General features: G+C 70.9%; 99 protein-coding genes, 3 pseudogenes and 1 riboswitch (1 of these 103 only partly in view). Of the genes and pseudogenes, 48 read left to right on the top strand and 54 right to left on the bottom strand.

Going from position 1 to position 114,366, the window contains the following annotated elements; translation table 11 throughout:
* From H295_RS0121395 to H295_RS0121365, 7 genes are all read right to left on the bottom strand, one after another.
* Positions 1–1,767 carry the 5' portion of a protein kinase domain-containing protein gene (locus tag H295_RS0121395; protein ID WP_028809597.1) on the bottom strand. The gene continues 378 nt to the left of window position 1, outside the view, so the window shows 1,767 of its 2,145 coding nt (coding positions 1–1,767); its start codon is at positions 1,765–1,767; the stop codon falls past the left edge of the window.
* Between the two features lie 67 nt (positions 1,768–1,834).
* On the bottom strand, positions 1,835–3,196 hold the full coding sequence (locus tag H295_RS0121390) for an aminotransferase class V-fold PLP-dependent enzyme (RefSeq protein ID WP_020137394.1): 1,362 nt from the start codon (positions 3,194–3,196) through the stop codon (positions 1,835–1,837).
* Between the two features lie 122 nt (positions 3,197–3,318).
* A riboswitch (SAM riboswitch) is annotated at positions 3,319–3,435 on the bottom strand.
* A 76-nt stretch (positions 3,436–3,511) separates the two neighbouring features.
* On the bottom strand, positions 3,512–4,576 hold the full coding sequence (gene trpD / locus H295_RS0121385) for an anthranilate phosphoribosyltransferase (protein WP_020137393.1): 1,065 nt from the start codon (positions 4,574–4,576) through the stop codon (positions 3,512–3,514).
* A gap of 148 nt (positions 4,577–4,724) precedes the next feature.
* Complete coding sequence (locus tag H295_RS0121380; RefSeq protein ID WP_020137392.1) at positions 4,725–6,362, bottom strand: cytochrome b; 1,638 nt, start codon at positions 6,360–6,362, stop codon at positions 4,725–4,727.
* Complete coding sequence (locus H295_RS0121375) at positions 6,359–7,414, bottom strand: ubiquinol-cytochrome c reductase iron-sulfur subunit (protein ID WP_028809596.1); 1,056 nt, start codon at positions 7,412–7,414, stop codon at positions 6,359–6,361. The genes H295_RS0121380 and H295_RS0121375 overlap by 4 nt, the downstream gene beginning before the upstream one ends.
* Complete coding sequence (locus H295_RS0121370) at positions 7,411–8,220, bottom strand: c-type cytochrome (protein WP_028809595.1); 810 nt, start codon at positions 8,218–8,220, stop codon at positions 7,411–7,413. Before H295_RS0121370 ends, H295_RS0121375 begins: the two co-directional genes overlap by 4 nt.
* Positions 8,221–8,280: 60 nt before the next feature.
* Entirely contained in the window at positions 8,281–8,901 is a 621-nt protein-coding gene (locus H295_RS0121365; RefSeq protein ID WP_020137389.1) for a cytochrome c oxidase subunit 3, read from the bottom strand.
* A 145-nt stretch (positions 8,902–9,046) separates the two neighbouring features.
* On the opposite strand from H295_RS0121365, the gene H295_RS0121360 reads away from it, so the two are divergent.
* Complete coding sequence (locus tag H295_RS0121360; protein WP_020137388.1) at positions 9,047–9,448, top strand: response regulator transcription factor; 402 nt, start codon at positions 9,047–9,049, stop codon at positions 9,446–9,448.
* A 68-nt stretch (positions 9,449–9,516) separates the two neighbouring features.
* On the opposite strand, the gene H295_RS0121355 is transcribed toward H295_RS0121360, so the two are convergent.
* The 4 genes from H295_RS0121355 to coxB form a co-directional block, all read right to left on the bottom strand.
* On the bottom strand, positions 9,517–10,776 hold the full coding sequence (locus H295_RS0121355; protein ID WP_020137387.1) for a L,D-transpeptidase: 1,260 nt from the start codon (positions 10,774–10,776) through the stop codon (positions 9,517–9,519).
* A 130-nt stretch (positions 10,777–10,906) separates the two neighbouring features.
* Entirely contained in the window at positions 10,907–11,305 is a 399-nt protein-coding gene (locus H295_RS0121350; protein WP_020137386.1) for a cytochrome c oxidase subunit 4, read from the bottom strand.
* Entirely contained in the window at positions 11,302–13,038 is a 1,737-nt protein-coding gene (ctaD, locus tag H295_RS0121345) for a cytochrome c oxidase subunit I (protein WP_020137385.1), read from the bottom strand. Before ctaD ends, H295_RS0121350 begins: the two co-directional genes overlap by 4 nt.
* Positions 13,035–13,994, bottom strand: coding sequence for a cytochrome c oxidase subunit II (gene coxB / locus H295_RS0121340; protein ID WP_028809594.1), 960 nt, complete (start codon positions 13,992–13,994; stop codon positions 13,035–13,037). The genes ctaD and coxB overlap by 4 nt, the downstream gene beginning before the upstream one ends.
* 246 nt (positions 13,995–14,240) lie before the next feature.
* On the opposite strand from coxB, the gene H295_RS0121335 reads away from it, so the two are divergent.
* Complete coding sequence (locus tag H295_RS0121335; protein ID WP_028809593.1) at positions 14,241–15,602, top strand: cysteine desulfurase/sulfurtransferase TusA family protein; 1,362 nt, start codon at positions 14,241–14,243, stop codon at positions 15,600–15,602.
* A 4-nt stretch (positions 15,603–15,606) separates the two neighbouring features.
* Here the strand turns inward: H295_RS0121335 and H295_RS0121330 are convergent, their stop codons facing one another.
* Positions 15,607–16,581 (bottom strand): carbohydrate kinase family protein, encoded by a 975-nt coding sequence (locus tag H295_RS0121330; RefSeq protein ID WP_020137382.1) that lies wholly within the window; start codon positions 16,579–16,581, stop codon positions 15,607–15,609.
* A 151-nt stretch (positions 16,582–16,732) separates the two neighbouring features.
* On the opposite strand from H295_RS0121330, the gene H295_RS0121325 reads away from it, so the two are divergent.
* Positions 16,733–16,942, top strand: a complete 210-nt coding sequence (locus H295_RS0121325; RefSeq protein WP_020137381.1) for a hypothetical protein — start codon at positions 16,733–16,735, stop codon at positions 16,940–16,942.
* Positions 16,943–17,106: 164 nt separating this feature from the next.
* Entirely contained in the window at positions 17,107–18,957 is a 1,851-nt protein-coding gene (locus H295_RS0121320) for a hypothetical protein (RefSeq protein WP_020137380.1), read from the top strand.
* 104 nt (positions 18,958–19,061) lie between these two features.
* Here H295_RS0121320 and H295_RS0121315 read toward each other — a convergent pair whose 3' ends face one another.
* On the bottom strand, positions 19,062–19,418 hold the full coding sequence (locus H295_RS0121315; RefSeq protein ID WP_020137379.1) for an iron-sulfur cluster assembly accessory protein: 357 nt from the start codon (positions 19,416–19,418) through the stop codon (positions 19,062–19,064).
* A 265-nt stretch (positions 19,419–19,683) separates the two neighbouring features.
* On the opposite strand from H295_RS0121315, the gene nadA reads away from it, so the two are divergent.
* Positions 19,684–20,868, top strand: a complete 1,185-nt coding sequence (nadA, locus tag H295_RS0121310) for a quinolinate synthase NadA (RefSeq protein WP_028809592.1) — start codon at positions 19,684–19,686, stop codon at positions 20,866–20,868.
* Between the two features lie 21 nt (positions 20,869–20,889).
* On the opposite strand, the gene H295_RS0121305 is transcribed toward nadA, so the two are convergent.
* The 7 genes from H295_RS0121305 to H295_RS0121275 form a co-directional block, all read right to left on the bottom strand.
* Entirely contained in the window at positions 20,890–23,124 is a 2,235-nt protein-coding gene (locus H295_RS0121305; protein ID WP_020137377.1) for a protein kinase domain-containing protein, read from the bottom strand.
* Between the two features lie 72 nt (positions 23,125–23,196).
* On the bottom strand, positions 23,197–24,342 hold the full coding sequence (locus H295_RS0121300) for an RNA polymerase sigma factor (RefSeq protein ID WP_028809591.1): 1,146 nt from the start codon (positions 24,340–24,342) through the stop codon (positions 23,197–23,199).
* Positions 24,343–24,358: 16 nt separating this feature from the next.
* Positions 24,359–24,784 (bottom strand): YciI family protein, encoded by a 426-nt coding sequence (locus H295_RS0121295; RefSeq protein WP_020137375.1) that lies wholly within the window; start codon positions 24,782–24,784, stop codon positions 24,359–24,361.
* A 106-nt stretch (positions 24,785–24,890) separates the two neighbouring features.
* Positions 24,891–25,568: a response regulator gene (locus tag H295_RS0121290; protein ID WP_020137374.1), complete on the bottom strand. Its 678-nt coding sequence runs from the start codon at positions 25,566–25,568 to the stop codon at positions 24,891–24,893.
* Positions 25,565–26,794 (bottom strand): sensor histidine kinase, encoded by a 1,230-nt coding sequence (locus H295_RS0121285; protein WP_020137373.1) that lies wholly within the window; start codon positions 26,792–26,794, stop codon positions 25,565–25,567. Before H295_RS0121285 ends, H295_RS0121290 begins: the two co-directional genes overlap by 4 nt.
* A gap of 140 nt (positions 26,795–26,934) precedes the next feature.
* On the bottom strand, positions 26,935–27,213 hold the full coding sequence (gene pspAA / locus H295_RS0121280; RefSeq protein ID WP_020137372.1) for a PspA-associated protein PspAA: 279 nt from the start codon (positions 27,211–27,213) through the stop codon (positions 26,935–26,937).
* Between the two features lie 22 nt (positions 27,214–27,235).
* Positions 27,236–28,000 (bottom strand): PspA/IM30 family protein, encoded by a 765-nt coding sequence (locus tag H295_RS0121275; protein WP_028809590.1) that lies wholly within the window; start codon positions 27,998–28,000, stop codon positions 27,236–27,238.
* Between the two features lie 317 nt (positions 28,001–28,317).
* Here H295_RS0121275 and H295_RS0121270 point away from each other — a divergent pair, with 317 nt between their 5' ends.
* Both H295_RS0121270 and H295_RS0121265 read left to right on the top strand, forming a co-directional pair.
* Positions 28,318–28,920, top strand: coding sequence for a DUF3043 domain-containing protein (locus H295_RS0121270; RefSeq protein WP_020137370.1), 603 nt, complete (start codon positions 28,318–28,320; stop codon positions 28,918–28,920).
* An 83-nt stretch (positions 28,921–29,003) separates the two neighbouring features.
* Positions 29,004–29,705, top strand: a complete 702-nt coding sequence (locus H295_RS0121265; protein WP_020137369.1) for a class I SAM-dependent methyltransferase — start codon at positions 29,004–29,006, stop codon at positions 29,703–29,705.
* A gap of 82 nt (positions 29,706–29,787) precedes the next feature.
* Here the strand turns inward: H295_RS0121265 and H295_RS0121260 are convergent, their stop codons facing one another.
* Positions 29,788–30,003, bottom strand: a complete 216-nt coding sequence (locus H295_RS0121260; protein ID WP_020137368.1) for a hypothetical protein — start codon at positions 30,001–30,003, stop codon at positions 29,788–29,790.
* Positions 30,004–30,143: 140 nt separating this feature from the next.
* On the opposite strand from H295_RS0121260, the gene H295_RS0121255 reads away from it, so the two are divergent.
* A complete protein-coding gene (locus H295_RS0121255; RefSeq protein ID WP_028809589.1) occupies positions 30,144–31,346 on the top strand; it encodes a bifunctional adenosylcobinamide kinase/adenosylcobinamide-phosphate guanylyltransferase in 1,203 nt (400 codons plus the stop codon).
* Here H295_RS0121255 and H295_RS48740 read toward each other — a convergent pair.
* Entirely contained in the window at positions 31,335–32,324 is a 990-nt protein-coding gene (locus H295_RS48740) for a methyltransferase domain-containing protein (protein WP_020137366.1), read from the bottom strand. The two genes, H295_RS0121255 and H295_RS48740, sit on opposite strands and share 12 nt — an antisense overlap.
* A 151-nt stretch (positions 32,325–32,475) precedes the next feature.
* Here H295_RS48740 and cobT point away from each other — a divergent pair, with 151 nt between their 5' ends.
* From cobT to H295_RS47555, 3 genes and pseudogenes are all read left to right on the top strand, one after another.
* Complete coding sequence (cobT, locus tag H295_RS0121245; protein ID WP_020137365.1) at positions 32,476–33,570, top strand: nicotinate-nucleotide--dimethylbenzimidazole phosphoribosyltransferase; 1,095 nt, start codon at positions 32,476–32,478, stop codon at positions 33,568–33,570.
* A gap of 84 nt (positions 33,571–33,654) precedes the next feature.
* Positions 33,655–35,421, top strand: a complete 1,767-nt coding sequence (locus H295_RS0121240) for a phosphatidylglycerol lysyltransferase domain-containing protein (protein ID WP_020137364.1) — start codon at positions 33,655–33,657, stop codon at positions 35,419–35,421.
* A 10-nt stretch (positions 35,422–35,431) separates the two neighbouring features.
* A pseudogene (locus tag H295_RS47555) lies at positions 35,432–36,091 on the top strand (hypothetical protein); the annotation flags it as partial.
* A 543-nt stretch (positions 36,092–36,634) separates the two neighbouring features.
* Here H295_RS47555 and H295_RS0121230 read toward each other — a convergent pair.
* Entirely contained in the window at positions 36,635–37,390 is a 756-nt protein-coding gene (locus tag H295_RS0121230) for a hypothetical protein (protein WP_020137362.1), read from the bottom strand.
* A gap of 73 nt (positions 37,391–37,463) precedes the next feature.
* Between H295_RS0121230 and H295_RS0121225 the strand changes: the two genes are divergently transcribed.
* Positions 37,464–38,246 (top strand): adenosylcobinamide-GDP ribazoletransferase, encoded by a 783-nt coding sequence (locus H295_RS0121225; RefSeq protein WP_020137361.1) that lies wholly within the window; start codon positions 37,464–37,466, stop codon positions 38,244–38,246.
* Positions 38,247–38,263: 17 nt separating this feature from the next.
* Here H295_RS0121225 and H295_RS0121220 read toward each other — a convergent pair whose 3' ends face one another.
* Complete coding sequence (locus tag H295_RS0121220) at positions 38,264–39,073, bottom strand: endo alpha-1,4 polygalactosaminidase (protein ID WP_106960913.1); 810 nt, start codon at positions 39,071–39,073, stop codon at positions 38,264–38,266.
* A 174-nt stretch (positions 39,074–39,247) separates the two neighbouring features.
* On the opposite strand from H295_RS0121220, the gene H295_RS0121215 reads away from it, so the two are divergent.
* From H295_RS0121215 to sucB, 3 genes are all read left to right on the top strand, one after another.
* Positions 39,248–40,774, top strand: coding sequence for a leucyl aminopeptidase (locus tag H295_RS0121215; protein ID WP_020137359.1), 1,527 nt, complete (start codon positions 39,248–39,250; stop codon positions 40,772–40,774).
* A gap of 284 nt (positions 40,775–41,058) precedes the next feature.
* A complete protein-coding gene (gene lpdA, locus H295_RS0121210; protein WP_020137358.1) occupies positions 41,059–42,447 on the top strand; it encodes a dihydrolipoyl dehydrogenase in 1,389 nt (462 codons plus the stop codon).
* Between the two features lie 74 nt (positions 42,448–42,521).
* Positions 42,522–44,312, top strand: a complete 1,791-nt coding sequence (sucB, locus tag H295_RS0121205) for a 2-oxoglutarate dehydrogenase, E2 component, dihydrolipoamide succinyltransferase (protein WP_020137357.1) — start codon at positions 42,522–42,524, stop codon at positions 44,310–44,312.
* 52 nt (positions 44,313–44,364) lie between these two features.
* Here sucB and H295_RS0121200 read toward each other — a convergent pair whose 3' ends face one another.
* Complete coding sequence (locus tag H295_RS0121200) at positions 44,365–45,033, bottom strand: hypothetical protein (RefSeq protein WP_020137356.1); 669 nt, start codon at positions 45,031–45,033, stop codon at positions 44,365–44,367.
* 214 nt (positions 45,034–45,247) lie between these two features.
* On the opposite strand from H295_RS0121200, the gene H295_RS0121195 reads away from it, so the two are divergent.
* The 4 genes from H295_RS0121195 to H295_RS0121180 all read left to right on the top strand — a co-directional run bounded on the left by H295_RS0121195 (position 45,248) and on the right by H295_RS0121180 (position 50,475).
* Positions 45,248–45,871 carry a GntR family transcriptional regulator gene (locus H295_RS0121195; RefSeq protein WP_020115869.1) on the top strand — a complete coding sequence of 208 codons (624 nt, stop codon included), beginning with the start codon at positions 45,248–45,250 and terminating at the stop codon, positions 45,869–45,871.
* A 261-nt stretch (positions 45,872–46,132) separates the two neighbouring features.
* Positions 46,133–48,838 (top strand): pyruvate dehydrogenase (acetyl-transferring), homodimeric type, encoded by a 2,706-nt coding sequence (aceE, locus tag H295_RS0121190; RefSeq protein WP_020137355.1) that lies wholly within the window; start codon positions 46,133–46,135, stop codon positions 48,836–48,838.
* Positions 48,839–48,922: 84 nt separating this feature from the next.
* Positions 48,923–49,900 carry a helix-turn-helix transcriptional regulator gene (locus H295_RS0121185; protein ID WP_020137354.1) on the top strand — a complete coding sequence of 326 codons (978 nt, stop codon included), beginning with the start codon at positions 48,923–48,925 and terminating at the stop codon, positions 49,898–49,900.
* A 56-nt stretch (positions 49,901–49,956) separates the two neighbouring features.
* Positions 49,957–50,475 carry a DUF4240 domain-containing protein gene (locus H295_RS0121180; RefSeq protein WP_020137353.1) on the top strand — a complete coding sequence of 173 codons (519 nt, stop codon included), beginning with the start codon at positions 49,957–49,959 and terminating at the stop codon, positions 50,473–50,475.
* 23 nt (positions 50,476–50,498) lie between these two features.
* On the opposite strand, the gene H295_RS0121175 is transcribed toward H295_RS0121180, so the two are convergent.
* Positions 50,499–50,708, bottom strand: a complete 210-nt coding sequence (locus H295_RS0121175) for a hypothetical protein (RefSeq protein WP_020137352.1) — start codon at positions 50,706–50,708, stop codon at positions 50,499–50,501.
* A gap of 106 nt (positions 50,709–50,814) precedes the next feature.
* Complete coding sequence (locus H295_RS46785; protein ID WP_420706236.1) at positions 50,815–51,561, bottom strand: peptidoglycan recognition protein; 747 nt, start codon at positions 51,559–51,561, stop codon at positions 50,815–50,817.
* Positions 51,562–52,322: 761 nt separating this feature from the next.
* On the opposite strand from H295_RS46785, the gene H295_RS0121165 reads away from it, so the two are divergent.
* Positions 52,323–53,507 (top strand): MarP family serine protease, encoded by a 1,185-nt coding sequence (locus H295_RS0121165; protein WP_020137350.1) that lies wholly within the window; start codon positions 52,323–52,325, stop codon positions 53,505–53,507.
* A 154-nt stretch (positions 53,508–53,661) separates the two neighbouring features.
* On the opposite strand, the gene H295_RS0121155 is transcribed toward H295_RS0121165, so the two are convergent.
* Entirely contained in the window at positions 53,662–54,150 is a 489-nt protein-coding gene (locus H295_RS0121155) for a GNAT family N-acetyltransferase (protein ID WP_020137348.1), read from the bottom strand.
* A gap of 74 nt (positions 54,151–54,224) precedes the next feature.
* Between H295_RS0121155 and H295_RS0121150 the strand changes: the two genes are divergently transcribed.
* A complete protein-coding gene (locus tag H295_RS0121150; protein ID WP_028809587.1) occupies positions 54,225–55,118 on the top strand; it encodes a TIGR01777 family oxidoreductase in 894 nt (297 codons plus the stop codon).
* A 215-nt stretch (positions 55,119–55,333) separates the two neighbouring features.
* Entirely contained in the window at positions 55,334–56,767 is a 1,434-nt protein-coding gene (locus tag H295_RS0121145; protein ID WP_020137346.1) for an NAD(P)/FAD-dependent oxidoreductase, read from the top strand.
* Between the two features lie 99 nt (positions 56,768–56,866).
* Here H295_RS0121145 and H295_RS0121140 read toward each other — a convergent pair whose 3' ends face one another.
* A complete protein-coding gene (locus H295_RS0121140; RefSeq protein WP_020137345.1) occupies positions 56,867–58,303 on the bottom strand; it encodes a hypothetical protein in 1,437 nt (478 codons plus the stop codon).
* Positions 58,304–58,547: 244 nt separating this feature from the next.
* Here H295_RS0121140 and lipB point away from each other — a divergent pair, with 244 nt between their 5' ends.
* From lipB to H295_RS0121120, 4 genes are all read left to right on the top strand, one after another.
* Positions 58,548–59,348: a lipoyl(octanoyl) transferase LipB gene (gene lipB, locus H295_RS0121135; RefSeq protein WP_028809586.1), complete on the top strand. Its 801-nt coding sequence runs from the start codon at positions 58,548–58,550 to the stop codon at positions 59,346–59,348.
* A 74-nt stretch (positions 59,349–59,422) separates the two neighbouring features.
* Positions 59,423–60,388, top strand: a complete 966-nt coding sequence (lipA, locus tag H295_RS0121130; protein ID WP_020137343.1) for a lipoyl synthase — start codon at positions 59,423–59,425, stop codon at positions 60,386–60,388.
* A 263-nt stretch (positions 60,389–60,651) separates the two neighbouring features.
* Positions 60,652–60,852 carry a hypothetical protein gene (locus H295_RS0121125; protein ID WP_020137342.1) on the top strand — a complete coding sequence of 67 codons (201 nt, stop codon included), beginning with the start codon at positions 60,652–60,654 and terminating at the stop codon, positions 60,850–60,852.
* 65 nt (positions 60,853–60,917) lie between these two features.
* The gene (locus H295_RS0121120; RefSeq protein WP_020137341.1) at positions 60,918–61,619 is read left to right on the top strand and encodes a DUF4191 domain-containing protein; all 702 of its coding nucleotides are present in this window, start codon (positions 60,918–60,920) and stop codon (positions 61,617–61,619) included.
* Positions 61,620–61,690: 71 nt separating this feature from the next.
* On the opposite strand, the gene H295_RS0121115 is transcribed toward H295_RS0121120, so the two are convergent.
* Both H295_RS0121115 and H295_RS0121110 read right to left on the bottom strand, forming a co-directional pair.
* Entirely contained in the window at positions 61,691–62,947 is a 1,257-nt protein-coding gene (locus H295_RS0121115; RefSeq protein WP_020137340.1) for a lipase family protein, read from the bottom strand.
* Between the two features lie 148 nt (positions 62,948–63,095).
* A complete protein-coding gene (locus H295_RS0121110) occupies positions 63,096–63,566 on the bottom strand; it encodes an RDD family protein (RefSeq protein ID WP_020137339.1) in 471 nt (156 codons plus the stop codon).
* A gap of 200 nt (positions 63,567–63,766) precedes the next feature.
* Here H295_RS0121110 and glnA point away from each other — a divergent pair, with 200 nt between their 5' ends.
* From glnA to pspAB, 5 genes are all read left to right on the top strand, one after another.
* Positions 63,767–65,176 (top strand): type I glutamate--ammonia ligase, encoded by a 1,410-nt coding sequence (gene glnA, locus H295_RS0121105; protein ID WP_020137338.1) that lies wholly within the window; start codon positions 63,767–63,769, stop codon positions 65,174–65,176.
* A 137-nt stretch (positions 65,177–65,313) separates the two neighbouring features.
* A complete protein-coding gene (locus tag H295_RS0121100; RefSeq protein WP_020137337.1) occupies positions 65,314–65,595 on the top strand; it encodes a hypothetical protein in 282 nt (93 codons plus the stop codon).
* 91 nt (positions 65,596–65,686) lie between these two features.
* Complete coding sequence (locus H295_RS0121095; RefSeq protein WP_020137336.1) at positions 65,687–67,006, top strand: hypothetical protein; 1,320 nt, start codon at positions 65,687–65,689, stop codon at positions 67,004–67,006.
* 174 nt (positions 67,007–67,180) lie between these two features.
* On the top strand, positions 67,181–68,098 hold the full coding sequence (gene htpX / locus H295_RS0121090) for a zinc metalloprotease HtpX (RefSeq protein WP_028809585.1): 918 nt from the start codon (positions 67,181–67,183) through the stop codon (positions 68,096–68,098).
* A 2-nt stretch (positions 68,099–68,100) separates the two neighbouring features.
* Positions 68,101–68,685 (top strand): PspA-associated protein PspAB, encoded by a 585-nt coding sequence (pspAB, locus tag H295_RS0121085; protein WP_020137334.1) that lies wholly within the window; start codon positions 68,101–68,103, stop codon positions 68,683–68,685.
* A 16-nt stretch (positions 68,686–68,701) separates the two neighbouring features.
* Here pspAB and H295_RS0121080 read toward each other — a convergent pair whose 3' ends face one another.
* Positions 68,702–68,986, bottom strand: coding sequence for a hypothetical protein (locus H295_RS0121080; protein ID WP_020137333.1), 285 nt, complete (start codon positions 68,984–68,986; stop codon positions 68,702–68,704).
* Positions 68,987–69,092: 106 nt separating this feature from the next.
* On the opposite strand from H295_RS0121080, the gene H295_RS0121075 reads away from it, so the two are divergent.
* Together H295_RS0121075 and H295_RS0121070 are read left to right on the top strand one after the other, a co-directional pair.
* Positions 69,093–70,718 (top strand): alpha/beta fold hydrolase, encoded by a 1,626-nt coding sequence (locus H295_RS0121075; protein ID WP_020137332.1) that lies wholly within the window; start codon positions 69,093–69,095, stop codon positions 70,716–70,718.
* Positions 70,719–70,913: 195 nt separating this feature from the next.
* Positions 70,914–72,368: an FAD-dependent monooxygenase gene (locus tag H295_RS0121070; protein WP_020137331.1), complete on the top strand. Its 1,455-nt coding sequence runs from the start codon at positions 70,914–70,916 to the stop codon at positions 72,366–72,368.
* Positions 72,369–72,593: 225 nt separating this feature from the next.
* On the opposite strand, the gene H295_RS0121065 is transcribed toward H295_RS0121070, so the two are convergent.
* Positions 72,594–73,937, bottom strand: a complete 1,344-nt coding sequence (locus H295_RS0121065; protein WP_020137330.1) for a DUF2252 domain-containing protein — start codon at positions 73,935–73,937, stop codon at positions 72,594–72,596.
* A 163-nt stretch (positions 73,938–74,100) separates the two neighbouring features.
* Between H295_RS0121065 and H295_RS0121060 the strand changes: the two genes are divergently transcribed.
* Positions 74,101–75,324, top strand: coding sequence for a winged helix DNA-binding domain-containing protein (locus H295_RS0121060; RefSeq protein WP_020137329.1), 1,224 nt, complete (start codon positions 74,101–74,103; stop codon positions 75,322–75,324).
* Positions 75,325–75,559: 235 nt separating this feature from the next.
* On the opposite strand, the gene H295_RS0121055 is transcribed toward H295_RS0121060, so the two are convergent.
* A complete protein-coding gene (locus tag H295_RS0121055) occupies positions 75,560–75,874 on the bottom strand; it encodes a hypothetical protein (protein ID WP_020137328.1) in 315 nt (104 codons plus the stop codon).
* Positions 75,875–76,038: 164 nt separating this feature from the next.
* On the opposite strand from H295_RS0121055, the gene H295_RS0121050 reads away from it, so the two are divergent.
* Both H295_RS0121050 and H295_RS0121045 read left to right on the top strand, forming a co-directional pair.
* The gene (locus H295_RS0121050) at positions 76,039–76,401 is read left to right on the top strand and encodes an arsenate reductase family protein (RefSeq protein WP_020137327.1); all 363 of its coding nucleotides are present in this window, start codon (positions 76,039–76,041) and stop codon (positions 76,399–76,401) included.
* A 107-nt stretch (positions 76,402–76,508) separates the two neighbouring features.
* Positions 76,509–77,174, top strand: a complete 666-nt coding sequence (locus tag H295_RS0121045; protein WP_020137326.1) for a hypothetical protein — start codon at positions 76,509–76,511, stop codon at positions 77,172–77,174.
* Between the two features lie 309 nt (positions 77,175–77,483).
* On the opposite strand, the gene H295_RS0121040 is transcribed toward H295_RS0121045, so the two are convergent.
* The 4 genes from H295_RS0121040 to glnII all read right to left on the bottom strand — a co-directional run bounded on the left by H295_RS0121040 (position 77,484) and on the right by glnII (position 80,390).
* Positions 77,484–78,059: a winged helix-turn-helix domain-containing protein gene (locus H295_RS0121040; RefSeq protein ID WP_020137325.1), complete on the bottom strand. Its 576-nt coding sequence runs from the start codon at positions 78,057–78,059 to the stop codon at positions 77,484–77,486.
* An 82-nt stretch (positions 78,060–78,141) separates the two neighbouring features.
* Positions 78,142–78,264 carry a hypothetical protein gene (locus H295_RS48400; RefSeq protein ID WP_020137324.1) on the bottom strand — a complete coding sequence of 41 codons (123 nt, stop codon included), beginning with the start codon at positions 78,262–78,264 and terminating at the stop codon, positions 78,142–78,144.
* 88 nt (positions 78,265–78,352) lie between these two features.
* Positions 78,353–79,276, bottom strand: a complete 924-nt coding sequence (locus H295_RS0121030) for a DUF6891 domain-containing protein (protein WP_020137323.1) — start codon at positions 79,274–79,276, stop codon at positions 78,353–78,355.
* Positions 79,277–79,361: 85 nt separating this feature from the next.
* Positions 79,362–80,390 (bottom strand): glutamine synthetase, encoded by a 1,029-nt coding sequence (gene glnII / locus H295_RS0121025; RefSeq protein WP_020137322.1) that lies wholly within the window; start codon positions 80,388–80,390, stop codon positions 79,362–79,364.
* A gap of 269 nt (positions 80,391–80,659) precedes the next feature.
* Here glnII and H295_RS0121020 point away from each other — a divergent pair, with 269 nt between their 5' ends.
* The 3 genes from H295_RS0121020 to H295_RS0121010 all read left to right on the top strand — a co-directional run bounded on the left by H295_RS0121020 (position 80,660) and on the right by H295_RS0121010 (position 84,357).
* Positions 80,660–81,940 carry a sensor histidine kinase gene (locus H295_RS0121020; RefSeq protein ID WP_020137321.1) on the top strand — a complete coding sequence of 427 codons (1,281 nt, stop codon included), beginning with the start codon at positions 80,660–80,662 and terminating at the stop codon, positions 81,938–81,940.
* Entirely contained in the window at positions 81,925–82,578 is a 654-nt protein-coding gene (locus tag H295_RS0121015; RefSeq protein ID WP_020137320.1) for a LuxR C-terminal-related transcriptional regulator, read from the top strand. Before H295_RS0121020 ends, H295_RS0121015 begins: the two co-directional genes overlap by 16 nt.
* Before the next feature lie 183 nt (positions 82,579–82,761).
* Positions 82,762–84,357 carry a DUF1996 domain-containing protein gene (locus H295_RS0121010; RefSeq protein WP_028809584.1) on the top strand — a complete coding sequence of 532 codons (1,596 nt, stop codon included), beginning with the start codon at positions 82,762–82,764 and terminating at the stop codon, positions 84,355–84,357.
* A 67-nt stretch (positions 84,358–84,424) separates the two neighbouring features.
* Here the strand turns inward: H295_RS0121010 and H295_RS0121005 are convergent, their stop codons facing one another.
* A complete protein-coding gene (locus tag H295_RS0121005) occupies positions 84,425–84,868 on the bottom strand; it encodes a hypothetical protein (RefSeq protein WP_028809583.1) in 444 nt (147 codons plus the stop codon).
* A gap of 110 nt (positions 84,869–84,978) precedes the next feature.
* Between H295_RS0121005 and H295_RS0121000 the strand changes: the two genes are divergently transcribed.
* The 3 genes from H295_RS0121000 to H295_RS0120990 all read left to right on the top strand — a co-directional run bounded on the left by H295_RS0121000 (position 84,979) and on the right by H295_RS0120990 (position 88,324).
* Positions 84,979–85,497, top strand: coding sequence for a tetratricopeptide repeat protein (locus tag H295_RS0121000; protein WP_028809582.1), 519 nt, complete (start codon positions 84,979–84,981; stop codon positions 85,495–85,497).
* Positions 85,498–85,546: 49 nt separating this feature from the next.
* Entirely contained in the window at positions 85,547–87,472 is a 1,926-nt protein-coding gene (locus H295_RS0120995; protein WP_020137316.1) for a hypothetical protein, read from the top strand.
* Positions 87,473–87,634: 162 nt separating this feature from the next.
* Entirely contained in the window at positions 87,635–88,324 is a 690-nt protein-coding gene (locus H295_RS0120990; RefSeq protein WP_106960910.1) for a TetR/AcrR family transcriptional regulator, read from the top strand.
* On the opposite strand, the gene H295_RS0120985 is transcribed toward H295_RS0120990, so the two are convergent.
* The 3 genes from H295_RS0120985 to pulA all read right to left on the bottom strand — a co-directional run bounded on the left by H295_RS0120985 (position 88,321) and on the right by pulA (position 95,810).
* Positions 88,321–88,674 carry a 5-carboxymethyl-2-hydroxymuconate Delta-isomerase gene (locus tag H295_RS0120985; protein WP_020137314.1) on the bottom strand — a complete coding sequence of 118 codons (354 nt, stop codon included), beginning with the start codon at positions 88,672–88,674 and terminating at the stop codon, positions 88,321–88,323. The two genes, H295_RS0120990 and H295_RS0120985, sit on opposite strands and share 4 nt — an antisense overlap.
* A gap of 30 nt (positions 88,675–88,704) precedes the next feature.
* The gene (locus tag H295_RS0120980) at positions 88,705–90,324 is read right to left on the bottom strand and encodes a SpoIIE family protein phosphatase (RefSeq protein WP_020137313.1); all 1,620 of its coding nucleotides are present in this window, start codon (positions 90,322–90,324) and stop codon (positions 88,705–88,707) included.
* Between the two features lie 74 nt (positions 90,325–90,398).
* On the bottom strand, positions 90,399–95,810 hold the full coding sequence (gene pulA / locus H295_RS0120975) for a pullulanase-type alpha-1,6-glucosidase (protein ID WP_028809581.1): 5,412 nt from the start codon (positions 95,808–95,810) through the stop codon (positions 90,399–90,401).
* A 171-nt stretch (positions 95,811–95,981) separates the two neighbouring features.
* Between pulA and H295_RS0120970 the strand changes: the two genes are divergently transcribed.
* Entirely contained in the window at positions 95,982–96,350 is a 369-nt protein-coding gene (locus H295_RS0120970) for a hypothetical protein (protein WP_234021661.1), read from the top strand.
* On the opposite strand, the gene H295_RS0120965 is transcribed toward H295_RS0120970, so the two are convergent.
* The 6 genes from H295_RS0120965 to H295_RS0120940 form a co-directional block, all read right to left on the bottom strand.
* Entirely contained in the window at positions 96,326–97,717 is a 1,392-nt protein-coding gene (locus H295_RS0120965) for an alpha-amylase (protein ID WP_020137310.1), read from the bottom strand. The genes H295_RS0120970 and H295_RS0120965 overlap by 25 nt on opposite strands.
* Positions 97,718–97,826: 109 nt before the next feature.
* Positions 97,827–98,393, bottom strand: a complete 567-nt coding sequence (locus tag H295_RS0120960; protein WP_020137309.1) for a dihydrofolate reductase family protein — start codon at positions 98,391–98,393, stop codon at positions 97,827–97,829.
* A 133-nt stretch (positions 98,394–98,526) separates the two neighbouring features.
* Positions 98,527–100,188, bottom strand: a complete 1,662-nt coding sequence (locus H295_RS0120955; protein WP_020137308.1) for a glycoside hydrolase family 13 protein — start codon at positions 100,186–100,188, stop codon at positions 98,527–98,529.
* 117 nt (positions 100,189–100,305) lie between these two features.
* Complete coding sequence (locus H295_RS0120950) at positions 100,306–101,211, bottom strand: sugar ABC transporter permease (protein WP_020137307.1); 906 nt, start codon at positions 101,209–101,211, stop codon at positions 100,306–100,308.
* Positions 101,212–101,224: 13 nt separating this feature from the next.
* Positions 101,225–102,229 (bottom strand): carbohydrate ABC transporter permease, encoded by a 1,005-nt coding sequence (locus tag H295_RS0120945; protein ID WP_020137306.1) that lies wholly within the window; start codon positions 102,227–102,229, stop codon positions 101,225–101,227.
* Between the two features lie 132 nt (positions 102,230–102,361).
* Positions 102,362–103,630, bottom strand: a complete 1,269-nt coding sequence (locus tag H295_RS0120940; protein ID WP_020137305.1) for an extracellular solute-binding protein — start codon at positions 103,628–103,630, stop codon at positions 102,362–102,364.
* 350 nt (positions 103,631–103,980) lie between these two features.
* On the opposite strand from H295_RS0120940, the gene H295_RS0120935 reads away from it, so the two are divergent.
* Both H295_RS0120935 and H295_RS0120930 read left to right on the top strand, forming a co-directional pair.
* A complete protein-coding gene (locus tag H295_RS0120935; protein WP_028809580.1) occupies positions 103,981–105,015 on the top strand; it encodes a LacI family DNA-binding transcriptional regulator in 1,035 nt (344 codons plus the stop codon).
* Positions 105,016–105,146: 131 nt separating this feature from the next.
* Entirely contained in the window at positions 105,147–106,025 is an 879-nt protein-coding gene (locus tag H295_RS0120930; protein ID WP_020137303.1) for a phosphatase PAP2 family protein, read from the top strand.
* Here H295_RS0120930 and H295_RS0120925 read toward each other — a convergent pair.
* Positions 106,022–106,903, bottom strand: coding sequence for a LysR family transcriptional regulator (locus tag H295_RS0120925; protein ID WP_028809579.1), 882 nt, complete (start codon positions 106,901–106,903; stop codon positions 106,022–106,024). The two genes, H295_RS0120930 and H295_RS0120925, sit on opposite strands and share 4 nt — an antisense overlap.
* Positions 106,904–106,974: 71 nt before the next feature.
* Between H295_RS0120925 and H295_RS0120920 the strand changes: the two genes are divergently transcribed.
* Entirely contained in the window at positions 106,975–107,898 is a 924-nt protein-coding gene (locus H295_RS0120920) for a DMT family transporter (protein WP_028809578.1), read from the top strand.
* Here H295_RS0120920 and H295_RS0120915 read toward each other — a convergent pair.
* A complete protein-coding gene (locus H295_RS0120915) occupies positions 107,886–110,873 on the bottom strand; it encodes a bifunctional [glutamine synthetase] adenylyltransferase/[glutamine synthetase]-adenylyl-L-tyrosine phosphorylase (RefSeq protein ID WP_020137300.1) in 2,988 nt (995 codons plus the stop codon). The genes H295_RS0120920 and H295_RS0120915 overlap by 13 nt on opposite strands.
* 167 nt (positions 110,874–111,040) lie before the next feature.
* Between H295_RS0120915 and H295_RS0120910 the strand changes: the two genes are divergently transcribed.
* On the top strand, positions 111,041–111,550 hold the full coding sequence (locus tag H295_RS0120910) for a pyridoxamine 5'-phosphate oxidase family protein (protein ID WP_020137299.1): 510 nt from the start codon (positions 111,041–111,043) through the stop codon (positions 111,548–111,550).
* Positions 111,551–111,599: 49 nt separating this feature from the next.
* Positions 111,600–112,037, top strand: a complete 438-nt coding sequence (locus tag H295_RS0120905) for a VOC family protein (protein ID WP_020137298.1) — start codon at positions 111,600–111,602, stop codon at positions 112,035–112,037.
* Positions 112,038–112,090: 53 nt separating this feature from the next.
* Here H295_RS0120905 and H295_RS46780 read toward each other — a convergent pair.
* From H295_RS46780 to H295_RS47215, 4 genes and pseudogenes are all read right to left on the bottom strand, one after another.
* Positions 112,091–112,176 (bottom strand): annotated as a pseudogene (locus H295_RS46780) (glutamine synthetase); the annotation flags it as partial.
* Between the two features lie 305 nt (positions 112,177–112,481).
* Positions 112,482–112,589, bottom strand: a pseudogene (locus H295_RS47990) (IS5/IS1182 family transposase); the annotation flags it as partial.
* A 100-nt stretch (positions 112,590–112,689) separates the two neighbouring features.
* Complete coding sequence (locus tag H295_RS45560; protein ID WP_234021660.1) at positions 112,690–112,965, bottom strand: CU044_2847 family protein; 276 nt, start codon at positions 112,963–112,965, stop codon at positions 112,690–112,692.
* Between the two features lie 50 nt (positions 112,966–113,015).
* Positions 113,016–113,999 (bottom strand): hypothetical protein, encoded by a 984-nt coding sequence (locus H295_RS47215; protein ID WP_158691059.1) that lies wholly within the window; start codon positions 113,997–113,999, stop codon positions 113,016–113,018.
* Between the last annotated feature and the right edge of the window lie 367 nt (positions 114,000–114,366).

Here is a 114,366-nt window from a genome sequence, read left to right as displayed (position 1 = left end):
GCGGCTGAGGCCGTGCAGCATCTGCTCGCCGCCGGAGCCGACCACCAGGGTGCCGCCGACCAGCGCGGGCCGCCCGGTGTCGGCGCCGGCCTTGGTGGCCCAGAGCCGTCTGCCGGTCTGCGCGTCCAGGGCCTGCACCTCGTCCCCGAAGGTGCCGACGTACACCACCCCGTCCGCCACCAGGGGCTCGCTGGTGGGCGCCGCACCCGTGGGCGTGGACCAGCGCACACTGCCGTCGGGGGCGTAGGCGCGCACCCCGCCCGCGTCCGAGCCGTCGCCGTAGGAGACCAGGACCAGGCGTCCGGAGGCCACCGGGAACTGGCTGTTCGCGGCGAATGCCTTCTTCCAGCGGACCTTGCCGTGCGGGCCGAGCGCGCACAGCTCGGACGCCCCTTCCTGGTCGTTCTCCAGCAGGCAGTACACGCCGTCCGCGGTGGCGAGCGGGGACATGGCCTCGCCGCCCAGCGGGGTCCGCCACACCGGCCGGCCGCCCAGGTCCAGCGCGTGCATCGCGCCGTCCGCACCGCCGACGTACACCCGGGCGCCGTCGGACGAGACGGCGGCACAGGGGCCGCGCCGCCCGCCGAGCCCCTGCACGGCGTACGTCCATCCCACCTCGGCCGCGACCGGGCCGCCCTGCACGGAGCGGCCCGCGCCCGCGCCCGCGGAGGAGGCGGAGCCCGAGGGGCTCCGCAGCAGCCACCAGCCCAGGCCCCCGGCGCCGACCGCCCCCGCGCCACCGGCCCAGGCCGCCAGGATCCGGCGCCGCGAGGGCCTCGCCGAGGCGGGGCCGGTGGTCTCGGGCACGTCGGTGACCGTCATGGGCGCCATGTACTCCACCCCGCTGAGCCGCTCCCGCGACCCGTCCTCCGGCACCCAGCGCTCGTCGCCGTCGAGGGCCACGGTCGGCGGCCCTCCGGAGAACCATCCCTCGCGCAGGCCCTCCCGCAACGAACCGGCGGTGTGTCCCACGGCCGCGACCAGCTCGGCGGGCGTCGGCCGCGCCGCGGGATCGTCCCGCAGACAGGCCTCCACCAGCGGCAGCTGTTCCTCCGGTACGGCGGACAGGTCGACGTCCCCGGTCAGGATCCGCAGCAGGACGACCGAGTCCTGCCCCTCACCGAACGGTTCCTTCCCGCCGGACGCGTACGCGAGGACCGCGCCGAGGGAGAAGACGTCGCTGGCCGGGACCACCTGGGCGCCGTTGCGGATCTGCTCGGGCGAGAGATAGCCGACCGAGCCGACGACCACCCCGGTCCGGGTCAGCGCGGTCCCTTCCAGCGCCCGGACGATCCCGAAGTCGATGACCCGGGGCCCGTCCGGCGCGAGCAGGATGTTGGAGGGCTTGAGGTCCCGGTGCACCAGACCCTTGGCGTGGATCGCGGCGAGCGCCTCGGCGAGCGCCCCCGCCAGCAGCCGTACCGCGTCCGCGCCCAGCGGCCCCCGGTCGAGCACCGCGTCCCGCAGGTTGGGGCCGGCCACGAACTCGCTGGCCATCCACGGCCGCGCGGCCTCGGTGTCGGCGTCGACGACCCGCGCGGTGTACGTGCCGGCGCCGCCGACGGTCTGCGCGGCCCGCACCTCGTGCCGGAACCGGGCGCGGAAGGTGCGGTCCTCGGCGTGCTCCGCCCGCACCACCTTCACCGCGAGCCGCAGCCCGCCCCGGGCCTCGGCGAGATACACCTCGCCCATCCCGCCGGACCCGAGTCTTCCGAGGACCCCGTACGGTCCGATGGTCCGCGGATCGGTCTCCCGCAGCTCCTGCACCCCGTGCTCCCCCTGCCTCCGTACGGCTGCCGGAAGCGAGCGTATACGCGGGGTGGACGCCGGTACGTCAGACGGCCGGGACGCAGCGGCCGTCCTCGGTGCGGTACTGCCACTTCGCACCGTCCGCGACCAGTTCCTTCACGGCCCGCACAAAACGCTCCACGTGCTCGTCCGGGGTGCCCGCGCCGAAGCTCACGCGGATCGCGTTCAGGGACTTCTCGCCGGGCGCCGCCTCGGGGGCCCCGCACTCGCCCTGGGTCTGCGGGTCGCTGCCGAGGAGGGTGCGGACGAGGGGGTGGGCGCAGAAGAGGCCGTCGCGGACGCCGATGCCGTACTCGGCGGAGAGCGCCGCGGCGAAGTGGGAGCTGTTCCAGCCCTCGACGACGAAGGAGATCACGCCGACGCGGGGGGCGTCGTCGCCGAAGAGGGAGAGGATCCGCACCTCCGGGACCTCGGCGAGACCCGCCTTCACCTTCTCGATCAGGTGCTGCTCGCGGGCGACCAGGGTGTCGAAGCCGGCCTCGGTGAGGGCCTTGCAGGCCGAGGCGATGGAGTAGGCGCCGATGACGTTCGGGGAGCCGGCCTCGTGGCGGGCGGCGGTGTCGTGCCACTCCACGTCCACTCCCCCGTCCTCGCGCCGGGTGACCTTGCGGCTGGCGCCACCGCCGGCGAGGTAGGGGTCGGCCGCCTTGAGCCAGTCGGCACGGCCGGCCAGGACGCCGGAGCCGAACGGGGCGTACAGCTTGTGGCCGGAGAAGGCGACCCAGTCGACGTCCAGGTCACGGACGCTCACCGGGTGGTGCGGGGCCAGCTGGGCGGCGTCCAGGACGATCCGGGCGCCGTGGGCGTGAGCGGCGGCGGCCAGCTCGCGGACCGGCCACAGTTCGCCGGTGACGTTGGAGGCGCCGGTGACGCAGACCAGGGCCGGGCCCCGCGGGTCACGGGCGGCGAGTGCCTTCTCCAGGGTCTCGACGGCCTGCCGCGGGGTGCGGGGGGCGTCGAGGTAGCTGACCCGGGCGTCCTGCCAGGGCAGCAGGCTCGCGTGGTGCTCGGTCTCGAAGACGAAGACCTGGCAGTCGGCCGGGAGCGCGGCGGCGAGCAGGTTGAGCGAGTCGGTGGTGGACCGGGTGAAGACCAGCTGGTCGTCCTCGCGGCAGTCGAGGAACTCCGTGACCGTCTTGCGGGCGTTCTCGAACAGGTCGGTCGACAGCTGGGACAGGTAACCGGCCCCGCGGTGCACGCTGCCGTAGTAGGGCGCGTAGGCCGCCACGTCGTCCCAGACGCGCTGGAGGGCGGGGGCGCTGGCCGCGTAGTCGAGCGCCGCGTAGGTGACTTCGCCGCCGGTCACGAGCGGGACGGTGACATCTCGGCCCAGAACGGGCAGCTGGGCACAAATGGTCTGGGCGGGGGCAGCGGTGAAGACAGACATGGGGAACTCCCGGGCAAAAGAGAAAGGTGAGAGGGGGTTGCGGAGATGGGGGCTCGGCGCCCTATCGCATTCGCTTGCTCACGGAAGACTCCTCGAACGACCAGGATCCCTGGTTCGTGAGGGATCCGCGCTTGCCACAGACCTCGCTGCCTGCGGCCTGGTCTTCACCCGGGGCACCCCGCCACGGACGGAGGGTTGCCGGACAGTCGGCCGGGGCCTCATGACTGTCACTCATGACCTGGTCGAAAAACTTACGCGAGGTGATCGTCGTCCCGCAACCCGTGTCCGGATCGCGGGACGACACCCCGCCGGCTGCTATGCGTTGCTCGCGGCCACCCAGCGCTCCAGGGTCCGCTTGGCCGCCCCGGAGTCGATCGACTCCGCGGCCTTGTCCATCCCGGCCCGCAGCTGCTCGGCCAGCGTCCCGGTGCCCGGGTCCAGGGCGACCAGCGCGGCCGCCGAGTTCAGGAGTACGGCGTCCCGGACGGGGCCGGTCTCGCCGTCCAGGAGCTTCCTGGCGACCTCCGCGTTGTACGCCGGGTCACCGCCGCGCAGGGCCTCCACCGGGACCAGGTCGATGCCGACGTCCCGGGGGTCGAAGCTCTCCTCGGTGACCTTGCCGTCCCGGACGACCCAGACGTGGGAGGTCGAGGTGGTCGTCAGCTCGTCGAGCCCGTCGTCACCGCGGAAGACCAGGGAGGAGTTGCCGCGTTCGGCGAAGACGCCCGCGACGACGGGTGCCATGCGCGGATCGGCGACCCCGACGGCCTGGGACCGCACCCGGGCGGGGTTGGTGAGGGGGCCGAGGATGTTGAACACCGTGCGGATGCCCAACTGACCGCGGGCGGCGCCCGCGTGACGCAGCGCCGGATGGAACTTGATCGCGAAGCAGAAGGTGATCCCGGCCTCGCCGGCCACCTCGGCCACCCGCTGCGGGGTCAGCTCCAGGTTGACGCCGAGCTTCTCCAGGACGTCCGAGGCGCCGGACGCGGAGGAGGCGGCCCGGTTGCCGTGCTTGACGACCGTGGCACCGGTGCCGGCCACGACGATCGCCGACATCGTGGAGATGTTGACGGTCTTGGCACCGTCGCCACCCGTGCCGACGATGTCCACGGTCCGCCCGGGGACCTCGATCACATTGGCGTGCGCGTACATCGTCCGCACCAGCCCGTTGATCTCCTCGACCGTCTCGCCCTTGGCCCGGAGGGCGACCACGAAACCGGCGATCTGCGCGTCGGTCGCCTCGCCCTGCATGATCCGGTCCATCGCCCACGCCGTCGCGTCGGCGCTCTGGTCACGGCCGTACAGCAGGGCGTTCAGCACCTCGGGCCAGGAACGGCCCGCCGCGGTGTCGCCTCCAGCGGGGGTCACAGCGCTCATGGGGCCGCTCCTGGTCGTCGTAGAAGAAGTAGAAGAACACGAGTGTTGCGCCCACCCTATCCAGCCCGGGGCACGGCAAAGGGCCCCGTCCGGTGTTCGGACGGGGCCCTTTCAACCGCGCCGTGGCGAGCGCAGCGACAAGCAGTGATCAGTGGTGGCCGTGGCCGCTCGTGATCTCCTTGTACTCCTCGACGGTCGGCTTGGCGATCTGGGCTTCCTCGCCGTAGTACGCCTCGCTGAGCTTGGCACGCAGCTTCTCGGAGCGGCCGACCTTGCGCTCGACGCCGTTCTCGTCGACCGTGGGGCCGATCTCGGCCGGCTTGTACTGCTCGTGCGCCGTGAGCGTGTGCAGCTGCTCCTGGCTGAGCGGCTCGTGCACCTCGATGAACTCACCGTGCGGCAGGCGCTTGATGATGCCGGACTCGCGGCCGTGCAGCACCTTGTCCTTGTCCCGGCGCTGGAGGCCGAGGCAGATCCGCTTGGTGGCGACGAACGCCAGGACCGGGGCGACGAAGAACGCGACCCGCACGAACCATGTGATGGCGTTGATCGACAGGTGGAAGTGGGTGGCCCAGAGGTCGTTTCCACCACCGATCAGCAGGACGAAGTACCAGGTGATCCACGCGACACCGAAGGCCGTACGCGTCGGGGCGTTGCGCGGGCGGTCCAGGATGTGGTGCTCGCGCTTGTCGCCGGTGACCCAGGACTCGATGAACGGGTAGACCGCGATCGCGACCAGGACCAGCGGGAAGATGACCAGCGGGATGAACACGCCCAGGACGAGCGTGTGACCCCAGAAGTTGATCTCCCAGCCCGGCATGACACGGATCAGGCCCTCGGAGAAGCCCATGTACCAGTCCGGCTGGGCGCCCGTGGACACCTGGTCGGGACGGTAGGGACCCATCGACCAGATCGGGTTGATCGAGGCGATCGCCGCGATGGCCGCGATGACACCGAAGACCAGGAAGAAGAAGCCTCCGGCCTTGGCCATGTAGACCGGCAGCAGCGGCATGCCGACGACGTTGTTGTTCGTCTTGCCGGGGCCCGCGAACTGCGTGTGCTTGTGGTAGAAGACCAGGATCAGGTGGCCGACGACCAGGCCGAGCATGATGCCCGGCAGCAGCAGGACGTGGATCGAGTAGAAGCGGGCCACGAAGTCGCCGCCCGGGAACTCTCCGCCGAACAGGAAGAACGACAGGTACGTGCCGACGATCGGCACGGACAGGACCGCGCCCTCCATGAAGCGGACACCGGTGCCGGAGAGCAGGTCGTCCGGGAGCGAGTAACCGGTGAAGCCGGTGAACATGCCGAGGACGAACAGCAGGAAGCCGAACAGCCAGTTGACCTCACGCGGCTTGCGGAACGCGCCCGTGAAGAACACGCGCATCATGTGCACGAACATGCCGGCGAGGAAGATCAGCGCCGCCCAGTGGTGGATCTGCCGGATCAGCAGACCACCGCGCACATCGAAGGAGATGTGCATGGTCGAGTTGAACGCCTCGGACATCATCTGTCCCTGAAGCGGGACGTAGCTGCCGTGGTACTCCACCTCGTTCATCGACGGGTGGAAGAACAGCGTCAGATACACACCCGTGAGGATGATGATGATGAAGCTGTAGAGGCAGACCTCACCCAGCATGAACGACCAGTGGTCGGGGAAGATCTTGCGCATGTTGGACTTGGCCAGGGAGTAGATCCCGAGCCGTCCGTCGGCCCAGTCGGCGACGCGCTCGCCGGCCGGTGCCTTGTCGCGCGAGCGCGACCCGGTGGTCTCTGTAGTGCTCATCCGCGCTCCCAGAATGCAGGACCGACGGGCTCCTCGAAGTCGCCGAGCGCTTCAAGGTAGCCCTCGTCGTTCACGCCGATGCGCAGCTGCGGCAGGGCGTGACCGGCGGGGCCGAAGATCACCCGGGCACCGTCGGAGAGGTCGAAGGTGGACTGGTGGCAGGGGCAGAGCACGTGGTGCGTCTGCTGCTCGTACAGGGAGATCGGGCAACCGACGTGGGTGCAGATCTTCGAGTACGCGACGATTCCCTCGTGCGACCACTCGAGCTCGCGCTTGTCCTTGATGTTGTCGGGCTGGAGCCGGACGATCATCAGGGCGGCCTTGGCGATCTCGGTCTGGAACTCCTCGGAGTGCTCCTCCAGGCCCTCGGGCTTGGCGAAGGTGAGGGAGCCCACGGCGACGTCCGAGGGACGCAGCGGCTGGTCGGTGTTCATGTTGACCAGCAGCTTGCCCTTGGACCACATGGTGTGGCGGAGCTTGGTGCCGGGCAGCGGACCGAGGTCGCGCAGCAGCATGACACCGGAGAGCGGGAACAGGGCCAGCGCGCCGAACATCGTGTTGCGGATCAGCTTGCGGCGGCCGAGCGCCGACTCCTTGGCGCCCTGCTTGAAGTCGGCCATGACCTTGGCCTTGACCTCGGGGGGCGCCTCGATCGGGTGACGCTCGTCGGCGATCTCCTCGTCGGACATCAGGGTGCGGGCCCAGTGGACCGCGCCCGCGCCGATCGCGAAGAGGGCGAGACCGAGGGTCAGGCCCAGCGCGAAGTTCAGCGCGTTGATGTGGCCGATCGGGAAGACGAAGATCGACTTGTCGTGAGGGATGCTCACGTACGAGGCGATGAACCCGATCGTCGACAGCATCGAGACCGTGAACAGCATGGCCACCGTGCGCTCGGACCGGCTGGCGGCCCGCTCGTCGATGTCCTGCACCCGGTGCTCGTGCGGCGGGAGACCGGGGTCGGCGAACGGGTTCTGCTCGTCCGCGACGCCTACCGCGCCGTGCGCGCCCTGCTCTGCGGGCAGGTTCTCTTCTGGAATGTCTTGGCTACTCATGACTTCTTGGCCTTTGCGGTCCGAGCGGCGACCCAGACGGCGACCGCGATCAGCGCGCCGAGGCCGAAGATCCAGGCGAACAGGCCTTCGGAGACCGGGCCGAGACCGCCCAGCTCAAGGCCGCCGGGGCTCACGGTGTCGTCGCCGTTGACCGCGTTCAGGTACGCGATGATGTCCTTCTTGTTCTGCTCCGACAGGGTGGTGTCGGGGAACGACGGCATGTTCTGCGGGCCGGTCTGCATGGCCTCGTAGATGTGCTTCGGGTCGACGCCCTCGAGGCTCGGCGCGAACTTGCCGTGCGTCAGCGCGCCACCCTTGCCGGTGAAGTTGTGGCACTGCGTGCAGTTGTCGCGGAACAGCTCGCCGCCCTTGGCGATGTCGGCACCGTCGGGGCCGTACTGCGCCTCGGTCGGGATGCTCGGACCCGCGCCCAGCGAGGAGATGTACGCGGCCAGCTGGTCGATCTCGGCCTGGGTGTAGATGACCTTCTTGCGCGGAACCTGCGCGCCCGGCTGCTGGGCCGGCATGCGGCCGGTTCCGACCTGGAAGTCTACGGCCGCTGCGCCCACGCCCACCAGGCTCGGGCCGTCGGAGGATCCCTGACCGCCGGTGCCGTGGCAGCTGGCGCAGCCTACGGCGAAGAGCTTCTTGCCCTCGTCGATGGCCAGGGACTGGGCGGTTTCATCTGCCTGCGCCTTGCTCGCGGGTGCGAACACGGCGTACAGCCCCCCGGTGCATGCCAGCGCGAGGAGTAGGACGACGAGCGCCGCCAGCGGGTGGCGTCGTCGTGCGGAGAGCTTTTTCACGGATTACCCCGGTGTCAGGATCTTCTGCGTCGATGCTTGCGATGTCGGGAGCGGGCCCGGCTACTTGATCATGTAGATCGTGGCGAAGAGGCCGATCCAGACGACGTCGACGAAGTGCCAGTAGTAGGACACGACGATCGCCGCGGTCGCCTGCTCGTGGGTGAACCTCTTGGCCGCGTAGGTACGCCCGAGAACGAACAGGAACGCGATCAGGCCGCCCGTCACGTGCATGCCGTGGAAGCCGGTGGTCAGGTAGAACACCGAGCCGTACGGGTCGGAGGACAGGGAGAGCCCGTCCTTCTTCACCAGCTCCGTGTACTCGTAGATCTGACCGCCGATGAAGATCGCGCCCATGATGAACGTGACGATGAACCAGCCCCGGAGCTTCTTCACGTCACCGCGCTCGGCGGCGAAGACGCCGAGCTGGCAGGTGAGCGAGGAGAGCACCAGGATCGTGGTGTTCGTCGCCGAGAACGGGAAGTTCAGGCTGGACGCCATTTCCTTCCAGTGATCGGGTCCCGTCACCGATCGCAGGGTGAAGTACATCGCGAAGAGGGCCGCGAAGAACATCAGCTCGGAACTCAGCCAGATGATGGTTCCGACGCTGGTGAGGTTCGGCCGGTTGACCGACGGGTGCGCGTGCCCGGTTTCTACTGTCGTTGCTGTCGCCACGACCGACATTATGTCGGTCGCTTATCCCGCCCTCACTCCGGGGGGTGCCGTTCGGAGTGTCTTGCTGCTCCGTACCGGTGTTGACGTGGTGTTCAAGGGAGTAGCATCCCGCCCTACGGGCCTGTCCTTACGACGCTGACGTCACGGAGGAACAATGCAGCCGACCGCCACGGTGCTGGTCTACAGCGACGATTCCAACACCCGCGAGCAAGTTCGGCTGGCGACGGGGCGCCGTCCCGCTCCCGATGTCCCGGTGGTGGAGTTCGTGGAGTGCGCCACGCCTGCGGCGGTGCTGAAGGAGCTGGACAAGGGCGGGATCGACGTCTGTGTCCTCGACGGCGAGGCCGTGCCCATGGGCGGCATGGGGCTGTGCCGGCAGATCAAGGACGAGGTGTTCCACTGCCCGCCGGTGCTGTTGCTGATCGGGCGGCCGCAGGACGCGTGGCTGGCCACGTGGAGCCGGGCGGAGGGTGCGGTGACGCATCCGGTGGATCCGGTGGAGTTCGCGTCGGCGCTGGCTTCTCTGCTGCGGTCTCGGAAGGCGTTGACCGCCTAGGAACTCGGTCGGTCCTGTGGTCGGGCGGCTGCAGTCCCGCGCCCCTGAGGAGTCCGGCGAGCCCCTGTCTAGACGCTCTGCGGCCTCAGCCTGGCCTGCTGCGCCGGAGTGGGGCCGTCCGAGGTGCCTGAGGCCAGCGCGCTGCCCTCGCGCCACTTCTTCCAGTCCAGGTTCCAGTCGCCGAAGCCGTTGCCGAAGGCCTCCATGGTGTGGCCGTCGGAGTTGACGACCTTGACCACGTCGCCCTCGTGGACCGTCTCGAAGAACCACTCGGCGTTGTCGGTGCTCATGCCGGTGCAGCCGTGGCTGACGTTGGCGTAGCCCTGTGAGCCCACCGACCAGGGGGCGGCGTGCACGTACTCGCCGCTCCAGGTGAGGCGGGTGGCGTAGTAGACCGGAAGGTCGTACGACTCCGAGGAACCCTCGGCGATGCCGATGCTGGTGCCGCGCATACGTACGAAGTACTCCTTGGCGAGTACGACCTTGACGCCGTTGCGGGTGTCGAAGCCGGGCTTGCCGGTGGTGACCGGGAGCTCCTTGATGACCTGGTCGTTCTTGTAGACGGTCATCGAGTGCGTCGAGGCGTCCGTCACGGCGATGAGGCGGTCGCCGGTGGTCAGCTTGACGGGCTTGGCCTTGCCGCCCCAGAGCCGGTCGCCGATCTTGACGCCCTCCAGCTCGCTGCGGACCTGGACGGTGGCGTGGGAGGGCCAGTACTCCTTGGGCCGGTAGTGGAGCTCCTTGTCGTTCACCCAGTGCCAGGCGCCCTGTACGGCGGGGGTGGCGTCGACCCTGAGGGCCCGTTCGACGACGGCCCGCTGGGCCTTGTCCTTGACGGGCTTGTCCAGCTTGGCGGTGATGGGCTGGCCGACGCCGTAGGTGCCCGACTTGGGGCCGAAGGTGACGTTGAGGCGCTTCTTGCCGAGCGGCTTGCTGGTGTCGAAGGCGAGGACCTTGCGGCCGGGTGCCCCGTCGTCGTCCTCGGTGCTCACCCGGACCGTGTAGTGGGCGTTGGCGGCCAGCGCGGAGGTGCTGTGCCAGCGGGAGCCGTCGGCGGAGAGTTCGCCCGCCACGAAGCGGCCTGTGGCGTCCGTGGCGGTGACGTCGGTGATACGGCCGTCGTCGTCCGCGGTGACCTCCAGGGGCTTGTCCGGGTCGGCCTTCTTGCCCTCGCCGGTGGGCGCGTTGAAGGCGATCTGGTCCGCCGCGTCGTAGGGCGTGGCAGCCAGCGGGTTCCCGTCGGACCCGCAGGCTGAGGTGCTTATGCCGAAGGTGACCACCAACATCGTGCAGCTGACGACGGTGCGGGTTCGCGGTGTGTGGTTCATGGCTTCACGCTAGGAAGCGAAGTCAACTGCGGCACGCCGGGTGACTCGTACGAGTGATCAGTCTTGTGGCAAACGAAGGAGCCCGGACGCTCCTGACGGAGTGTCCGGGCTCCTTCGAGCTCCGCTCGTGCTACTGGGTGCGGTTCTCACCGCGGTAGTACTCGAAGACCCAGCCGTACAGGCCGACCAGGATCACCGGCACCGAGAAGTACAGCAGCCACCAGCCGATCGCGACCGACAGGAAGGCGAGGGCGCCGCCGAAGCCGAGGGCGAGCGGCTGCCAGCTGTGCGGGCTGAAGAACCCGACCTCGCCGGCGTCGTCCGCGACGTCGGCCTCCTTGTTGTCCTGCGCACCGGCGTCCACCCGCCTGGCCGTGAAGCCGAGGTAGAAGCCGATCATGACGGACAGGCCGAACGCCAGGAAGAGCGCGGTGGTGCCGGCCGGCTCCTTCGACCACACGCCATAGACGATCGCCATGACGAGGATGAAGACGCTCAGCCAGATGAACATCCGTCCCTGGATCTTCACTTGCCGGCCTCCTTGCCGCCCGAGAGAGCCTTCTCACCGTGGCCGGCGTTCTCGAGCTGGTCGAGAGCGGCGATCTCCGGGTGGTGCAGGTCGAACGCCGGGGATTCGCTGCGGATCCGCGGCAGGGTGAGGAAGTTGTGCCGCGGCGGCGGGCAGGAGGTCGCCCACTCCAGGGAGCGGCCGTAGCCCCACGGGTCGTCGACGCCGACCGGCTTGCCGTACTTGGCCGTCTTCCACACGTTGTAGAGGAACGGCAGGATCGACAGGCCGAGCACGAACGAGCTGATCGTCGAGATCGTGTTCAGGGCGGTGAAGCCGTCGGCCGCCAGGTAGTCGGCGTAGCGACGCGGCATGCCCTCGGCGCCCAGCCAGTGCTGGACCAGGAAGGTGCCGTGGAAGCCGACGAACAGCGTCCAGAACGTGATCTTGCCGAGGCGCTCGTCGAGCATCTTGCCGGTGAACTTCGGCCACCAGAAGTGGAAGCCGGAGAACATCGCGAAGACGACGGTGCCGAAGACGACGTAGTGGAAGTGCGCCACCACGAAGTACGAGTCCGAGACGTGGAAGTCCAGCGGCGGCGAGGCCAGGATGACACCGGTCAGACCACCGAAGGTGAAGGTGATCAGGAAGCCGGTGGCCCAGAGCATCGGGGTCTCGAAGCTCAGGGACCCCTTCCACATCGTTCCGATCCAGTTGAAGAACTTCACGCCGGTCGGTACGGCGATGAGGAACGTCATGAAGGAGAAGAACGGCAGCAGCACACCGCCGGTGACGTACATGTGGTGGGCCCACACCGTCACGGACAGACCCGCGATCGCGATGGTCGCGCCGATCAGGCCCATGTAGCCGAACATCGGCTTGCGGGAGAAGACCGGGATGACCTCGGAGATGATGCCGAAGAACGGCAGCGCGATGATGTACACCTCTGGGTGGCCGAAGAACCAGAAGAGGTGTTGCCACAGCAACGCTCCGCCGTTGGCCGCGTCGAAGACATGTGCCCCGAACTTCCGATCCGCCTCCAGCGCGAACAGCGCGGCGGCGAGGACCGGGAAGGCCAGCAGGACGAGGACCGCGGTCAGCAGCACGTTCCACACGAAGATCGGCATGCGGAACATGGTCATGCCGGGCGCGCGCATGCAGATGATCGTGGTGATGAAGTTGACCGCACCGAGGATCGTGCCGAAGCCGGAGAAGGCCAGACCCATGATCCACAGGTCGGCGCCGACGCCCGGGCTGCGGACCGCGTCCGACAGCGGGGAGTAGGCGAACCAGCCGAAGTCGGCCGCACCCTGCGGGGTGAGGAAGCCTCCCACGGCGATCGTCGAGCCGAACAGGTAGAGCCAGTAGGCGAACATGTTCAGCCGCGGGAACGCCACGTCGGGCGCGCCGATCTGGAGCGGCATGATCCAGTTGGTGAAGCCGGCGAACAGCGGCGTCGCGAACATCAGCAGCATGATCGTGCCGTGCATCGTGAACGCCTGGTTGAACTGCTCGTTCGACATGATCTGCAGGCCCGGACGGGCCAGCTCGGCGCGCATGAAGAGCGCCATCACGCCACCGATGAGGAAGAACGCGAACGACGTGGCGAGGTACATCGTGCCGATCGTCTTGTGGTCAGTGGTGGTGAGCCACTTGATGACCACGCTCCCGCGGTTCTGGCGCCGGACCGGCAGTTCGTCCGCGTAGTGGGACCCTGCTTCGGCGGCACCCTGGGGTTCGTTGAGGATGCTCACAGGTTCGTCGTCTCCCGGTCCTTCTCGTGGGCGGTCTGCTCGATGCCCGCGGGAACGTAACCGGTCTGCCCCTTCTTCGCGAGGTCCTTGAGGTGCTGCTCGTAGCGCTCCGGGGAGACGACCTTCACGTTGAACAGCATCCGGGAGTGGTCCACGCCGCAGAGCTCGGCGCACTTGCCCAGGAAGGTGCCCTCCTTGTTGGGGGTCACCTCGAAGGAGTTGGTGTGGCCCGGGATGACGTCCATCTTCATCAGGAACGGCACCACCCAGAAGGAGTGGATGACGTCACGCGAGGTGAGGACGAAGCGGACCGTCTTGCCCTTGGGGAGCCAGAGGGTCGGGCCGGGGTTGCCGGTCTGCGGGTTCTTCGTGGCGGGCGTGCCGAAGTCGTAGACACCGCCGGCGTTCGCCGGGAAGTCGTTCTTGAACCGGGACGGAATCGCGTCCAGGTTCTTGTCGGTCTTCGCGTCGCCCGTCGAGCCGGCCACAGGCTCGATGTAGTTGAACGCCCAGCTCCACTGGTACCCGACGACGTTGACGGTGACGTCGGGCTGCTTCTTGAGGCTGAGGAGCTTCGACTCGTCACGGGCCGTGAAGTAGAACAGGACCGAGACGATGACGAGCGGAACCACCGTGTACAGCGCCTCGATGGGCATGTTGTACCGGGTCTGCGGAGGAACCTCGACCTTGGTCCGGCTGCGCCGGTGGAAGATCGAACTCCACAGAATCAAGGCCCACACCAGCACGCCGGTGGCCAGCGCGGCCGCCCAGGAACCCTGCCAGAGGGAGAGGATCCGCGGAGCCTCTTCCGTGGTCGGGGTGGGCATGCCAAGGCGGGGGAAGTCCTTGTATGTGCAACCGGTGGCGGTCGCCAGGACCAGGCCCGCGGTCATTGCCTGCAGCAGCTTCCGCCGCATCGGGCGCCGCGGCGAGCGGTCGGAGCCGTTGGGACTCACGTAGCGCCTTCCCGAGAGTCTCGCCCGCGCGTGTTGGCTGCGGCCTGCCTTCTTCGGTGGTCGGTCGCCGCCCTGCGTCGGGCAGGGGTTTGGATGTTTATGCGGACCAAACCCTAGCCGACGCCCTCCGGGGGTTCAGCGGGAGGGGTGCCTAGTCACTCGGTGGGTTCGCTGGATTGGCGGCTGCGGGTGGTTTGTGGCTGATCGCGCAGTTCCCCGCGCCCCTGGGGAGGTTAGCGTTGCCGTGTGTCCTATTTCGACGCCGCTTCCAGTGCGCCCCTTCACCCTGTTGCCCGTCAGGCGCTGTTGGCCTCTCTGGATGAAGGGTGGGCCGATCCGTCCCGGTTGTATCGCGAAGGGCGGCGGGCTCGGATGTTGTTGGATGCCGCTCGGGAGGCCGCTGCCGAGGGTGTGGGGTGTCGGGCGGATGAGCTGACCTTCACCTCGTCCGGCACACGGGCAGTGCACGAGGGGATCGCGGGCGCATTGGCCGGGCGTCGGCGCGTCGGACGCCACCTGATCGTGTCTGCTGTCGAACACTCCTCCGTCCTCCATTCGGCTGAGCTGTTCGACGTGACCGAGGTTCCGGTGGGGCGGACGGGGGCCGTCAGTGCGCGGGCGTACGTCGATGCCCTGCGGCCCGACACCGCCCTGGCGTGTCTTCAGTCGGCCAACCACGAAGTGGGGACCGTGCAGCCGGTGGGCGAGGTGGCCGAGGTGTGCCGGGAGGCGGGTGTGCCGTTGCTGGTGGACGCGGCGCAGTCGCTGGGGTGGGGGCCGGTCGAGGGGCCCTGGTCCCTGCTGACGGGCAGCGCGCACAAGTGGGGCGGCCCTTCCGGGGTCGGGCTGCTCGCTGTCCGGAAAGGTGTCCGGTTCTCGCCGCAAGGGCCCGCCGACGAGCGGGAGTCCGGGCGGGCGCCCGGGTTCGAGAACCTGCCGGCGATCGTCGCGGCGGCGGCCTCGCTGCGGGCGGTGCGGGCCGAGGCGGCACAAGAGGCGGTACGGCTGCGGGAGCTGACGGAGCGGATCCGGGCGCGGGTGCCTCAGCTGGTCGCCGACGTGGAGGTGGTCGGGGATCCGGAGCGGCGGCTGCCGGGAATCGTCACGTTCTCCTGTCTCTATGTCGATGGGGAGACCTTGCTGCACGAGCTGGACCGGGAGGGTTTCTCCGTCTCGTCCGGATCGTCCTGCACCAGCAGCACGCTGACGCCCAGCCATGTGCTGAAGGCGATGGGGGTGCTGAGTGAGGGGAATGTGCGGGTGTCGTTGCCGTTCGGGGCGGTCTCCGAGGAGGTGGACCGGTTCCTGGAGGTGCTGCCGGATGCGGTGGCACGGGTCCGGGAGAAGCTCGGCGCACCCGCACCCGCGGTGGCCGTGCGTGAGGACGTGCTGGTCGTGGACGCCCTCGGGAAGCGGTGCCCGATCCCGGTCATCGAGCTGGCGAAGGTGATCGGGGACGTGCCGGTGGGCGGGACCGTCCGGGTCCTGTCGGACGACGAGGCGGCCCGCCTGGACATCCCGGCGTGGTGCGAGATGCGGGAGCAGGAGTACGTGGGCGAGGAGCCGGCGGACCAGGGTTCCGCGTACGTGGTCCGCCGGATCTCCTAGCCGGTCACTTGAGGTGCGTGCGGACCTCTTCGGCCGCCTCGTCGCCGTACGCCTTGGTGAACCGCTCCAGGAAGGCGCCGCGCCGCAGCCGGTACTCCTGGGTCCCGACCGTCTCGATGACGAGGGTCGCCAGCATGCAGCCGACCTGGGCCGCGCGCTCCAGCGAGACACCCCAGGACAGGCCCGACAGGAAGCCCGCGCGGAAGGCGTCGCCGACGCCCGTGGGGTCCGCCTTGCGCTCCTCCTCCGCGCAGCCGACGACGATGGGCTCCTCGCCGGCCTTCTCGACCTTCACGCCCTGGGCGCCGAGCGTCGTGACCCGGTGGCCCACCTTGGCCAGGATCTCCGCGTCGGACCAGCCCGTCTTGGACTCGATGAGCCCCTTCTCGTACTCGTTGGAGAAGAGGTAGGTGGCCCCGTCGAGCAGGATGCGGATCTCGTCGCCGTTCATCCGGGCGATCTGCTGGGAGAAGTCCGCGGCGAACGGGATCCCACGCGACCTGCACTCCTCGGTGTGGCGGAGCATCGCCTCGGGGTCGTCGGCGCCGATGAGGACCAGGTCGAGGCCGTCCACGCGGTCGGCGACCGTCTTGAGCTCGATCTGGCGGGCCTCGCTCATCGCGCCCGTGTAGAAGGAGCCGATCTGGTTGTGGTCGGCGTCGGTGGTGCACACGAAGCGGGCCGTGTGCAGGGTCTCGGAGATCCGGACGGACGCGGTGTCGACGCCGTGCCGGTCGAGCCAGGCCCGGTACTCGTCGAAGTCGAAGCCCGCGGCGCCGACGAGGATCGGCGCGGTGCCGAGCTGACCCATGCCGAAGGCGATGTTCGCGCCGACGCCGCCCCTGCGGACGTCGAGGTTGTCGACCAGGAAGGAGAGCGAGACCGTGTGCAGCTGGTCCGCGACGAACTGGTCGGCGAAGCGGCCGGGGAAGGTCATGAGGTGGTCGGTGGCGATGGAGCCGGTGACTGCGATACGCACGGCGAGGCTCTCCAGAGGAAGGGTGTGTTGACGGTTAACGCTATCCGGTCCGTATGGAGTACTGCGAGGCGAACGGCGGCACGGTGAAGCAGGTAAAACTACCCGATAGTAGATCTTTCTTCGCAGGCTCCGGGGTGCTTACGGTTCGGTCATGACCAACGTTGAGCTGTACGCCCCCGCCCCGGCCGACCTGGAAGCCGGTCTCGCCTCGCTGCTGGGCGACTGCGCCCGGATGGCTCCGCACTGGGCAGCCCCGGACCGGATCGTCTCCCTCCCGGTCTCCCCCTCCCTGATCCACGGCGTGACGGTCCCCGAGGGCTCGGCCCGGCTGCTGGAGGCGATGTCGGAGTACGGCGACTGAGCCACGGGGCGCGAGTCGGCGCGTTCGAGGGAACCGCGCGCTCCCCCGCTGCGTCCCATCGCCGTCCCCCGGAAAGGGGATGCGGCATACGACCCGTTCATCGACCTTTTTGACAGGGTCTGGTCAGGGTCGAGGGACAGTTGCGCGGCAGAAGGAGCGATGCGGTGAACACCGAGCGACCCGACAACGGCGAGGCCTTGGGCGGCGGGGACGGGAAGGCTGTGGAAGCCCAGGGCGCCGAGGAGGCGAGGAACGCCGAGGAGGAGCGGGGTTCCGCGGGTCCGGTCGACGGGGAGATCACCGACGTGCAGGGCTCGGCGGAGTCGTCCGAGGACGTCACCGACGACGACACGAGCGAGGCCTCGGACGGCGAGGCATCCGGTAAGGCATCCGCTGAGGACGACGAGCCCCCGGCGTCCGACGAGCTCACGGCCTCCGCGGCCGCATCCGCTGACGAGCCCGAGCCCGAGCACTCCACGCCCGCTCCCGAGGCCGACGCCGACGCCGCTCCGGAGGAGCCCGCTCTCCTCCCCGACTCCGAGGTCCCCCGTGACGAGGAGACCGGCGCCCCGCGCCCGGGTCGGTTCCGCTCCCCCGTCGCCATCGCCGCCGTCGCCGCCGCCGTACTGCTGGTGGGCGGGGGCGGGGCGTATCTCGCCGCCAGTACCTCCGGCGGGTCCAGTGAGGGAGCCACCTCCGGTGCGGCCGGGGACGACACCCCGCCGCCTCTCGCGCTCGACGGTTACGGCGGGGGCGGCGGAACGGGGAACGGGATCGCTCCGGGCGAGCCGAATCCGTACGGCGCGACCTATCGGGTGGCCGGGAGCCTTCCCGAGGGGCCCGCGTCCGCGCCGGTGTACCGGCTCCAGGGGCAGGTCACCGAGGACGACGTGACGCGGCTCGCCGGGGCGCTCGGGGTGAGCGGGAAGCCGGTGGCGCAGGGGCAGGTCTGGCGGATCGGGGCCGCGGACGGCTCGGGGCCGAGTCTCCAGGTGAACCGGCAGGCGCCGGGCGCGTGGAACTTCCAGCGCTACTCCCCCGTCATCGACTACTGCGACAGCGCCACCGTGTGCGGGGCGAAGCCCGGCGCCGACGCCGACGACGATCCGGTGAGCGCGGCCGCCGCCGTGAAGGCCGCCGCGCCGGTGCTGAAGGCGGTCGGTCAGGGCGGCGCGAAGCTCGACACGAGCCAGGTCATCGGCGCCCAGCGGGTGGTGAACGCCGATCCGGTGGTGGGCGGGCTGCCCACGTACGGCTGGGCCACCGGCGTCACCGTGAACGCGCAGGGTGAGGTGGTCAGCGGCGCCGGGCAGCTGAAGGCGCCGGTGAAGAGCGACACGTACCCGGTGCTGAGCGCCGAGAAGACGCTCGGCCTGCTGAACAAGGTGCCGGCGACCGGCCCCCGCATGGGCATCGGCGGCTGCGCCAGCCCCGTACCGCTGAAGGACCGTTTCGAAGCGCCGTGCGGGCAGTCGACGGCGAGCCCGGCGGGCGACACGCTCACCGTGGACAAGGCGGTGTTCGGGCTGGCCTCGCACTTCGTGGGGGGTCGGCAGGCGCTGGTGCCGTCCTGGCTGTTCGAGGTGCGGCCGGCAGGGGCCGAGAAGGCCTTCACGGTGACGTATCCGGCGGTCGACCCGAAGTACATCGCCGCCCCCGCGACCGCGACGCCCACCCCCACGGCTCCCTCGGACGAGCCCACCTCCGCGCCGAAGACGCGGGACGTCAAGATCGACGGTTACACGGCCGAGGGCGACGAGCTGACCGTGAGCTTCACGGGCGGGGTCTGCGCGGACTACTCGGCGTCGGCGAGCGAGAGTTCGGGCGAGGTGAAGGTCAAGGTGACGGCCAGGCCCTGGCGGGACAAGGTCTGCATCATGATCGCCAAGGAGATCCAGAAGACGGTGACCCTGGACGAACCGCTCGGCGACCGTGAGGTCGTGGGCACGGACGGCAAGCAGATCCCGCTGACGAAGGCCGGGGCGCGGCTGTCGGGGGCCTCCGGGGCCAGGTGACGCCGAACACGTGAAAGGCGGCGGCCCCTTGTGGGGGGCCGCCGCCTTTCGTACGACGTGTGTCGACGCGTGTCGACGTGTGTCTCAGCCGAAGCCCGTGCGGCCTAGCTGAAGGAGTCGCCGCAGGCGCAGGAGCCGGTGGCGTTCGGGTTGTCGATCGTGAAGCCCTGCTTCTCGATGGTGTCCACGAAGTCGATGGACGCGCCGCCCAGGTACGGGGCGCTCATACGGTCGGTGACGACCTTGACGCCGCCGAAGTCCTTGACCACGTCGCCGTCGAGCGAGCGCTCGTCGAAGAAGAGCTGGTAACGCAGGCCGGAGCAGCCGCCGGGCTGGACGGCGACGCGCAGGGCCAGGTCGTCACGGCCTTCCTGGTCGAGCAGGGCCTTGACCTTCGCCGCGGCGGCGTCGGACAGAATGATGCCGTCGGTGACGGTGCCGGTCTCGTCCGATACGGACATCTACATCTCTCCCGGGTTGTACGGAGACTGCTTGCCGACTGGTGCAACCGGCAAGGCCGCGGATTCATTCCGGGCCGGACGCCGGATTTTCGGCGCCTTCTTCATGCTCGCACATGCCGCGGTGAGCAGAAAATGCCGCGTCCGGGCCCCACGAGCCCCGTTTCGGGATTCACGTCACATCGACGCAATGACCATCGTCAAAGTGACGTGAACCGGGTTATGATAGATAACGTCAGTTCGACGAAAAGTAGAAAGGGTGCGTGTCGTGACCACCGCCCAGACCACGGAGCTCGACGTACAGCCGACTCCGCTCGCCCTGTTGCTGCTCGGCCGCGAGGCCGACCCGAAGAGCGAGCGGGGCGTCGAGTGCCCCGGCGACCTGCCGTCTCCGTCCGACCCCGACCTGGTCGAGCGCGCCCGCGCGGCCAAGGAGAAGCTCGGCGAGAAGGTGTTCGTCCTCGGCCACCACTACCAGCGTGACGAGGTCATCCAGTTCGCCGACGTCACGGGCGACTCCTTCAAGCTGGCCCGGGACGCGGCCGCCCGCCCGGAGGCCGAGTACATCGTCTTCTGCGGTGTGCACTTCATGGCCGAGTCGGCGGACATCCTCACCTCCGACGACCAGAAGGTCGTCCTGCCCGACCTCGCGGCCGGCTGTTCGATGGCCGACATGGCGACGGCCGAGCAGGTCGCCGAGTGCTGGGACGTGCTGACCGACGCGGGCATCGCCGAGCAGGTCGTGCCGGTGTCGTACATGAACTCCTCGGCGGACATCAAGGCGTTCACGGGCAAGCACGGCGGCCTGATCTGCACCTCGTCGAACGCCGAGCGGGCCCTGAACTGGGCCTTCGAGCACGGCGAGAAGGTCCTGTTCCTCCCCGACCAGCACCTCGGCCGCAACACCGCGGTCCGCGACCTGGGCATGTCCCTGGAGGACTGCGTCGTCTACAACCCCCACAAGCCGAACGGCGGTCTGACCGTCGAGCAGCTGCGGGACGCGAAGATGATCCTGTGGCGCGGGCACTGCTCGGTCCACGGCCGCTTCTCGCTGGAGTCGGTCGAGGACGTCCGCGCCCGCATCCCCGGGGTGAACGTCCTGGTGCACCCCGAGTGCAAGCACGAGGTCGTCGCCGCGGCGGACTACGTCGGCTCGACCGAGTACATCATCAAGGCGCTGGAGGCGGCCCCGGCCGGCTCGAAGTGGGCCATCGGCACCGAGCTCAATCTCGTACGCCGGCTCGCGAACCGTTTCGCCCCCGAGGGCAAGGAGATCGTCTTCCTGGACAAGACGGTCTGCTTCTGCTCGACCATGAACCGCATCGACCTGCCCCACCTGGTCTGGACCCTGGAGTCGCTGGCCGAGGGCAAGCTGGTCAACCGGATCGAGGTCGACCGCGAGACGGAGAGGTTCGCGAAGCTGGCACTGGAGCGGATGCTGGCGCTGCCGTAGCGGTGCCCGCCCGCCACGGGCTCACCCCGGGTTCCGCCCGGGGTGGGCCGGGTCGAGGCTGAAGACGGTGCCGTCGGGGGTGTTCGCGATCAGCGCGCCGCCGTACGGCTGCACCCCGGACTTGGTCACCTCTCCGCTCGCGAGCTGCTCGGCGTACGCACCGGTCTCCCACAGGAGCATGCCCTTGCGGGCGTCGAGGGCCGCGACCCGGCCGCTGATGCTGACGATGTACACGGTGCGGGTCCGGGCGTCGTACGTCGGCCGGCCCGAGCCCTCGGCGCCGGTCCGGGTCTGCCACAGATCCGTGCCGGTCAGCGGGGACACGGCGGACACCTGGCCGCTCGGCCCGGCGATCCACAGGGTGTCGGCGGCCAGGGCCACCGAGCCCTCGTACGTCTTCGCCAGCTTCGTGAGGGAAGCGGCGCCGGTGGCCGGGTCGACCAGCAGGATCGTGTCGAACGTCAGGTTCTGGAGCATCGTCGTGGTGCCGGTGCCCCCGACGACGAAGGCCAGTCGGCCGTCCACGACGCCAAGCAGACCGCTCTGAGCGGGAACCTTCAGGCGCCGGGCGACCGAGCCGTCGTTCCGGTTCAGCACCAGGACCTGGGACTCCTTGCTCCCGTCGGTCGGCACGCAGTGCGCGTACAGGCCCGAGCCGGCCGTCGGGAACATGCAGTAGCGGTGGGCGGGCATCTGCACGGTCCACCGGTCGGCGCCGCTGCGCGGGTCGCGGGCCGTCACCAGCCGCCCGCTCCTGTCGGTGGTCAGGACGAGGCCGCCGGACATGGCCGTGTCGACGCTCGTGTCGTTGACCGGGCGGACCCACCGCTGATCGCCGCTGTCCACGTCGATGGCGACGACGGTGATGGTGCTGTCCGTGGCGTCGTCAGGACGGGCGAGATGACGGACGATCACCGCACCGTCCTGCACTCCGAGGAGCGTGAATTCGTTCTTCATGGTCTTGCCGGCGTCGGCGGACGCGAGGGAGGAGCGCCAGACCGTTTTCCCCGTACGGCCGTCCAGGCGCACCGGCAGAACCTCGGTCCCCGCGCAGTAGACCGCGTCCTCGTACCTCTGGCAGATCACCTCGCCCGGGGTTCTGCCGATGCCTCCCAATGGCTTGGTCTCGCCCCGCGGTGCCGTCTTGCCCACGGTCGTCTGCCAGGGCTGCCAGCCGGCGGGTACAGCCGCCCATCTGGATGCCCCGGCCGAGGAACTCCCGGACGCGGAACCGTCGGGGAAGCCCGGCCCGATGGTGATGTACCAGAGCAGACCGAGGGCCACCGCGCCCGCCGTGCCGGCCGTCACCAGCAGCGGGCGGACCCGTCGGCCGCGGCGGGTCCGTGCCGGCGACTCCCGCACGTCTGCCGGGCCGAGCCCGCCGGACGTCTCCTCCACGATCCGCGGCGCCTCTCTGCGAAGCGTCATGGTGTCCGAGGCGTCGGCCTCGGGCAGGGTGTCGGCGAACTCCTTGGCCAGCTCGTCGAGTTCGGGGCGGTGCGCGGCCTCCTTGGTCAGACAGCGCTCCAGGATCGCGCGCAGCGGCGGTGCCACGCCGTCGAGGACGGGTGCGTCATGGACGACCCGGAAGGCGGTCAGATAGGGGCTGTCGGCGTCGAAGGGCCCTCGCCCGGTGGCCGAGAACACCAGCAGCGCGCCAAGTGCGAAGACGTCCGAGGCCGGGCCGACCGTGCGGGCGTCGGTGAGCTGTTCCGGGGACATGAAGGGCGGGGTGCCGATCATCTGGCCGGTCTCGGTGAGGGTGTTGTGGTTCTCGGCGGCGCGGGAGATGCCGAAGTCGATGACGCGGGGGCCGTCCTCGGCCAGCAGGACGTTGGCCGGCTTGAGGTCGCGGTGCACGACCCCGGCCCGGTGGATGTCCCGCAGCGCCTCCACCAACCCGAGGGCCAGCTGCCGCAGTTCGGTGTCCCTGAGGGCGCCCCGCTCGCGGATCCGGTCGGCGAGGGAGAGGCCGGGCACGTACTGGGTGGCCATCCAGGGCCGTACCGCCTCGGGATCGGCGTCCACCACCGGGGCGGTGAACGCGCCGCTCACCTTGCGGACGGCCTCGATCTCCTGGCGGAAGCGGGTGCGGAACACGGGGTCCTCGGCGTACTGGGCGTGCACGACCTTCACCGCGACCTCGCGCCCGGAGCGGGATCTGCCCCGGTAGACGACGCCCATTCCCCCGGACCCGAGCCGGTCGACCAGCTTGTACCCGCCGACCGATTTCACGTCGTCCTTGTGCAGCGGCACGCCGAACCCCTTCCCCCGTGCACAGCAGTTCGCGAGCCCAGCATAGGTAACGGGCCCCGACGCAGGCGGGGGTCACCCGCTCCCGCGGGAGTTGAGCCGGGCCGCCTGGCGGGTCAGGTGGTCGCGTTCGGGGAGGTTGGGGGCCTTGCGGGCGGCCTCGGCGTACAGCAGGGCCGCGGTCGCGAGGTCGCCGTCGCGTTCGTGGAGGTAGGCGGCGACCGCGGCGTACCGGGGCAGGGAGTCGTCCAGCGCGGCGAGGGCGGCCAGGCCCGCCCGGGGGCCGTCCGCCTCGCCCACGGCGACCGCGCGGTTGAGGCGGACGACGGGGCTGTCGGTCAGGCGGGCGAGTTCGTCGTACCACTCCACGATCTGCACCCAGTCGGTCTCCCCGGCGGTGGGCGCGTCGGCGTGCAGGGCGGCGATGGCGGCCTGGGCCTGGAACTCGCCCAGCCGGTCGCGGGACAGGGCGCCCTGGAGGATCCGTACGCCCTCGGCGATCGCCGTGGTGTCCCAGCGGGTGCGGTCCTGCTCGGCGAGGGGTACCAGGCCCCCGTCGGGGGCGGTGCGGGAGGCGCGACGGGCGTGGTGGAGCAGCATCAGCGCGAGCAGGCCCGCGACCTCCGGGTGGTCGAAGGCCGCGAAGAGCTGCCGCGTGAGGCGGATGGCCTCGGCGGCCAGGTCGAGGTCGCCGGAGTAGCCCTCGTTGAAGACCAGGTAGAGCACGCGCAGCACGGTGGCCACGTCGCCGGGCTGGTCGAAGCGCACACCGGACACGGTCCGCTTGGCCCGGCTGATGCGCTGGGCCATGGTCGCCTCGGGGACCAGACAGGCCTGGGCGATCTGGCGGGTGGTGAGTCCGCCGACGGCCCGCAGGGTGAGCGCGACGGCGGAGGACGGGGTCAGCGAGGGATGGGCGCACAGGAAGTACAGCTGGAGCGTGTCGTCCACGGCGGACGCCGGGCCGGGCGCCGGTTCCTCCTCGACCCGGTCCTCCCGCCGGCGGCGTGCGGTGTCCGCGCGGGTGGCGTCGAGGAACTTGCGCCAGGCGACCGTGACCAGCCAGCCCTTGGGGTCCCGCGGCGGGTCGGCCGGCCAGACCCGCACGGCCTCGACGAGCGCGTCCTGGACGGCGTCCTCGGCCGCCGCGAAGTCGGCTCCGCGGCGGACGAGGATCGTCAGGACGCCCGGCGTGAGGCTTCTGAGCAGAACCTCGTCCACGGGCACGGCAGTCGTCTCAGCCGCCGGCGTGGCAGTCGTCGGTGGCGGTGGGCGAGGTCGCGTAGAAGGGGCGCAGCTCCAGCCACTCGTGGATCGGCTTGCCGCCGGCGCCGGGGGCGGCCGACAGCTCGCCGGCGAGTTCGAGGGCCCGCTCGTAGGTGTCGACGTCGATCACCATCCACCCGGCGATGAGGTCCTTGGTCTCGGCGAACGGTCCGTCGGTGACGGGCGGGCGCCCCTCGCCGTCGTAGCGCACCCACGTCCCCTCGGGGGCGAGCGCCTGGCCGTCGACGAACTCCCCGCTCTTCTCCAGCCGCTCCGCGAAGTCCCGCATGTACTGCACGTGCGCGGAGATCTCCTCGGGCGTCCACTTCTCCATGGGGACGTCGTTGGCCGGAGCCGGGGCGCCGCGGTAGTGCTTGAGCAGCAGGTACTTGGCCATGATGTCTCTCCTCGGTCCCGATGCGGCCCATTCTGGCCGCTCTCACCACGGGGACGGAGCGGGACGCGGGTTCTCGACATCGCCGGGGGATTTTCTTTTCCCGGGATCACTCCGCCCTCGGCCGTACCAGCCCCGACTCGTACGCGATCACCACGAGCTGGGCCCGGTCCCGGGCGCCCAGCTTGGCCATGGCCCGGTTGACGTGGGTCTTGACGGTGAGGGGGCTGACCTCGAGGCGCTCGGCGATCTCGTCGTTGGAGTGACCGCCGGCGACCTGGACGAGGACCTCGCGCTCGCGGACGGTCAGGGCGGCGAGGCGTTCGGTGCGGAGCGGGTCCTGCTCCTCGTCGTCGCCCTGGGCGAGGAAGCGGGCGATCAGGCCTTTGGTGGCGGCCGGGGACAGCAGGGCCTCGCCGCCGGCGGCGACCCGGATGGCCGCGAGGAGTTCCTCGGGCTCGCTGCCCTTGCCGAGGAAGCCGGAGGCGCCGGCCCGCAGCGACCGCACCACGTAGTCGTCGACCTCGAAGGTGGTCAGGATGACCACCCGGACGTGGGCGAGGGAGGGGTCCTCGCTGATCAGGCGGGTGGCGGCGAGACCGTCCGTGCCGGGCATCCGGATGTCCATGAGGACGACGTCGGCGCGCTCCTCCCTGGTCAGCCGCACGGCCTCGGCGCCGTCCGACGCCTCGCCGACGACCTCCATGTCCGGCTCCGAGTCGACGAGCACACGGAAGGCACTGCGCAGCAGCGCCTGGTCGTCGGCGAGCAGGACACGGATCGTCATACGGTCTCCCCCAGCTGGTCCTTGGCGGCGGATCGGGTCTTGACCGGCAGGATCGCATGGACGCGGAAACCGCCTCCGTAGCGGGGACCGGTGGTCAGGGTGCCGCGCAGGGCGGTGACCCGCTCGCGCATGCCGAGCAGGCCGTGGCCACCGCCTCCGTCCGGGTCGTGGTCCTCGCCGTTGCCGTTGTCGAGGACGGTGATCTCCACGTTCGGGCCGACGCGTACGACGCTGACCTCGGCCTTCGCCTCCGTGCCCGCGTGCTTCTGGACGTTGGTGAGGGCTTCCTGGATGACCCGGTAGGCGGCCAGGTCGACGGCGGCCGGGAGGGTGGTGCCGTGGTCGGCGCGGGCCACCTCGACATGGAGGCCCGCACTGCGGAAGGTGCCCACGAGTTCGTCGAGGCGGGCGAGGCCCGGGGCGGGTTCGGTGGGCGCCTCGGGGTCGCCGGACTGCCGGAGCAAACCCACCGTGGCGCGGAGTTCGTTGAGCGCGGAGCGGCTGGCCTCGCGGACGTGGGCGAGGGCCTCCTTGGCCTGGTCGGGCCGCTTGTCCATGACGTGGGCGGCGACTCCGGCCTGGACGTTGACCAGGGCGATGTGGTGGGCGACCACGTCGTGCAGGTCTCGGGCGATGCGCAGGCGTTCCTCGGCGACCCTGCGCCGGGCCTCCTCCTCACGGGTGCGTTCGGCCTTCTCGGCGCGCTCCCTGATGGCCTGGACGACGGCGCGGCGGCTGCGGACGGCGTCGCCGGCGGTGGCGCCGATGCCGGTCCAGGCGAAGATGCCGAGGTTCTCCTGGGCGTACCAGGGCAGGGGACCCGCGAGCATGGCGGCACCGGTGAGGACGGTCATGGTGAGCAGCCCGACGCGCCAGGTGGTGGTGCGGTCGGTCGTGGAGGCGACCGTGTAGAGGGCGATGACGGCGGCCATGGCGACGGGGGCGCGGGGGTCGCCGGTGACGCATTCGGCGACGGAGGCGGCACCGGTGACGGCGAGGACCGCGAGGGGGGCGCGACGGCGCAGGACCAGGGCCGCGGCAGCCACCGCGATCAGGACGAGGCTGAGGGGGGCCGGGGTGCGCAGGCTCCAGCTGACGTCGTGCTCGCTGTGCGGGTCCACGAAGGAGCCGGCCACCATGCAGAGAAGGACACCCGTGGCGAGGACGGCGTCCGCGGCGACGGGGTGTGCTTTGAGATGACGGCGGACTCGGTCTCGGGGGGTCACGTCTGATTCCGGCCTCGGGTGTGTGGGGGTGCGCGTTCCGGGGGCTGTGCCCCCAGGCCCCCCTGTCGGCCCTTGCGGGCCTCGTCCTCAAACGCCGGACGGGCTGAGTTCACCTGAACCGGAATCGCCCGGTACAGCCGTCAACCCGGGATCAGACCGTCGTCGCTGAGGAGTTCCCGGACCTCCTCCAAGGTGGCGTCCGGGGAGGGGAGGATCAGTTCCGAGGGTTCCAGGGAGTCGTCCGGGAGGGGGTCGCCGAGGTCCCGGACGCGGGTGAGGAGGGCTTGGAGGGTGCGGCGGAAGCCCGGGCCGTCGCCCTTCTCCATCTCGGCCAACAGCTCGTCGTCCAGTGTGTTCAGGTCGGCGAGGTGGCTGTCGGCCAGCCTCACCTGACCCTCCCCCATGATCCGTACGATCATGTCGCCCTCCTCGGCGTGGGCCCTACTGCTTGTCGAAGCGCGGGGTGTCCTGCGGCTGCTGCTGGGACTGCGACTGGCCGGTGCCGCCCTCGATCGCCTGCTGCGAGGACCCTCCCGCCAGCTCCGCCTTCATGCGCTGCAGTTCCAGCTCTACATCCGTACCACCGGAGAGCCGGTCCAGCTCGGCCTGGATGTCGTCCTTGTGCATGCCGGACTGGTCGTCGAGGGCACCGGAGGCGAGCAGCTCGTCGATCGCGCCGGCCCGCGCCTGGAGCTGGGCCGTCTTGTCCTCGGCGCGCTGAATCGCCAGGCCCACGTCGCCCATCTCCTCGGAGATGCCGGAGAAGGCCTCGCCGATCCGGGTCTGCGCCTGGGCCGCGGTGTAGGTCGCCTTGATGGTCTCCTTCTTGGTACGGAAGGCGTCCACCTTGGCCTGGAGCCGCTGGGCCGCGAGAGTGAGTTTCTCCTCCTCGCCCTGGAGCGTGGAGTGCTGGGTCTCCAGGTCGGTCACCTGCTGCTGGAGCGCGGCACGGCGGGACAGGGCCTCACGGGCCAGGTCCTCCCGGCCGAGCGCGAGCGCCTTGCGGCCCTGGTCCTCCAGCTTCGAGGACTGCGACTGGAGCTGATTGAGCTGGAGCTCCAGGCGCTTGCGCGAGGTGGCGACATCGGCCACGCCCCGGCGCACCTTCTGGAGCAGCTCCAGCTGCTTCTGGTAGGAGTAATCGAGGGTCTCGCGAGGGTCCTCGGCCCGGTCAAGGGCCTTGTTCGCCTTCGCGCGGAAGATCATCCCCATACGCTTCATGACACCGCTCATGGGCTTCGCGCGCCCCCTTCTGACGGACTTCCAGCTCCAGCTCTGCGACAGAACCCACAGTACGGGCCCTGCTTCCATTGACGCACTGTTCGGGGACCGATGCGCTCATCCCCAAGGACGACTGACCAATCCCTTGCTCCGGCGTAAGGAGTAGGTGACCTTCAGGGTCACCAGGGTGAGTGACCCGTCACCGGACGTCCCCTCTGTCCCCCTACATGACGACTGGTGTTGCCGGATCGTTCCCCACGGGGCTGGGGTCCAACCCCGGACACCCCTTACCCTTGGGTTTTGTGTTCCGTAGCCGTGCCACCAAGGAAGAGAAGGCCGCCGTCGCCGACAAGGCGCAGCTGACCGACTCCAAGCAGATCCGCGACCCGCAGGCCCCCAAGGGCAGGCCCACGCCCAAGCGCAGTGAGGCCCAGTCCCAGCGCCGCAGCGTCGCCAACACGCCGACCTCGCGCAAGGAGGCCTCCAAGAGGCAGCGCGACGAGCGCCGTGCGGCCCTGGACCGGCAGCGCCAGGCGCTGGCCGGCGGCGACGAGCGGTACCTGCCCGCGCGCGACAAGGGCCCGGTGCGCAAGTTCGCCCGCGACTTCATCGACTCGCGGTTCAACGTGGCGGAGTTCTTCCTCCCGATGGCCGTGGTCATCCTCGTGCTGAGCATGGTGCGGGTGGGCGCGCTCCAGAGCATCGCGCTGCTGCTGTGGCTGGTCGTGATCGTGCTCATCGTGCTGGACGCGATCTTCAACGGCTACCGGCTGCGCAAGCAGCTCATCGAGCGCTTCCCCGACCACAACCGCAGGGGCGCGGTCGGCTACGCCCTCATGCGCTCCCTCCAGATGCGTCGCCTCCGGCTCCCGAAGCCCCAGGTCAAGCGCGGAGAGCGGCCCTGAGTACGACGGCTTTCTCCGGGGGTGCGGCCGATGCCTGGCTGGGCAAGCTGGGCGGGCTGCGGAACGTCGTACGACAGGAGCTGGTGGCCCGGCAGCTCGACGAGCAGATAGTCGGGCGGTACCCGGTCGGACAGCGCCTCAGGGTGCTCGACGTGGGGATGGGACAGGGCACCCAGGCGCTGCGGCTGGCCCGTGCCGGACACCAGGTCACCGGGCTCGAACGGGACTCCACGATGGTGGCGGCGGCCCGGGAGTCGCTGTCCGCCGAGCCCGAGGGCATCCGGGACCGGATGCGGATCATCGAGGGCGACGGCCGGGACACCGGGGTGCACTTCCTGCCGGGCAGCTTCGACGTCGTGCTCTGCCACGGCGTGCTCATGTACGTCGAGGAGCCCGATCCGCTGCTGGCCGGGCTGGCGCGGATGCTGGCGCCGGGCGGGCTGCTGTCGCTGCTGGTGCGCAACGGCGACGCGCTGGCGATGCGGCCGGGGCTGGCGGCGGACTGGGCCGACGCGCTCGGCGCCTTCGACACCACCGCGTACCGCAACCGGCTGGGGCTCGATGTGCGGGCCGACCGGCTGGGCGCCCTGACCGCGACGCTCGCGGGCATCGGGGCTCCGCTCCAGGCCTGGTACGGCGTGCGGGTGTTCACGGACACGGCCACGGACGACGTCGAGGTGCCCGACGACATCGAGACGCTGCTGGCCTGCGAGGAGCGGGCCGGGCGGACGGATCCGTACCGGGGGGTGGCGGCGCTGCTGCACCTGTGCGGGGTGCGTGGCTGAGCCGTTCCGGCGAGCAGCTGAGGTGGTGGGCGGGGGCTCTTCCGGGCCCCCGCCCGGCCTGTTTTCTACGCCTTCTCGGCTGCTACGCCTCCTCGGCCGCCTTCAGGCTCATCGGGCCGTAGATCTCGGTGGCGTCCTCGAACAGACGGACCTGTTCGGCGCCGCCGGCGAGGAGGGGCTTCCAGTACTCACCGAGCCAGGACTCGGCGTCTCCCTGGGTCGTGAACTCCTCGGGCTCGACCGCGGGCTCGGTCTCCGCACCGTCGGACTTCTCGAACCGCCAGGTCCATGTGGCCATGTGAGCCTCCCGTGTTTGAGCCGTTACGAAGAGCACCCTAAGCGGTTGGTCGCCGGACGCGGGGCGGTGGGGGGATTGCCGCGGGGCGGTGGAGGGTTGTCGGCGCGCTTGATCAACAGGGACCGGCGAGAATCGGTGGCGTGGAACTCACTTTGCTCGGAACAGGTGCTCCCGCAGGCCTCCCCCGACCGTCCTGCCCCTGCGCCGCCTGCGCAACCGCGGTCGCCACGGACGCCCGGGCCGCCACCTCCGTACTCGTCGACGAGACGCTGCTGCTCGATCTCACGCCCGGTGCGGCGTTCGCCGCGGCGAGGGCGGGGCATTCACTCGCGGGTGTGCGGCAGGTCCTGCTGTCGCACCCCCACGACGGACCCCCCGTCGAGGTGCCCGCCGGGGTCCCGCAGCCGGGGCGGGTGCCGGACGGGCGGGAGTTGGCGCTGTTGACGGGGCACCGGGTGCGGGCCGTGGCGATGGACGCGCCGGGCACCGGGTACGCCGTGACCGGGCCGGACGGGCAGCGGGTGCTGTACCTGCCGCCGGGGGGTGCGCCCGCGGGGCTCGAGGAGGGGGCCGTCGAGGCGTACGACGTGGTGCTCGCCGATGTCGTACGGCGGCCGGACGCGCTGGCGCGGCTGCGGGCCGTGGGGGCGGTGGGGCCGACGACCGACGTGGTCGCTGTGCATGTCGACCACGACGTGCCGCCGGGCGCGGAGTTGCGGCGGAGGCTGGCCGCGGCCGGTGCGCGGGCCGTGCCCGACGGGACGACCCTCGCCGTCGGCGTCTACGAGGACGTGCCGGACGTACCGCGGCGGACGCTGGTGCTGGGCGGGGCGCGGTCCGGGAAGTCGGTGGAGGCCGAGCGGCGGCTGGAGGCGTTTCCCGAGGTGCTGTACGTCGCCACCGGGGGGTCGCGGAACGGGGACACCGAGTGGGCCTCACGGGTCGCCACCCACCGGGAGCGGCGGCCGGGGTCGTGGCGGACGACCGAGACATGCGATCTGGTGCCGCTGCTGAAGGACGACGGGGCGCCGCTGCTGATCGACTGCCTGTCGCTGTGGCTGACGGACGCGATGGATGCCGTGGGGGCCTGGGACGACGCCGAGTGGGCCGGCGGCGGGGAGCGGGAACTGCGGTCGCGGGTGCGGGAGTTGACGGAAGCGGTGCGCGGGACGCGGCGAACCGTGGTCGCCGTCTCCAACGAGGTGGGGTCGGGCATCGTCCCGGCGACCGCCTCCGGCCGCCGCTACCGGGACGAACTCGGACGCCTCAACACGGCATTCGCGAACGAGTGCGAGCAGGTGGTGCTGGTGGTGGCGGGCCAGGCGCTGGTCCTACGGGACTGAGGGGGCGGGGGCGGACGGGTCGATGACGCCGGTGGCCTGGGACTCGGGGGTGCCGGCGTCCTGGACGTCGGAGACGCAGGCGTCCTGGACCTCGGAGGTGCCGGTGTCCTGGGTGCCCGTGCCCGCGGTGTCCACCGCGTCCCGGACAGCCGTGTCCGGGACGCTTTCCTTTCCGTCCGCCACCTCCCGAGCGCGGGTCTCCCGAGCGCGGGTCTCCCGGGCGCGGGTCTCCCGGGCGCGGGTCTCCCGGGCGTGGGCGTCACGGGGGCTCCCGCTCCCGGGCCCGGTGTCGTAGGTGCCCTCGGCCCGCGCGTCGGCGTCCCGGGCGGCCCCGGTCACCGCACCCGCGTCGCGGTCGCTCTCCCTCCCGGCGACCACGCCCCCCGCGCCTCCCCGCCCGGGGTTCAGCGGCTTGCGGGCGATCACCCTGTAGGTCCTCGCGAAGCGGGTGCCGGACAGGAGGAGGGACGCGGTGTGGTCCAGGGCTCGGGCGACGGGGAGGAGGTCGGGCGGGACATGGGGGGCCAGGCGGGGTGGGATGTGGGCGGATCTGCGGGACGTGGCGACGATCGCGCAGCCCTGGGACTCCAGTGCGGGCCGGGGGTCGTCCGGTGACTCCACGAGCAGGTGGCCGCCGGGGCGCAGGACGGCGAGGGCGGCCCGGAGTTCACCGGGATCGGCCGACCGGTTCAGGAGGCTGACCACGTCGTAGCGGGCGCGGAGGTGGCCGGCGAGGTGCGGGTCCGTCAGAGCGCCCCGGTAGCCCTCCTCCAGGCGCTCGACGGCCTGGGCGTGCAGCACGCGGGGCGTGGGGTCGATGCCGTCGAAGGCGGTGTAGGGGAAGAACGTGCGCGCCGCCTCCGGGAAGTCCGCGTCCCCCGTCCCCACGTCCAGCCAGCTCTCCGGCTCCGGCAGCCACCGCAGCGCCCGTGCGGTGGAGCGAAGTCGCCGTACGGAGGGGGCGGTCGGTGCGGGCATGGGGCCTCCCGGGGACGCACGGAGTTCAGTACGGCATTCCAGCACGGCAATTCGCTACAAAATGGAACGTATGGGATCCCGATCCGGGGTGCAATGACGTCCTGGCCCCGTGGCGCCGCCGTGTTCGATCAGGGCCGGTACTGTTCGGCGAATGAGCTCGCTTAATCTCGACGACTTCACCGATCTGATCGAGCGCCCCGACGGCGGGGTGCGTCGCGACGCCGAGGCGCGCCGGGAGCGGCAGATCGTGCCGCCCGGGTCGCTGGGCCGCCTCGACGAACTGGGTGAGTGGCTGGCCGCGGCGCAGTCGGCCGTTCCGGTACGGCCGGTCGAACGGCCGCGGGTGGTGCTGTTCGCCGGCGACCACGGGATCGCCGCGCAGGGTGTCTCCGGACGCCCCGCGGGCAGCGCCTCGGAGCTGGTGCGGGAGGTCCTGGAGGGCGGCCGTCCGGTGTCGGTCCTCGCGCGGCGGCTGGGCGTGCCGGTGCGGGTCGTCGACATGGCGCTGGACTGCGATCCGCAGGAGCTGCCGGAGGACGTCGTACGGCATCGGGTGCGGCGCGGGAGCGGTCGTATCGATGTCGAGGACGCGTTGACGCTCGAGGAGGCGGAGGCCGCGCTCCGGGCCGGGATGGCGGTCGCCGACGAGGAGGCCGACTCCGGTACCGATCTCGTGGTGCTCGGCGATGTGAGCGTGGGCGGGACCACGGCGGCGGGCGTGCTGGTCGCCGCGCTGTGCGGGACCGACGCGTCCGTGGTGACCGGGCGCGGCGGGACCGGGATCGACGACCTGGCGTGGATGCGCAAGTGCGCGGCGATCCGGGATGCGCTCAGGCGGGCGCGGCCGGTGCTCGGGGACCAGTTGCAGCTGCTGGCGACGGTCGGCGGCGCCGATCTCGCGGCGATCACGGGCTTCCTGCTCCAGAGCGCGGTGCGCAAGCTGCCGGTCGTGCTGGACGGTGTGGTGGTGTCGGCCTGCGCGCTGGTGGGCCAGCGGATCGCGTTCCGGGCCCCGGACTGGTGGCTGGCCGGGCAGAACAGCGGGGAGCCGGGGCAGACGAAGGCCCTGGACCGGATGGCCCTGGAGCCGCTCCTCGACCACGGGGTGACCGTCGGCGAGGGCGCGGGCGGGCTGCTGGCCCTGCCGCTGGTGCAGGCCGCGGCGGCGCTGGCCGCCGAGCTGCCGGAGAAGCCGGACGTCGTGTCGGAGGAGCCCGGGTCCGCGGAGCCCGAGAAGGAGGAGTAGGGGTTCGGCCGGTCGGGCACCGCAGGGCCGCTCCGCCGTGGCTGAGCGGCGTCGCGGCGGTGAAGCGGGGCAGGATCACCCTTTATGGGAGATGTCCTGGATTCCGGTGCCCGTGCCCGTCGACCGTCCACCGCCGCCTCACGGCGCGCCGCCGGGTTCGCCGTCTGGTACCTGCGGGTCGTCGCGTTCGTCAACTTCCTCAGCGCGGTGTGGGTGACGCTGGGGCAGGACGTACGGCGGCACAACCAGGAGGACTACTTCACGCCGTATCTGCTGACGGCGGGATTCGCCTCCGGGGTGTTCACGGCGTTCCTCGCCATCACCATGCGGCGGCGCAAGCGGGCCGCGTGGATCCTGAACCTGGTGCTCTCCGGGGCGTTCCTCGCGCTGTTCGTCTTCGCGATGGCGTTCCCCGAGATCCGCCGGTACGCGCTGAACTGGATCTCACTGGTCCTCACCGCCGCGTTCGTCGTCGCGCTGCTGGTGGGGCGACGGGAGTTCTACGCCAAGGGCGACCGCTCGAACCCGCGGCTCGCGGCGGCCGTCGCGGTCGGCGGACTGCTCGTGTCCTCGCTGCTCGCCGCGCTGCTGGTGACCGTCACCAACGAGGCGTCGACGTCGTCGAACTTCGCGCAGCGGTGGTGGTACGGCACCCTGCGGCTCGTCTCCGTGGCCGCCGACGACTCCCGCTTCGACGGCATCGCGACGCCGAACTGGGTCGACGTCGTCATCAACGTGCTCAGCACGATCCTCGTCCTGGCCGTCTTCTACGCCGCCTTCCGCTCCCGGCGTGCCGTCGACGCGCTCACCGAGGACGACGAGCGGCGGCTGCGGGAACTCCTCGACAAGCACGGGGAGCGGGACTCCCTCGGGTACTTCGCGCTGCGCAGGGAGAAGAGCGTGGTGTGGTCGCCGACCGGCAAGGCGGCCGTGACCTACCGGGTCGTCGGCGGGGTCTCGCTGGCCTCCGGCGATCCGATCGGGGACCCGGAGGCCTGGCCGGGGGCGATCGAGCCGTGGCTCGCCGAGGCGCGGGAGCACGGGTGGCTGCCGGCGGTGATGGGCGCGGGCGAGGACGCGGGGACGGTGTACGCGCGGCACGGCATGGACGCGCTGGAACTGGGGGACGAGGCGATCGTGGAGATCGCCGACTTCACCCTGGAGGGCCGTGCCATGCGGACCGTCCGGCAGGCCTACAACCGGGTCAAGCGGGCCGGGTACACGGTCCGGATCCGGCGCCACGAGGACATCCCCGCCGAGGAGATGGAGGCGCTCGTACGGCGGGCCGACGACTGGCGGGACGGGGCCACCGAACGCGGCTTCAGCATGGCGCTGGGGCGGCTCGGGGACCCCGAGGACGGCCGGTGCGTGGCGCTGGAGTGCCATGACGGCGAGGGTGAGCTGAAGGCGGTGCTCTCCTTCGTGCCGTGGGGGCCGCACGGGCTGTCGCTCGACCTCATGCGCCGGGACCGCGACGCGGACAACGGCCTCATGGAGTTCATGGTCATCGAGCTCCTCAACCGGGCCCAGGAGATCCAGATCACCCAGGTCTCACTCAACTTCGCGATGTTCCGTTCGGTCTTCGAACGTGGGGCACGGCTCGGCGCCGGGCCGGTACTGCGGTTGTGGCGGTCGCTGCTCAGCTTCTTCTCCCGCTGGTGGCAGATCGAGTCGCTGTACCGGGCCAACGCCAAGTACCGGCCCATCTGGGAACCGCGGTTCCTGCTCTTCGAGAAGAGCGCGGACCTCCCCCGAATCGGCATCGCCTCGGCCCGCGCGGAGGGCTTCCTGGAGGTGCCGGGTCTGCCGGGGTGGCTGCGGCGCCGGGAGCACCTGAGTACGCACAGATGAGGACGATGGGATGAAGAGGGTCGCCCGCTGGGCCCGAGCGGAGTGGGGGCCGCTGTACGTCACCGTGCGCGCGCACCTGCTCCGGCGGAGGTGGCGGGCGGTCCCCCTGGCCGTGACGGCCGTGTGCCTGACCCTGGCCCTGCATCTCGTGCACAGCCAGTCGTGGGGTTACGACGTCGTCCAGGACGTGGGCGCCGTACGCGCGGCGGACCCCCTGTGGCTGGCTCTCCTCCGCACCCCCCTCTCCCTGTTCGTGCCCGCGCTCGACCTGCCGGTGTGGGGTGCGCTGCTCCAGATCCTGCTGGTGTTCGGGATCGCCGAGATCTGTCTGGGCCGCCGGCGGACACTGGCGCTGGCCTACGCGGCCACGCTCGCCGGCACGCTGTACGCGCGGGTCGGCATCTCGCTGGGCCCCGGCAACCCCTTCGGCCTCCGCGCCTCCGACGCCCACGTCGTCGACACCGGCCCGTCGGCGGCCGTGGTCGGCCTCGCCGTCTTCCTGGGCCTGCGCTACGGCGCCCGGGTCACCACGGCCGCGGTGATCGCGGCGATGGTGATCGAGGTACTGGTGAAGGAGAACCTCGCCGGCAGGGAACACCTGGCAGCGATCGCGGCGATGCTGCTGCTGTGCGCGCTTTCGGCGGTACGGCGGCGGAGGGCTGGAGAACGGGGCGGGCCGGTCGGCGGGGCCGGGGTGCGGGGCGGGCCAGTCGGCGGGGACGGAGCCGGGGTGCGGGGGGACGGCGCGGGCGACGAAACCGGGACACAGCCCAGGACCGACGCTCAGGCCGGGGCGGGGTCTTCGGCCGGGACCGGAGTCGGAGTCGAGTCACGGGCCGGGGCGGGTGCTGGAGCCAAGGCTGGAGCCGGGACCGGTGATGGAGCCGGGACCGGTAGTGGGACGAGGGCCGGTGCCGGTGCCGGGACCGGAAGTGGGACCGTAACCGGTGCTGAGGCCGGAGATGGAGCCGGGACCGGTGCTGGGACCGGTCCCGGTGATGACGGGCGGGGGGCTCGGCTCGATCGCCGCGCTCATCGACGCGGAGTGTCCGGACACGCTGCCGATGCCGGGGCCGGGGCCGACGTCGACGCCGGAACGCGGTTCCGGGCCGCGACTGGGACGAGGCCCAGGAAGAAACCCGATGCCGGATCGGGGTCCGGGCTGCCGCCGTGCGGTCGCTGAGGCCGATGGGGAGACCGGGCAGCGCGGGTCTCACGGCTCCAGTGGTCGCACCGGGTCCGGTTTGCCGCCGATGAGGTCCTGGAGTTTGCGGCGGGGGCCCGCCCAGCGCTTGTCGTGGCGGTAGGCGCGGAGCATCGCGCGGGCCCGCGCACGCGGACGGCGGCCGTAGAAGCGGCGGGCCCAGAAGGAGCCGGGGCGGGCCAGCCGGATCAGTCCGACGAGCCCCACGACCGGGACGATCACGCTGAAGATCGCCATCCGCGCCTTGCCCTTGAGCAGCACGCCCATCGCGAACAGGAAGTTGACCACCACGCTGGAGATGACGCCCCCGCGGTCCTGCGCCTCGCCCTGCGTCACGTCGTCGACGCCGAACGGCGAGAACCCGGCGAGCACCAGTCCGACGAGCGCCGCCGTGAGGACGACGACCTCGACGCTCTTGCGGCCCTCCTCGCTCCAGTACACGTCGTCGAGGTGCAGGATCAGCGCGAACTCGTCCAGCACCAGGCCCGCGCCGATCCCGAACACGACCGCGAACAGCGCCGCACCGAAGCCGTGCCGTCCGCTGGCGACCGCGCCGAAGCCGCCCACGATCGACAGCACGACCCCGGGGACCACGTGGTGGATGTGCACCCCGCCGGTGCTGATGTTGCCGAAGGGCCCCTTGCCGGCCCGGATGAGCCGGGTCACGCACCGGGTGATCAGGAAGGTCAGCACGAACGCGGTGAGTGCCAGCAGCAGCGGCAGCTTGCCGGGTTCGACGATGTTGCGGTGCAGCCAGTGGCCCATGCCCCCAGTCTCACGGGACCGGGGGCGGCCCGCCGTGCCATTGCGGCGTCCGGGCTACCCTGCGGACGTGTCCATGACCTCCCCGCCCGCCGACGGCCTCCGCTTCGCCTTCGGCACGCTCAGCGTGCTGCCGGTCAAGGTGACCCGCTGGGACCGTGAGGCGGCGCGCGGCGGCATGCTGTGCGCCCCACTCGTCGGCCTGGTGCTGGGCGGCCTCTCGGCCGCCGTGGGTCTCCTGCTGCTCCTCCTGGGCGCCTCCGCGCTCCTCGCCGCGATCGCCACGGTGGCCGTCCCAGCGGTCCTCACCCGCGGCCTGCACCTCGACGGCCTCGCCGACACGGCCGACGGCCTGGGCAGCGGCAAGCCCGCCGAGGACGCCCTGCGCATCATGAAGCAGTCCGACATCGGCCCGTTCGGCGTGATCACCCTCGTCCTGGTGCTGTTCGCCCAGGTCGCGGCGCTGTGCCAGGTGTACGGCGACTCATGGGCCCGGGGCGCGGTCGCCGCGGTGGTCTCCGCGACGGCCGCCCGTCTGGCGCTGACCCTGGCCGCCCGCACCGGCGTCCCGGCGGCCCGTCCGGAGGGCCTGGGTGCGGCCGTGGCCGGAGTGGTCCCGCTCCGCGGCGCCGCACTGGTCGCCCTCGCCGTGACGCTGGGGGCGGCGGCCGTGAGCGCGCTCTTCGGGCCGTACGACGTGGTCCGCACGGTCCTCGCGGTCGCCGCCTCCGTGGCCGCGGCCGAACTCCTGCTGCGGCACTGCACGCGCCGCTTCGGCGGGGTGACCGGCGATGTGTTCGGAGGGCTCGCGGAGACGGCGGCGACGGCGGCCCTGGTGATCCTCTCGCTGACCTTCTAGCAGGCCTCGCGGGCCTGCTAGCAGGCCTCGCGCCACACCCCCAGCTCGTACTTCTTCAGCATCGAACTCAGCTTCAGGCGGCGGGACTCGGCGCAGAAGCGGCTGGTGGGCAGTTCGTACTCGACGTGGAAGACGGCCTTGCCGGCCTTGATGAACGGTGTCATGTCCGCGCACTCGTCGTACTGCGCGCACTGCTCGTTGACCGCGAAGTCGAAGTCGCCCACCAGTGCCGGTATCTGGTCGAGGTCGTTCTTCAGGCCGACCGCCATGCCCCGGTCGTGGGCCAGCCGGGCGATCAGCCGGTTGTAGCGGAGCTGGTCGGCCGCCGTGAGGGGGAAGCCGGTGCGGTTCCTGTAGCCGTCCATGTTGTCGGGCTCCACCGCGTCGAAGCCCTTCTCACGGCACATGTCGAGGCGGTGGGCCATCAGCGGTTCGAGGACGTCCGTGGCGCGTATGTCGAGCCAGCGTTCCCCCTCCCAGCCGTTGCCGCGCCCGATCACCGACCTGGGGAACTTCCCGGCGTCGGGCCGCCAGTCCTCGAAAGCGCCGGTGGACAGGTAGCAGATGACCTTGCGGCCCTTGTCGTGCAGGGCGGACACCAGCGTCCTGGACTGGTCGAAGCCGTCGACGTCGTAGACCGGCACGTCGACGGAGGTGTCGATCCGGCCGGTCAGCTGCCACTGCCAGGCGGTGCCGGGGCGGGGCCGCCACCGCGCGTCCCCGGCCTCGGAGCCGGACGTGCTCCCGGTGGTGGTCGAGCACCCCGCGGTCAGCAGGAGCAGGGCGACGAGGTGGAGAGGGCGCTTCAAGGGTGGGCTCCAGGGCATGCGGGACGATCGGCGGCCGACCCGAGCGTAGGCTCTTCACGGGTGGTCGCCGACAGGGGTGAAGGCCCCGATCGGGATCCGTTTTCGGACACGAAATAGGGTCGGCCGTCGGGCCCGGTCGACCCACCCGCTCGACTCATGCGAACTTCACATCGGAAGCGAGAATTCACCACCGTGACTGCTCTGACTCTCAGCACCTCCGCGGCGCCCGGCCTGCGGGCCGACGCGATCGTGATCGGCGTCGCCAAGGGCGCTAAGGGCCCCGTCGTGGCGCCGGGCGCCGAATCCGTGGACAAGGCCTACGACGGCAAGCTCGCCGGGGTATTGGAGACCCTCGGTGCCTCCGGCGCCGAGGGCGAGCTGACGAAGCTGCCCTCGCCCGCCGGCCTCAAGGCCCCGCTCGTGGTGGCGGTCGGCCTGGGCGCCGAGCCCGAGAAGGACTCCAGCTTCGCCGCGGAGGCGCTGCGCAAGGCCGCCGGTGTCGCCGCCCGCGCGCTGACCGGGGCCAAGAAGGCCGCGTTCGTGCTGCCGCTGGGCGATGCCGCCGACGTCGGTGCGGTCGCCGAGGGCGTGCTGCTCGGGGCGTACTCCTTCACCGCCTACAAGGAGAACGGCAAGGACCCCAAGGCCGGCAACGGCAAGGCGCCGCTGGCCGAGGCCGCGCTGCTCGGCGGCAAGCCGCGGGACGCCGCGCACAAGGCCGCCCTGGCCCGGGCCGTCGCGGTCTCGGAGGAGCTCAACCGCGCCCGCGACCTGATCAACATGCCGCCGAACGACCTGAACCCGGAGGCCTTCGCCGCGATCGTGCAGACCGCGGCCAAGGAGCACGGGCTCAAGGTGCAGGTGCTCGACGTGAAGGCCCTGGAGAAGGGCGGCTACGGCGGCATCCTCGGCGTCGGCGCGGGGTCGGCGTCGGGGCCGCGGCTGGTGAAGCTGTCGTACACCTCGTCCAAGGCGAAGAAGCACCTCGCGCTGGTCGGCAAGGGCATCACCTACGACTCGGGCGGCATCTCGCTGAAGCCGGCCGGTCACAACGAGACCATGAAGTGCGACATGAGCGGGGCGGCGGCGGTGTTCGCGGCCGTGGTCTCGGCCGCGCGGCTGGGTCTCGAGGTCAACGTGACCGGGTGGCTGGCGCTGGCCGAGAACATGCCGTCGGGGTCCGCGACGCGGCCCGGCGACGTGCTGCGGATGTACAGCGGCAAGACGGTGGAGGTGCTCAACACCGACGCCGAGGGCCGGCTGGTGCTGGCGGACGCGCTGTGGGCGGCGTCGGCGGAGAAGCCGGACGCGATCGTGGACGTGGCGACGCTGACCGGGGCGATGATGCTGGCGCTGGGCAGCCGCACCTTCGGGATCATGGCGAACGACGACGCGTTCCGTACGGCGGTGCACGAGGCCGCGGAGGAGGTCGGCGAGCCGGCCTGGCCGATGCCGCTGCCGGAGCACCTGCGCAAGGGCATGGACTCCCCGACCGCCGACATCGCGAACATGGGTGAGCGGATGGGCGGCGGGCTGGTCGCGGGGCTGTTCCTGCGGGAGTTCGTGGGCGAGGGGATCGCCTGGGCGCACCTGGACATCGCGGGTCCGGCGTTCAACGACGGCGGGCCGTTCGGGTACACGCCGAAGGGTGGCACGGGGTCCGCGGTGCGGACGCTGGTGCGGCTCGCCGAGTTGACTGCGTCAGGTGACCTGGGCTGATGTCCGCCTAGGAGCTCGGCTCCCGAGGGGCGTGGGCGGCTGCGGGCCCGTTGTGGCTTGTCGCGCAGTTCCCCGCGCCCCTTTCACATGTGAGCGTGTGGTGTCTCACACCCCGGCCCGGCGTCTCGTTCGGTGCTGACAAGTGCGAAGATGGGGCTCGGCAGGACAGGGCCCCCACCACAGGGCCGAAGAAAGAGCGGCCGGACACCAGCCGACCGACCGGTCAACCGCCCGTAAGGGACAAAGGTGCCCGGCGTACGGCGCACATGCATGGAGGACGTGACGTGGCGAACGACGCCAGCACCGTTTTCGACCTAGTGATCCTCGGCGGTGGTAGTGGCGGTTACGCCGCGGCCCTGCGCGGGGCGCAGCTGGGGCTTGACGTCGCCCTGATCGAGAAGGACAAGGTCGGCGGTACCTGCCTGCACCGGGGATGCATCCCCACCAAGGCCCTGCTGCACGCGGGCGAGATCGCCGACCAGGCCCGCGAGAGCGAGCAGTTCGGTGTGAAGACCACCTTCGAGGGCATCGACATCGCCGGGGTGCACAAGTACAAGGACGGCGTGATCGCCGGCCTGTACAAGGGCCTCCAGGGGCTCGTCGCCTCCCGGAAGGTGACGTACATCGAGGGCGAGGGGCGCCTCTCCTCCCCGACCTCCGTCGACGTCAACGGCCAGCGCGTCCAGGGCCGCCACATCCTGCTCGCGACCGGCTCCGTGCCGAAGTCGCTGCCGGGTCTGGAGATCGACGGCAACCGGATCATCTCCTCGGACCACGCCCTCGTTCTTGACCGGGTGCCGAAGTCCGCGATCGTCCTCGGTGGCGGTGTCATCGGCGTCGAGTTCGCCTCCGCCTGGAAGTCCTTCGGGACCGACATCACCATCATCGAGGGCCTCAAGCACCTCGCCCCGCTCGAGGACGAGAACTCCTCCAAGCTTCTTGAACGCGCGTTCCGCAAGCGCGGCATCAAGTTCAACCTCGGCACCTTCTTCCAGAAGGCCGAGTACACGCAGGACGGTGTGAAGGTCACCCTCGCCGACGGCAAGGAGTTCGAGGCCGAGCTGCTGCTGGTGGCCGTCGGCCGCGGGCCCGTCTCCGCCGGTCTCGGCTACGAGGAGCAGGGCGTCGCGATGGACCGCGGTTACGTCCTGGTCGACGAGTACATGCGCACCAACGTCCCGACCATCTCCGCCGTCGGTGACCTGGTCCCGACGCTCCAGCTCGCGCACGTCGGCTTCGCCGAGGGCATCCTGGTGGCGGAGCGTCTGGCCGGTCTGAAGACCGTCCCGATCGACTACGACGGCGTCCCGCGGGTGACGTACTGCCACCCCGAGGTCGCCTCCGTGGGCATCACCGAGGCCAAGGCCAAGGAGATCTACGGCGCGGACAAGGTCGTCGCTCTGAAGTACAACCTCGCGGGCAACGGCAAGAGCAAGATCCTGAACACCGCGGGCGAGATCAAGCTCGTCCAGGTGAAGGACGGTGCCGTGGTCGGCGTCCACATGGTCGGCGACCGCATGGGCGAGCAGGTCGGCGAAGCCCAGCTGATCTACAACTGGGAGGCGCTGCCCGCCGAGGTCGCGCAGCTCATCCACGCCCACCCGACGCAGAGCGAGGCGCTCGGCGAGGCGCACCTGGCGCTGGCCGGCAAGCCGCTCCACTCGCACGACTGACCCTCGGTCGGCGAAGCGACTCCGCTCACAGCGACGACACAGACTTCCGCAATTCGTAAGGAGCAACCGAAACCATGGCGGTTTCCGTAACCCTTCCGGCGCTCGGCGAGAGCGTCACCGAGGGCACCGTCACCCGCTGGCTGAAGGCCGAGGGTGAGCGTGTAGAGGCCGACGAGCCGCTGCTCGAGGTCTCGACCGACAAGGTCGACACCGAGATCCCCTCCCCCGCCGCCGGCGTCCTGGCCTCCATCAAGGTCGCCGAGGACGAGACCGTCGAGGTCGGCGCCGAGCTGGCCGTGATCGACGACGGCACCGGCGCCCCGGCCGCCGCTCCGGCTCCGGCCGCCGAGCCGGTCGCCGAGCCCGCCCCGGAGCCGGCCGCGGCCGCTCCGTCCACCGAGCAGGCCGCCCCGGCGCCCGCTCCCACCGCTGAGGCCGCGTCCGGCGGCGGCTCCGCCGAGGGCACGGACGTCGTCCTGCCCGCGCTCGGCGAGTCCGTCACCGAGGGCACCGTCACCCGGTGGCTGAAGGAGGTCGGCGAGGAGGTCGCGGAGGACGAGCCCCTGCTCGAGGTCTCCACCGACAAGGTCGACACCGAGATCCCGTCCCCGGCCGCCGGTGTGCTGCTGGAGATCGTGGTCGGCGAGGACGAGACCGCCGAGGTCGGCGCCAAGCTCGCCGTCATCGGCGCCCCGGGTGCGGCTCCGGCCGCCGCCCAGGCTCCCGCCGCGCCCGCCCCGGCCCCGGCCGCCGAGGCCCCCGCCCCGGCTCCGGCGCCCGCCCCGGCCGCTCCGGCTCCGGCCCCGCAGGCGCCCTCGGCTCCGGCCCCGCAGCAGCAGACGGCTCCGGCTCCCGACCCGGCGCCCGCCGCTCCGGCTCCGGCGCCCGCCCCGGTCACCCCGGCCCCGGCTCCGGCCGCGACCTCCGGTGACGACAGTGCCTACGTCACCCCGCTGGTGCGCAAGCTCGCCGCCGAGAACGGCGTCGACCTGGGCACCGTCAAGGGCACCGGCGTCGGTGGCCGGATCCGCAAGCAGGACGTCGTCGCCGCCGCCGAGGCCGCGAAGGCCGCCGCAGCCGCTCCGGCTCCGGCCGCTGCCGCCGCCCCGGCCGCCAAGAAGGCGCCGTCCCTGGAGGCCTCTCCCCTCCGTGGCCAGACCGTCAAGATGCCCCGCATCCGCAAGGTCATCGGCGACAACATGGTCAAGGCGCTGCACGAGCAGGCGCAGCTGTCCTCGGTCGTCGAGGTCGACGTCACGCGTCTGATGAAGCTGCGCGCCCGGGCCAAGGACTCCTTCGCCGCCCGTGAGGGCGTCAAGCTGTCCCCGATGCCGTTCTTCGTCAAGGCCGCGGCCCAGGCGCTGAAGGCGCACGCGCCGATCAACGCCAAGATCAACGAGGGCGAAGGCACGATCACCTACTTCGACACCGAGAACATCGGTATCGCGGTGGACTCCGAGAAGGGCCTGATGACCCCGGTCATCAAGCACGCGGGCGACCTCAACATCGCCGGCATCGCGAAGGCCACGGCGGACCTCGCCGGCAAGGTCCGCGCCAACAAGATCACGCCCGACGAGCTGTCCGGCGCGACCTTCACCATCTCCAACACCGGTTCGCGCGGTGCGCTCTTCGACACGATCATCGTGCCGCCGGGCCAGGTCGCGATCCTCGGCATCGGCGCCACGGTCAAGCGCCCGGCCGTCCTGGAGACGGAGGAGGGCACGGTCATCGCCGTCCGCGACATGACCTACCTGACCCTCTCCTACGACCACCGTCTGGTGGACGGCGCCGACGCGGCCCGTTACCTGACCGCGGTCAAGGCGATCCTGGAGGCGGGCGAGTTCGAGGTCGAGCTCGGCCTGTAAGCCGGTCCGGTGCCCTCTGTCCGGAACTCTCCGGGCAGGGGGCACCGTCATGTCACCGGGGCGTCAGCGTCCGGTCCGACCAGCCCCACAGCTCCTCCACCCACACGTTGGGGACGGAGAGCCTGGGCGTCGGTGTGAGGCCCTTCGTCCGGTACGCCTTCAGGACGTCGTAGGTGGCGTCCAGGCAGTCCCGCGAGGTGAGCTCGCCGGTCCTCGGGTCGACGCCGACGAGGAAGCCGCGCTTCTCGACCGTACGGATCATCGCCCGGGCCCTGTTCACGTCGTACGTCGAGGTCTTCGTGCAGCGGTAGCGGCTGTAGGGGTGCTCGGATGTCCCGGGATAGTGGGCGTCCGTGGACATCTCGCTGAGCATGCGGTTGTACGACCCCTCCGCGTGCCAGGCCCCGATGTCGCCGCCCGGCGGGGTGTAGAGCCTCGCGCTGGGGTTCTCGACGGCGCCGTAGACCCAGCGGCCGGTGGCCGGGATCCTGAAGCCCCAGCCGACGTGCCCGAACTTCTGTGCCCCGTCCGGCTTGACGAAGACGCAGGCGGCGCCGGTTCCGGTGCCGCGGGCCTTCCCCGCCATCCCCGTGACGGCCTCCGCGCCGGCCGGTGTCGTCCCCGCCGTCGCCCGGGTGGCCGTCTCCTGGCAACCCGTCACGGCGACGATCACGCCGATCACGGCCGCGACGGCCAGTCCCCGTCGTCCCCCGATGTGCATGCCGTCCCCCTGTGGTGCGAAGGGGCGCCCCGCGCGGGAACCCCTGACCAACGCGACACACCCTGGAGGCCGTGGGGTTCCGTGACTTGACAGAAGTCGTCCGGCTGGGAGCGTGTAAGCCTCGTCTCACCTGCAGGGAAGCGCCCCCGTGCGCCCCTCCCGGACGGGCCCCCGGCCTTATTGTCTTTACGTCAAACGCCCTTAAGGAGCTCCCATGACCGCGCCCGTCGTCCACTCGCTGCGCGAACAGATCCGCGAGCACATCGTGGAGGGGATCGTCAGCGGGCGCTGGCAGCCGGGCGAGCGGATCGTGGAACGCCGTATCGCGACCGAGCTGGAGGTCAGCCAGACGCCGGTGCGGGAGGCGCTGCGCGAGCTGGAGTCGCTGCGGCTGATCGAGTCGGCGCCGAACAAGGGCGTGAGGGTGCGGAACCTGACCGCGGCCGACCTGGAGGAGAGCTACCCGGTCCGGGCCGGTCTGGAGGCGATCGCGGCGGAGCTGGCGGCGGAGCGGCTGGCGCAGGACTGCTCGGCGCTGGAACCGCATGTCGCCGCGCTGTACGAGGCGGACCGGGACTCGGACGGTACGGGCCAGGTCCGGCACACCGTGGGCTTCCACCGCGAGCTGGTGCGGGCGGCCGGCAACTCGGTGCTGCTGCACACCTGGGAGGGCCTGGGCATCGAGGTGTTCACCGCGCTGTCGATCCGCTGGCTGGGGACGGTCCAGCAGTCGTACGCGGAGGAGCACGAGGAGCTGGTGGCGGCCTTCAAGCGGCGGGACCCGCGGATCCCGGAGATCGTGAAGGCGCATGTCCTGGGATGCGCGCCGCGAGCCTGACGCAGTCGAGCGCACCGGCGCTCACCTGCGGAAACCCCTCAAAAACAGGGCACCCGGTGTCTCCGTCCGAGGCACCCCGTGCCTACTTTCTCGATATCGAGAAGTTTTGCCCGGGAACCCTTTGATCGATCATCGATCAGCGAGTTATTGTCGCCGACGGGCCCTTACCGGGGCCCTCCGCCCTGTCCTGCCAAAGACCAAGGGCACCCCCGAAACCCTGCCTGATTGAGGGAACCCCCTTCGACTGAGGAAGGCGGCGACATGACCGACCCCAACGCCATCCAGGCCAGCGAGCTCGACCAGCTCCCCGACCGGGACCCCGAGGAGACCGCCGAATGGCAGGCCTCCCTGGACGCGGTCGCCAAGGCGGCCGGCCCGCACCGTGCCGCGTACCTGATGCGCCGCACGCTGGAGAGGGCGGAGGGCAACGGCATCGCGCTGCCGAAGCTCCTCGAGACCGACTACGTCAACACCATCCCCACCGCCGCGGAGCCGGGACTGCCCGGTGACCCGGCGATGGAGGCCCGCATCACCGCGTGGAACCGCTGGAACGCGGCCGCGATGGTCACCCGCGGCTCCAAGTACGGCGTCGGCGGCCACATCGCCACCTTCGCCTCCGCGGCCTGGCTCTACGAGACCGGCTTCAACCACTTCTTCAGGGGCAAGGAGGCCGACGGGTCCGGCGACCAGCTCTACATCCAGGGCCACGCCTCCCCCGGCATCTACGCCCGCGCCTTCCTCGACGGCCGGCTGAACGAGCAGCAGCTCGACAACTTCCGCCGCGAGTCGGGTGGCAACGGCCTCCCGTCGTACCCGCACCCCCGCCGGCTGCCCTGGCTCTGGGAGTTCCCGACCGTCTCCATGGGCCTCGGCCCGCTCTCGGCGATCTACCAGGCCCGCTTCAACCGCTATCTGACGGCGCGCGGCATCAAGGACGTCTCGCAGTCCCACGTCTGGGCCTTCCTCGGCGACGGCGAGATGGACGAGCCGGAATCCACGGCCGCCCTCGCACTCGCGAGCCGCGAGGGTCTCGACAACCTGACCTTCGTCATCAACTGCAACCTCCAGCGCCTCGACGGCCCGGTCCGCGCGAACTTCAAGATCGTGCAGGAGCTGGAGGCCCAGTTCCGCGGCGCCGGCTGGAACGTCGTCAAGTCGCTGTGGGGCTCCGCCTGGGACGAGCTGTTCCAGCTGGACACCACGGGCGCCCTGGTACGACGGCTCCGCGAGGTACCGGACGCGCAGGTGCAGACGTACCAGACGCGTGACGCCGCCTACATCCGCCAGGACTTCTTCGGCAAGGACCCGGCGCTCGTCGAGATGGCGAAGCTGCTGTCCGACGACAAGATCCTCGAGTGCTTCCACCTCTCCCGCGGTGGCCACGAGGCGCGCAAGGTGTACGCCGCCTACAAGGCCGCCGTCGAGTTCAAGGGCGCGCCGACCGTGATCCTGGCCCAGACGGTCAAGGGCCACACCCTCGGCGAGGGCTTCGCGTCGAAGAACGCCAACCACCAGATGAAGAAGCTGACGGTGGACGAGTTCAAGACCATGCGCGACCTCCTCGAACTGCCCATCAAGGACAGCGACTTCGTCGACGGCGTGGTGCCCTACGGCCACCCGGGCGCCGACTCCCCCGAGGTGCGCTACCTCCAGGAGCGCCGGGCCGCTCTCGGCGGTCCCGCCCCGGCCCGCCGGGTGCACCCGGTGGCCCCGCTGCCGGCCCCGGCCGAGAAGGCGTTCGCGTCCTTCGACAAGGGCTCCGGCTCGCAGAACGTCGCCACCACCATGGCCTTCGTCCGCCTGATCAAGGACCTGGTCCGCGACAAGGAGACCGGCAAGCGCTGGGTGCCGATCGTCCCCGACGAGGCGCGCACCTTCGGCATGGAGTCGCTCTTCCCGTCGCTCGGGATCTACTCCCCCAAGGGCCAGACGTACGAGCCGGTCGACCGCGACCAGCTGATGTACTACAAGGAGGCCCAGAACGGCCAGATCCTCAACGAGGGGATCACCGAGGCCGGTTCGATGGCCGACTTCATCGCCGCTTCGACGTCGTACGCGACGCACGGCGAGGCGATGATCCCGTTCTACATCTTCTACTCGATGTTCGGCTGGCAGCGCACGGCCGACCAGATGTGGCAGCTCGGCGACCAGCTGGGCCGCGGCTTCCTCGTGGGCGCCACGGCGGGCCGTACGACGCTGACGGGCGAGGGCCTGCAGCACGCGGACGGTCACTCCCCGGTGATCGCGGCGACGAACCCGGCGGCGCTGACGTACGACCCGGCGTTCGCCTACGAGGTCGCCACGATCGTGCGCGACGGCATCCGCCGCATGTACGGCGAGGCGGCCCCGGGTGAGGACCCGAACGTCTTCTACTACCTCACCGTCTACAACGAGCCGCTCCCGCAGCCGGCGAAGCCGTCCGCCACCGGCATCGACGAGGGCATCGTCAAGGGCCTGTACCGCTTCAACACCGTCGAGTCGGCCGGGATCAGCGTGGCCGCGGCCAACGCCCCGCGCATCCAGCTCCTCGGCTCCGGCACCGCGATCCACTGGGTGCTGAAGGCGCAGCGGATGCTGGCCGAGGAGTGGGGCGTGGCCGCCGACGTGTGGTCCGCGACCTCCTTCACCGAGCTGCGCCGCGACGCGCTGGAAGCCGACGAGGCCCTGCTGCGCGGCGAGGAGCGGGTTCCCTACGTCCGCAAGGCGCTGCACGGCGCCGAGGGCCCGGTGCTCGCGGTCTCCGACTACATGCGCCAGGTCCCGGACCAGATCGCGCAGTGGGTCGAGCAGGACTGGTCCTCGCTCGGCGCGGACGGCTTCGGCCTCTCCGACACCCGCGAGGGCGCCCGCCGCCACTTCGGCGTCGACGCCGAGTCGGTCGTGGTCGCGGCCCTCGCCCAGCTGGCCCGCCGCGGCGAGGTCAAGGCGACGGCGGTGAAGGAAGCGCGGGAGAAGTACGGCCTGTAACGGCCTTCGGAGGTCGGGTCTCGGCGAAGGGGTACGGCGGTGCCGTGCCCCTTCGTTGTCAGTGGCCCCCGGCATCATGGGGGCATGCGCGCCGCCCGCCTGATCAAGATGGTGCTCCTCCTCCAGTCCCGGCCCTCCATGACCGCCGCCGAGCTCGCCGAGGAACTGGAGGTGTCCGAGCGGACCGTCACCCGGGACGCGCAGGCGCTGTCCGAGGCAGGGGTACCGGTGTACGCGGAGCGGGGGCGGGCCGGCGGGTACCGACTGATCGGCGGGTACCGGACCCGGCTCACCGGACTGCACCGCGGCGAGGCGGAGGCGCTGTTCCTGTCCGGGCTGCCGGGGGCGCTGCGCGAGATGGGCCTGGAGGACGCGGCCTCGGCGGCCCGCCTGAAGGTCTCGGCGGCACTGCTGCCGTCACTCCGCGACGCCTCACGCTCGGCCGCCCAGCGCTTCCACCTCGACGCCCCGACCTGGTGGAGCGAGCCGAAGACGCCCGACCTGTTGCCCGCCGTCGCGGACGCGGTGTGGGACGACCGGCGGGTCGTCGCGCGCTACCGCAAGGGCGAGACGGAGGTCGAGCGGGAGCTGGAGCCGTACGGGCTCGTGCTGAAGGCGGGCGTCTGGTACCTGTGCGCACGGGTGCCGGAGGCATCCGGAGCGTTCCGGGTGTACCGGATCGACCGGTTCACGGCGGTGGCGCCCAACGGCGATCGCTTCGACCGCGACGAGGACTTCGATCTACCGGGGTTCTGGGAGGAGCGGGCTGCCCAGTTCGCGCGGGCCATCCTGCGGGCGGAAGTGGTCGTACGGCTGTCCCCGGACGGTGTGCGCGTGCTGCCGCACGTCCTGGACCGGCTCTCCGTGCAGGAGGCGCTGGCGAAGGCCGCGGCGCCGAACGCGGAGGGTTGGGTGACGGTGACCGTGCCGGTGGAGTCCGAGGAGGTCGCGCACTCCCAGCTCGCGGGACTGGGGCCGGAGGTGGAGGTGCTGGCCCCGGAGAGCCTGCGGACGCGCTTCGCCGAGGACGCACGACGGCTGGGCCGCCTGTACGGGACATAACAATCCGCCGCACTCCACGTGCGCCCCGTCGCGGGAGGCCCGATGCTGGACCCGTGATGGACGAGACGGAGTTCTGGGAGCTGGTGGACGCCACCCGCGACGCCGCCGAGGGCGACCCCGAGGAGCAGGCCGACCTGCTCGTGGACCGGCTCCTCGCGCTGGACCCCGACATGGTCCTCGACTTCGCCCGTCACTTCGAGGCCCGCTTCAACCGCGCGTACACCTGGGACCTGTGGGGCGCCGCCTGGATCCTGCTGGACGGGGCGAGCGACGACGCCTTCGACTTCTTCCGGTGCTGGCTGATCGGCCAGGGGCGTGAGGTGTACGAGGGCGGGGTGCACGATCCCGACTCGCTCGCCGACCTCCTGGCCGACTTCGACGAGGAGATCGACGGCGACGGCGAGGAGCTGGGATACGCGGCCGACGAGGCCTACGAGCAGCTCACCGGCACGGTCGCTCCCGATCTGGGCATTCCGCCGGCGGCCGCCGAGCCGCTGGGAGCGCCGGTCGAGCTGGAGAACGACCGGGTGCTGGCGGAGCGGTACCCCAAGTTGTGGGAGCGGTTCAGGGGTTGAGGCGTCGCCCGGCCGCTCTCGGGTCAGGCCGTCGTCGCCGTGCGGCGTCGGGTCGGGTCCGTCGGGAGGTAGGCCTGGCTCTGGTCGGCCTTCGCCGCGTGGTGCAGGGGAGCCGCGTTGGCCTGGTCGAGTGCGGACGCGGTGACGGCGGCCGGGCCGAGGACGACGGCCGCGACCGCGCAGACGACGGTCCAGACCCGCTGGTTGCTCCTGTGGATGCTGCTGCCGTTCATGATCCCCACCTTCGGTCGGCTTGTGGTGACGACCGTAGGGCGGGGAGTTCTCAGGGGCCTGCGGGAGCGCTGTGGCCCTCCTGTGAGGCCTGTCGCCGCCGGGGTCTCAGGAACGGCCCTGGAGGCGGGCGGCGGCCTGTCTGATCCCGGGCAGCCGTGCGCTGAGGGCGGCGCCGGGGCAGGTGGTCATGTAGCCGTCCTTGTGGCCGGCCAGGGCGGGCAGGCGTGCGGTGGTGCCGGCCGGGTAGCGGCTGTGGCTGTTGCTGGAGGTCAGCCGGACGGTGGCGCGGGGGTCGATTCCGGCCAGTCCGAGCTTCCAGGCGACCAGGGCGGCGATCGCGTCGGTCATGGCGCGGGGGACGGGGACACCGGCGGTGAAGGTGCCCAGGGCGGCGATGCCTGCGGTGCGGTGGTTGAAGCCCTGGGTGTGGGCGCCGGTGACGGCACGGTCGACGCCGCCGGCGCGGCCCTCGTAGATGGTGCCGCAGCGGTCCACGAGGAAGTTGTAGCCGATGTCGTCCCAGTCGCGGTTGCCGGTCTGACCGGCGGCGAGGTAGCGGATGATGCGGGGCGCGTCGGCGCAGTCGTAGGTGTTGGGTGAGTCGGTGTGATGGATGAACACGGCGACGACCTTGTCGTCGTAGCGCGGGGCGGGTGGGGTGCGGGCGGCGGTGTTCGCCTCACCGTCCCCGCTCGCCCACACGGACCGCGGCACGATGTGCGGCCGCTCGGCGGAGTACGACACGACACTGGGCCGCACCACGGCAGGGCCGTGCACCGCCTTGCCCTCGACGGCGCTCTCGACCCCCCGGACACAGAGCACGAGCACGAGCACGACGACAAGCCCGGGCACACAGGCAAGCCCCAACCGAACGCCGCGGGCACGGAGGAGGGAGCGGGCCTTGGAGGAGGGTGCGGTGAGCCGGGGGGCGGCGGGGGTGGTGGAGGCGGGGGGCCCGGCGGGGGCCAGGGGCTCGGTGGGGCCCGCGGAGTCACCGAAGAGCTCAGGCTTCGTGGCAGGCGCGGGTTCGGTCCCAGCGGTGGGTTCTGAAGGGGTCCCAGGGCCGGAGGGAGTCGCCGGGCCAGTGGAGGAGGCGTCCTCGCAGGGAGCCGGCGGCCCGGTGGGGGGCGCTTGTCGGGCGGCCGGGGCCGTGAGGCTGATGCCAGAGGCGGGGGGCGCCGCAGGTTCAGAGGTCGCGGCGGCGTCCTTGGGCCGTTCCGGGGGCGGAGGTGTTCCCAGCCGGGTGAACCGGAGTGCGGGGCGGAAGTGTCTGGCCAGGCGCGCCCGGGCAGCATCACCCAGCCGGACCGCGTCGGTGATGCGGGCAGCGCCGCGTATGCGGACCGCATCACGTATGCGGACCGCCTCGCGTATTCGGGGCGCTCGGCGCCTTCGGAGGCCTTTCGGTCTTCGGACACGCATGACTCCCACTCTCGGCCGGATCCGTTCCGTCCGCGATGTGGGGTGTGCCACCCGGTGGAACCATCGTCCTGGTCCACGACGTTTTCCCAGGTGCACGCACGCGTGGCCGGTTTCGGGCGGCACGCGTGCGTGTAGCTGATCACTGGACGCTTCGCCTGCGTACTGAAGGTTCCAAAGAGAAGGGCGGCTCCGTGGACGTGCTCGACATCCTGCTGATGCTGGTGATCGCCGCCTACGCGGCCTCCGGCTACCGGCGCGGCCTGGTGGCCGGCTGTGTCTCGCTCGCCGGCTTCGTCGGCGGCGCGGTCGTGGGCGTGTGGGTGCTGCCGTGGATGATGGAGCTGGTCACCCCGGGCAGCACCGCGGCGACGGTGACCGCCGTGCTGACCGTGCTGGTCCCGGCCGCAGTGGGCCACGAGCTGGCGGGACGGCTGGCGCTGCGGCTCCGCAGGGAGCTGGACCAGGGCCCGCTGCGCGTCGCCGACGGCATCGGCGGGGCCGCCGCCAACTCCGTGGCCGTGCTCATCGTCGCCTGGGTCGCCGCGAGCGTCCTCGGCGCCTCCTCGTCGACCCTGGTCACCACCGCCATCCGGGACTCCGCGCTGCTCGGCGCCGTACAGGACTCCATGCCGGACACCACCCCCACATGGTTCTCCCGTGCCACCTCCGCCCTCACCGAGGCCGGCTTCCCGCAGGTCTTCAACCCGTTCGAGAACGAGTCGACCGCCGAGGTCGCCAAGCCCACCGGCGACAGCGTCACGGCCGCCGCCACCAACGCCGCCAAGCTCAGCACCGTCAAGATCGAGGGCTCCTCCGGCACCCAGGGCCGCGAGGGCAGCGGCTTCGTGTACGCGCCGGAGCACGTGATGACCAACGCCCACGTGGTGGCCGGCATCGACGACCCCAGCGTCCGGGTCGGCGGGGTCGGACAGCCGTACGAGGCCCAGGTGGTGCTGTTCGATCCGGACAAGGACGTGGCCGTGCTGTACGTCCCGGAGCTGCGCGCCCCGGTCCTGCGCTTCGACGACAGCGCGGCGCGCGGCGACTCCGCGGTGGTGGCCGGCTATCCGCAGGACGGCTCCCTGGACCTCCAGGCGGCCACCGTGGCCAACCGGGTGAAGGCGAACGGCCAGAACATCTACAGCGACGCCACCGTCACCCGCGAGATCTACTCGATCCGCTCGACCGTCCGCCCCGGCAACTCCGGCGGCCCGCTGCTGACCACCTCCGGCAAGGTCTACGGCGTGGTCTTCGCCCGCTCCACCTCCGACGACGAGACCGGGTACGTGCTGACCGCCGACGAGGTCGCCGGGGACGCCAGGAAGGCCGCGAGCGCCACGGCACCGGTGGACACGGGCGAGCTGGTCACGTCGTAACGCCGTGGGCTGCCGGATGATGGGGCCCCGGTCCCGCATGGCACCCCGGAGGCTGACGTGCCCGTGTTCTTCCTGATCTCGCTGTTCGTGGCGGGGGTCGCGCTCTGTCTGGTGGTGCGCAGGCGCCGCAGGACCGCCGCGGCCGATCAGGTGTTCAGAGACGGCGCCCCATGATCACGTCGTCGACGTACTCCCCGGCCAGCAGCCACTCCTCGGGCAGGATCCCCTCGACCGCGAAGCCCTCGGACTCGTAGAGCCTGCGCGCGGGCGTGTTGTGGCCTAGGACGCGCAGGCTGAGGCGGCGCGCGCCCCGGCGGCGGGCCTCCTCCGTGACCGCGCGGATCAGGGCCCGGCCGACCCCGCGGCCGCGGGCCTCGCCGCTGACGACGAAACCCTGGATCTGGCGCACATGGGCGTTCGCCTCGAGCCCGGTCGGGAAGGCGAGACGGATGTACCCGAGGATGCGGCGGTCGGCCTCGGCGACCAGAGTGTCGCCGGGGCGGTGGCGTTCGTCGAAGAACGGCCTGTAGGGCGGCCGCTGTTCGGGCAGGACCTCGTGCAGGGGCGACCACTCGGCGCGGTCGAGACGGGCCAGTTCCTCTTCGTCGTCAGGAAGGGCGTGGCGGATGGACAGCTGGGACATGGCCGCCACCCTACGACCCGGCGGGTACCGGAACCAGACATCGCTTTTACGCACCCACCAGGCAGGATGAAGTCATGCAACTTTCAAGAATCGCGGTGGCCGGGGCGTCCGGACTGATCGGCTCGGCCCTGGTGCGCTCGCTCACCGCGGACGGGCACGAGGTGGTGCGGCTGGTGCGCCGGGAGCCGCGGGACGAGACGGAGGTCCGCTGGGACCCCGGGGCCGGACGGGTGGACACGGCCGGGCTCGCGGGCTGTGACGCCGTGGTCAATCTCGCCGGGGCCGGGGTCGGCTCGCGGCGCTGGACGGACGCGTACAAGAAGCAGATCCGCGACAGCCGGGTGAACGGCACGACCGCCCTCGCCCGGGCCGTGGCCTCCCTGGACGAGCCGCCGAAGGTCTTCGTGAACGGCAGCGCGATGGGCTACTACGGCGAGACCGGCGACCGGGTCGTCGACGAGGACTCGCCCGCCGGACGGGGCTTCCTGCCGGAGCTGTGCGTGGAGTGGGAGGCGGCCGCCGCCCCGGCCCAGGAGGCGGGCGTGCGGACCGCGTTCACCCGCACCGGGCTCGTGGTGGGCCGCGGCGGCGGGGCCTGGGGCAAGCTGTTCCCGCTGTTCCAGGCGGGGCTCGGCGGACGGATGGGCGACGGCGGGCAGTACTGGTCGTTCATCGCGTTGCACGACGAGGTGGCCGCGATCCGGCATCTGCTGGAGACCGACGGACTCTCCGGGCCGTTCAACCTCACCGCCCCGGAACCCCTGACGAACCGTGAGATCACCGAGGCGATGGGGCGCGTGCTGCACCGGCCGACGCTCTTCTCGGTGCCCGCGCCGGTCCTGCGGTCGGTGCTCGGGGAGATGGCCGGTGACGTGCTGGGCAGCGCCCGGGTACGGCCGAAGAGGCTGCTGGAGTCGGGGTTCACCTTCGCGTTCCCGGACATCGAGGGGGCGATCCGGGCGGCCTGAGGAACGCGCCGGACCCGCGCGCTGTCGTACGACCTCCTTGGCGACCCCCTCGGCGACAACCCGTGACGACATGCGACCGGTGTGCGACCGTGCCCTGTGGATGCGCGACTGTTCCTGACCGGTTCCGGCCCTACCCTCGACCCGAACTCGGGTATCCCCGGAGCCTGTTGGGGGCATCACGCCTCCACCGGCCGCGCAACCTCGAGGAGGGGCACGTGCTTGAGCCCGCGTACCAGGCGGACGTCGTGATCGTGGGAGCCGGGGTCGCCGGGCTCTCCGCGGCGCATCGGCTGACCAGCGCAGGAGTGACCGTCACGGTGTTGGAGGCCGCCCCCTGGGCGGGCGGCCGCATGTCGACGGAGAAGGTGGACGGTTTCCGGCTCGACCGGATCGGACAGCTGCTGTCCACGGCGTATCCCGAACTACGTCTGGCGCCCGGGCTCGACGGGCTGGTGCTGCGGCCCTTCGCACCGGGCGTCCTGCTGCACGGCGACGGACGTCACCACCGGGTGGACGCTCCGGCGGGCGCGGGTAGCGCAAGGGGCGCACTGCACGCCGTGCGCGCCCTGGCGAGCGCCCCTCGTGGAGTACCGGGGACACGCGCGGCATCGGCGACCGGGGCCGCGCGCAGAAGGGGGTTCCGGGTGCTGCCCGGTGCCGGTCAGGGCGCCGGGTCGAGGGCCGCGCGGGCAGGGGGACCGATCGGCGGGGCCGTCGACCAGGCACGGCTCGGCGCCGCGCTCACCCGGCTCGCGAACGTGCCCGTCGAACGCCTCCTCGCCCGTCCCGAACTGCCCGCCGGACAAGCGCTCGCGGCGCGTGGACTGCCCGCCCGTACGATCGACGGCTTTCTGCGTCCGCTGCTCGCCGCACTGCTCTGCGACCCCGCGCTGACCACGTCCAGCCGGTGCGCCGACCTCGCGCTGCGGGCCTTCGCGGCCGGCCGCCTGTGCGTCCCCGAGGGGGGCGCCGAGATGCTCCCGGAGCTGCTCGCGCGGACGCTGCCCGAGGGGACCGTGCACACGGGGGTGCGGGTCACGTCCGTCGCCACGACCTCGGTGACGACGGCGGAGCACGGGGAGTTCCGGTGCCGTGCGGTGCTGCTGGCCACGGACGGCCGCACCGCGGCCGAGTTGCTGCCCGGCCTGCGGGTGCCGGACTTCCATCCGGTCACGGTCGTCCACCACACGACGGACGAACCGCCGCGCACGGGTTCGGCGCTGCTGCTGGACGCCGACCGGGGCGGCCCGGTGGCCCACACGGCGGTGATCAGCGAGGTCGACCCGAGCCGGGCCCCCGCGGGACGGGTCCTGGTGTCGTCGACGGTCCTCGGGACTCCTCCCCCGGACCTCGAGACCGCGGTCCGGACCCACCTCGCCCGTCTCTACGGCACATCGACGCGGGCCTGGGAGACCCTGGCGGTCCACCACACCCGCGAAGCGGTCCCCGCCATGCGCCCCCCGCACGACCTGCGCCGCCCGGTCCGCCTCCTGGCCGGCCTGTACGTCTGCGGCGACCACCGCGACACCAGCACGGTCCAGGGAGCCCTGCACTCGGCCCACAGGGCGACGACAGCCATCCTCAAGGACCTGGGAGCAGCAGGCTCGATGCACAGGGCAGACCCGACTCCGACGGCCCAGGCAGCCTGACGGCCACCCCCCGCGCCCTCAAGGGGCGCGGGGAACTGCGCGACAAGCCACGACGCACCCGCAGAGGGCATACAGCGGTACGGAGTTACGGCGAGACCCCTACTGAAGCGCAGCCACCTTGTCCCGATAACTCCGCACCGGCGCAGCGTCCTTGTACGGCTCCAACCGCCGCTCGAAGTCCCGCACATACTCGACCGCCCGCACCGACCGCATCTCGGCGGCCTGCCCAGCCGCCTCCGCGGCCAGCGAACAGGCCTGGTCCAACTCCCCCAGCCCCAGCCTCGCGGAGGCCAGCACCACCCGGCAGAACAACCGGCTCCGCGCATACGCCGGCGCCCTCAACTGAAGCGACCGCTCGGCGTGTTGCGCGGCCGCCCGGAACTGCTGGAGATCCCGGTGGCAGTGCCCGAACTCGTCCGCCAGCTGGGCCTCGTCGAAGAACCGCGCCCAGTGCGGGACCTCGTCGCCGGGCCGGGCCGCCTCCAGGGCCCGTTCCGCGCGGACCAGGGACGCCGTACAGGCCCGCACCTCCCCGAGCACCCCGTGCCCCCGCGCCTCGGCGGAGTGCAGCAGCGCCTGCACCACCGGCGGGGCGCTCGTGCCGACGCCCTGCTGGGCCACCCGCGCGAGCTGGATCGCCTCCCTGCCGTGCCCCAGGTAGACGGCCTGCCGGCTCATGGTGACCAGGACGTACGCCCCGTACGCTCGGTCCCCCGCCGCCTGTGCGAGCCGCAGCGCCTGGACGAAGTACCGCTGGGCGAGCCCGTGCGCCGCGATGTCGTAGGACGTCCAGCCCGCGAGCCGGGTGAGGTCGGCGGCCGCGGCGAAGAGCCTGCGTCCGGTGGTCTCCCCGTAGGTGCCGCGCAGCATCGGCTCGCACTCGTGTTCCAGGTAGCGGACCAGGGCCTGCCGGGCGTGCCCGCCGCCGTACTGGTCGTCCAGGGTGCGGAAGAGGCTGCCGACCGAGGCGAGCGCGGCGATGTCGCCGCCGGTGACGCGCTGCCCGGGTCCGCGTTCGGCCTGTCCGCGCTGGCGGGGCACCACCGGGCGCCCCTGGGGCGGGATGCGGACCGGCGGCTCACCGCGGGCGACCCGGTCGTCGGGGCGGCCGATCAGCCAGTCCCGGCTGGGAACGACCAGGCCGGCCGGGGTGAAGGCGATCTTGCGCAGTTCGGCGTGGCTGCCGGAGTCCTTGCGCCACAGCCCGCTGACGATGTCGACGGCCTCCTCGGGACCGGCGGCGAACTCCAGCCCGGCGTACACCGGCGCGCAGGCGTCGAGGCCGAGGTCCTGCGCGGAGAGCCGGCGGCCGAGGCGCCGGGTGAAGACCTCGGCGATGAGGGCCGGTGTGGTGCCCCGGGGCTGCTGCCCGCGCAGCCACCGGGTGACGGATGTCTTGTCGTATCTGAGATCCAGCCCGTGTTCCAGACCGAGCTGGTCCACGCGTCGGGCGAGACCCGCGTTGGAGAACCCCGCTTCTGCGATGAGCGCGGCGAGCTGTCGGTTGGGAGTGCGCTGCGCGGGTCGTTCCGTCATCTGCGGTGCGGTCTCCTGCCTTTCGGGCCGGCACGTCGTACGTGGTGCCCGGATTGCCTGTGAGCTGCCCTTATGGCCGCTGCGAACGGCGCGAATGTAGCGGAGAGTGAGCAGACGATCGCACACTTCGACGCTCGTTCATCCGATCGTGTGAGGATTGCCCCCGGGGCTGACGTCCGCGGGCCGGACGTACAGTGGCGTAGGCACCTTTCGTGCCTTACGACCTTCTAGGGAGGCGCTTGCCGTGAGTGGGTTGCGGTTCGTCCGCATGGGGTTCGGTGCGGACGCGGTCGAGTACCAGGAAGCCTGGGACGAGCAGCGGCGGGTGCACGCGGCACGCTTCGAGGACCAGGTCCCCGACACCGTCCTGCTGCTCGAACACCCCCCTGTCTACACGGCCGGCCGGCGCACCGCGGACAACGAGCGCCCCCTCGACGGCACCCCCGTCATCGACGTCGACCGCGGCGGGAAGATCACCTGGCACGGTCCGGGCCAGCTGGTGGGCTACCCGATCCAGAAGCTGCCGCGGCCGGTGGACGTGGTGGCGCACGTACGGCGCCTGGAGGAGGCCCTGATCCGCACCTGCGCGGAGTTCGGCCTGGAGACCACCCGGGTCGAGGGCCGCAGCGGCGTGTGGGTGCTCGGCGATCCGGTCGAGACGCGCCCCGCGCTCGGCGGGCTCTCCCTCGACTTCGACCCCCGGCTCACGGACGAGGAGTTCGACCCGCGGATGAACGGCCCCGAGTACGCGCCGTCCAACGCGGGCCAGCGCCGCGAGGACCGCAAGATCGCGGCCATCGGCATCCGGGTCGCCAAGGGCGTCACCATGCACGGCTTCGCGCTGAACGTGAACCCGGACAACAAGTGGTTCGACCGGATCATCCCCTGCGGCATCCGGGACGCGGGCGTCGCCTCCCTCGCGAACGAACTCGGCCGGGACGTGACCATCGCCGAGGTGCTGCCGGTCGCCGAGCGGCACCTGAGGGACGTGCTGGAGAACGCGGACCTCAAGCCGAGGGTGATCGAGAAGACACCTGCGGCCTGAGACAGGCAGTGGGCTTTCAAATCCACGGGCGTACCCTTGAGCACGCCGAAGAATCAATCGCTAGGGAGCCGGTCGTGTCCGCAGTCGCACCCGACGGACGCAAGATGCTGCGCCTGGAGGTCCGTAACGCTCAGACCCCCATCGAGCGCAAGCCCGAGTGGATCAAGACCCGGGCGAAAATGGGCCCCGAGTACACCGCCATGCAGAAACTCGTGAAGAGCGAGGGCCTGCACACGGTCTGCCAGGAAGCCGGCTGTCCCAACATCTACGAGTGCTGGGAGGACCGCGAGGCGACCTTCCTCATCGGCGGCGACCAGTGCACCCGGCGGTGCGACTTCTGCCAGATCGACACCGGCAAGCCCGAGGCGCTCGACCGCGACGAGCCGCGCCGCGTCGGCGAGTCCGTGGTCACCATGGACCTCAACTACGCCACCATCACCGGCGTCGCCCGCGACGACCTGGAGGACGGCGGTGCCTGGCTGTACGCGGAGACGGTCCGCCAGATCCACGAGCAGACCGCTTCCCGCGAGGCCGGCCGCACCAAGGTCGAGCTGCTCGCCCCCGACTTCAACGCGGTGCCGGAGCTGCTCCGGCAGGTCTTCGAGTCCCGCCCCGAGGTCTTCGCGCACAACGTCGAGACGGTCCCGCGGATCTTCAAGCGGATCCGCCCCGGCTTCCGCTACGAGCGCTCCCTGAAGGTCATCACCGACGCCCGCGACTTCGGCCTGGTGACCAAGTCCAACCTGATCCTCGGCATGGGCGAGACCCGCGAGGAGGTCAGCGAGGCGCTGCGCCAGCTGCACGAGGCGGGCTGCGAGCTGATCACCATCACGCAGTACCTGCGCCCGAGCGTCCGCCACCACCCCGTGGAGCGCTGGGTCAAGCCGCACGAGTTCGTGGAGCTGAAGGAGGAGGCCGAGCAGATCGGCTTCTCCGGCGTGATGTCCGGGCCCCTGGTCCGGTCCTCCTATCGGGCGGGCCGGCTCTACCAGATGGCCGTAGAGAAGCGTGGTTCCTACGTCGCCTCGCAGGCCGTCTGACCCCCTCCGATGGCACGGAGTGCCACGCTAAACGTGTGAATCCGAGCACAAGCAACTACCTTCAGGTAGCGGCCAATTGACGCGGTCCCGGACGTCCCCGCAGATAGGGGGGCCATCGGGACCGCGTCAGTGTTTTCGGGGCCGGCAACAGGGCTTCATGGGCGTTTGACCAGCCGGTCACGCCCTGGTAACACCAATCAGTGACGCTGGCTGTACAGCCCGTGCACCATCCACCTGAGCCGCCGCTCCCGAGGGGACCCTCCATGCAGGCCGCACCCGTTCGCGCCACCGCGATCCCGTCGTTCACCGATGCACTCCGTGCCGTCGAGTCCGTGCTCCTGAGCGGCGGCCAGCGCACCGCCCGCCGCAACGCCTGGACCTCCGTCCTGGAGGACCGCCGCCGTGCCAAGGACCGGGTCGAGGTCCAGCGCGTCCTCGACCAGACCTTCAGCGTCGGCTCCTGAACCCTCTCCCGTGACGGCGGACACTGCCGTCGAAAGCGCCTACGGGGCCACGTAGACTTCGGGGCATGGCGAGAAGTGACAGTGCGGCGGATGCCGCGAACCCCGGGCGACTGAAGCAGATCGCCCTGACGTACAAGATGACCCGCAAGGCCGACAAGAAGATCGGTCTGGTGCTCGCGGGTGTCTTCATCCTCATCCTCGGTGTCTTTCTCGCGATCGGTTTCCTGATCGGCCACCCGGTCTACCTCGGCATCCTGGGCTTCCTGCTCGCCTTCCTCGGGACGGCGGTCATCTTCGGGCGCCGCGCCGAGCGGGCCGCGTTCGGGCAGATGGAGGGACAGCCGGGAGCGGCCGCGGCCGTGCTGGACAACATCGGCCGGGGCTGGACGACCACCCCCGCGGTGGCGATGAACCGCAGCCAGGACGTGGTGCACCGGGCCGTCGGCAAGGCCGGCATCGTCCTGGTCGCCGAGGGCAACCCGAACCGCGTCAAGGGCCTGCTGGCCGCCGAGAAGAAGAAGATGAACCGCATCGTCGTGGACGTCCCGGTGCACGACATCATCGTGGGCACGGGCGAGGGTCAGGTCCCCCTGAAGAAGGTGCGGACCACCATGCTCAAGCTGCCGCGCGTGCTGACCGGCCCCCAGGTCACCGCCACCAACGACCGCCTGCGGGCGATGGGCGACCTGATGAGCAACATGCCGCTGCCGAAGGGCCCGATGCCCAAGGGCATGAAGCTGCCGAAGGGCGGCGGCAAGGCCCGCTGACCTTCCTCGTACGACGATGAGGGCGCCCGGATCTCTCCGGGCGCCCTCATCGTCGTAACGGACCTCGGGCATCAGCTGTCGTTCTGGGCCGCCCTGCCCGCGAACCGGGCGCCGAGCCAGGAGACGACGTCGCCGACGGCCTGGTTGTCGGTGAGCAGATGGTCGCCGGGGTAGATCTTCCAGCCGGTCCTCACGCCGGCCGCGCAGTAGGCGGTGCGGACGGCGTCCTCGGTGGCGGTGGGGATGACCTCGTCGAGGGCGCCCCGGTACTGGAGGACGGGGAAGCGGATCCGGTAGGTGCCGAGGTTCACGCCGAGTTTCTGGGCGTCCAGGACCTGGCCCCAGGTGCGGCCGTCGCTGCCGCGCTGCTGGTAGAGCTGGTCGAGGGTGAGGCCGGCCGTGGTGAAGTCCTTGAGGCTCCGGCCCGCGAGGGCGGTGACCGTGCCGACCAGGCAGACGGACTTGGCGGTCCGCACGGCCTCCTTGCCCCGGTCGTTGAGGAGCGAGTCGAAGGGCAGCGTGGGGTAGGCGGCCTGGATGCCGAGGGCCGCGTCGGCGAGGAAGCCGGAGAAGGCGCCGCCGTCGAGCGCTGCCGCCACCTGCTTGAGGTCGCCCGGGACACCGCCTGAGGCGTCCCCGACCACGTTCAGCTCGGGTGCGTAGCCCGCCGCCAGCTGGGCGGCCCACAGGCTGGCCGCGCCGCCCTCGGAGTAGCCCCAGAGGCCGACTCCCGCCTGCCTGGACAGCCCGCTGCCCGGCACCGCGGGCGCTGCGCGGGCGATGTCGAGCAGGGCGTGGCCGGAGTCGGTGCCGGCGACGTAGCGGTGCGTCTGCCCGTCCAGGTATCCGGGACCGTCGGTCGCGGCGACCGCGTACCCGGCCTTGAGCAGGGCTGCGATGTTGTCGCCCTCGTACTCGTCCTGGAAGGCCCCGGCGAGCTGCTTGGAGAACGCGCACTGGGGGCCGAGACCGAGGGTGCCGGGGTGGAAGGCGACGACGGGGCGGGCGCCGGTGCCGGTCCAGGGCGCCGTGGGGACGGCGAGGGTGCCGGAGACGGCGACGGGGCGGCCCTCGTTGTCGGTGGAGCTGTACAGGACCTTCCAGGCGGCCATGGGGATGCCGCCGGGCACCTGGCTCAGCGTGACGGAACGGCAGGCCAGCACGGTGCCGGGGGTGGCCGGGACGGTGGCGGGGGGCGTGTAGACGTCCGCGTCGGCGGCCGTACAGGGCGCCGCGGCGGGAGTCCTGGGTGTTGCGGATACGAGGCCGCTGCCCAGCAGAGCCGTGGCGAGGGCGGCGACGGCTGTGACGAGGGCGGATCTCTTCATCGGTCCGGAGGGTCCCTTCGCAACGGGGGAGGTTGCTCTGGGTGCCAGACGCTAGGAGCCCGGACCTACTGACCTATAGTCAGCCGCCGCGCGTGTTCCGTGCCGGAACTGTCAGGACACGACAAAGAGCGAGGTCGCCGTGTCGCCGTCAGATCCGTACTTCGACGGTCCTCGCCAGCCGGTCGTGGAGGCCCCGGCCGTCGCGGTCCCAGATCAGGGCCGGGACGGCGAGACAGAGCAGGGCCGTGCGCAGCAGGGCCCGCCAGGGACTGACCCGACCGGTGTCGACCGCGACCACCCGCAGGCCGAAGACGCGCTTGCCCGGGGTGAAGCCGATGGTGCCGACGGTCAGGGCGCTCATCAGGAAGAAGACCAGAAGGGCCCAGTTCGAGGTCGCGTGGTCGCCATAGCCCTGCGTGATGAACTGGGATGCAATCACGACGCTCATCGCCCAGTCCACGGCGAGGGCGCCGAGCCGGCGCCCGGGGCGGGCGATCGAGCCCGGTCCCTCCTCCGGAAGGCCGAGCTGCTGTCCGCGGTATCCGAAGTCGACGCCTGCGTCCTCGGCGGCCGCGCGGGGGCCGGAGAGCCATGATCCGATTGCATCCCTCTTGTCCACGGCTCCACGGTACTGCCCGCGTTTCGGGATGCGGACAGTAGGGGCGGGGCCGTCGATGTCCGGTTAACTTGTGCGAAACAAATGGGTCACGCCCGAGAAACCACCCGTCCCTAGGGTCGAGGACAACGTGTGCCACCGCACTGGCCGCACGAACGAACTACCACCCCGGTCCAGGAACGGTCGGGAGTAGGAGGAGCTGGATGTTCCAGAACGCCGACGAGGCCAAGAAGTTCATCGCGGACGAGGACGTCAAGTTCGTCGACGTCCGCTTCTGCGACCTGCCGGGCGTCATGCAGCACTTCACGCTGCCCGTCGAGGCGTTCGACCCGGACGAGGAGCTGGCGTTCGACGGTTCGTCGATCCGCGGTTTCCAGGCCATCCACGAGTCCGACATGGCGCTGCGCGCGGACCTGTCGACCGCGCGGGTCGACCCCTTCCGCCGTGACAAGACGCTGAACATCAACTTCTTCATCCACGACCCGATCACCGGCGAGCAGTACAGCCGTGACCCGCGGAACGTGGCCAAGAAGGCCGAGGCCTACCTCGCGTCGACCGGCATCGCCGACACCGCGTACTTCGGTCCCGAGGCGGAGTTCTACGTCTTCGACAGCGTCCGTTTCGCCACCTCGGCGAACGAGAGCTTCTACCACATCGACTCCGAGGCCGGCGCCTGGAACACCGGTGCGGTCGAGAACAACCGTGGTTACAAGGTCCGCTACAAGGGCGGCTACTTCCCGACCCCGCCGGTCGACCACTTCGCCGACCTGCGCGCCGAGATCTCCCTCCAGCTCGCCGCCTCCGGCCTCCAGGTCGAGCGCCAGCACCACGAGGTGGGCACCGCCGGCCAGGCCGAGATCAACTACAAGTTCAACACGCTGCTCGCCGCGGCCGACGACCTCCAGCTCTTCAAGTACATCGTGAAGAACGTGGCCTGGAAGAACGGCAAGACCGCGACCTTCATGCCGAAGCCGATCTTCGGTGACAACGGCTCGGGCATGCACGTCCACCAGTCCCTGTGGGCCGGCGGCCAGCCCCTCTTCTACGACGAGGCCGGCTACGCGGGCCTGTCGGACACCGCCCGCTACTACATCGGCGGCATCCTCAAGCACGCCCCGTCGCTGCTCGCCTTCACCAACCCGACGGTGAACTCCTACCACCGTCTGGTGCCGGGCTTCGAGGCGCCGATCAACCTGGTGTACTCGCAGCGCAACCGCTCCGCGGCCATGCGTATCCCGATCACCGGCTCCAACCCGAAGGCCAAGCGCGTCGAGTTCCGCGCGCCCGACTCCTCCGGCAACCCGTACCTGGCCTTCTCGGCGCTGCTCCTCGCGGGCCTGGACGGCATCAAGAACAAGATCGAGCCGGCCGAGCCGATCGACAAGGACCTGTACGAGCTGGCTCCCGAGGAGCACGCGAACGTCGCCCAGGTCCCGACCTCCCTCCCGGCGGTCCTCAACTCCCTCGAGGCCGACCACGAGTTCCTCCTCCAGGGCGACGTCTTCACGCCGGACCTGATCGAGACGTGGATCGACTTCAAGCGGACCAACGAGATCGCCCCGCTCCAGCTGCGTCCGCACCCGCACGAGTTCGAGCTGTACTTCGACGTGTGATCGACGCGTAGGCCGGCCCTACGGCGGTTTGGTCCTACGGAGGCTTTGCGGCGCCCCCACTCCTGTTGTTCAGGGGTGGGGGCGTCGTCGTATCGTTTTCTGTGTACGGCTGTTCGAGAGGTGACGGGGGTCAGGGGATGCCGGAACAGGACGACGAGGCGCGGGAGTTCGACCTCAAGTGGGCCGACGGGGCCGAGCTGAAGGAGCCCTCGGCGCGGGCCCGGATGCTCGCCGCCCGTTGGAAGGAGAACCCGCCGGAGCCGCAGCCGTTCCGTGCGGAGGCGGAGTTCCGGGCGCGTCGTCGGTCGTCGCTCAGGACGCCTCGCCGGTCGGCGTGGGGGTCGGCGGCGATCGTGTTCGGGTGCGTGGCGGCCGTCATCCTGCTGCTGGGCTACGCGAACCTCCGGGGGTCGTACTAGGCGCCCCTCACCCGGCTGAGCAGGTAATTCGCGAGCGCCTCGGGCTGGACCCGCCTAGGATCTGCGGACACATCGAGGGCGGGGAGCGGGCGTGGCCGGGATCGTCGAGGACATGGCGGCAGTGGCGGTGCGGCTCGCCGAGGGAGCCGGTCTGCGGGAAGCCCTGCCCGACGTGGACGACCCGGCCGTCTGGATCGCGCTCGACGTGGAGACACGGCACGGCGCCTGGTCCGCGGCCGACGACACCTGGCTGCCGGCCTGGCAGCGGACCGATCAGGGACGCACTCTGACCGACGCCCTGCGCCGTGGCGCCGAGCTCACCGACGCGCGGCTCGCGCTCGCCCTGTGCCACCGGGACGGGCGGGTCCGCAAGCGGGCGCTGGGCCGGGCCGCGGGGCGCCCGGAACTGTTGCCGCTGCTCGTGCTGCGGTGCGCCGACTGGGCCGAACCCGTGCGGGAGACGGCCCGGCGGCTGCTGGCCGAGCTGCTCGACGCCGAGGCCGCCGTACGGCTGCTGCCGCTGATCCTGCGCATCGGGCGACGGGGACGCGGCGACTTCGTCACCGATCTGGCCGCCGGGCTGCTGCGCAACGCCGACCCACGGGTCCTCACCCCGCTCTACACCGACACCCACCAGGCGGTACGCCGGTACGCCTACCGCCTCGCCGTGGAGGAAGGGCACCTCTCCCCCAGCGAGCTGGCCCGGGCCGCCGCCCGGGACACCGACCTGGTCGTCCAGAGCCTGTGTGCGGACGCCACCCTGGCCGCCGTCGCGGAGGGCGGCGCGGACGACGACGTGCTCGAGACGCTTCTCGGTGCCCGCGGAGCGCACGCCCGGGCGGCCGGGGTCACCGCGTTGCGGCGGGCCGGGCGCTCCGAGCGGGCCGTGGCGTTCCTCGGCGACCGGGCCGGGGTGGTGCGCGCCTGTGCCCGGTACGTGGTGCGGCAGGCCGGGGGTGATCCGCGCGCCTGGTACCGGGAGCGGTGCGGGGCCCCCGGGGATCTCGCGCCCGGCGTGGTGAGCGGGCTGGCGGAGTGCGGGGAGCGGGCCGACGCCGGCCTGCTGTGGGCGCTCACCTCGCATCCGGTGGCCGCGGTGCGGACCCGGGCGGTGGCCGGACTGCGGGCCCTGGACGTGACGGACGTGGAGCGGATGCGTGAGCTGCTCGACGACCCCGCCCCCGGGGTCGTACGGGAGGCGGCCCTGGCCCTGGTGCCCTCCGCCCGGGCCCTGGACGATCAGTGGCTGATGGCACGGCTCGGGCCAGAGCGGCCCCGGGCGGAACGGGTCGCCGCGTTCCGGCTGCTCCAAGCGCACGACGGGGTCGTACGGCGGCGGGCGGCCGTCGCGCTGATCGACGACCCGGACGAGCGGCTGCGGCACTGGGCCCGGCAGGCCGTGCGGCGGTAGCGGCCGACCGCCGGTGTGCCGCGCGGGTCGGCGGAGGTGGGTCGGCTGCTGGACCGGGCGGCCGCGTCACAGGGCTGAGCCTTTGCTGGTCCTAGGGCTGATCGGGACCGCTTCATGGCCGGGCCGGGTGCACACTGGAGCGTGGGACGAGTGCCTGACTGCGGGGTGATGCAGATGCGGAGCCGTTTCCGGAGCGACCGGCGCCTGACCGTGCGGATGACGGTCACGCTGTTCCTGCTCGGGCTGCTGTACGTGGCCTTCTTCGCCGCGTTGATCGTGTTGCTGAAGTCCTGGCTGATGGTCGTGGCGTTGATCGCCGTGATGTTCGTGGCGCAGTTCTGGTTCTCCGACAAGATCGCCATGTTCGCGATGCGCGGGCGGGTCGTGGGGCCGGTGGAGTATCCCGAACTGCACGCCGTGGTCGACCGGTTGTGCGCCATCGCGGACATGCCCAAGCCCGTCGTCGCGGTGTCCACGATGGACATGCCCAACGCGTTCGCCACCGGCAGGAACCCGGACAACGCCGTGGTGTGCGTGACCACCGGGCTGCTCGACCGGCTGGAGCCCGCCGAGCTGGAGGGCGTCCTGGCGCACGAGCTGTCGCACGTGGCGCACAAGGACGTCGCCGTGATCACCATCGCCTCGTTCCTGGGCGTGATCGCCGGGCTGATCGTGCGGTTCGCCTTCTACAGCCAGCTGTTCAGCGGGCGCAGGGACCAGAACACGGCCGTGCTGTTCGCCGGGGTGATGGGTGTCTCGGCGGCCGTGTACGCGCTCAGTTTCCTGCTGATCAGGGCGCTGTCCCGGTACCGCGAACTGGCGGCGGACCGGGCGGCGGCCCACCTGACCGGCCGGCCCTCGGCGCTCGCCTCCGCGCTCACCAAGGTCTCCGGGGAGCTGGCCCGGATCCCCACCAAGGACCTGCGCACGGCCCAGGCCTTCAACGCCTTCTACTTCACCCCGGCCACCGGCAAGGAGCCCGGCCTAGAGCGGTACTTCTCGACCCACCCGTCCCTGGAACAGCGCTTGGAGCAGCTGGGGCGGATCTCCGCGGAGCTGGGCGAGCCCCTGGAGCCCGGAAAGGCGGGCTGAGGATGGGGCTGCTGGACATCCTGCTCGGGCGCACCAAGCCCGTCGCGCCCGATCTCGACCAGCTGTTCGCGCTGCCGTCGGCGGCCGTGACGCTGGAGGCGGCCGCCTCCTTCACCCCGACCGGGCGCGGAGCGGTGTGCTTCGCGACGGTCGAGGGGGCCGCCTTCGAGCAGACGCACCGGGAGGTGCAGGCCCTGCTGGACGCGGACGCCGAGCGGGACGGACCGCCGGTGGAGCTGCGCCGGGACGACTTCGGTTACTCCTGGCTGGTCTCCGAACGCGTTCCGGAGCAGCTGCCGCAGCTGGTCAACGACCTGCACGCGGTGAACAGTTCGATGGAGGTCAACGGCTTCGGCCCCCAACTGCTGTGCTCACTGGCCGGGTTCCAGGACACCGGGGGCCGGTCGCTGGCGCTGGTCTACCTCTACAAGCGCGGCACCTTCTACCCCTTCGCCCCGCTGCCCGGCACGGGACAGCGCCGCGACAACGCGCTGGAGCTGCGGGTGAAGGCGACACTCTCGAACGATCTGCGCATCGAGCAGGACCTGAACCGGTGGTTCCCCCTGTGGGGCGCTCCCGGGCTCTGAGTCGCCTTCCTCTTCTCTAGCCCTTTCTCTCGCGCGCCTGGCGGCGGGACTCCAGCGGGCGTTCGCGGCGGTACCTGCGGTCCCACTTCGCCTGCTTGTCGCGGCGGTCGCGGTAGGCGCGGTAGCCGCCGGGCGAGGCGTCCGAGGCACCGCCGGCCGCGCCGCCCGACGAGGACGCCGAAGGACCGCGGCCGTACTGCATGTAGACGAAGAGCAGGGCTACGGCGACGAGCCACCAGGTGTGGTTCCCGAAGCCCAGGATCACCAGGACGACGGTCCCGGAAAGGATGATGGTGCCCATGACGGGCCTCCGTGTGCGTGGGTGTGGTGTAGAAGAGTAGCCCCGGAGGGGCGGGCTGATGCCTGCCCTGCGCGAGCTCTTTCCCCGCACTCTGGAGTTGGTGTCCATGCCCGTGCCCTTCACCCACGAGCACGACGGTGAGCGCCTGGCCGGTGTCCACGGCGGCGGTCCGGCAGCGGCGCCGACCGCCGTACTGCTGCACGGCGCCGGTAGCAGCAGCAAGAAACAACTCCTGCCGCTGCTCGACGAGTTCGCTGCTCACGGCTGCCGTGCGCTCGCCTTCGACTTCTCCGGGCACGGTGAAAGCTCGGGCGAACTGGCCGAGTCGAGTCTGCGTCGGCGCTTCGAGCAGGCGGTCTCCGTGATCGACGCGCAGGTGCCGGTGGACGCTCCGCTGGTGCTGGTCGGCTTCAGCATGAGCGGGCAGACGGTGGCCGACCTCGTCCGCCACTACGGCGGGCGGGTAGCGGCGATCGGGTTGTGCGCGCCCGCCGTGTACGCCGGTGAGGCGTGGGAGCTGCCGTTCGGGCGTGGGGACGGGGAGTTCAGCGCGGTCATCCGGCGGCCGGACAGCTGGCGGCAGGCACCGGCACTCGGGGCGCTGCGGGGGTTCGAGGGGCGGGCGGTGCTCGCGGTGCCGGGCACGGACGCGGTGATCCCGCCGGAGGTGACCGAGGCCGTGCAGGAGGCGCTGGCCTTCCGGTCCCAGTTCACGCGCCTCGAACTGCCCTACGCCGGGCACAGGTTGGGTGCCTGGCTGCACGATTACGCCGACGACCGGCGGGAGTTGGTGGCCGCGCTGCTGACCGGCCCGGGCGACGGGGGCTGGACGGCGACCCGCGGCTGGGTGGCCAAGCAGCTGCCCGAAGGCCGGTCGGTCGTCGACACCGGTTTCCTGTCCGGGGGTTGGAGCTCCCAGATGCGCCGGCTCACCCTCGACGACGGTTCCGAGCTGGTCCTCAGGTCGTTCGTGAAGCCCTTCTTCCGGCATCACGCGCCCGGTCTGCTGGGCCGGGAGGCGTCGGTCCTGGCGCTGCTCGCCGGCCAGGACGGGGTGCCGGCCCCCGACCCGGTCGCCGTGGACGCCACGGCCGAACACTGCGACCACCCCTCGCTGTTGATGTCCCGGCTGCCGGGCCGGGTACGCGTCGACGAGGAGGATCTGGAGCGGCGGCTCGACCTGCTGGCGGACCAACTCGTCCGGATCCACCGGGTCGTTCCCGACGTACGGCCGCGCGCCTACCAGGCGTGGACCTCGCCGGATCGGGTGCGGGGCGTGGGCGGGGCGCTGTGGGAGCGGGCCGTGGATGTCATCCGCCGGGACCCGCCGCCGTACGAGGGCTGCTTCCTGCACCGGGACTTCCACCCGGGGAACGTGCTCTTCACCGGCGCGGGCGAGGAGACCCGGGTGAGCGGGGTGGTCGACTGGGTGGAGACCTCGTGGGGACCCGCCGACCTCGATGTCGCGCACTGCTCGACAGCACTCGCCCTGCTGCACGGGCCGGTCCACGGGCTGGGCTTCCGGGAGCGGTACGAGGCGCGGGGCGGCCTGCGCCTGGCGGACGGGCCCGCCCACCTGTACTGGCGGCTCCTGGACGCCCTCGCCTACTGCCCCGACGCGGAGAAGCTCGCCGGACCGTGGCGCGAGCTGGGACGGACCGATCTGACGCCGGAGGTGCTGGGCGGGCGGCTGGAGGCGTATGTGCGGGGGCTGGTGGAGCGGTACGGCTGAGGCGTCGGGCGGAAATGAGTGGAGCGGGTGGGGCCGGGGCTTGTAGCGTGCGGTGGACCGTGACCCCGCCCGAGGAGGTGAGACCCGTGAACGCTGTAGCGCTATGGGTGCTCCCCCTTTCCGTCATGGCCGACGACTGACGCAGATGTCGCCGGGAGCCCCTCGACCACTGGGCACTCCCGAAAGGCAACACCCATGGACTCTTCGCAGTTCACCTCCGAGCCGTCGTTCGATGTGATCATCGCCGGGTGCGGGCCGACCGGCGCGCTGCTGGCCGCCGAACTCCGCCTGCACGCGGTGCGGGTGCTCGTCCTGGAGAAGGAGACCGAGCCGGCGCCGTACGTCCGGATCGTCGGTCTGCACACGCGCAGTCTCGAGATCATGGCGATGCGCGGGCTGCTGGACCGCCTGCTCGCGCACGGCAGGCGGAGGCCGGCCCGCGGCTTCTTCGCCGCCATCGACAAGCCGGTGCCCCCGGGCCTGGATTCCGCGCACGCCTATCTGCTGGGCATCCCGCAGCCGGTCCTCGTCCGCCTCCTCGAAGAGCACGCGGCCGGGCTGGGGGCGCAGGTACGGCACGGTTGCGCGGTGGCCGGTCTCGAACAGGACGACGACGGGGTGACCGTCGAACTGGCCGACGGCGAACGGCTGCGTGCGCGCTGTCTCGTCGGCTGTGACGGGGCGCGCAGTACGGTGCGCAAACTGCTCGGGGTCGGCTTCCCCGGCGAGCCCTCGCGGACCGACACGCTGATGGGTGAGATGGCGGTGGGGATGCCCCCGGAGGAGGTCGCCGCCCGGGTGGCCGGGGTCCGCGAGACCCTGCACCGGTTCTGGCTGCGGCCCGTCGGGACTGAGACGTACAGCGTCGTGGTCCCCGCGGCGGGGGTCGGTGATCGCGCGCAGCCGCCCACCATCGAGGAGTTCAGGCAGCGGTTGCGCGTCGTCGCCGGGACCGATTTCGGGGTGCACTCCCCGCGCTGGCTGTCCCGCTTCGGGGACGCCACCCGGCTCGCCGAGCGGTATCGGGCCGGGCGGGTGCTGCTCACCGGGGACGCGGCGCACATCCATCCCCCGACCGGCGGGCAGGGTCTGAACCTGGGCCTCCAGGACGCGTTCAACCTCGGCTGGAAGCTGGCCGCGCACCTGCGGGGCCGGGCACCCGGGACGCTGCTCGACACCTACGAGGCGGAACGCCGTCCGGTCGCCGCGGACGTGCTCGACAACACGCGCGCGCAGATGGAACTGCTCTCCCCCGAACCCGGCCCGCGGGCCGTGCGCAGGCTGCTCGCCGAGCTGATGGACTTCGACGAGGTGAACCGGCATCTCATCGAGAAGATCACCGCGACCGGCGTCCGGTACGACTTCGATGAGGGCCCCGGCCTGCTCGGCCGCCGCCTGCCCGACCTCGACGTGCAGGGGGGCCGCCTCTACGACCTGATGCGCCGGGGCCGCGGCCTCCTGCTGGACCGTACCGGGCAGCTGACCGTGGGCGACTGGTCCGACCGGGTCGACCACCTCGGGGACCCGACGGTGCCCCTGGACGCTCCGGCTGTCCTGCTCCGCCCCGACGGCCACGTGGCATGGCTCGGGGATGACCAACGGGCCCTCGACACCCGGCTTTCGCGGTGGTTCGGCCGGCCTGTGGGCTGATCGGGGCGGGGGGCCGGTAGGGCCGAGGAGGGCGTGGGAGCGGGGGCGGGGGTGGCCGGGAGCCTCACGGCCCGGGTGCGGGCGGCGGTCGTACGGCCCCGCCGTTGCCCCCGGCTGTCGCGCGACCCTGGTGCGGACGCTGGGGCGGGCGGACACGCCGGGGCGGGCGGCAGCCGTACTTCCCGCGTGGCCCCGTGGGCCGGTGGAGTCGTGTGGCTCGTGCGGTCACTCGCCGGGGGCTGCTCCGAGGACGCCCGCTGCGATGGCCGCCGTCAGGGTCGCGTGGTCCTTGGTCGTCTGGGTGGCGTAGGCGAGGGCGAAGGCGGCTACCGCCTGGTCGAAGGTGTCGGCGCCGCCCAGGTACGCGGCGATGGCGACGCGGTCGCCGGAGCGGGCGTGGGCACGGGCCAGGGTGGTGCCGCAGAGGCCTGCGTACGCCGTGAGGTCGGACGGGGACATGCCCAGGACCTCTGCCGAGCCCTTCATGTCGCGCAGTTGACGCCAGTAGAAGGCCCGGCCCTGGGGCCCGCTCATCCAGCCCAGGAAGATGTCGCTCGCGGCCTGGAGCAGACGCTGGCCCACGACCACCCGGCGCCCCGGATGGACGTACGGCCCGTGCGGCAGGTGTTCCTCCAGCACGGACGGGCGGGCCTCCTTGATCTGGAGGAACAGCGGGTCGTCACCGTCCCGGCCGGTCAGCAGGACGATGAAGCAGCGGGTGCCGACGCTGCCGACGCCGACGACCTTGCGGGCCGCGTCCACGAAGCGGTAGCGGTCCAGGAGCAGCCGGCGTTCCTCGGAGAGCGTGGAGCGGTAGTCGCTGAAGATCTTGCGCAGGCTGGCCATGTCGGGGGCACCGGCGGGTTCCAGGAGCGGCGGGTCGGTGATGATGCGGCGGCGGCCGTCGACGATCTCGGTGAGCTTCCCGAGGGCCTGGAGGCTGGTGCGGCGGCGGGCCCGGGTGAGGCTGGACTGGACGCGCCTGCGGTGGTGGGCGGAGCGGACGAGGGGCAGCAGGCTGTCGGCGTCGACGCTCTCGTACCAGACCTCCAGCTCCCCCATGCGGGCCAGGCGGCGCATGGCCGTGCGGTACGCGGTGGTCGCCGCGCGGGCCGCCCGGTGGGCCTTGTCGTCGCTGTGCCCGTTCTCGCGGGCGGCCACGGCGACGCTCGCGGCGAGCCGCTTGACGTCCCATTCGAAGGGGCCCGGGAACGTCTCGTCGAAGTCGTTGAGGTCGAAGAGGAGGGAGCGTTCCGGGGAGGCGTAGAGGCCGAAGTTGAGCAGGTGGGCGTCGCCGCAGAGCTGCACGGTGAGGCCGGTGTGCGGCTGGGAGGCCAGGTCGGCGGCCATCACGGCGGCGGAGCCCCGCAGGAAGGCGAACGGGGAGGCCGACATCCTGCCGTACCGGATCGGGAGCAGTTCCGGGAGACGGTCGCGGCCCTGCCGCTCCAGTACGGCGACGGGGTCCTGGCGGTCCAGGGACGGGAGCCAGGTGGCGTGGGCGGAACGGGGGACGCGTTTGCGGGCGGCCCGGCCGCGGGTCTGTGGAGTGGTCCCGGGGGTGTTCATCGGCCCTGCCTCTGGGTCACGCCCGCCTCCTGGTCGCCGGTGTGGCTGCCACCTCCTGATCGCAGTGAAGGACGGGGGTGGGGCGGGCGCATGTGGAGTACGGCGATCGGGTGACGTGTGCAGCGGGGGCGCGTTGTCAGTGGCGTCGGTCAGGATGGGCCGTATGGGCTTGGGTGATGCGGTGCGGTATGTCGGGGTGGGCGAGCGGCGCGCGCGGCTCGGGTTGCGGCAGCAGGTGGCCGTGGAGGCGCGGGTGGGGACGCCGGAGGAGGTGGGTGAGGCGCTGGTCGCGTTGCACGGGTCCGATCCCGCGACCGTCTATCTCGCGGTGGGGGCTCGGCTCGTGGACTCCTCGGGGACCGTCCCGGAGACCGAGCGGGCCTTGTACGAGGACCGGACGCTGGTGCGGATGCACGGGATGCGGCACACCGTGTTCGCGTTCCCGACCGACCTGACCGCCGTCGTGCACGCCTCTACGGGCCTCACGGTCGCCGCGCGTGAACGGGCCGCGCTCATCAAGGACATGGCGAAGGCGGGGGCACCGGACGCGGCCTGGCTGAAGGAGGTCGAGGAGTCGATGCTGGCCGCGCTGGCCCGGCGCGGGCAGGCGACGGCGACGGAACTCGCCCAGGACGAGCCGCGGTTGCGGGTGCAGTTCGTGTACGCGGCCGGCAAGAGCTACGAGGGCGTCCACACGGTGTCGTCGCGGCTGCTGCGGGTGCTCGGCGTGGAGGGCAAGGTGGTGCGCGGGCGGCCGCTGGGCTCCTGGATGTCCTCGCAGTTCCGCTGGGCGGTGGCGCCGCCCCACCCCGAACTCGACGTGGCCGGGGCCCAGGCCGAGTTGCTGCGGCGCTGGCTCACCGTGTGCGGTCCCGCGACCGAGGCGGACCTGAAGTGGTGGACGGGCTGGAAGGTCTCCGACGTCCGCCGTGCGCTCACGGCGATCGGCGCGGTCACGGTGACGGTGGACGAGGGGCCGGCGTATGTCGTCGAGGGCGACGACGGTCCGGTGGAGGAGCCTTCGGAGCCCTGGGCCGCGCTGCTTCCGGGGCTCGATCCGACGGCGATGGGCTGGCAGCAGCGGGACTGGTATCTGGCCCCCGCCCTGCGGCCCGCCCTGTTCGACCGGAGCGGCAACGTGGGGCCGACGGTGTGGTGGAACGGGCGGGTGGTGGGTGGTTGGGGGCAGCGCGCCGACGGGGAGATCGTCTGGCGGCTGCTGGACACGGAGGGCGTGGGCCGCGAGGCGGAGGCGGCGATCGCGCGGGAGGCCGCCCGGCTGCGCGGGTGGGTGGGGGCGACCTGGGTGAGGCCCCGCTTCCGCACCCCGCTGGAGAAGGAACTGGCCGAGGCTACGGGGAGCGGGGCGGACGGGGTGACGGGGTGACTGGCTGATCCAGTCCGGACGGGCTGATGGCTGACGGGTGGTGGGTGGCGGGCTGGTCCAGGGCGGACGAGGTGACGGGGCCGGCTGGCCGGTCCAGGACGGACGGCGTGACGGGGCCAACTGGCTGATCCAGGGCGCCGATTGTCCGGGACAACCGAGCAGACCTGGACTGCCGGCCGACCAGAACGACCGAGGCGCCGGGTGCCCCGCAGGGGACGGCACCCGGCGCCGAAGGTCACCGGGAGTAGCGCATCAGGGCCCGGACCATGTGGCACGTGGTGTCGGACGGCGGGTGGACGCCGATCGACTCCGCGGTGTCACGGATCGTCTCGTTCCGGGCCTGGTTCGGCATGTAGACGCCGGAGTCGAGCAGGGCGATCGCGAGCCGCATCGCCTTGAGGCGGCGGTTGTGGGTGACGTACCACTCGCGGGGGCGGCCCGGCGGCAACGGGCGCTTCTCCACGGGGGCGTAGGGAAGGTCGAGCAGCACGGGGTGCTTCGCGGTGGACTGGGTGGGCAACGGCTTCGGCTTCAGTGCGGCAGCGGGCACAGGCATCCTCCTGTCGCGGTAAGGGCGGGAGCCGGGGTCCCGGCGGCGCCCTCGAACACTGGTTTTATTCTACCGCCCGGCACTGACAAAAGCCCCTGGCCACAAGGGCTTTCGGGGGTGCTGTGACGCAGGTGGAGAACGGGTTTCCGGGTACCGTGAGCGGCATGGAGATCTGGATCAACCCGGCCTGTTCGAAGTGCCGCAGCGCGGTCGGCCTGCTCGACGCGGAGGGTGCCGAGTACACCGTCCGCCGCTATCTGGAGGACGTCCCGAGCGAGGACGAGATCCGCGAGGTGCTCGGCCGGCTCGGGCTCGAACCGTGGGACATCACCCGCACCCAGGAGGCCGCCGCCAAGGAGCTCGGGCTCAAGGAGTGGGTGCGGGACGACAGTTCGCGGGACCGGTGGATCGCCGCGCTCGCCGAGCACCCCAAGCTCATCCAGCGGCCCATCATCACTGCGGACGACGGCTCGGCCGTGGTCGCCCGCAGTGAGGACGCCGTACGGGACGCCCTGGCCAGGAAATAGCGGAGTGTGACGCAGGTTACGTCGGTCGAATCCCGTGACCACTGAGTAACCCCGTTCGGTATCTCGTACATAGCGGCGTACGCTCCCCCAGCTCTTAGGAGGCGCGCATGTCGCGCAGGAGAACGCTCGGCACGAAGAAGAAAGTCGCGCTGCTGGTGAGCGCGGCGGTGGCGGCGGGTGGCGGGGCCTTTGTGATGGCCTCCACCTCGAACGCCGCGAGTCCGCAGACGGCCGCGGAGTCGACCGTCTGCAAGGGCCTCGCCACCGCGCTCGGCAACAACCAGCGGTTCATCGAAGGGCAACGCGCCAACCCCGACGCCCAGTCGGCGGCCCGGATCGCCAACCGGGAAGCCGTGATCGCGCAGATCAAGGTGCAGCAGGAAGCGTCCGGCTGTGTGGCCGGGGAGTCGGCTCAGGACTCCCAGGCCGCCGCGGGACAGCCTTCCCAGGCCGCATCCGCATCGGCGCCCGCCGCGCCCCAGGCCCCGCCCGCCGCTCCGCCCGCCGGGGGGAACGCGGCCTCCGGGCAGCAGGTGTGCAAGGGCTCGACCGTCACCCTGTCCGGTGAGGGCGGCGCGCCCGCCGCGTCCAGCAACCAGTTCCCGGCCGGCACGAAGCTGAAGGTCACCAACCTGGACAACAACAAGTCCACGACGGTGCAGGTCACTTCGGTCTCCGGGAGCTGCGCCCTGCTCAACAACGCGGCCTTCGAACAGGTACGGGAGCCCGGCAAGTTCCTCATCCGCCGGGCCGTGATCGAGAAGGTGGGGTGAGGCTGTTCGCCTAGGAACTCGGTGAGGCGGCGCGCCGGTTCGGGAGGCGCGGACTGCGGCAGCGCGTGGTGGGAGACGCCGGGGACCAAGTCGGCTTCCACCCGCGGCAGCAGTCAGGCCGACCGAACTGCCACGCCATCGGCGTCATGGGTCCTGCTGCTCGCGGCCACGAGCGGCAGGACCGACGTTTTCCCGACCGCGGGGCGTGCAGGGGATACGCCGCCTTGAACCCGGTGCAGCATGGAGCCGGGTCCAGGAGGAACAGGCGGCGCATCCGGCACCGGAGGGTCAGTCGCCCTCCGGGGAGGGTCAGTCGGCGGTCGGAGGGGTGTACTTGTAGCCGACCCGCCGTACCGTCTGGATCGCTCCGCGGAACTCCGCGCCCAGCTTGCGGCGCAGTCGGGCGATGTGGACGTCGACGGTACGGCCGTCGCCGACGTGGCCGTAACCCCAGACCGTGGTGACCAGCTGGTCGCGGGTGTGCACCCGGTTCGGGTGCTGGACGAAGTGGGCGAGGAGCTCGAACTCCAGGTACGTCAGGTCGAGTTCCGCACCGTTGACCGCGGCGGTGCGCTGCACGGTGTCGATGCGCACAAGCGGTGCGGCCGTCTCGTCGGCGACGGGCTCGGGCCGGTCCGGGACCGCGACCGGCAGGAAGGGCGGCTGCTGGTCGGCCGGGACGAGCACCAGGTAGCCGATCATCGGCGGCCGGCCCGGCAGCGTGGGCAGGGTGTGCTGGGGGGCCGGCAGCCAGGTGGCGCCCGGCGGCAGGAAGTCCGCGACATCGATGACCTCGTCCCGGTCGACGGCTCGCAGCCGGTGGCGGGCGGTGCCGTTCTGGGCGGAGGTCAGGGTGGCGGTGGAGAGAGAACGAGTGGTCGCCATGAGAGGTCAGCTCTTTCGCGCGAGGAGGTCAACAGGAGACGTATGTCGACTGCGCGCTGGCCGAAGGCCGGGGTGTACGGCGTTAGAGGGCCGGCGCGTTCACCGCGCGGCAACACACCCGGTCGAAGTCATGGTGCTGACGGGAGGGCCAGAAGGGCTCGAGGTCATGGCGACCCGTCGCGGTGTACTTCTGGAAGCTGGCCATGAGCTCATTGAAGCAGACACCGGCCCGTAACAGGAGCCTCCTCTCACTGCTTGAACGCTTCCTTGGCGTGAAACTGATGTGGCTCCCCTCACCCCACCAGGCGTTTGCGCCAGTCGAGGGGGCTGATTTCGATCGCCCTGTCCGGATCGCCGTCCCAGACTGCGGACAGACCGGCCGCCTCCAGCGCCGCCACGACCTCGTGACCGACCGCCCTGGTGGTCTCGGCCGAGCCGTCGAAACCGCCGAAGAGCAGCGTCAGCCCCCGGCCCTCGGCGGCGCTCTCGGTGCACTGGGTGTGGAAGTAGACGAACCCGCGGTCACCCTCGGCGCGCTCGGCGCCGATCTCCGCGGTGCCGCAGGTGCGGCAGCAGGTGAAGTTCTCGCGAGCGGTGACACCGCGGGTGGTGAGGGCGTCGAAGGCGCGGGTGAGCCGATCGGGGTCGGTCGTGGTCGGCCAGGTCTCCATCTCGCCGAGCCGCTCCAGCCAGAGCCGGTCCACCAGCTCTCCGGCCTGTGCCCGGGACACGGGCCGCTCGTCGCCGTCGACCAGCCACTCCTCGGCGTCCTCGGTGAGCCGGGCCCGGTTGTCGTAACCGCAGCGCAGCAGCAGCCGTACGCGCTCCTCGACCTGCTCGCGGACGTCTCGCGGCAGGTGGGGGACCTCCTCGGCCGGGCCGAGATCCACCGGTTCCCAGACGAGGCCGGCGTCCCAGCCGTCCTCCTGCCGGGCCCAGGCCGTGAGCAGGGCGGCCACCCGGTCCGGGTCGGTGAGACGCGTGCCGAACAGGCCCTCCCCGCCCGCGCGGTGTTCGAGCTGGTAGTCCCCGCCCTTCTCGTGCCACACCTGCGCGAACACGTTCGGCACGTCCGGGATGCGCTGCGCGGCCAGCCAGCGGTCCCCGCTCATGCCCAGCCTGCGCACCAGCCGGCGCAGCCGCCGCTCGCCCACTCCGGTGAGCCGGTCCCCGTACTCCGTCTCGACCTTGACGGCCAAGCCCCCCTCGATCTCCATGCCCCCACCATGGCACGCCCCACTGACAACGCGCCGAGGGGCGCCCACCGGTCGGTGGACGCCCCTCGGGAAAGCGCGGTGCGGATCAGACCTGGCCGGCCTTCTCCAGCGCGGAGCAGCACGTGTCGACGAGCAGGCGGGTGACGACGTACGGGTCGACGTTGGCGTTCGGGCGGCGGTCCTCGATGTAGCCCTTGCCGTCCTTCTCGACCTGCCACGGGATACGGACCGAGGCGCCGCGGTTGGAGACGCCGTAGGAGTACTCGTTCCACGGGGCGGTCTCGTGCAGGCCGGTCAGGCGGTCGTCGATGCCGGCGCCGTAGTTCTTGACGTGGTCGAGGGGCTTGGAGCCCTCGCCCAGCGACTCGGCGGCGGTGATGATCGCGTCGTAGCCGTCGCGCATCGCCTTGGTGGAGAAGTTGGTGTGCGCGCCGGCGCCGTTCCAGTCGCCCTTGACCGGCTTCGGGTCCAGGGTCGCGGAGATGCCGAAGTCCTCGGCCGTGCGGTAGAGCAGCCAGCGGGCCACCCACAGGTGGTCGGAGACCTCCAGCGGGGAGACCGGGCCGACCTGGAACTCCCACTGGCCGGGCATGACCTCGGCGTTGATGCCGGAGATCGCGAGGCCCGCCTTGAGGCAGTTGTCGAGGTGCGCCTCGACGACGTCACGGCCGAAGATCTCGTCCGCGCCGACACCGCAGTAGTAGCCGCCCTGCGGGGCCGGGAAGCCGCCCTTGGGGAAGCCGAGGGGGTAGCCGTCCTTGAAGAACGTGTACTCCTGCTCGATGCCGAAGATCGGCTCCTGCGCGGCGAACTTCTCGGCGACCTCGACCAGCGCGGCACGGGTGTTGGACTCGTGCGGCGTCATGTCGATGTTGAGGACCTCGCACATGACGAGGATGTCGTCGCCGCCGCGGATCGGGTCGGGGCAGGAGAAGACCGGCTTGAGCACACGGTCCGAGGAGTGCCCCTCGGCCTGGTTCGTGGAGGACCCGTCGAAGCCCCAGATCGGCAGCTCGGCGCCCTTGGCGTCGTCACCGAGGATCTTCGTCTTGGAGCGGAGCTTGGCCGTCGGCTCGGTGCCGTCGATCCAGATGTACTCAGCCTTGAAGCTCACGGGCCACATCCTTCGGGGGTGTGTCTGGGCGCACTTGCGGGTGCTGCGACGCTGCGGCACTGAAACGCCGCCTCTCGATGTGCGCGAGCCTGTCAACAGGCGATTTCCCGGCCATTGCTCGAATGTGAACCCCGTGTTACCTGGTGGTGCTGTGGCGCGTCTCACGGTGTAAAGAAGTGCGACCCGTCTGCGGGGTGTACCTGGCACCACCCCCGGGCAGGGCGGCCAGACCCAGTGACCCCCGTCCCCGCCTCGACCAGACTGACGTCATGACCATGCAGACGGTGAACGGCAGCTGGGGCACGAGGGCGCGGGCCATGGGGCTCGCGGCCGTACGGGGGCTCGCGCTGACGCTGGTGACACTGCCGGGGGCGCTGCTCCTGTCCGTACTGACCCTGATCTCCATCTCGCTCGTGCCGGTCGGGATCGGGGCGTACACGACCCCCTGGGCGGTGAAGGGCGTGCGGGCCTTCGCCGACTGGCGGCGGGGGCTCGCCGCCGAGTGGGGCGGGGTGCGGATCCCGTCGGCGTACCGGCCGGTACCGGAGGGCGCCAACACCTGGGCGCGGACCTACGCCCTGCTGCGGGACCCGGCGACCTGGCGGGATCTGCGCTGGCTCCAGGTCGACATGACGGCCGGGTACGTGACGGCGCTGCTGCCCGCGGTGCTGGTCCTCTATCCGCTGGAAGGACTCGCGGTGGCGGCCGGGCTGTGGCAGCCGCTGTCGGAGGTGGACGGTTACTGGTACGGCTTCGTCCATGTCACCGACCAGGCGTCCGGGCTCGCCGCGGGCGCCCTGGCCCTCCCCCTGCTCGCCCTCGCCTACCTCTACGCCCCCCGCCTGCTCCAGGCGCACTTCACCCTCACCCGGACCTTCCTCGCCCCGAGCCGGACCGAACTGGCCGAGCGGGTGAGGGTGTTGACCGACACCCGGCGGGACGCGGTGGACACCTCGGCGGCCGAACTGCGGCGCATCGAACGGGACCTGCACGACGGGGCGCAGGCCCGGCTGGTCGCCATGGGCATGGACCTCGGCACCATCGAGGCCCTCCTCGACAAGGACCCGGCCCAGGCGAAGAAGCTGCTCGCCCAGGCCCGCCAGTCCTCGGTGGACGCGCTCGCCGAGCTGCGCGACCTGGTGCGCGGGATCCACCCGCCGGTGCTGGCCGAGCGCGGACTGGGCGACGCCGTACGGGCGTTGGCGCTGCGGCTGCCGGTGCCGACGGAGGTGGCCGTCGACCTCGGGGGCCGGGCGGACGCGCCGGTGGAGTCGGCCGCCTACTTCGCGGTCAGCGAGGTCCTCACCAACGCGGTCAAGCACGCGGGCGCCGACCGGATCTGGATCGACCTGCACCACGTGGAAGAAGGGGAGGAGATGCTGCGGATCGTCGTCACCGACAACGGCCGCGGCGGTGCGGTGATCGCGGCCGGTTCGGGACTCTCCGGGATCGAGCGGCGGCTCGGTACATTCGACGGCGTCCTGGCCGTCAGCTCGCCCGCGGGCGGTCCCACCATGGTCACCATGGAGATTCCTTGCGCGTTGTCCTAGCCGAAGACCTCTTCCTGCTGCGGGACGGGCTGGTGCGGCTCCTCGAGGCACACGACTTCGAGATCGCCGCGGCCGTCGAGTCCGGGCCCGAACTGGCCCGGGCCCTGGCCGAACTGGAGCCGGACGTCGCGGTGGTCGACGTACGTCTGCCGCCGACGCACACCGACGAGGGGCTCCAGTGCGCGCTCGACGCCCGGCGGGCCAGACCCGGGCTGCCGGTGCTGGTGCTCTCTCAGCACGTGGAGCAGTTGTACGCGCGCGAGCTGCTGGCCGACGGCAGCGGCGGGGTGGGGTATCTGCTCAAGGACCGGGTGTTCGACGCCGAGCAGTTCGTGGACGCCGTACGGCGGGTGGCGGCGGGCGGTACCGCGATGGACCCGCAGGTGATCCAGCAGCTGCTGAGCCGGCGGTCGGCGGACGACGAGCCACTGGCCCGGCTCACGCCCCGGGAGCGGGAGGTGCTGGACCTGATGGCGCAGGGGCGGACCAACGCGGCGATCGCCGGCAGGCTCGTGGTGACGGAACGGGCGATCGCCAAGCACACCGCCAACATCTTCACCAAACTGGGTCTTGAGGTGTCGGACGACGACAATCGCCGCGTTCTCGCGGTGCTCGCGTACCTCGACCGGGGCCGGTGAACAGCTCCTTATTTTCTGTAACTCCTGCTGCTCACCGGGCTGTTGATGTACCAAGACCAGGTAAACCTCTGATTTGTTTGTGAGGCGGCTGAACACCCCTGGGACGGCGTGCGTATGGGATGACGCCGCTTCACTCCTGTCGGGCGCCTCGATAGCCCCGAAAAAGGAAGTCAGAGGAGTTCCATGGGACGCAATACACGTAAACGCCGCTCGTCGATGGCCACGAAGGCCATAGCCGCGTCGGCGGCCCTAGCGCTCGGCGGGGGCGGGCTGATCTGGGCGAACTTCTACGCATCCGCGCACGAGTCGAACAACAACGGCTGGCAGCAGAACCAGACCAAGGCCGCCGCCGCGCAGGTGGCGACCATCTCGTGCCCGGACGTCGGTCAGAAGCTGACGAACGTGCCGCAGCAGGCACGCAACGGCGTCGCCGCGGAGCTGGCGAACCTCGACAAGCAGATCACCGAGGCCTACGCCAGGCTCGCTTCGTCGCGCCAGGCCCAGGCCCAGGACGCGAGCTTCGTCCAGAACGCCATCGTCGGCCCCCTGAAGGAGAAGCGGGCGGCCACGATCGACCGGATCCGCATCGACATCCAGCGGGTCGGGGGACAGTTCGACAACTCGCTCAGCCAGCTGGCGGCCTGCACCACGCAGAACGCGGCCCCGCAGACCAACGCCGGCAACGCCGGTGGCGGCCAGCAGCAGAACGGCGGTCAGCAGAACAACGGCGGCCAGCAGCAGAACGGCGGTCAGCAGCAGAACGGCGGCCAGCAGAACAACGGTGGCCAGCAGAACGGCGGTCAGCAGCAGGGCGGCCAGCAGCAGGGCAACGGCGGACAGGGCGGCAACGGCCCGGTGGCGTCGGACTTCGTGGACATCACCAAGGTCCAGGCGAACGCCCAGCTCGGTGTCGGCCAGAACGGTCTGCCGGCCAACGGCAACTCGGGCTCACGGGGCAGCTTCGTCACCAAGTGCGGCACCAACGGGAACAAGAACCACAACACGGACAACGTGATCGTGGCCCCCGGTGTCGCCAACGGCGCCCACCACCTGCACGACTACGTCGGCAACCAGTCCAACGACGCCTTCGCGAGCGACCAGGAGCTGGCGGCCGCCCAGAGCAGCTGCCAGAACCAGGGCGACAAGTCCTCGTACTTCTGGCCGGTGCTGCGTCTCCAGAACGGCACGCAGGACTTCGACCAGAACAAGGACGGCGGCGGCAAGGAAGGCAACGTCGGCAAGATCCTTCAGGCCTCCCAGGCGCAGATCAAGTTCGTCGGCAACAAGAAGGGCAACGTCGTCGCGATGCCGACCGCCCTGCGCATCATCACCGGTGACGCGAAGGCCTTCGTCAACGGCAATGCCAACGCCAACGTGAACTGGTCCTGCACCGGCTTCGAGAACAAGGTCCAGCTGCACGACAAGTACCCGATCTGCCCGCAGGGCAGCCAGGTGGTGCGCACGACCGACTTCCAGAGCTGCTGGGACGGCAAGAACATCGACAGCGCCAACCACCGCACCCACGTGGCGTTCGTCCAGGCCGACGGCTCCTGCGCCAACGGTTTCAAGGCGATCCCGCAGCTCCAGGTCCGGCTCGTCTACAACGTCCCGGCCCCGAAGCTCCAGAACGGCCAGGTGATCAACCCCTACGCGGTGGACACCTTCCCGGAGAACCTGCACAAGCCGATCACCGACCACAACGACTTCATCAACTTCTTCTCCACGAACCTGATGAACAAGATGGTCAACTGCATCAACACCGGCCGGAAGTGCCAGTGACAGCGTGACTGAATGAGAAAGCCGGCGGTGAGAATCCCTCACCGCCGGCTTTCTGCTGTGCGTGGGCTCAATGGGCCGAGTGCGAAGCCCCGCCGCCCATCTTCGAGTGGTCCACACCCTCCTCGATGTCCCCGCCGAGCGTCTTGCGCAGCACCGTCACCGTCTTGGTGGTGTCACCGACGGCGACCCACTTGCGGCCGACCAGGAAGTGACCGCCGTAGTCCTTGGCGCCGTTGATCCACTCGCGCTGGCCGCGGTCGGTGGCGAAGGTGGCGAGGATGAACTTGCCGTCGGCGTCCTTGGACTTCTTGCAGACGGCCTGGCGGAGTTCGTCGGCGTCGATCTGGATGTTGGGCGTGCACTTCACCTCGGCGGCGAGGTGCTCCAGGCTGCCGGTCGCCGCCGACGGCACCGCGGCTGCGGCCTTCGTGTCACCGCCGGATCCGCAGCCCGCCAGCGCCAGCGCCGCGGCCGCGCCGGTCAGCGCGAGCATCGGTCGGGTCAACCTCATGTGTTCCTCCGGTCACGGGTCACGTCGGACGGGCCCCGGCGGGGGTCCGTCCTCCCCCATACGGCTGCGGGGCGCGGGACGCTCAAATCACGGTGTCACGGTTGATACGGATGTGCGAAAGTGTGCCGGTGAACGAGGACTGGGAAAAGCGGGTCGACGCCGCCTGGGCGAGCTTCGACGAGTATCCGGAGGAGCGGGCGGCCGAGTTCCGGGCCGTGATCGACGCCCTCGTGGCCGAACTGCCCGACGGCAGTCCGCTCGGCGCGTTCGAGCGGGCCTGTGCGTGGGACTCGACGGGGCACTCCGACAAGGCCGCCCCGCTGTACCGGGAGGCCCTCGCGGGCGGGCTGTCCGGATACAAGGGGCGGCGCGCCAGGATCCAACTGTCGAGCTCCCTGCGGAACATCGGGCAGGCGGAGGAGGGCGTCAAGCTGCTCACCCCCGAACTGGACGGCCCGTCGGACGAGTTGGACGACGCGGTACGCGCCACGCTCGCGCTGTGCCTGTCCAGCCTCGGCCGGGACCGCGAGGGCCTGTCCCTGGTCCTGGGCGCGCTCGCCCCGCATCTGCCGCGCTACCAGCGGTCGATGGCCAACTACGCCCGCGCGCTGGTCGAACCGGAGGGCTGATTCGCCCGGGTGGCGGTGACCAACCCACGATTCGCTCGTTCTGCTGAACGTGCAGTCACAGGATGTCGCCCCGCGCCCCGCACCCGCAGCAGGCTCCGCCTCCGACCCCGTCGTCGACGTGGAACAGGCCGAGGCCGCGCTCGTCGAGCACTATCCCCGGCTGGTCCGGATCGCCTATCTGGTGCTGCCGCCCGGCCTGGGCCGCAGCAGGCGGGTCCTGACCGCGCACGCCCTGGCCCAGCGCGCCCTGCCGCGGGGCAAGGCCTCGGCCTCCGTCATCCCGGCCCAGCCGGCCGGCCGCGAGGGCGACCCGGGCTACGCCTACGTCCGTCTCCAGGTGGTACGGGCGGCACTGGAGGCGGACCGTCCGCTCAAGCGCCTGGCGTGGCCCAAGCGCGCCCAGCTTCCGCCGCTGCTCCCCCAGGTGTGGGGCCTCAAGCTCTTCCCGCGCTCCGGCGGCGCCGACGAACTCGCCCTGGACCAGCGCCTGTCGGCGCTGACCGGACCGGCGCGCGCCGCCTGTGTCCTGCGCGGCCTGGAGCAGCTCCCCGACGGCGACGTGCGCAAGGTGCTCACGGCCGCGGGCGTGGCCGACGTGGACGCGGCCCTGGAGGAGGCCGACTCCGAGCGACCGCAGTACGCCCTCCTCGACTCCCCCGAGTTCGACGCCTGTTCGCTCCAGGTCCGCCCTACCGACCTGATGCGGCGCCGGCAGCACACCAAGGCCGCGCTGGCCGCCGCCGCGGCGGTCGCCGTGTGCGGGGCGCTGCTCGGCATGCCCGGTGACGGCTGGGGCCCCGACGGCGCCGCCGCACCCGCCTACGCGCAGAACCCCGCCGCACAGGCCGCCCTGGACCCGGCCCTGCTGGTCAAGGTGCCGGCCGCCGCGTGGGAGTCCTCGGCCCGCACCGACTTCTCGGTGTGGCCCGCGCGCGGCGACCTCACCGGCGACAGCGCCCTGCTGCGCCGCGCCCTCGCCGTCTGGGCCCGCCCCGGCGAGACCGTCCAGGTCTCCGCGACCCCCGGCACCCCGTCCGGCGGCCCCTCCGGACCGCCGCAGCTCCTGTACGCCGGGACTGTGGACAACGCGCGCGTGGTCATCCTCTACGACGGTCTGCGCATCGTCCGCTACGCCGAACCGCGCGACAGCACCAAGGGTGCCGCCCTCGACTTCGCCCGGGTCGACGGCGCGGACCGGGCCCAGGCGAGCGCGGTGGTCCTGGGCCGGGCCGACGGCAACATCCGTTATCTGACGGCCCCTTGGGTGACGAACGCGGCCGAGCGGGACCTGCTCAAGCCCGGCTCCGGCGCGATGGCCCTGCCCCTCGCCGACGGCACCACCGCCCCGATGGCGGGCCCCGTCCAGAGCGGTCCCTGCACCTCCTGGAACGTGCTCCAGCTGACGGACGCCTCCGGCACCCGGCTGCTGACCGACCTCGGTGAACTGGTCCCGGCCCGCCTCACCACCGGCCGCCCGGGGTCCGTGAAGGACGCATCCGGGGCGCAGGGGCTGCGCGCGTGGGCGCCGTACGCCTGCTCGCTCGGTGCGATGCGGTCCTCCGGCGTGCGGAGCGTGAACACCTGGGCCTACGCCACGCAGCCGCTGCCCGACGCGAGCGGCAGGGCGGACTGGGTGTGCACCCGGGCGGAGACCTGGCAGGGCGGCGGGGAGCGGGTGCTGGCCCAGTTCCGCACGCCGGGCGGGACGTACGGGGCGGTGGCGGCGAAGGCCGAGAACGTCCCGGCGTGCGGGGCGAAGGATCCGCAGGTGCTGGCCGGGGTGCTGTGGAAGTCGGGCGGCGGGTCCTGGTACCTGCTGGCGGCGGGCAGCCGGGGCACGGCGTCGATCAGCGCGACGGGCGGGGTGAAGGGGTCCGCCCAGGGCAACCTGCTGGCCGTGAAGGCGGAGCAGGGCGCGCAGGCCGGGCTGAAGGGGACGCTCGTGGACGGGCGTGAGGTCAGCGGGCTCCGCTAGCGAATCGCCGATATGCGTGAACTCCGCCACGGCGAGCGGGCGTTGAGAAGTGGGGCGAAACAGCCCGCCATGGGTACGACGTGCGCGAATCGTGTCGGCCATGTGAACACCACTGGCCGGACCGGTCCGTTCCGGGCCGGATCCGATCGGTAAGGTGTTCGTATGACTACCGGGGTGCGTCGAAGAATGGGAGTCGAGGAACGGCGTGAGCAGTTGATCGGCGTCGCCCTCGAACTGTTCGCCCGTCGCTCGCCCGACGAGGTCTCGATCGACGAGATCGCGTCGGCGGCCGGCATCTCCCGGCCGCTGGTCTACCACTACTTCCCCGGCAAACTCAGCCTGTACGAAGCCGCGTTGAAGCGGGCGGCGGAGGACCTGGCGAGCCGCTTCGAGGAGCCGCACGAGGGCTCGCTGGGCGGCCGGCTGCTGCGGGTGATGCGTCGCTTCTTCGACTTCGTGGACGAACACGGGCCCGGATTCTCGGCGTTGATGCGCGGCGGTCCCGCCGTGGGCTCCTCGGCGACCAACGCGCTCATCGACTCCGTACGGCAGGTCGCCTACCAGCAGATCCTGTCCCATCTGCGGGTGACGGACCCGCCCGCCCGCCTCGAACTGCTCATCCGCTCCTGGATCTCGCTCGCCGAGTCGACGGCCCTGATCTGGCTGGACGGCCGGCGCATCCCCCGCGCCGAGCTGGAGTCGCAGCTCGTCCACGACTTCGCCGCGCTGGCCGCGGTGGGCGCGGCCTACGACGAGGAGATGACGGCGCTGCTGCGGCACATGCTCAGGGACGAGCCGCACGACGGGCCGTTCACCGACCTCGCCGCACGGCTGATCTCGCTGGCTTCCTAGAGCACGGCCTTGGTGTAGGAGGCATCCAGATCGCGCACCTCGGCGGAGAGGTGCACGGTGAGACCGTCCACGGGTCCGACGTGCTTGCGCAGCAGTTCCACGACGGCTTCGGCGAGCTTGGCCTTGGTCTCCTCGGACCGTCCGGCGAGGAGGGCCAGCGTGACGTTCACGATCGCGTGGTTGTCCTTCTCGCCGCCGACCGCCTCGTCCTCGGTGCGCAGCACCCGGGTCTTGCACGCCTCGAGCTTCGCGGCCGCCGTCTCGACGACGAGCGGATGCAGCGCCACGGCGAACTCCTCCCAGTCGACATGGTCGAGGTACGGGGAGCGTTCGACGGTGATCTGCGGCATGGGCACTCCTGTTCCAGGGCGACGGAAAAGTCACCCTAGCCGCAGCGCCAGCATCGCGATGTCGTCCTCCCGGTCGTGGCCGAAGGTGTCCAGCAGGGTGTCGCACAGGGCGTTCAGGCCGGGCAGCGCGCCGGAGGCGGCCGCGCGCAGCTGTTCCATGGAGGTCGTGAGGTCGGTGCCGCGGGTCTCGATGAGGCCGTCGGTGACCATGAGGAGCCGGTCGGAGGGTTCGAGGAAGAGTTCGGTGGCCGGCGGGTGGACCAGGCCGACGCCGAGCAGCGGGCCGGCCGCCTTGACGTAGTCGGCGGTGCCGGTGTCGCGGACGATCAGGGGCGGGATGTGCCCGGCGTTGGCGATCCGGGTGCGCCCGGTGCCCGGGTCGACGAGGGCCAGGCAGACGGTCGCCGTGGTGTCGGGGTGGTAGCGCTGGAGCGTGCGGTCCAGGCGCTCGGCGAGCACGGCCGGGTCGCTCTCGTCGACGGCGTAGGCCCGCAGCGCGTGCCGCAGCTCGACCATGACGGTCGCCGCGTCCAGGGAGTGCCCGACGACGTCGCCGACCGCGGTGAGGATGCCCTCGTCCACGCGGAGCGCCGCGTAGAAGTCGCCGCCGATCTCGGTCTGCCGGGAGGCGGGGACGTAGCGGACCACGATGTCGAGGCCCGGCAGGTCGGGCAGCCGGTGCGGCTGGGGCAGGAAGCTGTGCTGGAGGGTGAGGGCGACATGCCGCTCGACCTTGTACATGAGCAGCGGCTCGGCGGCGAGCGCGGTGGCCTGGGCGAGCTGGGCCAGCAGGGTCTCGCCCTCCAGGCCCACCCTGCGCATGCCGCGCGCGGGCGCGGCCAGGCACACCGGCGCATGGCCGTCCTGGGTGACGACGAGCGCGAGCCGGGCGTCGTGCTCGACGCCGGGCCGGAAGTACCCGGCGGGCCACAGCGGCGCGGGCACGGTGGTCAGCTGCACTCCGGCCTGGCCGCGGGTGAGCCGGCGCAGCAGCCCGGCGACGGTCCGGTCGGCGTCTTCGTCCGGCAGGGAGACGGGGATGCGGTCGCGGGACAGGCCGCGGTAGAGCTGGTCGTCCTGGTCGAGGACGAAGACGGCGGCGGGGGTGCCGGTGAGCCGCGAGACGCCCTCGGCGGCCGCGTCGGAGAGCTCCTGGAGGGTGCGGGCGGACTGGATGGTGACGATGGTCTCGGACAGCAGGGTGAGCCGCCGCACCAGCGCCTGGTCGCCGGCCCGCAGCTGCGCGTTGCGTACGGCGGCCCGGACCACGGCCTCGATCTCCAGGGGTTCGGCGGGCACCTTCAGATAGGCCTCGACGCCCGTGTCCATGCCCGCGCAGTGCACGGCGGGCGGCACGGCGGAGGCCGAGAAGTGCACGACGGGCATGCCGGCCGTGTGCGGGCGCTCCTTGAACAGCCGGCACAGGTCGAAGCCGCTCATGTCGGGCAGCCCCACGTCCACGAGGGCCACGTCCGGGAGGGTGCCCTTGCGCAGCCGGGTGTCGAGTTCGGCGAGGGCCTCCCCGCCGGAGGCGACCGGGACCACCCGGTGCCCCGCGCGGCTCAGTACGGAGCCCATGGCGTACCGGCTGGCCTCCACGTCGTCCACGACCAGCACGGTGACGCCCGTCAGCTTGCCCTTGACGTCCATCTGTCACCCCCTCGGGCAACACCGGTGGAGCGGACCGGGGTTCTGGGTCCGCTCCACCAAGGTAATGCCTTCAGCTAGGGATGACGGAGGAAAACGGCCACGGTCCGCTCCGGAACGGCGAAGGTACCGGTTTCCTTCTCGTACGAGGCCTTCTTGACGGTAGGGTCCGCCCCTGCCCGCTGCACCGGGTGCAACCCGTAGGTGCTTCCGGCGAGGGACTGGACGCGCTGCTCCTGCTCCTTCGGGGTCGCGTTGAAGACGATCACGAGGTCGCCGAGTTCCATGGTGATGACGCCGGGCGTCTCCTCCTTCCCGGAGAGCGGGAAGGACAGCTGCGACTGCACCCGGTCCGCGGTGGCGAGCGAGAACGCCTTCTCCGTCGTACGGATCCGCAGCAGGTCCCGGTAGGCGGCCGAGGCGCCCTCGATCTGCGCGCAGCCGACCTTCACCGAGCCCAACAGGGGCTTGGCGTACGGCCACTTGGACGCGTTGTCGGCCGCCATGGGCAGTCCGCGGCCGAAGCCGTTGCCGTCCTCGCAGTTCCAGTGGACGGCGTTGAACCAGTCGCCGCTGTCGTAGGAGTTGCGGTCCAGGGACTTGGAGCGCAGCAGGTCGGTGCCCGCCTGGGAGAGCGCCGGGCCCTGGGAGAGGGCGGCCGTGGCCATCGCGAGGACCTGTGCGCGGGCCCGGTCGGAGGCGCTGGTGTCCGCGGGCAGCTTGTAGGTCAGCGCGTCGAACAGCGACTCGTTGTCGTGCGCGTCGGTGTAGGCGAGGGCGTCGCCGGGCGCGTCCGCGTATCCGGCGGGCTGTCCGTTGTAGTCGACCTGGGCGCCGGTGACCTCCTTGCCGTCGGTGTCGGTGAAGCGGTACCGGGCGAGGTTGCCGGAGAGGCCGACCTTGATGAGGTCCTGGTAGTGCAGAAGGCGGGCCTTCTGCTCGTCCGGAGTGCCGTTGTTCTTCGAGGAGTTGGGGTCGGTGTAGAGCCCGGACGCGAAGCCCTGGACGCCGGGGTCCTCGTCGAAGGGGCCGCCGCCGCGCACGGCGTCACGGGCGCGGTCGGAGAAGGTCGCGATGCCGGTGCCGGCCATGTTCTTCTGGGTGGCCTGCACGAAGCGGGCGTCGTCGGCGACCTCGCCGAAGTTCCAGCCCTCGCCGTAGAGGATGATCTTCTTTCCGTCGACGCCGTCCTTCTGGAGGGTCAGGGCGTCGAGGGCCTTGCGGACGGCCAGGATGTTGGCCTTGGGATGGTGGCCCATGAGGTCGAAGCGGAAGCCGTCGACCTTGTACTCCTTGGCCCAGGTGACGACGGAGTCGACGACCAGCTTGCCCATCATCGCGTTCTCGGTGGCGGTGTTGGCACAGCAGGTGCTGTTGGCGACCGACCCGTCGGCGAGGAGCCGCTGGTAGTAGCCGGGCACGATCCGGTCGAGCACGCTCGTGGCGGCCTGGCCGCTCGCCGCGGTGTGGTTGTAGACGACGTCCATGACGACCCTGAGGCCGTCCTCGTTCAGGGACTTGACCATCCTGCGGAACTCGACCGTGCGGCCGGTGCCGTTCGGGTCGGTGGCGTAGGAGCCCTCGGGGACCGTGTAGTGGTACGGGTCGTAGCCCCAGTTGTAGGCGTCCTTCGCGGCGGACCCGGCGACGCAGGCCTGCTGCTGGTCGGAGTCGGCCGGGTAGGAGGCGAGGTCGCAGCCGGGGGTGGCCTGGTCCTGGCGGCGTTCGGGGACGGTGGCGATGTCGAAGGCGGGCAGGAGGTGGACGTAGCTCGTCCCCGACCCGGCGAGCTCCTTCAGGTGCTTGGAGCCGTCGCTGTTGCGGTCGGTGAAGGCGAGATAGGTGCCCCGGTCCTTCGCGGGCACGGTGTCGTCCGCCACCGAGAAGTCCCGGATGTGCAGCTCCTGGATCTCGGCGTCCCTGAGGGGTACGGCCTTCGGCTTGGTGTACGTCGACCAGCCGCCCGGTGCCAGGGACCTGTCGGCGAGGTCGACGACGAGGCTGCGTGCCGAGTCGGTGGTGAGGGCCACCGAGTAGGGGTCGGTGACCTTGTTGGTGACCAGCTTTCCGACGCTCGGTGCCCAGACCTTCACGACGTACCGGTAGGGCTTGCCCTTCCAGGACGCCGGGCCGGTGACGGACCAGACGCCGGTGCCGGCGTCGCGCCTCATCCTGACGGTGGACCCGGCGAGCTCCAGCGACACGTTCTGCGCGGTCGGTGCCCAGACCGCGAGGGTCGGGCGTCCCCTGCTGAACGTCGGTCCGAGTGCGGCCTTCGTCGCCGCCGGGTACAGGTCGTCGAGGACGCCCGCGATCTGGACGCCGGTCGCGCTCAGCACGGCTCCGTTCGCGGCGCGTTGGGAGGCGACGAGCTGCCCGGTGAGGGCCTGCTTCACCCGGTCGCGGTCCCGCGGGTCGACGGACCAGGCCGTGTAGTCCTTCAGGTGGGGGAACTTCGCCTTCTGGGCGTCGGTGAGCCCGGTCCTCGTCAGCCGCAGCCAGCGCTCGTCGTCACTGGTCAGCGTCCCGTTCTTGACAGCGATCGAGCCGTCGTGCGAGTACACCAACTGGGTCGAGGCGGCACTGTCGTTGCCGTTCCAGGCGACCGTGTCGCGGTCGATCCAGACCGCCTTGGAGGTGGTCAGGTCGAGCGCGGCGGCGGACCCGGCGGGCTGCGGCAGGAGGTACTCCTCCTGGCCGTTCAGCAGCCACACCTCGTGGCCGTTCACGGTGAGGTCCAGGGACTGGTCGGTGGGCAGGTCCTTCTCGTCGCCCTTGTGGATGATGTAACTCAGGCTTGTGGCACCGGCGTTGAGCGGGACCTCGTACACGGCCCCGTAGGAGTCGGTCCGCACCGGCTCCAGCGGCTTGGACCACTCGGTGGGGTTCGCGGCGCCCGTCCAGACGTGCAGGCCCCAGCCGTCGTAGTTCCCGTCGGCGCGGTGGTAGTGGACGACCGCCTTGGTGGTGTCCTGCGCCGGGTAGTCGGGCCGCTCGGTCTGTACGGCGTCCTTGCCCTGCTCGATCCACACCTCGCCGGTCCTGGTGACGTCGATCGTGCGGTCGCCGGCGACGTCCTTGTTGCCGTCCTTGTCGATGACGAGGAAGCCGACGTTGGAGGCGCCCGGCTTCAACTTGACGTAGGCGAAGGCGCCGTACGCGTCCCGGCCGGTGAAGGGGTGGCTCGCGGGCCAGGTGGTGGACTCGCCGTCGGCGAGGTCGCCCCAGGCGTACAGGCCCCAGTCGGCGTAGTCGCCGTCGGTGCGCTTGTAGTGGACGATCGCGTAGTCGCGGGAGGAGGCCGTGGGGGGCTCCACGGCGGGCGGGGTGCCGGTGACGGACTCGGCCGTGGCCGACGCGGTGCGGCCGGTCGAGTCGACGACGACCGCCTTGTAGCGCAGGGGGGTTCCGGCGGGGACCGAGGCGCCGATGGCCTGTGTGACCTTGTAGGGGGCATGGTCGGCCGACCCGAGCGTCCGCCACTTCCCCGTGCCGGTCCGGGCGGCGAAGACGACCCGGTTGAGCTGTCCGCCGTCCACGTCGGCGGTGAGCTCCACGGTGCCGGTGGCACCCGCGGGCGGGGCCTTGAGCGCGATGGCGGGCTTGGTGGCGGGCTTGGCGAGGCTGCCTGCCGCCTTGAGGACGATCGCGGAGCCCGCCGGGACGGTGACGGTGATCTTCTTGTCGGCGTCGGACGTCACTGTCGCGTCCGTGCCGTGGATTCCCCGATAGGCCATGTGTGCCGAACCGGTCGCGAAGGAGGCCGACTTGGCCTCGGTCGCGTTGTTGAAGGCGACGACGTACTCCTGGCCGGTCCTCGCGTCGGTGCGGGAGAAGGCGTAGATCCCGGACCCGTCCGCCGCGTACCGCTGCTCCTGGACGCCGTCCGTCAGTGCCGGGTTGGCCTTGCGGAGGCCCGCGAGTGCGGCGATCTGGCGGTACAGCGGGGCGTTCGTGTCGTAGGCGTCGCTCGCGTGGGTGCGGGCGGTGCCGATCTCGTCGTCGTCGAGGTAGTCGGGGACCTTCGAGGCGAACATCGTCTGGCGGGCGTCCTTGTCGCCGCCGGTGCCGGTGAAGCCCTGTTCGTCGCCGTAGTAGACGACGGGGTTGCCGCGGCTGAGGAACATCAGCTCGTTGGCGAGCCTGTCCTTGGCGAGGAGTTCGGCGTCCGTGGCCTTCGGGTTGTCCTGGTTCAGGAAGTACCCGATGCGGCCCATGTCGTGGTTGCCGAGGAAGGTGACCTGTTCGTAGGCGTTGGCCTTGTCGGTCGTGTACTTGTAGTCGTCGCCGAAGACTCCGGCGAGTTTCTGCGCGCTGCCGCCCTGGGAGGCGTACTGCCGTGCCGCCTCCTGGAAGGGGAAGTCCAGGGTGGCGTCGAGACGGCCCTGGGTGACGTACGGCGAGGTGATCGACGTGTCGGCGGAGTAGACCTCGCCGAACATGAAGAAGTTCTTCCGGCCCTGCCTGGCCGCGTAGGCGTCGAGGGCGGTGGCCCACTGGGTCCAGAACTCCATGTCGACGTGCTTCACGGTGTCGATCCGGAAGCCGTCGATGTCGAAGTCCCTGACCCAGCGCTGGTAGATCTTCTCCATCCCGGAGACGACCTCGGGGCGCTCGGTCCACAGGTCGTCGAGGCCGGAGAAGTCGCCGTAGGTGGTGGATTCGCCGGCGTAGGTGGAGTCGCCGCGGTTGTGGTACATCGTCGGGTCGTTGAGCCAGGCGGGGACCTTGGCGTCGGTGCTGGTGCCGGCGACCGTCGGGGTGCGCGGGAAGGAGTCGGCGTCCACGGCGGGGAACTTCTTGCCGGCGGTCGCGTAGTCCGCGTCGTCGAAGGGCCGCCCGTCCTTCGTCAGGTACGGGAAGGCGCCCTTGGAGAGGTAGTCGTAGGACTTCTCCTTGTAGTCGACGACGTCGGCCGTGTGGTTGGTGATGACGTCGAAGAAGACCTTCATGCCCTTGGCGTGCGCCTTGGAGACGAGCGTCTCCAGGTCCTTGTTGGTGCCGAAGTGCGGGTCGACCTGGGTGAAGTCGGTGATCCAGTAGCCGTGGTAGCCGGCGGAGGCGTTGGCGCCGGTGCCCTGGACGGGCCGGTTCTTGAAGATCGGGGCCATCCAGATGGCGGTGGTGCCGAGGCCCTTGATGTAGTCGAGGCGCTTGGTGAGGCCCTTGAGGTCGCCGCCCTGGTAGAAGCCCTTGTCGGTGGGGTCGTAGCCCGTGGAGAGACGGGAACCGGTCAGACCGCCCTTGTCGTTGGCGCTGTCACCGTTGGCGAAACGGTCCGGCAGGACGAAGTAGAACTGCTCACGGGTGTCGTCGTGCCGGGCCGGCTGGACGGCCAGCTGCGCGTCGGAGGGCGGGGGCGGCGGGGTGTCCGCCTGGGCGGACAGCGGCTGGACGAGCGCTGCGGCCAGCGCGGTCACGGTGACCGCGGCGACCCGTCCGGCATGCGCGGTGCGGCGCCTCGACGGCACCGGCCATCTCGGTATCACTGACGTGGACTCCTTGCGATGTACGGCTCTTCGGGTCCGACCCCGCGCGACCGTATCGCCGCCGCAAGGCTTACAGCAAGAGTCGTGAAACGACCGGAAAGAACTTTCACGAAGCCGCCCGCCGCTCATAACCGGTGGCCTCTCGGGCGGCGCACGGCTACCTTCCCGCGCATGGAACAGGAACCTCCCCTGGTGCGCGAGGTCCACCCGGAGCTGATCGAGGAACTGGCCGCCCTCCTGGAGGCGGAGGGCGAACGCGAGTTGGCCGTCTGTGTGCGGGACGTCCGGCTGGTCGGTGAGTGCGACTGCGGGGACGACTTCTGCCAGAGCATCCTGACGGCGGAACATCAGCGGGGACAGCCGTACGGCCCGGGACACCGCTGCGTACCGCTGCTGCCCTCGTCAGGAGACCTGATCCTCGACGTCGTGGACGGGCGGATCGTGTACATCGAGGTGCTCGGACGACCGCCCCTGCCCCGGCGGGCGCAGCCGGAGCAGGGGCCGTCGGGAAGCGGTCAGCAGCCGGACTTGCCGGCGTAGATCGCCAGCGCGGTGTTCGCACCCAGGGTGGCCGTGAACTGGCCGCCGGAGTTCACCGTCACGCTCGTGTTGTTCTGCACGTTGCAGTACGTCCCCGCGGGCAGCGAGGTCTGGTAGGTGCGGCTCAGGCTGCTCGACTCGTGGTTGATGGCGACGTAGCCCTTGGCGCCCCGCCCGAAGGCGATCGCGTCGCCGCCGTTGTCCCACCAGTTGGTGACCGGCTCGCCGCGCACGGCGTTGCGGAAGGCGACCATGCGGAGGATCTCCGGCCAGGCGTGCTGACACTTCCAGCCGTCCTGCCAACAGGCGTTCACGGAGCCGTTGTTGGGCGGCCCCGCGTCCTTGTCGGACCACTCATAGCCGGAGTTGACGTCCGGGGCGCCGTAGGGATAGGCGAGCATGAACACGTTGGCCAGCGTGTAGTTGGCCCCGTCCTTGTAGTTCAGGGTGCTGCCGTTGCGCTCGGTGTCGTGGTTGTCGACGAAGACGCCGGCCACCGAACTGTTCATGTATCCCCAGCCCTCGCCGTAGTTCTTCAGGTAGGCGAGGTTCTCGTTGTTGAAGACCCGCTTGAGGTCGTAGGCGTAACGGAACTCCTGGACGTCCCCGTTGCCCGTGTACTCGGTGGGCTGGACGGCCTCCCCGCTGCCGTAGATGACCTCCTGCTTCCAGTACACCGACGGATTGCTGAGCCGGGACTTGATGTTGGCGAGGTCGGCGGTGTCGATGTGCTTGGCCGCGTCGATGCGGAAGCCGTCGACGCCGAGGGAGAGCAGGTCGTTCATGTACCCGGCGATCGCGCCGCGGACGTACGGCTCACCCGTGTCGAGGTCGGCCAGACCCACCAGTTCGCAGTGCTGGACGTTCCAGCGGTCCTGGTAGTTGGTGACCTGGGAGGTGCAGTCGTCGAAGTCGTAGGAGGAGTACAGGCCGGGGTAGTTGTACTTCGTGTACGACGAGCCGCCGGTGCCGGTGCCGCTGCCCGCGGCCATGTGGTTGATGACGGTGTCGGCGACGACCTTCACCCCGGCCTGGTGACACGTGTTGACCATGTTCTGGAAGGCCGTCCGGTCACCCAGCCGGCCCGCGATCCGGTAGCTGACCGGCTGGTACGAGGTCCACCACTGCGAGCCCTGGATGTGCTCGGCGGGCGGGGAGACCTGGACGTAGCCGTATCCGGCGGGGCCGAGGGTGCTGGTGCACTCCTTGGCGACCGAGGCGAAGTTCCATTCGAAGAGGACTGCGGTGACGTCCTTGCCGCCCGGCGGGGAGGCCTGGGCGGCACTGGGGGCGAGGACGGCGGCCGAGGCGGCGAACACGGTGGCGGCGGCCGTGGCGGTGGCTCTTGCGGACCATCTCGATATCACGTGGGGGTTCTCCTTGCCGGACGGCCAGGCGTCTTTGCCTGGCGCCGGCGAGAACGTACCGCTGTTGAAATGTTTACAGCAAGAGTCGAGAAAGTAACAGAAAGAACTTTCACACCTGCTCGGCGGGCCTTCCGGGCAGATCGCCCCGGCGCCCGGCACAGGAGTAGACGATCTCCACCGCCCCTCCGGGCAGGGCGCGTTGGCTCAGGAAGGTCAGCCCGGTCTCGGGGCCGAGCGCCGGGGTCAGCTGGGTGCCACCGCCGAACAGCAGGGGCAGCACGACCAGTTCGAGGCGGTCCAGGGCACCGAGCGCATGGAAGGTCGCGATGGTCCGCGGACCGCCGACGAGGTGGACGTCCCCGCCCCGGTTGGCCGCACGGACCCTCTCCAGAAGCCGGGCCGGGTCGCCGTCGGTGGTGACGTGGTCGGGGGTGCCCTCCGGGCGGTGCGAGCCGAGGACGAACACGTCGAGGTCCGGCCACGGCCAGCGACTGTTGGTGAGCGCGGGCTCGAAGGTCGTCCGGCCCATGAGTGCGGCCTCGCAGTCCGCCAGGAACTCGCGGATGCCGTGGCTCTGTCCGGGGACGAACGCGGGGTCGGCGGTGAGCGCGGGCCAGCCGCTCGGGGTGGTCACATAGCCGTCGGCACTCATGCTGAGGCGGGCGCGGATCTGCATGATGTCTCCTTGAGCAGGGGGGCGCCGGTGCGCCCTCTCACCCAAGCGTCGAACGCGGCTCCCGCCGATCGACACGCCCTGGAAAAAAATCACCGGGCCCCCCTCAGGGCCCGGTGATCCCGTCCGCGGATGCTCAGGCGGTCGTCCACCACACGGTCGTGTCGGCCGCCACCTTCGCGTCCCCGTCGGCCTCGGCGACCTCACCGCTGGCGAGGAGCAGCCGGCCGTACGCCGGCGTCGTCACCGACTCGCCGCTGGTGTTCGCGACGCACACGAACGTTCCGCGCCGGAAGGCGAGGACGCCCTCGGGCGCCCGGAGCCACTCCACCGCGTCGCCGGCGCCCAGGTCGGGCCGCTCGCGCCGGACGGCGAGGGCCGAGCGGTACAGCTCCAGGGTGGAGTCCGGATCGCCGGTCTGTGCCTCCACGCTCAGCTCCGCCCACTCCGGCGGCTGGGGCAGCCAGCTGCCGCCCGCGCCGAAGCCGTACGACGATCCCTCGCGGGTCCACGGGATCGGCACCCGGCACCCGTCGCGGAAGCCGTCCTGGCCGGCGCCGCGGAAGTACGCCGGGTCCTGGCGGTCCTCGTCGGCGAGGTCGACGACGTCCGGCAGGCCGAGCTCCTCGCCCTGGTAGACGTACGCCGATCCGGGCAGCGCCAGCATGAGCAGCGTGGCGGCACGGGCCCGGCGCAGGCCCAGCTCCCGGTCGCCGGCCGTGCGGATCTGGGTGCCGAGGCCGGGCGGGTTGGCGAAGCGGGTGGCGTGCCGGGTCACGTCGTGGTTGGAGAGCACCCAGGTGGCGGGGGCGCCGACCGGGCGCATGGCCTCCAGCGTGCGGTCGATGACCCCGCGCAGCTCCTTCGCGTCCCAGGCGGTGCTCAGGTACTGGAAGTTGAAGGCCTGGTGGAGCTCGTCGGGGCGGACGTAGTTCGCGGTGCGCTCGACGGTCGGGGTCCACGCCTCGGCGACGAAGATGCGCTCGCCGGAGTACTCGTCGAGGATGAGCCGCCACTGGCGGTAGATCTCGTGGACGCCGTCCTGGTCGAAGAACGGCATGACATCGTTGCCCAGGAGCTTCACCTGGTCGTGGGATCCGAGGTCGGGAAGCCCGTCCGCCTTCACCAGGCCGTGGGCCACGTCGATGCGGAAGCCGTCCACGCCCATGTCCAGCCAGAAGCGCAGGATGGAGCGGAACTCGTCGCCGACGGCCGGGTGGTCCCAGTTGAAGTCGGGCTGCTCGGGGGCGAACAGGTGGAGGTACCACTCGCCGTCCTCGACGCGGGTCCACGCGGGGCCGCCGAAGATGGACTCCCAGTCGTTGGGCGGGAGTTCGCCGTTCTCGCCCTTGCCGGGACGGAAGTGGTAGCGGTCCCTGAGCGGCGATCCGGGCCCCTCGGCGATGGCCCGCTTGAACCACTCGTGCTGGTCGGAGGAGTGGTTGGGGACCAGGTCGACGATGGTGCGCAGGCCCAGTTCACGGGCGTCGCGGATGAGGGCGTCGGCGTCCAGGAGGTTGCCGAACATGGGGTCCACGGCACGGTAGTCGGCGACGTCGTAGCCGGCGTCGGCCTGCGGCGAGGCGTAGAACGGGCTCAGCCACACGGCGTCCACGCCGAGGTCGCGGAGGTACGGCAGCCGGGTGCGGATGCCTTCCAGATCCCCCATGCCGTCACCGTTGCTGTCGGCGAAGCTGCGCGGATAGACCTGGTAGATCACCGCGTCCCGCCACCAGTCGCTGCGCTTGGCTTCGGCAGGGTGGGGGGCCGGGGCGATGGCGGAGTGCTGCTGGCTCATGGCGTCCTTGATGGGTAACGGGTTCATCAGGTCAAAGGTAGGGGGGCGACGAGGCGGCCGCGGTGACAGCGGGGTCGGATGGACACTGCGGCCGCCTCGGGTCTTTCTCCCGGTGGGCTAGCCCTTCGTGCCACCGGCGGTGAGCCCGGTGACCAGGTTCTTCTGCACCAGGTAGAAGAACACCGACACCGGTATCGCGATCAGCACCGCCGTCGCCGCCATCAGGTTGCGCTGGGCGTCGTGCTCGCTGACGAAGCTCTGGAGCCCCACCGCGAACGTGTACTTCGTGTCGGACAGCATGAACGTCGACGCGAACGCGACCTCGCCGAAGGCGGTCAGGAAGCTGTAGAACCCGGCCACCGCGAGCCCGGGCCGCGCGAGCGGCAGGATCAGCCGCGCGAACGTGCCGAAGGGGGTCAGCCCGTCGACCCGCCCGGCCTCGTCGATCTCGAACGGGATGGTGTCGAAGTACCCCTTGAGCAGCCAGGCGCAGTACGGCACCGCCGTCGAGCAGTACACGAGGACCAGCCCGAGGTAGCTGTCGATGAGCTTGAGGTCCGAGAGCATCTGGTACATCGGGACCATGAGCACGGCCACCGGGAACATCTGCGTGACCAGGAGGACCCACATGAACTTCCGGTAGCCCGGAAAGCGCATACGGGAGACGGCGTACCCGGTGGTCGCCGCGATCAGCACCCCGATCACCGTGGTGCCAAGCGAGACGATCAGCGAGCTCTTGAGCCAGCTGAAGAACTCGGTGTGCTGGAGGACGAACGCGTAGTTGTCGAACGTCATCTTCTTCCAGATGCCGCCCGGGTGGAGGTAGTCGTCCTTGTCCGGGCCGAGGGACAGGAAGACCAGCCAGACGATCGGGAACAGCGCGACGAGGCTCGCGACGATCAGGATGCCGTGCGAGGCGAGGGAGCCGGCGAGGCTCTTGTCACCGCGGCCGCGGGTCCGTCGGGGCGCCTCGGCGGTCCGCCCGTTCACCGTGGCCGGGGTCTCGACTGTGGTCGTGCTCATGGGGACTCCGTCCTCAGATCGCGAGCTGCTGGTCATTGCGGTTCAGCCAGCGGCGGTAGAAGGAGGTGAAGACGATCAGGATGGCCAGCAGCAGGATGCCGTACGCCGCCGACTGGGCGAAGTCACGCGGCTGCTGTCCGAAGCCCAGGTAGTAGGCCCAGGTGACGAGGATCTGCGCGTCCGGCGCGGTGTTGCCGAACAGCAGGAAGATCACCGCGAACTGGTTGAACGTCCAGATGATGCCGAGCAGGACGACGGTGGAGCTGACGCTCCTGAGGCCCGGGAGGGTGACGTACCGGAAGCGCTGCCAGGAGCTCGCGCCGTCCATCTCGGCGGCCTCGTACAGCGAGGCGTCGATGGACTGGAGCCCGCCGAGCAGCGAGACCATCATGAACGGCACGCCGCACCAGGTGTTGACCATGATCGCGGCGGTCCGCTGCCAGAAGGTGTCCTCCAGCCAGGCCGGACTCGGCAGGTGGAGCGCGTCCAGGGCGAGGTTGATGACGCCGCCGTCGGCGAGCATGAACCGCCAGCCGAAGACGGTGACGAAGGTGGGCACGGCCCAGGGCAGCACCAGGATCAGCCGGTACAGGGTGCGGCCGCGCAGTTTCTGGTTGAGCAGCAGGGCGAGGCCGAGCCCGATGCAGTAGTGCAGGGCCACGCACAGGGCGGTCCAGACGATCGTCCAGATGAAGTGCGACCAGAAGCGGTCGTAGGCGGTCGGGCCCCACAGGATGTCGGCGTAGTTGTCCAGGCCGATGAACTTGTAGGTGGCGTCGATGTGGTTGACGCCGATCGTGCGGGCCGTGTTGAGGCTGTTGGCGTCGGTGAGCGTGAGGTAGACGCCGTAGACCAGGGGGTAGAGCACGAGGACGCCGAGGACGACGGCGACCGGGGCGATCATCGCGTAGGCATACCAGTGTCTCTGGTAGCCGTGCTTGAGGCGTTGGCCCAGCCCGGGCCGGGGCGCGCGGTCACCGCGGCGCTGCCCGGTGGCGCGGTCGATGGCGACTGTCATGTTCGACACCTTCTGGAAGTTCTACGGCTCTGAGAAGTGGCCGGTCCGAGCGGCCGCCCGGGGTGGCCGGGCACGGGCCGGGCGGCCGCCGGATCCCCCCGTCCTTGCGGGGGATCCGACGGCCGCGCGGGCTCACTTGCTGAAGTCCGGCACCAGCTTGGCGATCGAGACCTCGACGTTGCTCAGACCCTTGTCAAGGGACTCCTTGCCGCCGGCGATGGAGTTCAGCTCGGTGTCCAGCGGGGTCAGCAGGGAGCTGTACTCCGGCAGGGCCGGGCGCGGCTGGGCGGAGGCCAGGACCGTCTGGTAGCCGGCGATGCCCGGGTCGGCCTTGACCTCGGCGGTGTAGGCGTCGTCGCGGGTGGGCAGCGTGGAGTTCTTCAGCGCGATCTGCGTCTGCGACTTGGCGGAGGTCATGAAGCCCACGAACTTCTCGGCCGCCTTCTGGTGGGCGGAGTCCGAGCCGGCGTAGACCGAGAGGTTGTGGCCGCCGGTCGGGGCGCCCGCCTTGCCGGTGGAGCCGGCCGGGACGGTGGCGATGCCGAGGTTGCCCTTGTCCTTGAAGGCCGAGCCCTTGTAGAAGTTGGTGATCTCCCACGGGCCCTGGATGATCGCGGCGACCTTGCCGTTGACGAACGCGTCCTGGATGTGGGCGTAGGCGTCGGCGGTGGTGTCGGCCTTGTGCAGGCCCTTGCCGGAGAAGAGGCTCAGCCAGGTGCCGTAGCCCTTCTTGGCGGCGGGCGAGTTCACCGTGATCTTCTTCGCGGCGGCGTCGACGGTGTCGGTGCCCTCGCCGTAGAGGAAGGTCTGGGCGTAGTAGGCCTGGGTGGAGCCCCAGTAGCCGTCGACGCCGGTCTTGTCCTTGATGGTGGCGGCGGCCTTCTTCAGGTCGTCCCAGTTCTTGGGGGCCTCGACGCCGGCCTTCTGGAAGAGCTGCTTGTTGTAGACCAGGGCGAGGGTGTCGGTGACGAAGGGGACGCCGTAGGTCTTGCCCTCGTACTGGGCCTGCTCGATCAGGTTCGGCTTGAACTTGGCCTGGTCGGCGAGGGCCTCGGTGCCGTCGAGGGGCAGGAAGTAGCCCTTCTTGGCGAAGGCGGGGGTCCAGCCGACATCGGAACGCAGCACGTCCGGGGCGCCGCTCGCGCCGGCGGCGGTGTCGAACTTGTTCTGCGCCTGGTCGAAGGGGACGTTGACGTACTTGACCTTGATGCCCTTGTTGGCGGCCTCGAAGTCCTTGATCAGGGCCTTGTACGTCGGCGCCTCATTGGTGGCGTTGGAAGTGTCCCACCAGGTGATGGTGACCGGACCGTCGGCCTTGTCGCCGCTGTCGCTTCCGCCGCAGGCCGTCGCCGCGAGGGCGAACGACGCCACCAGCGCGGTGGCCGCTATGCCACGCCGCATGAGATCTCCTTGAGGGTGATGGCCCGTGTGCTGCTGTACTGCTGTGCTGCGAAGGGGGTCCCGTCCGCCTTCTCCGCCGGGCGTCGCCGAACGTAACAGCGATGCAAGACTTGCGAAAGACCTTGCAGCAAAAAACTGCAAGGGCCCGTTGAAGTTATCCGGGCGTGACCTCTCGGCGACCGTCGTGAGACCCTTGTTTACCGGGATGGAACAGGGTGCGACCGGCTGTGCAAGACTCTGCAAGCTCTTGCCATCCGGGTGCCGCACGGGAATCATCCCCTTGCGGGACAAGCGGCGCCGACCAGAACAGAGGGACCGCGATGACGATACGGCCGGTACAGTCCGGTGCCGTGACCACACGGCTAGCCGACATCGCTGCTCAGGCGGGGGTGAGCGAAGCGACGGTCAGCCGCGTCCTCAACGGGAAGCCCGGCGTCGCCGCGACCACCCGCCAGTCCGTGCTCGCCGCACTCGACGTCCTGGGGTACGAGCGCCCGGTCCGGCTGCGGCAGCGCAGCGAGGGTCTGGTGGGCCTGATCACCCCGGAGCTGGAGAACCCGATATTCCCCGCCCTGGCGCAGGTGATCGGACAGGCGCTGACGCGGCAGGGCTACACCCCGGTGCTCGCCACCCAGACCCCGGGCGGTTCCACGGAGGACGAGCTCACCGAGATGCTCGTCGACCGGGGCGTGGCGGGCATCATCTTCGTCTCCGGACTGCACGCGGACACCTCCGCGGACATGCAGCGCTATGAGCAGCTGCGGGCGCAGGGCGTGCCGTACGTGCTGGTGGACGGCTTCTCGCCGAAGGTGCAGGCACCCTTCATCTCCCCCGACGACCGCGCGGCGATGAACCTGGCGGTGACGCACCTGGTGTCGCTGGGACACACCCGGATCGGTCTGGCGCTCGGCCCCAAGCGGTTCGTGCCGGTGCAGCGCAAGATCGAGGGGTTCGTGCGCACCATGCAGGACCTGCTCGGTCTCCCCGCCGCGACCGTCGAGGAGAAACTGGTCCAGCACTCGCTCTACACCCTGGAGGGCGGCCAGGCGGCGGCCACGGCCCTCATCGAGCGGGACTGCACGGCCGTGGTGTGCGCGAGCGACATGATGGCGCTCGGCGCGATACGGGCGGCCCGGCAGCTGGGCCTCGACGTGCCGAAGGACGTCTCGGTCGTGGGCTTCGACGACTCCCCCCTGATCGCCTTCACCGACCCGCCGCTGACGACGATCCGCAAGCCGGTGCCGGCCATGGGGCAGGCGGCCGTCCGCACACTGCTGGAGGAGATCGGCGGAACGCCCGCGCCGCACAGCGAATTCGTGTTCATGCCGGAGCTGGTGGTACGCGGGTCGACGGCGTCGGCGCCCGGGGAACGCACTCGTCCCTAGGGCGGAGAAACCGGGTCCGAACCACTGCGGAAGCAGGAGAACGGGGCACTCTTCCCGCTGCAGGACATGCAACCCGAACCCGACCGCGGGATGATCGGGGGGACAGGGCCTTTCTGGCAGACTTTGTGTCTATGGGTGACTCGACCGTGACCAGTCTGGAAGACCGTGAGAACACGGCCGTTCCCGACTCCCTCACGGCCTCGGAACGGCCCGGTCCGCTGCGTCGGCTGCGCACTCCGCGCCGGCCGCGCCTCTGGTTCGAGATCCTGCTGATCGCGGTCAGTTACTGGACGTACTCGCTGATCCGCAACGCGGTGCCGGAGCAGAAGTCGCAGGCCCTGCGCAACGCCGACTGGATCTGGCGGATGGAGCACCATCTCGGCATCGCCGTCGAGGAGTCCGTCAACCACGCGGTGAACTCGGTGACTTGGCTCATCGTGGGGATGAACTACTACTACGCCACGCTGCACTTCATCGTGACGCTGAGCGTCCTGGTGTGGCTCTTCCGCTGCCATCCGGGCCGGTACGCGGCGGCGCGTCTGGTGCTGTTCGCGACCACGGTCGTGGCACTGGTCGGCTACTACCTGTACCCGCTGGCGCCCCCGCGGCTGATGCGCGGCGGTGACTTCGTCGACACCGTCATGGTCCACCAGACCTGGGGCTCGATGGCCTCCGGCGACCTCAAGCACATGTCCAACCAGTACGCCGCGATGCCCTCCATGCACATCGGCTGGTCCCTGTGGTGCGGGCTGACGATCTTCGCGCTGGCGTCGGTGCCGTGGGTGCGGGTGCTCGGCCTCCTCTACCCGACGGCGACCCTGCTGGTCATCGTCGCCACCGCCAACCACTTCTGGCTCGACGCGGTGGGCGGCGTCCTGTGCCTGCTGTTCGGCTTCACGGTGGCCCGGCTCTGGTACGGGACGCTGCCGTACCGGCTGCCGAAGACCGTCCCGGACAGAGACCGCAGCGGCAGCCCGCGGCCGTTGCCCTCCGGAGACCGCACCCGCTAACCCGCCGCCGCTTCCCGCAACGCCTCGACGAACACCTCCAGGGCGGGTTGCGGTGCCGCGCTCTCCCGTACGGCGGCGAGGATCGCCCGGGTCGGTTCCGGGCCCTTCAGCGGGCGTACGACGACGTTGGGGTGCCGTCCGCCCAGGCCGAGACGCGGGATCAGGGTGACCCCGAGTCCCGCCGCCACGAAGCCCTGGGCGGTGGCGTAGTCCTCGCTGTCGACGACGAAGCGGGGCTGGAACCCGGCCGCCGCGCAGGCGCCGAGCTGGGCGTCGAGACAGGGTCCGGGCCACTCGCTGCCGACCCAGGGTTCGCCGGCCAGGTCGGTCAGCCGGAGGGTGCGGCGGGCCGCGAGGGGATGGGCCTTCGGCAGCACCGCGAGGTAGGGGTCGTCCAGCAGGTGCAGCAGCCGTACGCCGTCGTGGTCGCCCGGTCCGACGACCAGGGCCAGGTCGGCCCGGCCCTCCCGGACGTCCGGCAGCGGGTCGGGACCGGCCAGTTTCAACTCGATCCGCACACCGGGCCGATCGGACCGCAGCCGGGCCACCGCGGGGGCGACCAGACGGGCCCCGGCGGTGGCGAAGTACCGCACCGAGAGGCGGGCCGTGCGACCCGCGAGCAGGTCCGCGAGGGCCGTCTCCGCCTCGGCGACCCGTCGGCCGATCGCGTCCGCGTGCTCGGTGAGCAGCAGCCCGGCGGCGGTGGGCCGCACACCCCGCCCGACCCGTTCGAGGAGGTCGGTCCCGGCCTCCTTCTCCAGCGCCGCCACCTGCTGGCTGATCGCGGAGGGCGTGTACCCGAGCCGGGCCGCGGCCGCGGTGACGGAACCGGTGCTCACCACGGCCGCCAGCATCTGCATCCGTCGCACATCAAGCATGTACTCCAGCTTAACGATGACTCCAGGATCTTTCACTTGTCCTGACAAGTCCGGTCGGGGACGGTGGAGTCATGTCATCCGCCTCCACCCTTCGCATGGCTGTTCTCGCGCTCCTCTGGGGCTCCGGCTTCCTCTGGATCAAGCTGGCCCTCGACCACGGCCTGTCCCCCGCCCAGATCACGATCGCGCGGTGCGCGCTGGGGACGGCCGTACTGCTCCTGCTGGCCCGGGCCGCCGGTCAGCGCCTGCCCCGGTCCCGCGCCACCTGGGGTCACCTGATCGTGGCGGCCCTGTTCTGCAACGCCGTCCCCTTCGCCCTGTTCGCGGTGGGCGAGCAGACCGTCGACTCGGGCGTCGCGGGCGTCCTGAACGCCACGACTCCGCTGTGGTCCCTGCTGATCGGGGTCCTGCTGGGCACCGACCGCGGCCTGCGTCCGCTCCGGCTGGCCGGCCTGCTCCTCGGCTTCGCCGGCACCGTCCTGATCTTCGCCCCCTGGCACCGCTCGGGCCTGCTGACCTGGGGCGCCCTGGCCCTCCTCGCCGCCGCCGCGAGCTACGCCGTGGCCTTCGCGTACATGGCCCGCAAACTCACCTCGGGCCAGGCCCCGTTGGCCTTTTCCGCGGCCCAACTCCTCATGGCGACGGCGTGGACGACCCTGTCGGTCCCGGTGGCGGGCCCGGTGGACGCCGACCTCACGGCACTGGGGGCGGTGACGGCGCTGGGTGTGCTGGGGACGGGGGTCACCTTCTACCTCAACTACCGCCTCATCGCGGACGAGGGCCCGGTCACGGCGGCGACGGTGGGCTACTTGTTGCCGGTCGTGTCGATAGCGCTGGGGGCGCTGCTGCTGGACGAGAGGGTGGGGTTGCGGGTGCTGCTGGGGATGGGGATCGTTTTGACAGGGGTCGCTTTGACCCAGTCAGGGGCGCGGGGAACTGCGCGACAAGCCCCCACCGGTCCGCAGCCGAAGAACGACCCCTCCTACGCCCCGTAGAACAACTCCTCCACCACACCCCGAGCCCGCCGAGCGGTCCGCCGGTAGTCGTCCAGCATGTCCCCCACATGCCCCGCCTCGTAGCCCAAGTACCGCCCCACCGCGGCCAGTTCCCGCGCCTCGGAGGGAAACGTGTCCCCCGCCCGCCCCCGCACCAGCATCACCGCGTTCCGCACCCGAGTCGCCAGCACCCACGCCTCGTCGAGAATCGCCGCGTCCTCCGCCGAGATGAACCCGGCGTCCCGCGCGGCGGCGAGCGCAGCGCGCGTACGGGTCGTCCGCAGCCCCGGCTCCCCCGCCCCGTGCCGCATCTGGAGCAGCTGGACCGTCCACTCGACGTCCGACAGCCCCCCGGGCCCCAGCTTGGTGTGCAGTTTCGGGTCGGCGCCCCGGGGCAGCCGCTCGGACTCCATGCGGGCCTTGAGCCGCCGGATCTCCCGTACGGCGTCGTCGCCGAGACCGGCGGCCGGGTAGCGCAGCGGGTCGACGAGCTCGATGAACCGGCGGCCCAACTCCTCGTCCCCGGCGACCGGTTCGGCCCGCAGCAGCGCCTGTGACTCCCAGACCAGGGACCAGCGGCGGTAGTAGGCCGCGTACGACGTCAGGGTGCGGACCAGCGGCCCCGACTTGCCCTCGGGGCGCAGGTCGGCGTCGATCAGCAGGGGCGGGTCGGCGCTCGGGATCTGGAGCAGCCGCCGCATCTCGGAGACGACCTTGTTGGCGGCCTGGGAGGCCTCGCGCTCCTCGACGCCCTCGCGGGGCTCGTGCACGAACAGGACGTCCGCGTCGGAGCCGTAGCCGAGTTCGTGTCCCCCGAAGCGGCCCATGCCGATGACGGCGAACCGGGTCGGCAGGGTGTCGCCCCAGCCCTCCCGGACGACCGCGCGCAGGGTGCCGGCGAGGGTGGCCGCGGTCAGGTCGGACACGGCGGCGCCGACGCGGTCGACCAGGGCACCCTGGTCCGGTTCGGCGGGCTGGGTCTCGGTGCCGTAGGAGCCGACGATGTCCCCGGCGGCCGTACGGAACAGTTCGCGGCGGCGGACCCCGCGGGCCGCGGTGACCGCCTGGGCGGCGCCGTCGGCGCGGCGGACCGCGGCGAGGGTCTCCTGTTCCAGGGAGTCGCGCCCGCGGGGTGCGAGGCCGCCGCCGTCGCCGTCCCCGAGGAGGGCGACGGCCTCGGGGGCGCGCATCAGCAGGTCGGGGGCGAGACGGCCGGCGGACAGGACGCGGGCGAGGTTCTCGGCGGCGGCACCCTCGTCCCTGAGCAGCCGCAGGTACCACGGGGTCTTGCCCAACGCGTCGGACACCTTGCGGAAGTTGAGCAGTCCGGCGTCCGGGTCGGCGGACTCGGCGAACCAACCCAGCAGCACCGGAAGGAGGGTTCGCTGGATCGCGGCCTTGCGGGTGACGCCGGAGGCGAGGGCCTCCAGGTGCCGCAGCGCGGCGGCCGGATCCGCGTACCCGAGCGCGACCAGCCGCTCCCGCGCCGCCCCGGCGCTCAACCTGATCTCGCCGGGCCCGAGTTGGGCCACGGCGTCCAGCAGCGGCCGGTAGAACAGCTTCTCGTGCAGCCGTCGTACGACGGAGGCGTGCCGCTTCCACTCGCGGTTCAGCTCGGTCACCGGGTCGGTGCGCAGGCCGAGGGAGCGGCCGAGGCGGCGCAGGTCGGTCTCGTCCTCGGGGACGAGGTGGGTGCGGCGCAGCCGGTAGAGTTGGATGCGGTGCTCCATGGAGCGCAGGAAGCGGTAGGCCTCGTCGAGCTGGGCGGCGTCGGCGCGGCCGACGTAGCCGCCGGCGGCGAGGGCCTGGAGGGCGTTCAGGGTGGTGCCGCTGCGCAGTGAGCCGTCCTCGCGGCCGTGCACCAACTGGAGGAGCTGGACGGCGAATTCGACGTCCCGGAGGCCACCGGGGCCGAGCTTGAGCTGGCGGTCGAGCTCGGCGACGGGGATGTTCTCGACGACGCGGCGGCGCATCTTCTGCACGTCGGTGACGAAGTTCTCGCGCTCGGCGGCCTTCCACACGAGCGGTTCCAGCGCCTCGACGTAGCTCCGGCCCAGTTCGAGGTCACCGGCGACCGGGCGGGCCTTGAGGAGGGCCTGGAACTCCCAGGTCTTGGCCCAGCGCTGGTAGTAGGCGAGGTGGGAGGAGAGGGTGCGCACGAGCGGCCCGTTGCGTCCCTCGGGCCGCAGGTTGGCGTCGACGGGCCAGATGGAGCCCTCGACGGTGGTCTCGGAGCAGATGCGCATCATGTGCGAGGCGAGTTTGGTGGCGGCGCGCAGGGCCTTGCCCTCGTCGGCGCCGTCGGCGGTCTCCGCCACGAAGATCACGTCGACGTCGGAGACGTAGTTGAGCTCATGTCCGCCGCACTTGCCCATCGCGACGACCGCGAGCCGGCACATGTCGGCGTCCTCGGGGGCGGCCGCGCAGGCCATGCCGAGCGCGGCGCGCAGGGTCGCGGTGGCGAGGTCGGCGAGTTCGGCGGCGGTCTCGGCGATGCCGGTGGTGCCGCACACGTCCCGGGCGGCGATGGACAGCAGACAGCGGCGGTAGGCGACGCGCAGCGAGACGGGGTCGGTGGCCTCGGAAAGGCCGCGTTCGAACTCCGCCACGCCGGGATGGAGGTCGCTCGGCTCGTAGGTGACCAGCGCGTGCCAGTCCCTGGGGTGCCGGGCGAGGTGCTCGGCGAGCGCGGCGGACGCCCCGAGCACGCCGAGCAGCCGGTCCCGCAGGGGCTTGGCCGCTATCACCGTGTCGAGCAGCTCCCGGTCGGACTGCGCCTCCAGGAGCCGTACGAGGCCGTGCAGCGCGAGGTCGGGGTCGGCGGTGGCGCCGAGGGCCTCGAGCAGCACCGGGTCATTGCGTACGGCGCTCAGTTCGGGGCTGTCCAGCAGCCGCTCGGCGGCGGACGGATCGGTGAAACCGTGCCGCAGCAGCCGAGTGAAGGTACTGCTCCTGCGCCCCGGCGCCGCGGTCATCCCCGGTCTCCCGTCCGATCCAGTTGCATGTCGATCGAGCGTAACCGGAGAGGCGGGGAGAAGCGCCGGGGAGCGGGTGGGGAGATTTGGGTAGGGGGAAGGTCGGACAGGGAGTGTCGAGCCGGACATCCGCGGAGCCCGGGTGTCCCCGAGCCGGAGGCCGCGTGATGACCGAGCAGGAACCCGAGACCCGTCTCGACCAGCGCTACAGCGACCCCGACGCGCGGGCGACGCCGTGGGCCGACGCCGAGTCGCTGCTGGCCTCCGCCGAGCTGTTCTGGATCTCGACGGTACGCCCGGACGGGCGCCCGCACGTCACACCGCTGCCCGCGGTGTGGGCGCACGGGGCGCTGCACTTCTGCACCGGTCCCGAGGAGCGCAAGGCGAGGAACCTCGCGCACAACCCGCACGTCACGCTGACGACCGGGACCAACATCTGGGACAAGGGCTACGACCTGGTGGTGGAGGGCGAGGCGGTGCGGGTCACCGACGACACGCGGCTGCGTGAGCTGGCCGCGGCGTGGGAGGCGAAGTACGGCGACTTCTGGCGCTTCGAGGTACGGGACGGGTACTTCCATCACGGTCCGGGACACGCCGTCGTCTATGCGGTGGCGCCGCGGACGGTTTTCGGCTTCGGTAAGGGACAGCCGTTCAGCCAGACGCGCTGGCGCTTCTGAGGACGGCCGCATGTGACGGATGCACTGACGTCGACGAGGGAGTCACGCCATGGACATGAGCCTCGAAGTGATCCTGCTGCCGGTCTCGGACGTGGACCGGGCCAAGGAGTTCTATCGCGACAAGGTCGGTTTCCACGTGGATCTGGACGGCGAGGTGATGGAGGGCGTCCGCATCTGTCAGCTGACCCCGCCGGGCTCGGGCTGTTCCATCGCCCTGGTGGACGGTCTCCAGGTCCCCACGGGCGCCCCGCAGCCCGGCACGTACCACGGAATGCAGCTGTGCGTGACGGACGCGAAGGCGGCGTACGAGGAACTCACCGCCCGCGGCCTGGACGTCAGCGAGCCGGTCCAGTTCGCCCCGCAGGACGGCGCCACGTTCATGTACTTCAAGGACCCGGACGGCAACGGCTGGGCGATCCAGGAGTACCGGCGCCGGGAGACGGAGCCCCTGCACCAGGTCTTGGCGGACCAGGCGGCGGCCCGCTAGTCGCAGCAGAGGGGCCGACGGTCCGTGACCGTCGGCCCCGTCCCGCGTTGCGGTTACAGCACCGGCAGGTTCTTCCGCAGCTCGAAGGCCGTGACCTCTGAGCGGTACTCCTCCACTCCTGCCGCTTGTTGCGCAGGAAGTGACGTCGGCCCGGAGCGACCTCGCGCGATCGGCGTCGGTGCAGCGCTGACCTAAGGTCGAACGGCCGTCCCTGGTCGTTGTTGGTCGCTGTGGGCCGCCCTTCGACGGCCCACAGACGGCCCGCCGTCATGCATCGCTGAGCACCTTCACCAGCGCAGCAACATGTCTCTGCGCCGCTGATTCCTTGTGAGCGCCGGCCTCAAGTGCGGCGGAGAGCCATGCGGGGCCCTTCGCCACCCCCAGTGTGGGGGCGAAGCCTTCCAGCTCCCCTACGCTCACTGCGACGACCCCCATTGCCCCAAGCAGGCGTCGCCACCGTGTACCGATCTTCGCCTGCCGCGCGGTCAGTTGACGGGTAAGGAACCGCAGGGTTCGGCTGGACAGATCGATCGAGGATGGGTAGACAAGCACGTGAAGCTCCCGGCAGACACGGGTGATCTTGGTCGAGTGCTTCGATGTCGCGCAGGAGCGTCCAACTTGCGGTCAGCATCGGGATGTTGGAAAACGCTCCCTACTGTGGCGCTTCTTCATTTTCTCCTCGTTGCCAAGACAAGGTCACCTCAAAATTCCCCTCCGTCGCAGCTTTGGCAACGAGCCAGTTCATCGTGCCTGTCACCTTGATTCCGAATTTGACCTCTACTTCGTCAGGTCCTGCATCACGCGCGTGCCTCAGCACCTCGCCGGCGGCTCGCAAGGCAGGACCAATAGCCGCTCCGACGCGGCCCACAAGTTCGCTACCGGATGCGGCTTCTGAAAAGCCTTGCACCGGTTCAATCTCGAAGGACACCTGCTGGTCTCCATCAAGCACGTAGGTTACGACGCGTGAAGTCAAAGCTTCTAACCTTCCACTGGTGATGAGATGCTGTTACGCCAATTATCCGACACTCTTTTGACGGCCCGAAATGCAATAATCGGGTCATGTAGATCAAATAGTGCATTCAGGGCTACCGCCCAACTCCAGAGAAATAAATTCCAGCCGTCCAGCAGTCTTAGCTGACGACTCGCGGCTTGTCGCAGACCCGTCTCCAGAAACGTCGGCTCCGACTGCGGTAAGAATCTGTAATTCAGATCCCATAGAACTGCACCTCTTGGGAATTTGACGGCGGATGATAAAGGATTGCCCGGCCAATCCTTTCCTGAGCCGGAGGCGTTCACGATAATGCTGCCGAAGTTCATGTTCTCTATGAATTCAGAATGGCATGACATCTCAGTCACGGTCACCAGACGTCCGTCGACCCAATTTGCCAGCTTCGCTCTGAGTATTTCAACGCGCCGAAGGTCGTTGTCTGCCACGGTCACGGTGACCGGTTGCTCTGAGTTCAGACTTGAAAGTACATACGCCAACGCAGTTCCGGCTCCACCAGCGCCGATTATGAACACGTCGCGATTTTCGACTCCAGGCCAAGGCGTGCGGAATAAGTCCTCGAGCGCATGTGCCATAGACTCCACATCGTGGGCGTACCCCTGAAGCGTACCGTCAGCGGCACGCCTCAATAATCCAACCTCGCCAAGCGCCTGGGATTGTGGAGCAAGGATATGAATCATATCTCTGCCGTACTCGTGTACCGAGATTTTATGTGTCGTTACGATGGCTCCTCGAATCTCGGAGTCCTGTGAAATCCTTGAGATCGTCTTCCTGATTTCGGCCGACGAGGACCCAACCGGCAAGTCGACGGCTTCCAGTTGAGCCGTAAACCCGAGGGCATGCATCCAGCGAGGGAAGTTGAACAGCGCGGCAGATCCTTGTGAATTCACCCCAAGGAAAATCACCTTCTCCGGTGAGGGGCGGTTTGGGAGTAAAGGTCCAGGCAGGTCATGCATAGCGCTCCCCAAGTATCTCCAGGAAAAGCAGCGAAACATCAGGATGTGACGGAGTTGTGCGCTAAGCGATGCCCCTTCATTTAGCCTGCTAGGCAGATGCGTCAACGTTTATCGCCAAAAGTCCACCTCGGTGGGCTACATAAAGGCAGGCGCCTATTCCCAAGAGTGAACTCACTTGATGATATACGGGAATCACAATCTCCACGTGACCTGAATGCTGATCCCAAAGGGTCACCGCAGCGTCGGCGCCTGCGAATGCAATCAGAGTGCTACCTAGTTCTCCGACAGTTTCGACGGCGTTGACGATGCCGGTGTGGCCTCGGAGTACGCGTAATGATTGTCCGTCAGTCGGGTTCCAGAGTCGGAC

Origin of the sequence: Streptomyces sp. 351MFTsu5.1, from assembly GCF_000383655.1 — a bacterium.
GTDB lineage: Bacteria > Actinomycetota > Actinomycetes > Streptomycetales > Streptomycetaceae > Streptomyces > Streptomyces griseorubiginosus.
The sequence above is the reverse complement of the archived record's forward strand: the minus strand, read 5'-3'. Positions and strand labels throughout refer to the sequence as shown.

Bases quoted from the DNA above. Each gene is read 5' to 3' on its own strand.
- cobT (WP_020137365.1), top strand. From the start codon at position 32,476: ATGAGCTCGCTTAATCTCGACGACTTCACCGATCTGATCGAGCGCCCC.
- H295_RS0120960 (WP_020137309.1), bottom strand. From the start codon at position 98,393: ATGCAGATCCGCGCCCGCCTCAGCATGAGTGCCGACGGCTATGTGACC.
- H295_RS0121200 (WP_020137356.1), bottom strand. From the start codon at position 45,033: ATGCACATCGGGGGACGACGGGGACTGGCCGTCGCGGCCGTGATCGGC.
- H295_RS0120955 (WP_020137308.1), bottom strand. From the start codon at position 100,188: ATGAGCCAGCAGCACTCCGCCATCGCCCCGGCCCCCCACCCTGCCGAA.
- H295_RS0120930 (WP_020137303.1), top strand. From the start codon at position 105,147: ATGGGTGACTCGACCGTGACCAGTCTGGAAGACCGTGAGAACACGGCC.
- H295_RS0121065 (WP_020137330.1), bottom strand. From the start codon at position 73,937: ATGAACACCCCCGGGACCACTCCACAGACCCGCGGCCGGGCCGCCCGC.
- H295_RS0120970 (WP_234021661.1), top strand. From the start codon at position 95,982: ATGGAACAGGAACCTCCCCTGGTGCGCGAGGTCCACCCGGAGCTGATC.
- H295_RS0121295 (WP_020137375.1), bottom strand. From the start codon at position 24,784: ATGGCCAAGTACCTGCTGCTCAAGCACTACCGCGGCGCCCCGGCTCCG.
- H295_RS0121290 (WP_020137374.1), bottom strand. From the start codon at position 25,568: ATGACGATCCGTGTCCTGCTCGCCGACGACCAGGCGCTGCTGCGCAGT.
- H295_RS0121380 (WP_020137392.1), bottom strand. From the start codon at position 6,362: ATGAGCACTACAGAGACCACCGGGTCGCGCTCGCGCGACAAGGCACCG.
- aceE (WP_020137355.1), top strand. From the start codon at position 46,133: ATGACCGACCCCAACGCCATCCAGGCCAGCGAGCTCGACCAGCTCCCC.
- H295_RS0121140 (WP_020137345.1), bottom strand. From the start codon at position 58,303: ATGACGGAACGACCCGCGCAGCGCACTCCCAACCGACAGCTCGCCGCG.
- trpD (WP_020137393.1), bottom strand. From the start codon at position 4,576: ATGAGCGCTGTGACCCCCGCTGGAGGCGACACCGCGGCGGGCCGTTCC.
- H295_RS47215 (WP_158691059.1), bottom strand. From the start codon at position 113,999: ATGCATGACCTGCCTGGACCTTTACTCCCAAACCGCCCCTCACCGGAG.
- H295_RS0121000 (WP_028809582.1), top strand. From the start codon at position 84,979: ATGTGCGAAAGTGTGCCGGTGAACGAGGACTGGGAAAAGCGGGTCGAC.
- H295_RS0121260 (WP_020137368.1), bottom strand. From the start codon at position 30,003: ATGGCCACATGGACCTGGCGGTTCGAGAAGTCCGACGGTGCGGAGACC.
- H295_RS0121120 (WP_020137341.1), top strand. From the start codon at position 60,918: ATGGCGAGAAGTGACAGTGCGGCGGATGCCGCGAACCCCGGGCGACTG.
- glnA (WP_020137338.1), top strand. From the start codon at position 63,767: ATGTTCCAGAACGCCGACGAGGCCAAGAAGTTCATCGCGGACGAGGAC.
- H295_RS0120950 (WP_020137307.1), bottom strand. From the start codon at position 101,211: ATGAGCACGACCACAGTCGAGACCCCGGCCACGGTGAACGGGCGGACC.
- H295_RS0120915 (WP_020137300.1), bottom strand. From the start codon at position 110,873: ATGACCGCGGCGCCGGGGCGCAGGAGCAGTACCTTCACTCGGCTGCTG.
- H295_RS0121100 (WP_020137337.1), top strand. From the start codon at position 65,314: ATGCCGGAACAGGACGACGAGGCGCGGGAGTTCGACCTCAAGTGGGCC.
- H295_RS0121275 (WP_028809590.1), bottom strand. From the start codon at position 28,000: ATGATCTTCCGCGCGAAGGCGAACAAGGCCCTTGACCGGGCCGAGGAC.
- H295_RS0121045 (WP_020137326.1), top strand. From the start codon at position 76,509: ATGTCGCGCAGGAGAACGCTCGGCACGAAGAAGAAAGTCGCGCTGCTG.
- H295_RS0120945 (WP_020137306.1), bottom strand. From the start codon at position 102,229: ATGACAGTCGCCATCGACCGCGCCACCGGGCAGCGCCGCGGTGACCGC.
- H295_RS0120925 (WP_028809579.1), bottom strand. From the start codon at position 106,903: ATGCTTGATGTGCGACGGATGCAGATGCTGGCGGCCGTGGTGAGCACC.
- H295_RS0121390 (WP_020137394.1), bottom strand. From the start codon at position 3,196: ATGTCTGTCTTCACCGCTGCCCCCGCCCAGACCATTTGTGCCCAGCTG.
- H295_RS0121005 (WP_028809583.1), bottom strand. From the start codon at position 84,868: ATGAGGTTGACCCGACCGATGCTCGCGCTGACCGGCGCGGCCGCGGCG.
- pspAA (WP_020137372.1), bottom strand. From the start codon at position 27,213: ATGATCGTACGGATCATGGGGGAGGGTCAGGTGAGGCTGGCCGACAGC.
- H295_RS0121060 (WP_020137329.1), top strand. From the start codon at position 74,101: ATGGGCTTGGGTGATGCGGTGCGGTATGTCGGGGTGGGCGAGCGGCGC.
- H295_RS0121230 (WP_020137362.1), bottom strand. From the start codon at position 37,390: ATGGGCCACTGGCTGCACCGCAACATCGTCGAACCCGGCAAGCTGCCG.
- H295_RS48740 (WP_020137366.1), bottom strand. From the start codon at position 32,324: ATGCCCGCACCGACCGCCCCCTCCGTACGGCGACTTCGCTCCACCGCA.
- H295_RS0121195 (WP_020115869.1), top strand. From the start codon at position 45,248: ATGACCGCGCCCGTCGTCCACTCGCTGCGCGAACAGATCCGCGAGCAC.
- H295_RS0121375 (WP_028809596.1), bottom strand. From the start codon at position 7,414: ATGAGTAGCCAAGACATTCCAGAAGAGAACCTGCCCGCAGAGCAGGGC.
- H295_RS0121115 (WP_020137340.1), bottom strand. From the start codon at position 62,947: ATGAAGAGATCCGCCCTCGTCACAGCCGTCGCCGCCCTCGCCACGGCT.
- H295_RS0121360 (WP_020137388.1), top strand. From the start codon at position 9,047: ATGCAGCCGACCGCCACGGTGCTGGTCTACAGCGACGATTCCAACACC.
- H295_RS0120980 (WP_020137313.1), bottom strand. From the start codon at position 90,324: ATGGACGTCAAGGGCAAGCTGACGGGCGTCACCGTGCTGGTCGTGGAC.
- H295_RS48400 (WP_020137324.1), bottom strand. From the start codon at position 78,264: ATGGCCAGCTTCCAGAAGTACACCGCGACGGGTCGCCATGACCTCGAG.
- H295_RS0121150 (WP_028809587.1), top strand. From the start codon at position 54,225: ATGCAACTTTCAAGAATCGCGGTGGCCGGGGCGTCCGGACTGATCGGC.
- H295_RS0120910 (WP_020137299.1), top strand. From the start codon at position 111,041: ATGACCGAGCAGGAACCCGAGACCCGTCTCGACCAGCGCTACAGCGAC.
- H295_RS0121050 (WP_020137327.1), top strand. From the start codon at position 76,039: ATGGAGATCTGGATCAACCCGGCCTGTTCGAAGTGCCGCAGCGCGGTC.
- H295_RS0121185 (WP_020137354.1), top strand. From the start codon at position 48,923: ATGCGCGCCGCCCGCCTGATCAAGATGGTGCTCCTCCTCCAGTCCCGG.
- H295_RS0121040 (WP_020137325.1), bottom strand. From the start codon at position 78,059: ATGGCGACCACTCGTTCTCTCTCCACCGCCACCCTGACCTCCGCCCAG.
- H295_RS0121220 (WP_106960913.1), bottom strand. From the start codon at position 39,073: ATGCCCTGGAGCCCACCCTTGAAGCGCCCTCTCCACCTCGTCGCCCTG.
- H295_RS0121175 (WP_020137352.1), bottom strand. From the start codon at position 50,708: ATGAACGGCAGCAGCATCCACAGGAGCAACCAGCGGGTCTGGACCGTC.
- H295_RS0120990 (WP_106960910.1), top strand. From the start codon at position 87,635: ATGACTACCGGGGTGCGTCGAAGAATGGGAGTCGAGGAACGGCGTGAG.
- H295_RS0121225 (WP_020137361.1), top strand. From the start codon at position 37,464: ATGACCTCCCCGCCCGCCGACGGCCTCCGCTTCGCCTTCGGCACGCTC.
- H295_RS0121125 (WP_020137342.1), top strand. From the start codon at position 60,652: ATGCAGGCCGCACCCGTTCGCGCCACCGCGATCCCGTCGTTCACCGAT.
- H295_RS0120905 (WP_020137298.1), top strand. From the start codon at position 111,600: ATGGACATGAGCCTCGAAGTGATCCTGCTGCCGGTCTCGGACGTGGAC.
- H295_RS0121365 (WP_020137389.1), bottom strand. From the start codon at position 8,901: ATGTCGGTCGTGGCGACAGCAACGACAGTAGAAACCGGGCACGCGCAC.
- H295_RS0121070 (WP_020137331.1), top strand. From the start codon at position 70,914: ATGGACTCTTCGCAGTTCACCTCCGAGCCGTCGTTCGATGTGATCATC.
- pspAB (WP_020137334.1), top strand. From the start codon at position 68,101: ATGGGGCTGCTGGACATCCTGCTCGGGCGCACCAAGCCCGTCGCGCCC.
- H295_RS0121010 (WP_028809584.1), top strand. From the start codon at position 82,762: ATGGGACGCAATACACGTAAACGCCGCTCGTCGATGGCCACGAAGGCC.
- H295_RS0121315 (WP_020137379.1), bottom strand. From the start codon at position 19,418: ATGTCCGTATCGGACGAGACCGGCACCGTCACCGACGGCATCATTCTG.
- H295_RS0121180 (WP_020137353.1), top strand. From the start codon at position 49,957: ATGGACGAGACGGAGTTCTGGGAGCTGGTGGACGCCACCCGCGACGCC.
- H295_RS0121030 (WP_020137323.1), bottom strand. From the start codon at position 79,276: ATGGAGATCGAGGGGGGCTTGGCCGTCAAGGTCGAGACGGAGTACGGG.
- H295_RS0120920 (WP_028809578.1), top strand. From the start codon at position 106,975: ATGTCATCCGCCTCCACCCTTCGCATGGCTGTTCTCGCGCTCCTCTGG.
- H295_RS0121325 (WP_020137381.1), top strand. From the start codon at position 16,733: ATGACCAACGTTGAGCTGTACGCCCCCGCCCCGGCCGACCTGGAAGCC.
- H295_RS0120940 (WP_020137305.1), bottom strand. From the start codon at position 103,630: ATGCGGCGTGGCATAGCGGCCACCGCGCTGGTGGCGTCGTTCGCCCTC.
- H295_RS0120985 (WP_020137314.1), bottom strand. From the start codon at position 88,674: ATGCCGCAGATCACCGTCGAACGCTCCCCGTACCTCGACCATGTCGAC.
- H295_RS0121240 (WP_020137364.1), top strand. From the start codon at position 33,655: ATGGGAGATGTCCTGGATTCCGGTGCCCGTGCCCGTCGACCGTCCACC.
- H295_RS0121355 (WP_020137387.1), bottom strand. From the start codon at position 10,776: ATGAACCACACACCGCGAACCCGCACCGTCGTCAGCTGCACGATGTTG.
- htpX (WP_028809585.1), top strand. From the start codon at position 67,181: ATGCGGAGCCGTTTCCGGAGCGACCGGCGCCTGACCGTGCGGATGACG.
- sucB (WP_020137357.1), top strand. From the start codon at position 42,522: ATGGCGGTTTCCGTAACCCTTCCGGCGCTCGGCGAGAGCGTCACCGAG.
- H295_RS0121020 (WP_020137321.1), top strand. From the start codon at position 80,660: ATGACCATGCAGACGGTGAACGGCAGCTGGGGCACGAGGGCGCGGGCC.
- H295_RS0121080 (WP_020137333.1), bottom strand. From the start codon at position 68,986: ATGGGCACCATCATCCTTTCCGGGACCGTCGTCCTGGTGATCCTGGGC.
- H295_RS0121155 (WP_020137348.1), bottom strand. From the start codon at position 54,150: ATGTCCCAGCTGTCCATCCGCCACGCCCTTCCTGACGACGAAGAGGAA.
- H295_RS0121075 (WP_020137332.1), top strand. From the start codon at position 69,093: ATGCCCGTGCCCTTCACCCACGAGCACGACGGTGAGCGCCTGGCCGGT.